This is a genomic window from Anaerococcus kampingae, assembly GCF_046365475.1.
Classification (GTDB): domain Bacteria; phylum Bacillota; class Clostridia; order Tissierellales; family Peptoniphilaceae; genus Anaerococcus; species Anaerococcus kampingae.
Genome location: NZ_JBGMEF010000013.1, coordinates 1 through 91,090 on the forward strand (window position 1 = coordinate 1; position 91,090 = coordinate 91,090).

Genomic DNA, 91,090 nt, shown 5'->3' on the forward strand with positions numbered 1-91,090 from the left:
TCTATGTTAGGACTTTTGCAACAGCCCCTTATTTTTTTATTTATGGTATAAATTAATTAACGTAAACGTTTACGTAAAATACAAAAAGGAGTTATTATGCAGGAAAAATTATTAAGAGATAAGCAGTATATCGAATACGTCGAATCTGCTCCAAGCTTTTCTATAAAAGATAAGCTAGGCTATATGTTTGGAGATTTGGGAGGAAATACCTTACAAGTTATAGTTAATACATATTTGTTATTATTTATGACATCAGTCATAGGGATAACTGCTGGTCACTTTGCAATAATAGTGGCAATTTGTAAGGCGCTAGATTCTTTAAATGATCCTTTTATAGGAAGATTTACAGATAAGGCTGCGGGAAATAAGTATGGTAAATACAATAATATAATTAGAAAAGTATCCATACCAATGGCAATAATGACTGTTATGCTATTTATAGATGTATCAGGATTTGCTTATGGACTAAAGGTAGCGTGGTGTCTAATAATTTACTTCCTTTGGGGTGTAATATCATCATTTTGGAACATTCCTTATGGGACAATGCTTAATGCAATTTCACAAAATCAAAGCCACAGGGCAGAATTATCTAACTTTAGATCAATTGGTTCACTAGGTGCAAACGTTCTTGTCCAAACAATAGCACCATTATTAATTTTCAACAATTTAAACGAAGCTACATCAAAAGGATTTTTAATCCTATCTGTAGTAGGTGGAATATTCTCAATAATTTGCTTAATCTTTACAACAAGGTGGGCAAGAGAAAGAATAGTTGTAACAACCTCACAAGAAGAAAAACAAGATGTAAATTATAAGAATTTATTCTTAGCTTTCTTAAAGAATAGACCGATGATATCAATAATTTTAGCATATATCATTGTAAAATTCTTCATACAAACAACAGGTATAACCAATCAATATGTCTTTCAAATACATTTTGGAGAAACCAAAACTTTAGCCTATGCTGGAATTGCACAAATGATACCAATGATTTTGTGCATGCCACTTTTAAAACCACTACTAAATAAATTTGGTAAGAAAAATATGATTACATGGCCAGTCTTAATTGCAGCATTAATATATGGATCCCTTGCCTTTTTAGAAGTAAGTCCAATGGCTTGGGTTATAATTCAAGGTGTTGCCTCATTCTTTACAGGATTCTTTTCACTATTAATATGGTCTCTAATAGCAGATGGAGTCGACTACCACGTTTGGCTAACAGGTGAAAGAAATGACGGTATGGTATATTCTGTAGTAACCTTTGTTGTGTTTTTGATAGCAAGTCTATCTACAACATTTATTACAATCCTTTTATCAGCAGTAGGCTTTGAGCCATTATTACAAGCTGCACAGGGACCGGGGGTAGCAGATAATATCAAAAACCTAGCCGCAATCCTACCATCTATCGGTTGTCTGCTTATATTTTTAGTATTCATATTCGTATATAATTTAAGCGATAAGGATATGGAAAAGATAAGTGCAGAAGTAGGTCATAAGGCAAAAGAAAAAGAAGAAGAATTAGAAGTAGAGTTAAAAGAGGTATAAATTGGAACAACTTAAAAAAGAAGTAATAAAATTATTTGATAATGAATATTGTATCAGAGACTATAATTTAGATAACTACTATCTGATAGTTGGCGAAGACAAGGCAGTTCTGATAGATACAGGCTCAGGTATAGGAAATCCTATGCCTGAGATAAGAGATATAACAGATAAGGAAGTTTTTGTTTTATTAACCCATGGCCACTTAGACCATGCCGGCAATGCCTATTATTTTGATGAAGTTTATATGAATGAAAAAGACGATGAGCTTTTAAAAGAACATTTTGGCAAACCTGATCTTGTAAAGTGGTTTATTGAAACCAGGGGACCAGTCAGATTTCCCCAGGGAGATATAAATGAGCTAAAATCCTATGTAAACGAAAATATGCCAAAATCTTTTTCTTATAAAAATGTCAAAGAAGGTGATGAATTTGATTTAGGAACAACTATCCTAAAAACTATAGAAGTACCTGGCCACACCCATGGGTCTGTAGCCTACCTAAGCAGCAAGACTAGGTACCTATATGCAGGCGATGCTCTAAATGAAGGCATAATCATACCTTGTCCATCAAGAAAAAAAGGATCAACCAGGCAAGAAATTGCATTGATGAAAGATTCTTTAACAAATTTAATGAATTATTACGATGATATTGATAAAATTTGCATGGGTCATGATGGACCTTTCAAAGATAAGAGCATAATAAAGGACTACCTATCCCTATGCGAAGACCTTTTAACTGGGAAAATAGAAGGATCATACGAAAACCAAGAAATTAGAGAAGGCTATGTAGTAAGAAGAGGCCTAGCTGAATTTTGGTATGAAGCTTACAGGTAAAAATTGAAAAGTAAATATACAATGAAGGTTATTTTCAAAAAAATAAGCTTGATAAAATAAGGCATCCATAATTAAATTGGATGTCTTTTATTTTTCAAAAACTTATTGTCAAATAAGAAAAAATTCGTAAAAATCTCTAAAAATTTTGATTTTTGGGTATAAAGATAATGAATACGATTGTAAGCTTGGCTTATTTTTTAAATTTTTAAAGATTTTTTTAAATATCTATTGACAAGAGCGTTTTCATCGTATATACTTTTAATTGAGGAGACCTGTAAGCGGTTACATTTTATTTTCAAGATGTAAGGATTTTTGAAAGAGGGAAGAATGGATATTTACGATATTGCGAAAAAATCAGGTTACTCTACTGCTACGGTTTCTAGGGTTATTAATAATTCAAAGAATGTGAGCGACAAGGCTAGGAGGATTATCGAGGAGATTATCAAGGAATCTGGCTACAAACCTAATAGGGTTGCAAGGTCCCTTGCCAAGAAATCTACCCAGCTGATTGGGATTATGGTTCCTGATATTAGGGGCTATTTTGAATCTCAATCAGCCTATGAGCTTGAAAAGATTTTGACTGATAAGGGTTACACTACGATTTTGTGTGTGACGACTGATGAGCTTAGTAGAAAGCTTGCCTACCTTGATGTTTTGATTGAAAATCAGGTTGAGGCTATTATCGGTGTCGGTTCTACCTACGAAGAAGATAAGTTTTATAAGGAACTTTCTGAATTATCCAACGATATTCCGACAGCTTTATTGAATGTTGTTAGCAGGGATAGGGTTGATTCTATTGTTAATGTCTATATTGACGAAGCTGATGCTATGGATAAGACTGTGGGGCTTCTACATAAGTCATCTTGCAAGAAGATTCTTTATATATCCCTTGATACCGGCTTTACTTCTAGGTCGTATCTAGCTAAGAAGGCTGGTTTTATGGAAGCCCTTGATAAGTATTATGGATCCATTGATTTCCATGAGTTTAAGATTAAAGATTTTGATAAAGATTTTGATAAGCTAATTATTTTCCTTAAGGAAAACCCTACTTTTGATGCTATCCAATTTGAACTTGATAGCCTTGCGGTTGTGGCTTATAAGTATCTGGCTAAGGAAGGCTTTAAGGTTCCTGAAGACTTGGCCCTTATCGGTTTTGATAATATCCAGGCGACTAATTACACTAACCAAGCTATTACTTCTGTTGATCAAAGGATTAGCGACCAGGTTAATATTGCAGTAGATAATTTGATGAAGCTTTTAGAAAATGATGATTCAGCCAACACTAATATTGTTTTAAAGGCTAAACTTGTTGAAAAAGAGACGACTATTTAATTTTGTTATATGAAGTCGAAGGACTTTTATTATAAATTGTGCTTAGGTTAAAGGAGGAGAACACCTATGAAAATGACATTTAGACACTATGGTAACGATGATCCTATATCATTAGAGTATATCGCTCAAATTCCAGGAGTTACTGGGGTTATGGTGATGATGAATGAATGGGAAGCAGGAGAGGTTTGGGAGAAGGATGTCTTCCAGGAATATGTTGACAAATGCCATGCAGTAGGGCTTGAATGTGAGATTATCGAGTCTATCAACGTTCACGAAGATATCAAGATGGGTCTTCCAAGTCGTGATAAGTATATCGAAAATTACAAACAGTCCCTAAGAAATGTCGCTGCTTGTGGAGTTAAGACAGTAATTTACAACTTCATGCCAGTGTTTGACTGGGTTAAGACAGAGCTTTACAAGGTTCTTCCAGATGGATCAAATACCCTTGCTTTTGATCAAGCCAAGGTAGAAGGCCTAAGCCCACGTGATATGGTAAATGAAATCCTTGATGGAGCAGGAAACTTCGAGCTTCCAGGTTGGGAACCAGAAAGACTTGCCCAATTAGAAGAAGTTTTAGATAAATATAAGGATATCGATGAAGATAAATTAAGAGAAAACTACAAATACTTCCTTGAAGGAATTATTCCAACATGTGAAGAAGTAGGCATCAAGATGGCTGTTCACCCAGATGATCCAGCTTGGCCAATCTTTGATATTCCAAGAATTACATCTACTCCAGAAGACTTAGAAAAAATCGTAAACCTAGTAGACAGCCCATCAAATACACTTTGTATCTGTACAGGTTCCCTAGGATCTAGAGTAGAAAATAATGTTGCTGAAATAATTGCTGACTTTACCAAGAGAGGAAAAGTTGGAGCAATACACGCTAGAAACATCAAATTTACTGGCGAAAAACAATTCTACGAATCAGCTCACCTTTCTAAGTGCGGTTCTCTAGATATGTATGAAATAATGAAAGCCCTTCACGACAATGGCTTTGATGGCTACCTAAGACCAGACCACGGCAGAATGATCTGGGGTGAAGAGGGTAGAGCAGGCTACGGCTTATATGACAGAGCCCTTGGTGTTGCTTACCTAAACGGTCTATGGGAAGCACTCGATAAAAAAGATAGATAAAGCAAAGTAACTAGGCCCTTGGCCTAGGACTTTGAATGTAAAAATATAAGAAAGTGAGGTCTTATGAATAAATTTTTAGATGATAATTTTATGATTCAAAACGAATTTGGCCAAAATCTTTACCATAAATATGCCAAAGATATGCCAATATTCGACTTCCACTGCCACCTAGAGGCAGAGGAGATTTACGAAAATAAAAACCTTCCATCAATAACTTACGCTTGGCTTGGTGGAGACCATTACAAGTGGAGAGTAATGAGAGCTAATGGTATTGATGAAAAATACATCACAGGCGATGCAGATGATTTTGCAAAATTTGAAAAATATGCAGAGATTATGCCAAAGCTAATAGGCAATCCAATCTACCACTGGACCCACCTAGAGCTTAAAAACTACTTTGGCATAGACTATCCACTAAATAAGGATAATGCAAGAGAAGTATTTGATAAGTGTAATGAGCTTCTTGCCAAAGATGAATATAGACCAAGAGGCCTAATAGAGATGAGCAATGTAGCTGCAGTTTGTACAACAAATGACCCAGCAGAAGAGCTCAAATATCACAAGCTTTTAGCAGAAGATGAAAGCTTTAAAACAAAAGTAATCCCAGCTTACAGACCAGACAATGCCCTTTATATCGAAAAAGAAGGCTTTGCAGATTATATCAAGAAACTTTCTGATGCATCAGGTATTGAAATTAAAAACTACACAGACATCAAAAAAGCCCTTGTAAATAGGATGGAATATTTTAAAGAACTAGGCTGCATGGCTTCAGACCAAGCCTTCGCCTTTATTCCTTACAAGAGAGCAAGCGAAGAAGAGCTTAATGAGATAGTAGAAAAGAAACTTTCTGGAAAGAATGTTTGCCCTGAATGCGAAGAAAAATACAAGACAGAAATGGCTATTTTCCTAGCAAAAGAATACAAAAAACTTGACTGGGCAATGGAAATCCACGTAGGGGTTATAAGAAATAACTCTAAGGTTCTCTTTGACAAACTTGGAGCAGATGTGGGCGGAGATGCACAAAACGACCTAGCTTATGCAGAAAATTATGCAAATCTTCTTTCAGCCTTTGAAGAAAATGATGGCCTACCAAGACTCTTGGTATTCCCACTAAATCCAAAAGACAACTATCCAATAGCAACAGTTGGTGGCTCCTTCAATAGGGCCAATGACAATGGCATGCAAGATGTTCAACTTGGTACAGCTTGGTGGCATTTAGACCACAAAGAAGGCATGATCGAGCAAATGAAAGTCTTCTCATCAGTAGGAGTTCTTGCAAACTTTGTAGGTATGCTTACAGACTCAAGGTCCTTCCTATCATATCCAAGACACGAATACTTCAGACGCATCCTATGTGACTTCGTAGGTGGCCTAGTAGAAGCTGGCGAATATCCAGCTGATGAAGAATTCTTAGGCAAGATGATAGAAGATATTTGCTATAACAACGCAATCAAATTTATAAAAATAGACTTATAAAAGGCAAGGGCCTTTGCCAGAAAAAAAGACAAAAGCCTTTAGAAAATAAAAATAAAGGAGCATATATGAGTAAAATTCAAACAATTTCAAGAGTTCTAGAACTAGGAATAGTTCCAGTAGTAAGAGCAGAATCAGCAGACCAAGCAATCGAATATTGCAAGGGCCTTCTAGATGGTGGAATCAATACACTAGAAGTAACCTTTACAATTCCAAATGCTATAGAAGTATTCCAAAGAATCCAAAAGGAACTTCCAGCAGACACACTTCTAGGAGCAGGTACAGTTCTAGACCCAACAACAGCAAGACTAGCAATAATGAACGGAGCTAAATTTATAGTATCTCCATCATTTGACAAAGAAGTTGCAAAAATGTGCAATATCTACAACATCCCTTACATGCCAGGCTGCGTAACACCAGCAGAAATGCTCGAAGCATACAAATACGGAGTAGACATCATCAAACTATTCCCAGGTTCACTACCAGGACCATCATATGTAAAAGCAATCCACGGCCCATACCCACACTTCCAAATCATGCCAACAGGCGGCGTAAGCCTTGAAAACATCAAAGAATGGTTTGAAGCAGGAGTAGTAGCAGTAGGAGCAGGATCAAACCTAGTAAAAGGCAGCAGAGAAGAAATAGCACAAAAATCAAAAGAATATTTAGAAAAAATTGCGGAGGTAAGAAAATAATGAGTAAAAAAGTAGTAACACTTGGCGAGATAATGCTAAGACTTTCAACACCAGGATATGAGAGATTTGTACAAGCAAATAGCTTTGATGCAATCTATGGTGGTGGAGAAGCAAACGTAGCAGTTTCACTAGCAAACTATGGTTTTGATGCATACTTTGTAACAAAACTACCAACACACGAAATCGGACAAGCAGCAGTAAACTCCCTAAGAAGATACGGCGTAAACACAAACTACATCGTAAGAGGCGGAGATAGAGTTGGTATCTACTACTCAGAAACAGGCGCTTCATCAAGACCATCAAAGGTAATCTATGACAGAAGCAACTCTGCAATAGCTGAAGCAAAGGCAAGCGAATTTGACTTTAAAGAAATCTTTAAAGATGCTAAATGGTTCCACACATCAGGAATCACACCAGCAATATCAAAAGAAGGCGCAGAAATCACAAGAGAAGCAATGAAGGCTGCTAAGGCTGCAGGAGCAAAGGTATCAATCGACCTTAACTACAGGGCTAAGCTATGGACACCAGAAGAAGCTCAAAAGGTAATGAGAGATTTAATGCAATATGTAGACGTATGTATAGGAAACGAAGAAGACGCATCATTATCACTAGGCTTTACACCAAAAGGCCTAGATGTAACAAGCGGTAAGCTAGATGTAGAAGCATATCATGAAATCTTCAAACAAATGAAAGAAGAATTCGGCTTTGAAATGATCGCATCCAGCTTAAGAGAATCATACTCAGCATCTGATAATGGCTGGTCAGCCCTAATCTATGATGGAAAAGACTTCCACAAAGCTCCACAATACGATGTAAGAATCGTAGACAGAGTAGGCGGCGGCGACAGCTTTGCGGCAGGACTAATCACAGGCCTACTAGATGGCAAATCTCCAGCAGATGCCCTTGACTTTGGTGTAGCAGCATCAGCTCTAAAACACACAATCAAAGGCGACTACAACCACATGTCTAGAGAAGAAGTAGAAGTACTTGTAGGCGGTGACACATCAGGAAGAGTTCAAAGATAAGATAGAAGATCGGGAGTATTCCTATCGGAGCAAAGATAAAATCCAAAAACGCTTATCCGACTGCGGAAATTTAGAAATTCTAAAACTCATAATTCTGTAAATCGCAAACTCGCTAACGCTCAAACAGTGCGATTTACGGGCGAATTATTTCCTTTTGAATTTCTTGAAATTTCCTCCGAACGGAACGCTTACTTTTGGATTTTATCAGATAATCAACAAACTTAGGGAGTGCCATCCCCTCCCTAGCTTTACAAAATATTGGCAAACGCTTTCGCGAACTAAAAACGATTGGTATATATTACTTATCATTAATAAAAGAGTAAAAGGAGAAAAAAATGGCAGATAGAAAATTAAAATTCGGAATAATTGGTTTTGGTACAGAAGGTTCAATGTATGGTAACTTCATCTCAAAAGATATGGTTCCAAATGTAGAAGTAACAGCAGTATGTGATATAGACAAAGAAAAACTTGAAAAAGCTAAGGAACTTTTCCCAGAAGCAGCAATATTTGAAGACTATAGAGAAATGATAGATTCAGGACTTGTAGAAGGAATCGTAACCTGCGTACCTCACTATCTTCACCCAGAAATGGCAATCTATGGCCTCGAGCATGGAGTAAACGTCCTAAACGAAAAACCAGCAGGTGTTTATACCAAACAAGTAAAAGAGCTAAACGAAGTAGCTAAAAAATCTGATAAGGCTTATGCTTTATTTTTCAACCAAAGAACAAACCCACTTTACAGAAAATTAAAAGAAATTCTAGATTCTGGAGAACTAGGCCCAATCAGAAGAACCAACTGGATTATCACAACTTGGTGGAGACCAGATGCTTATTACAAGCAATCTGAATGGAGAGCAACCTGGGGCGGCGAAGGTGGTGGAGTCCTTGTAAACCAAGCACCACACCAACTAGACCTAATCCAATGGATGACAGGTGCACCAGATAGGGTATATGCAAGCGTCCACTACGGTTACCAAAGAGACATAGTAGTAGATGACCAAGTACACTTCATAATGGAATATGATGATGGAAGAACAGGCGTATTTGTAACAAACACCAACGAAATCATCGGTACAGACAGACTAGAAATCGTATGTGACGGCGGAAAAATCGTAGTAGATGACTCTAAAAAGGCAACAATCTATAGACTAAAAGAAACAGAAAACGACCTAAACGCAAGAATGACTGTAGAAGATGTAAGAATGCTCTTTGCAGGTCAAATGAAATTTGATGAATTATTTGATGTAGAAGTAATCGAAGAAAACTCAGTTTGGGGCGGCCAACACTGTGAAGTAATGAGAAACTTTGCAGCTCATATCCTAGACGGTGAAGAGCTTCTAGCAAATGGAGCAGAAGGAATCAACGGCGTAAGACTAGCAAACGCTGTTCACCTATCAAGCTGGTTAGGCGAGCCTGTAAGCGTAAAAGACTTTGATGATGACAAATACCTAGATATGTTAAACGAAAAAATCAGAGAAGAAGGAAAATTCGAAGAAAGAAAGTAAGACTATGCTAAAAGTTGGAGTAATTGGACTAGGGACAGTATCTCCCATCCACCTACACTCAATAAATCAATCGCCACACGCAAGACTTGCAGCGGTTTGCGATATAGATACAGACCTTGCTCAGAAAAAGTGTGATGCCACTCATTGTGACATCACACCAATCTATAGCGATTATAAGGAAATGATAGATAAGGAAGAGTTAGATGTAGTTCACATCTGCCTTCCTCACTATCTCCACGCCAAGGTAGCAAAATATGCCCTAGATAAGGGACTTCATGTATTTTGTGAAAAACCAGTAGATGTTGGCTATAAAGAGACAAAAGACCTCTATGATCACTATATGAAATACAAGGATAAGCAAAAACTTGGTATCTGCTTCCAAAACCGCTACAACAAGACAGTGGTAAAACTAAAAGAAGAACTTGAAAAGAACAAAGAAGAAGTCTTTGGAGTAAAAGGACTTGTCACTTGGTTTAGGGACATGGCCTATTATAAGCAGGCCCCATGGAGAGGTACAAAAAAGGAAGCTGGAGCTGGAGTAATAATCAACCAAGCAATCCACACCCTAGACCTCATGGCCTATGTGACAGGCAAGGATTGGAAAAGCCTAACAGCCACCCTATCGAAGTTAATGAATAAGGAAATCGAAGTAGAAGATACAGCAAGCGCCTTTATCAAATACGAAGACGGGGTAAACGGCTTATTCATAGCAACAAACGCCTACTCAATCACAGATTCCATAGAGCTTCAAGTAATAACACAAAAGCAAAAATACACTATAAAAGAAAACAGACTATTTGACAGACACCTAAATCTGCTAGCAGAAGATGACAAATCAGACCAAACCAAGGACTATTACGGGGCAGGTCACGAAAAGCTAATCAACAAATTTTATGAGGCAATCATAAATGACACAGATGATTATTGTGACCTAGCTGATGCCATGGAAACCATGCAAATCATCCAAGCAATGATGGATTCATCAGAAACTGGCAAGGAAATAAAGAAAGAGGACATAGTAAATGACTAAAATTGGAGTACAAGCATCAACAGTAGTTGATGCATTCAAAGAAATTGGACCTTACGAAACTTTCAAAAAACTCAACGAAATCGGATACAAATCAGTAGAAGTATCCCAAGTTGAGACAAGCAAGGAAAACATTGACCAAATCATAAGAGCCTGCAAGGACTTTGACATGGAAGTAGCTTCAATGTCAGCAGCAGTAGAGTCAATGTTTCCTGGCCAAGAATCCCTTGACACTGACTTTGACAAAATCGTAGCAGATTGTAAGGCTGTAGGCACAGACCTACTAAGAATAGGAATGCTTCCATTTGATAAGATGGCAAGCCTAGAAAAGGCAATCGAATTTGCAAAAAAAGCTAACGACTTTGCCCTAAAATTAAAAGAAGAAGGAATCAAGCTTTACTACCACAACCACCACGTAGAATTTGTAAGATATGACGGCAAATATCTCTTAGATATCATAGCAGAAAATGCCCCAGAGCTAGGCTTTGAGCTAGATGTTCACTGGGTACAAAGAGGTGGAGAAAATCCTGTAAATATCCTAAAGAAATACGCAGGCAAGGTAGAATTAGTCCACCTAAAAGACTACGAAGTAATGCCACTAACCATGGAAGATGTAGACTTATTAAGGACAGACATGGAAGCCTTCAGACTTGCCTTTGACAACAGGGTAAGATTTGCCCCACTAGGCCAAGGATCACTTCCACTAAAAGAATGTGCAGACCAAGCCATAGCATCAGGTTGTAGATACTTACTTGTAGAACAAGACTCATCCTACGGTAGAGATCCATTTAATGAACTAAAAATCTCTTATGATTGGTTAGTAGCAAATGGCTATGGAGACCTATTCTAATGGCAGTAAATAAAAAAGACGGCATGAACTACGCTCCAGTTGGCAAGGCCAACAAGGTAGTAGAAGATGGCCAGTTTAAGGTAGCGGTAGCTGCCTTAGACCATGGCCACATCTACGGCATGTGCAATGGCCTAAAAGAAGCTGGAGCAAATATAGTTTATGTCTATGACAAAGACCCTAAAAAAATCGAAGAATTTAGAGAAAAATTCCCAGAAGCTCAGGCGGTAGATTCATTAGATGTAATCCTAGAAGACCCAGAAATCAAGATGGTAGCAGCAGCGGCCATCCCAAATCTAAGGAGCGCCCTAGGTAATAAAGTAATGAGGGCAGGCAAGGATTATTTCACAGACAAGACCGGTTTTACAAGCCTAGACCAGCTAGCAGAAACTAAAAAAATCTATGAAGAAACAGGCAAGAGATACTTTGTCTACTTCTCAGAAAGACTCCACGTAGAAGGAGCAATCCTTGCAGGAGAATTAATCAAAGAAGGAAGAATTGGAAAAGTCCTCCAAGTAACAGGCTTTGGCCCACACAGCCTAAATAAGGAAAGCCGTCCAGATTGGTTTTTCAAAAAAGAAGAGTACGGCGGAATCCTAGCAGACATAGGAAGCCACCAAATCGAACAATTTTTATATTACACTGGCAATGATGATGCAAAGGTCATCTCAGCTAAGGTAGCAAATTACAATAACCCAGACACACCAGAGCTAGAAGACTACGGCGATGCGACCCTAGTAGGTGAAAATGGAGCAACCTTCTTCTACAAGGTCCACTGGTTTAGCCCAAAGGGACTTTCAACTTGGGGAGATGGCAGGACCTTCATTACAGGCACAAAAGGCTATATAGAAGTTAGAAAATATACAAATGTAGGCGAAGAAGCCACAGGCGATCATGTATTTGTAGTAGATGAAAATGGGGAAGAGCATATAAGAGCCAATGGCAAAGTAGGCTTCCCATTCTTCGGGGAAATGATTCTAGATTCTCTAAATGGCACAGAAAATGCTATGACCCAAGAGCATATATTCAAGGCCCAAGAGCTTTGCTTACTATGCCAAGATCAAGCAGAAATTATTAAAGCGAACTTATAAAATAGAGGGAATATTATGAATAAGAATATAAAACCGTTTGGCATTAAAGATAAGATAGGTTACGCCTTTGGTGATATAGGTAACAACTTTACCTTCACCCTAGTATCATCCTTTTTAATGTTATTCTATACCAACGTTTGGGGAATTGACCCAAAAGTTGTAGGTGGACTATTTTTCGTATCAAGATTAGTAGATGCCTTCACAGATGTAGGTATGGGAACAATCGTAGATAGATTTGCCGGTAATAAGGACGGTAAATTTAGACCATTTATGAAATGGGGAGCAGTTCCAGTAGCAGTTGCAGGCTTCTTGCTCTTCCAAACAGGATTTAAAGACTTTGACTACGGAATGAAAGTAATCATAATGTATGCAACCTACATTCTTTGGGGTTCATTATGCTATACCTTTATAAACATTCCTTATGGATCCATGGCATCAGCTATCACACCAGAAGCTGACCAAAGAACAGAATTATCCACATTTAGAACCCTAGGTGCTACAATTGCAATGCTAGTAATTGGTACCCTAACACCATACTTATTATATCAAAAAGTCCCTGGCCAAGCAGACGTCTTGCTAGAAGGAAGATTCCCAGTAGTAGCAGGCTTATACGGACTTATGGCAATAGCATCCTACCTTCTTTGCTATAAACTTGTAACAGAAAGAGTAGATATAGCTAGAGAATCAGGCGGAGAAAAGGAAAGCATTATATCAGGTATAGGAAATGTCTTAAACAAGAGATCCCTCCTATCAATAATCCTAGTATCAATCTGTCTACTACTAGGTATGCTTCTAATCGGTTCAATGAACGCTTATGTTTATGGAACCTACTTTGGTAACTCAACAGGTATGCAATTAGCAGGCCTTGTAACAACCCTACCAATGCTAGTAACAGCACCAACAGCCATGAAACTTGGCCAAAAGATTGGTAAAAAAGAAGCGACAATTATCGGTTTATTCGGTTCAGGAGCAATTTACTTTATACTTTATGTATTAAAAGTTAAAAATATGTATGTCTTCCTAGCAGGAGCAGGAATTGCTTACGTATTCTTAGGCATCTTCAACACCCTAACCTGGGCAATGATTACAGACGTAATAGATGACCTAGAAATCAAAAATGGAGTCAGAGATGACGGAAAAGTATACGCTATCTACTCATTTGCTAGAAAATTAGGCCAAGCCTTCGCAGGTGGTCTAGGTGGTTTTGCCCTATCAGCAGTAGGATTTGTAAAAGGCGCTGCAACCCAAACACCAGAAGTAGCCCTAGGAATCTACAACATAGCAACTCTAATCCCAGCTATAGCACTAGCTTTAGGCGGAATAGTGGTACTATTCCTATATCCACTAAGCAAAAAACAAGTTGAAGAAAACAACAAATATCTAGAAGATAAAAGAGAGCTTAAGTAATAAAAAATCGACCTCCTAAGTGGCCCAGCCCAACTGGGGGTCTTTTTTCAAAAATTATAAAGAGAAAGGAAGTCACATGAAAAGACAACCAAAACTAGAAACTAGAAGCAAACATATCCTAGAAGTAGAAGGACTAAAATTTAAAGACCTAAACGATAATGGCGTTCTTGATCCATATGAAGATTGGAGATTAGATTCAGAAACAAGGGCAAGAGATCTTGCAAAAAGGATGACTGTAGAAGAGCTTGCAGGCAATATGGTAATAAAAAGCCAAAGAATGGGTCTAGCCCAAGAAGATAAGTCAAAAACAAGCCACGATGGCATCCTAGATGAAGAAGTATACGAAGATAAAAATATCTTTATCGGTCAAATAAACCACGGTTCAACAAAGCACATCAAGGAAATGGGACTAAGACACTTTATCCTAAGAGAAAACTTCTCTGAAGAAGACATAGCAAGATGGGTAAATGCCTTAAATGAAGTGGCAGAAGAAAGCCGTCTAGGTATACCTGTAATAATAGCATCAAACTCAAGAAATGAAAATGCCGAAAGAACCTTCGGCATGAACGATGCAGTAGGAGTATTTACAACCTATCCATCAACCCTAGGCCTTGCAGCAGTATATCTAGGAGATAAGGCAAGAAATTACCACCCAGATGGGGACTATGACTATTCAATCTTTAAAGAATTCGGCGAGATAGCAAGAGATGAGTGGAAATATTCAGGCCTTAGAAAAGGCTATATGTACATGCTAGATACAGCCACAGACCCAAGATGGCAAAGATTTTACGGAACCTTCGGTGAAGATGTAGAATTAATCACAAAAGCAGGCGAAGATTTATTAGATGCTTTCCAAGGCGAAGAAGTAAACGAAGAATCAGTAGCCATGACCATGAAGCACTTCCCAGGTGGAGGAGCAAGAGAAAACGGCTTTGACCCTCACTATGCAGAAGGTAAGTTCAACGTTTATAGGACACCAGGCTCTCTAGAAAAATACCATATGCCACCATTTAAGGCAGTAGTAGATAAAAATGTATCATCAATCATGCCTTACTACTCAATCCCTGCCCACGAAAAATCAGCAGTACAAAATTACAAGGGCAAGAGGATTCCGTTTGAGCCAGTAGGCTTCTCCTTCAACGAATACTTCATCCAAAATATTCTAAGAGAAGACATGGGCTTTAAAGGCTACATCAACTCAGACTCAGGTATCCTAGATAACATGGCATGGGGAGTAATGCATCTTGAAAAACAAGACCGTGCAGCCTATGCAGTAAATAACGGGGTAGATTTAATATCAGACACCAACGAGTCCCACTGGATAATCAAGGCCTACGATGAAGGCAAAATCTCCCACGAAAGACTAGTAGAAGCAAACGTAAGACTCCTAAAAGAAATGTTTGACCTAGGACTCTTCGATGAGAAAACCTATGTAGACCCAGCAAAGGCAAAAGAAATCGTAAGAGATGAGAAAAACCTAGCCAAGGCCTACTCAGCCCACCAAAGATCTGTAGTATTATTAAAGAATAAAGAAAATACACTTCCACTAAAGGAAAAAACAAAATTATACTTCGACTACCTTCACAAGGAATCCGACAAGGCAGAAACCTTTAGAAATGAAGCCTTAAAAGAATTAAAAGATAGGGATGACATCATCCTAGTAGATAGCCCAGAAGAAGCTGAAGCAATCTTTGTACAAATCACACCTAAATCAGGCAACTACTTCTCAGCAACCCCAGGCCTCCTAGAATTAGACCTATGTGAAGAAAAAACAAACAAAGCCCTAGACGGCTCAGAATACACAGAAACAACAGTAGCAAATATAGGAAAATTAGAAGAATACAGAAAGCTAGCAGACAAAAACAATGCAAAACTTCTAGTATCAGTCAACTCAACCATGCCATGGCTATTAGAAAATGCAGAAAAATACGCAGACGTTCTCTTAGCAAACTTCGAAACCTTCATCCCAGCCCAAGTAGATGTATTAGTAGGCAAATTTGCCCCAACAGGCAAACTACCATTCACTTTCCCTAAAAACGAAGCAGTCCTAGCAGTAGATGAAAACGGAATCTGCGCATCTCCAAACGACGTCCCAGGCTACGACAAACACAAATACATGAAAGAAACTTACGCCTACAAAGACGTAGAAGGAAACGAATACAAACTAGGCTACGGCCTAAGCTACTAAAAAAAGCCTGGCAAAGCCCAGGCCTACATAGGGAGTGAATTTAAGTAGACTAAAGAAAAATAATAAATAAGATATTAAATCACTAAGAACAAGCCTACTCATATACGAAGTAATCCGCTATACCAAAGAAGATTTTTGAAAAAAATCTTCCACTTTCGCCCTCCGCTAAGGAGCCGCTTGTGGGGTGTAATGACATGAAATAATAGATTTCGAACCAGAATGTAGGGCAGTCATGTACCAAAAGTTTGCGTAGCAAACTTCCTTTTTCCCCGCGAGGGGCCGGCCGGAGGGGGAACGTTAGGGGGCTTGTGGGACATAAACGCCCCTTGATTTGGGGCGTTTATGCCGAAAACATAGTGCGGTAGCACGGAGGAGTTTGCGTAGCAAACGGGTTTTCGTCCGATGGGGGAACGTCCGGCGCTCTAAGCCGCTTGGGCAAATCGTTCCCCTGGGGTCCCCCAATTTACGAAGATTCAATAGTAAATAAAAAACAATTCATTAATTGATAAAATTACGAAGAATAAAAGTAAATAATAAAATTCATTAAGTGACATAGTCCCGAAGAAAAACATAAAAAAATAATTAATTAAGTAAAAAAGTTACAAAAAAAGGGATAGTTAAGGGCATAGCCCTTAACTGCCCACAAATAATGTTGGGAGGAAAAATGAAAGATAAAATTGTTTGCATGGGAGAACTAATCCTACGACTCTCCCCACCAGGTCATGAAAGATTTATCCAAGCAGAAAATTTTATGACCACCTACGGGGGCAGTGAAGCCAATGTAGCTATAGCCCTAGCCAACTTAGGCCAAAAGGTAAAGATGATCACAAGACTTCCAGACAATTTCATAGGAGATGCAGCTATAGATAGCCTCAGAGACTTTGGCATAGATATGAGCCATGTAGCCAGGGGAGGAGAAAGAATAGGAATCTACTATGCAGAAAATGGCATAGGCCTAAGGCCATCCAAGGTAATCTACGACAGGAAAAATTCCTCCATGAGTCAGGCCAAATACTTTGAATTTGATTGGAAAGACATATTCGAAGATGCCAAGATTTTCTTCCTATCAGGCATAACAGCAGCCCTATCAGAAGAGGGTAGAGAACTTACCAGATATGCTATAAAAAGAGCCAAAGAATATGATGTAGAAGTAATCTTTGACCTAAACTACAGGTCAAACCTTTGGCCTTTAGATCAGGCAGCAGAATTTTATAAGTCAATTCTAGATGATGTCGATATCCTAATAGGAGTACTTCCTAGCCTTCACTCATCCTTTAAGGGAGTATTTGACCATGTAAGTGTATCAAACATGCTCATAGATCTATACAGAAAATATAATTTTAAATATGCTATATCCACAATCAGGACCTCATTTTCAGCCTCCAAAAACTCCCTATCAGCAGGTGCCTATTGTGGGGACGAATACATCAAAACCAGGGCTTACACCTTTGATATAGTAGATAGGATAGGAGGAGGAGATGCCTTTGCAGCAGGACTTATCAATTCCTACTCAAAGGGCAATGATATGTACGATGCCCTAGAATTTGGGGTAGGCCTATCAACCCTAAAACACACCATGGAAGGCGACTACGCAATTTTTACAGAAAGACAAGTAAGAACTCTAATCTCAGGCAATAAGAGAATGATATTTTATTAAAAATGACATATTAGAAAAACAAAAACCGACGCAAAAATTTGCGTCGGTTTTGCGTCGGTTTTAATTTTTTCTTGCTTTTTTATTTCTGATTTTCTCTTTAATAATTTCTACTAGATAAATCGCCCCGCTCATTAGGCCTGTCATGGCTAGGGAGATTATTATTGGGCTAAGGCCGCTGAAATATTCTATAGGGACCTTGACTAGGTAGCCGTAATTGGCATTTAGGCTTAGGTCTAGGATTAAAATTATAGAATTTATAACAGCTGTCGTTAGAAAAATCTCTTTAAATCCTAATTTTTGCTTATTTTTTAGGCAAATTAGCATTCCACAAGCCATTAGGACGTAGTGGTTGGCCACATAGGTTAGATTTGTGACATGGGGCCAGGCAAATTTGGATGGATCTGGTATAGAAAAAGCGATGCTTGTTCCTATTAGGGCAAGATCAGCAAAATAGGTTTGGATTTTTTCTTTTTTAAGAAAGTAAGAAATCGCAACCATTATCCCTGCTAGCCTGCAGTGGTAGAGGGGAAGGCCTTCTTTTATTAAAAGGTCAAAATCCATGGCATACCAGGCAAATAAGACTCCCTGAAGGATAAGGGAAGTAACAAGTAAACTTTCTAAAAGCTTTTTTTTGTCTTTGAGTTTGTAAACTATTAGTAAAAATAGAATTAGACCAAGCCTAACATAGGTCATGTTGAAGGCAAAAGTCCCATCTGTTGTGTGTCTGAAAAAATATTGCATAGCTATCCTTTATAAAATAATATAGGATTATTATATAATATTTTCGGGCCCTTGCCTAGGTCTTTTATAAAATTTCCGTTAATTTTTCCTTGTTTATGGCAATTTTTGATCCATTTATAGATAGTAGATCATCATCGGCCATCTTTGACAGTTCTCTAGAAAGAGATGGCCTGGTTGTGGTTAGGAAATCTGCTAGGGCCTCCCTATTCATATTTAGATTTATCTTGCCATCTTCTTCTATTTCTAGAAAATATTTGGCAATCTTTTGGCGAAGGCTCATTTGGGAAGTGATTTGGTTTTTCTTAGAAAGGGCCAGGCATTTTTTGGATAGGAAGGTGATATAGGATTTTAGGAATTTTTGATTGTTTGACCTTTCAAATAGGCCCTTAAAGTCCTTGATGATAAGGATTTTAGAATCCTTATCGCAGACTGCATCAAAATCAAAGGGCTCATTTAGGTAGGCATAGACTTCTCCAAAAAGGACTGGCTTATCAAATTTTTGGAAGATATACCTCTTGCCATTTGAATCTATTTGATAAACGCTAAGGGCTCCTTCCTTTAGGAAAAACAAGTCGCCTGACCTATCACCGATTCTAAAGACATAGGCATCTTTAGTATAGGTTTTTTCGATTATTTGAGTATTGGCTGTCATTTCTTTTATTTCTTCATCACTTAAATTTTTAAATATAGATATTTCTTTTAAATTCATACTTACCTCTTTTTAAAAGATACCCCACTGTATAAAAAATAAGCAAAGCCATGAGACTTTGCTTAAATTTTTTAGCCAATCATTTTTTCTAAATCTTCTTCTACTGTGGTATTTGGAGCTATGTTGAAGTTTTCTACTAGGAAGTTGACTACTGTCTCTGATAAGAAGGCAGGTAGTGTTGGTCCTAGGTGGATATTTTTAACTCCTAGGCTTAGAAGGGCAAGGAGAACTATTACAGCTTTTTGTTCATACCAAGCTATGTTGTATTCGATTGGTAAATCATTTACACTTTCAAGGCCAAAGGCATCCTTTAGGGCTAGGGCAATTTGTACAAGGGAGAATGAATCGTTGCATTGACCAGCATCTAGGACTCTTGGTATGCCGTTGATATCTCCTAGGCCTAGCTTGTTGTAGCGGTATTTTGCACAACCTGCTGTAAGGATTATTGTGTCTTCTGGTAGGCTTTTGGCAAAGTCTGTGTAATAAGATCTTTTAGAGCTTCTACCATCGCAGCCTGCCATTACGACAAATTTTCTGATATTTCCTTCATTTATTTCATTTATAACCTTATCAGCTAGGGCTAGGACTTGATTGTGGGCAAAACCACCGACAATCTTTGTATCTTCAAGATTTGTTGGGGCTTGGCATTTCTTAGCTTGTTCGATTATAGCTGAAAAGTCCTTGTAGCCATTTTCATCAGCTTCGATGTGGATTGCTCCTGGATATGCTGCATTTGATGTTGTATAGAACCTATCAAGGTAGGTGTTGTTTTTCTTTGGTGGGACAATGCAGTTGGTTGTCATTAGGATTGGGCCGTTAAATTTCTCAAATTCTTCATTTTGGCTCCACCAAGAATTGCCGTAGTTGCCGTGGAAGTGGTCGTATTTCTTAAAGGCTGGGTAATAATTGGCTGGAAGCATTTCTGAATGGGTGTAGATTTCTACTCCAGCATCTTTGCTTTGTTCAAGGAGCATTTCCATATCATTTAGGTCATGGCCTGAAATTAGGATGCCTGGCTTAGATCCTGCTGAAAAATCTACTTCAGTCATTTCTGGATTTCCAAATCTTTCGGTATTGGCCTTATCTAGAAGGGCCATTGCAGCAACCCCGTGTTCTCCTGTTTTTATTACTAGGTCAATTAGGTTGTTAATTTCCTTATCTTTCTTGATTGTTTCTGTTAGGGCGAAAGATATAAATTTATCGACATTTTCATCTCTGTAGCCTAGGACATTGGCGTGGTGGTTGTAGGCAGCCATTCCTTTAAGACCGTAGGTCACAAGCTCTACGAGAGATCTTTCATCTTCATTTATGATATTTAAAACACCTACTTCGATGGCCTTTCTTTTTAATTCTTCATCATCAAATGATATGTAGGCTTCAACTTCGTTTAGGTCTGTGATTTGGTGTTTGTTTGTGATTTTTTCCTTCATGGCCATTGTTTTTTTAACCGCATCTAGGATAAAATCTTCATCAAAATTGGCATTGGTTATGGTTATGAAAAGATTGTTAGAAATCCTGTCATAGACCTTATCACATACCTTTCCTGCCTTCATTACTATAGATGCTAGGCCCTTGGTTGTATATATTAAAAGGTCTTGGAGATTTGCAACATCTTCACTCTTGCCGCATACGCCGACTTTGGTGCATCCTTTATTTCCTGCTGTTTCTTGACATTGATAACAAAACATATATTTTCCTCCTGATTTTTCTTCTTCAATTCTTATATTTCAATTATAGAAGAAATTTCACTAAATATCTGTAACATTAGTTACCAAAGATGATTTTTTTAAAATTTTTATGAGTTTAGGATGAAAAATGATATAATAGGACAGAAATCATATATTGTAATAGAAGGGAGTAATCCTTGAAAAATAAAATTAGAATTGTCCATGTCATGGGGTCAATGGGAGTCGGTGGAATCGAAAGTCTTCTTATGACTATAATGAAAAAGCTAGATCCTGATAAGTTTGCCTTTGATTTTTTGGTCCACAGGATTGATAATCCACTGATGAAAGAACAAATAGAAAGTTTTGGTGGAAGGGTATTTACCATAGATAAGCTAAATCCACTTAAACCTTGGGTCTACTTAAATGACTTGGATAAATTTTTTGACAAACACAAAGAAATAAAAATTCTTCACAACCATTTTAGGGGAACAGAGGCCCTTATCCTAAGAAAGGCCAAGGCCCATGGCCTTGTGACTATATCACATAACCATGGCATCCAAAATTCCTCAAAGCTTAAAAACTTTATAAGAAATCTTTTTAAGGGTCAAGTCATGAAATATTCTGACTATAGGTTTGCTTGCTCTGATGAGGCAGGTAGAGACCTTTATGGGGCTTCTTATGTAAAGATAAATAATGGGATTGATCTGGATAAATTTAGATTTTCTGACAAGTTAAGAGATAAGATAAGAAAGGAATTTGACCTTTGCGATAAGTTTGTGCTTTTAAATGTGGCAAGCCTTATGAGTGTTAAAAATCAAAGCTTTTTAATAGAAATCATGCCAGAACTTGTAGAAAAAAATCCCGGAATTCGCTTAATATTTTTAGGCGATGGGCCAGATGAAAATATGCTTAAAGATAAGGCAAGGGAGCTTGGAGTCTCTGACTTTATCTTGTTTTTGCCATCTAGTAATAGGGTAGGGGCCTACCTTTCAGCAGCGGACCTTTTCTTATTTCCATCTCTCAGGGAAGGGCTTGGCATAGCGGCTATAGAAGCCCAGGCATCAGGCCTTAAGGTCTTAGCATCAGACAGGATACCAAAAGAAGTGGGCATAAGTCCTTACTTAAAGTTTCTTCCTTTAGAAAAGGCTAAGTGGATTAGGGAAATCCTTGATACTATGCCATATGACAGGCTAGATTTTTCTAAAGAAATTAGTGACTCTGGTTATAATATAGCAAGCACAGTTTCATACCTAAGTGATTTTTATCAAAGTATTAACATGTAGAAAAATTATTTGTAAATAAGAATAAAAATAATTGCTAAAAACCGATTCTTATCATATAATATAAGTAGAGAGAAATCTTTTTCCTGATAAATTCAGGAAAAATTTTATAGGTAGAATGTAAGCGCTTAAGTTATCTATTTTTAGGCAAAGAAAGGAAATTATATGACAGAAGTTAAATTATCCCTACAATCAATTCAAAATGACAAGGCCCTATGGGAAGAAAAGGGCTTTGTTTTGCCAAGCTATGACATTGAAAAGGTCAGAGCAAATACTAAAGAAAACCCTGCATGGGTGCACTTTGGTGGTGGAAACATATTCAGAGCATTCCCAGCTAGAATTCAAGATGAAATCTTAGATGAAGGTCTTGCTGATACAGGAGTTATTATTTTTGAAACCTTTGGTGCAGAAAAGCTTGACTATATATTTGGTGCAAATGATAACCTATCTACAGCTGTAACACTCAAATCTGATGGCACTGTTGACCTAAGAGTAGTAGGAGCAATTGCAGAAACAGTAAAGGCAACTAAGAGCCAAGATTGGGCAAGGGCTGAAGAAATCTTTGCCAAAGAAAGCCTAAAAGTAGTATCTTTTACTATCACAGAAAAAGGCTACAATATCAAGGGTCTAGATGGTGATTTCACAGATCAAGTTAAGGCTGAAATGAAAGATAAGGACCTTAATGTTTCTAACTCCATGGCCATAGTTGCAGCTCTTTTATACCACAGATTTAAAAATGGAGCTTATCCAATAACCATGACATCAATGGATAACTGCAGCCACAATGGTGATAAGCTAAAGGCATCAGTATTAGATTTTGCCAATGCTTGGGTAGAAAATGGCATAGTTGAAAAAGAATTCGTTGAATATTTAGAAGATGAGACCAAGGTATTTTTCCCATTATCAATGATAGATAAGATTACACCAGTTGCAGATGAATCAATCGGTAAAATCTTAAAGGAAAAAGGCTACAGCCCAGTAGAAAGTCCAATTATGGATGGCAGACCACAACCACCTTCATATGTAAATGCAGAAGAAACAGAATACTTAGTAATAGAAGAATCAAAGGCTACATCCTATCCAGCATGGGATAAGAAGGGCATCATCTTTACAGACAGAAAGACAGTAGATGAAGTAGAAACAATGAAGGTAACAACCTGCCTAAACCCACTTCATACTGCCCTTGCAGTCTACGGTTGCCTACTTGGCTATGACCTAATCAGTGCAGAGATGAAAGATGAAGACCTAGTTAAACTCATCAAGGGAGTAGGCTATACAGAAGGCATGCCGGTAGTAGTAGACCCAGGTATCATCAATCCAAAAGAATTTATCGATACTGTACTAAATGTTAGATTCCCTAACCCATTCCTACCAGATGCTCCACAAAGAATAGCGACAGATACATCTCAAAAGGTAGCTGTAAGATATGGTAAGACCCTAAATGCTTATAAGGATACAAACCCTGAAGCAATCAAAGACCTAAAATTCATCCCAGCTGTTATAGCAGGTTGGTTAAGATATCTACTAGCTATAGATGATGAAGGAAAAGCCTTTGAACCATCACCAGATCCAATGCTAGCAAGCCTACAAGAAGACCTTAAAGATGTGAAATTTAAGGACAACGAAGGAATCGATGATAGCCTACTAAAGATTATAGGCAATGAAGAAATCTTTGGCATAGACCTAGTAGAAATAGGCCTTGCTGATAAGATAATAGCAGACTTTAAAGAAATGAATAAAGAAGAAGGCGCAGTAAGAAAATTCCTACAAAGCCTATAAAATACAAAGACCACCGGGTAACTGGTGGTCTTTTTTTGCCTAAATTAAAAGGCGAAAATTCCCTGTAATTTTGACTTGCACATCATACATACCTGTTATATAATATCTATAACAGATAGGGAGGAGGAAAGATGTTTTTAGAAATTGATTTTGAATCGAATATAGCGATTTATGAACAAATCAGAAGGGCCTTTATTGTGGGTCTTGCTCGTGGAGACCTAAAGAAGGGAGACAAGCTGCCTTCTGTAAGGGACTTGGCCGAGGAAATTGGTATAAACCTACACACCGTAAATAAGGCCTACAAGCTCCTTGCAAGCGATGGTTTCATAGTCATGGACAGGAGGTTTGGATCTATGGTTGGCAAGGATTTTGAACCGGTAGATGATAAGGAAGTCAATCTCATAAAAGATGAATTAGCCTATCTTGCATCTTTTGCCAAGCTTAAGGGCCTTAGCAAGGAAGATTTTATTGCATGTATAGAAAATATTTGGGAGGATAAAAATGACTGAAGGAAATTTCATCTCTATACTTTACGCTTCAACCATCTTACTTATAGGAATCTTGCAAATTTTTGTCAATTCTATTTCCAAAAAAGGCTACGTTTTTGGGATTAGGCTTGATGAAAATAGCGATGGTTTGAGAAAAATAAATAAAAAATACAAACTAGTAACTCTGATTTTAACTATAGCCTTAGGATCTATTCAATATTTAATATCACTTGTGACAAATAATGTCGGCTGGATAAGCCTATATTTTTTCCTAAGTTTGGGACTTATCATGATTCCTCTAATTTGGGCCAACAAGGAAATTAGGAAAATTACTAAAAATAGTAAGCAAGAAAGGAAAAAGCTTGTAAGCATCGGAGGAGTAAGGAAAATTTCCTACAAGCCAATCTTCCTTATTTACGGCCTAAGTCTTGCCCTAATCATAGGTGGCAGCCTATATTTATACCTAAATTATGACAAGCTCCCTGATAAGCTTATTATGCATACAGATTTTAATGGAAATGTCACTGACATCCAGGATAAGACTTTGGCAAATGTCTTTATGCCAAGCCTTATAAGCCTAGCAAATTTGGCACTTTTTGCCATGGTAAATTATTTTTTAATCAAGGCAAGGCCAAGGCTTAGCCAGGAAGACCCGGAAAGGTCTCTAGCTGATAATACAAAGGCTAAAAATCTTTGGTCCTATTATCTAGGGATAAATGCCCTTCTCATGACCATTCTTTTTGAAATTGGCATAACAAGCTTTAGCTTTGGAGGAGGAGATGGTCTTGTAAATATCCTAACATGTCTTACCCTCATAACTTCAATTGGAGGAGTAATTTATTTAGGTTTTAAGGTGGGAACTGACGGATCAAGACTTAATAATTTATCCTATACAAGCTTTGAAGAAGATGATGATAATTGGGTGCTTGGCTCTACAATCTATAATAATCCTGACGACCCAGCTCTCTTTGTAAATAAGAGAATTGGTGTGGGGATGACTGTAAATATAGGAAGGCCAATGGGTAAGGTCATTTTAATCCTTTCAATTATAATTTTAATCGTAAGCCTAATAGCCTTATTTAAATATTCAGCCTAAGCTTGTGTCTACTAGCAAAGCTAGTTTATTAAATAACATTCTTATGATGATGGGGATAAGTGAAGTATAATAGGCTTGAAATAAATATGTAAATCTACTAATTTTTTGCAAAGGAGACTTAATGTTTACAAGTGATGATTTAAAGGCAATTAATGCCATTAGAACCCTATCCATTGCCCAGATAGAGAAGGCAAATTCTGGCCACCCAGGCCTACCAATGGGTGCAAGCCCTATGGCCTATGTTTTATTTAACAAGATTTTGAAGGCAAATCCTAAAAATCCTAAGTTTTTTGACAGGGACAGGTTTATCCTATCAGCAGGCCACGGATCAGCCATGCTTTATTCCTTACTTCACCTATCAGGCTATGATTTATCCATGGATGAGCTTAAAAACTTTAGACAAGCCGGCTCAAAGGCTCCAGGCCATCCAGAACTAGGCATGACCGAAGGAGTAGAGGTTACAACAGGACCTCTTGGCCAAGGTATAGCCCAAGCTGTCGGTATGGCAGCTGCTGAAAAGCACATGGCAGCCCTTTATAATAAGGATGACATGAAGGTAATTGACCACTACACCTACGCCCTATGTGGTGATGGCGACCTAATGGAGGGGATTTCTTATGAAGCAATGTCACTTGCAGGCCACCTTAAATTAGATAAGCTAATCATCCTTTATGATTCAAATGATATCTGCCTAGATGGGGACCTATCCACATCTTTTTCAGAATCAGTAAAAGACAGGGTACTTGCACAAAATTGGGCCTATGATAAAGTTGCTGATGGCAATAACCTAGATGCAATCTATGAAGCAATAACAAAGGCTAAGGAAAATGACAAGCCAACCCTAATTGAAGTTAAGACTATAATTGGTTTTGGTTCCAAAAACCAAGGTACAAACAAGGTTCACGGGGCACCAATTGGAGCAGAAGACTTTGAATATGTAAAGAAAGCCTATGAATGGAGCGCAGCAGATTTTGAAGTTTCTGATGATATCTATAAAATATTTGAAGATGGAATTAAAGCACGAGGAGAATCTGCAAATGAGGCTTGGGATGAGCTTTTAAAGTCTTACTCAGAAAAATATCCTGAAGACTACAAGGAATTAATGGCAGGAATCAATAGAGAGCTACCAGCAAATTTCATGGACCAAGTCAGAAAATATTCTCATGAAGATAAGGCCCTTGCTAGCCGTGCATCAGGAGGAGAAATCATCCAAGACTTGGCAAAGATTACCAGAAACTTCTGGGGTGGATCAGCTGACCTCTTCTCATCAAACAAAACTAATATCAAGGATTCAAAGGCCTTTAGAGATGATAGCCCATGTGGTAGAAATATTTGGTATGGTGTAAGAGAATTTGCCATGGCAGCTATAGGCAATGGTATCATGGCCCACGGAGGAAGCTTCCACCATGTGTCAACCTTCTTTGTATTTTCTGACTACCTAAAGCCAGCTGTAAGGCTTTCAGCCCTATCACACCTACCACTAACCTACGCCATGACCCACGATTCTGTAGCGGTTGGGGAAGATGGCCCTACCCACCAACCAATCGAACAACTTGCTATGCTAAGGGCAATTCCAAACACCCTAGTTATAAGGCCAGCAGATGCCAATGAAACAAGACTTGCTTGGAAGGTGGCTCTAGAAAGTAAGGATAGGCCAGTAGTTATTGCCCTTACTCGTCAAAATATCCCAACCTTAAAGGAAACTGAAAATTTAGAAAATATCAATAAGGGTGCCTACATCATAAAAGATGCCGAAAATCCAGAACTTATCCTAATAGCAACAGGTTCAGAAGTGGCTCTTGCCCTTGAAACAGCAGAAAGATTAGAAAAATCTGGCAAGGCAGTTAGAGTAGTATCCATGCCATCTATGGAATTATTTAGAGAACAAAGTGATACCTATAAGGAAGAAATACTACCAAAAGAGCTTACAAAGAGAGTATCAATTGAAATGGGAACATCATTTGGCTGGTCCGAATGGACAGGATTAGATGGTCTAAATATTGCCATTGATAGGTTCGGTATATCTGGCCCAGGCGAAGAAGTTGCAAAAATTCTAGGCTTTGACCCGGATGCAATAATTGAAAAGATAAACAAAAAATATTATTAGAATCAAGGCTATGGATTTTCCATAGCTTTTTTCTTAGATAATGCATATAATAATAGGAGAAGACAAAGGAGAATTGTTATGAAAATATGTGTACTTTTAGCAAATGGCAATGAAACTATAGAAATACTTACAGTCGTTGATTATCTAAGAAGAGCTAACATCGAAGTAGATATGGTATCTACAACAGGATCTATAAATTTAAAGACCTCCCACGACATAGAATATAAGGCAGATAAGCTTATGGCTGATATAGATAGAAAATCCTACGATGGTGTCTATATACCAGGAGGAACCAAGGGAGCAGAGACTCTTAGGGATAATGACGAGGTAATAGATTTAGTTCGTGAGTTTAACAATGAAAACAAACTAATTGCTGCAATCTGCGCTGGTCCAATAGTGCTTGATAGGGCAGGAGTCTTTGCTGATAAAAAGGCCACATCCTTCCCAACTATTAAGGAAGAACTTAAAAATGTTGGGGAATATATAGATGATCAAATAGTAGTCACAGATGGCAACATCACAACAGGAAGAGGTGCTGCTGTTACAAATTATCTAGCCCTAAGACTTGTTGAAATCATCAAGGGTGAGGCTGCCAAGGAAGATCTAAAATACGGCACCCAACACATAGCAGTAGAAAATTATTTTGGAATTAAATTTTAGGTAAAAGATGAAAAATATCAGGAAAATATTTATCCTAGGAGGGGCCAATTTATTTGCCAGAGAGCTTATAAAATACGGTCTTGACCAGGGTTATAAGATAAAAGCGGTAGATTTGATTAAATCTAGCGATATAGAAGAAAATGAAAATTTAGAATATGTCCTAGCAGATTTTTTTGCCCTAGGAGATAAGCAAGCTATGGAGATGATAGGTGATTGCGATAGCTTTGTCTATGCCGGCGGCATCGATGATCTAGTTGTGCCTAGAAAGCCTGCTGGCAAATTCTTTTATGAGAGAAACGTCCTTCCAACAGGCAGGATAGCAAGGCTTGCCAAAAAAGCTGGCATCAGAAATTTCCTTCTTTTGGGAGATTATAGGTCAGAAATAGCAGAAAAAAACCAAATCTTAAGGAAATATAATTACCACCACGAGCCATACATTGAAACAAGGCTCATGCAAGAATCAATTGCAATCTTTGAAGGCGATGGTTTAATGAATGTCTCAATCCTAAGGCCGGGCCTAATAGTAGGCAAGTCTAACAAAAATTCCCTAGCAGCCCACATAGACCTAGTAAGGGCAAATGCAACAATACCTGTCACAGAGGGTGTGATTCCAATAATTTCAGCAAAAGCCCTAGCTCAAGGAGCAGTTTTTGCCCTAGAGTTAGAAAATCACAAAAAAACCTACGCCTTAGCTACAGGAAATATTTCCTATAAGGCTCTTTATGAGAAAATCCTTGAAATAATGAAAAAGACTGACGGCAAAAGCTTGGTTTCAAGGACTTTTGATGACCTCTTAGAAGCCTATGAGGAAGATCAAAAAATTACAGAAAGAAAAAATCTAGAACACGGCATAAGCCAAGTAAATATGCTAAGGGCCATGACTATGGATCTAAGCCTAAAGGGCGATTTTGACCTTGGTGATGAAAATTTAGGAGAAGAGATAGGAAAAATGATTGACCTATACCTAAATGGAAGCCCTGTAAAGGCATAAAAAAACTGGAAAATACTTCCAGTTTTTTTAAATTTAATCAAAAAGCTTCAGAAACTTGCCATAGCCTTCCTCTTCAAGCTTATCTTTTGGGATAAAGCGAAGGCTAGCTCCATTTATACAGTACCTAAGACCAGTAGCCTCTCTTGGTCCATCTGGGAAAACATGGCCCAGGTGGCTATCAGCTTCCTTGCTTCTTACCTCAATTCTTTTTCTCATAAGGGTGAAATCATCCTTTTCTGTAAGCTCAGTGTCCTCAATTGGCTTAGTAAAAGAAGGCCAACCACAGCCTGCATCATACTTATCAAGAGATGAGAAAAGTGGCTCACCAGAGACAATATCTACATAAATCCCATCCTCATAAAAGTTATCATATTCAGAAGAAAAAGGCATCTCAGTCCCATTTTCCTGGGTCACATGATAGGCTTCTTCGCTTAAAATTTTCTTTAAATCTTCCTTTTTATATTTAGTCATAACTTATCCTTTCTGTATTTTTGCAAATCCAATCTTTAAAAACATTCTTATTACAATTAGAACTGGCAACTTCCATAATAATATTTATAATTTCATCATCATTAGCTATTATCTTATAGCCATTTAATTTTAGATATATAAGCATCAAATATGTACCTATTCTTTTATTTCCATCGATAAAAGGATGGTTCATTATAAATGAGTAAGCAAGTTGACAAGCTCTTTCTACAGGGGTGTCATAAATATTATTTCCAAACATTGTTTGAAATGCAGAGTTGATTGATAGGTCTAACAAATCATCATCACGTACTCCTTCAATACCTCCGAAGTTTTCAATCAGGGATTTATGAAGCTGGATCACTTGCTCTTTAGTAAATTTTTTCATTTTGCAAGTTCTTCAAAAACATGACTAAATTCATTGAGAATATCTTTAGAAATATCCTCAATATCTTCATTTTTATAATATTCATTTTGCTTTATATCTTCATATTGGATCAATAAATATTTTGGTTTATTATTTTTTAAAATTATAGCTGATCCAGAATTATCAACCATTTTTGCAACCTTTGAAAAATTTTGGTTTGCTTCTGTCATTGAAACTAAATTATCTGTATGAATTCTCATAAAATCACCTCGCTATTTTATAAATTAGGATAAAAACATCCTAATTTATCTTAAATTTACTTTATTTCGATAAAATGTCAAGTTAAATAAACTATTAAAAAATTCACTTTTAGGTATAATAATAAAAAGATTTTATTAAGGAGCATAAAATGTCAATGACAATCAAGAAGGCTACTTGGCCTATTGCCAAGGATTTGGCCTTTGATATAAATAATAAAGCAAATGCAGCCATAGAAAAATATGGAAGGGAAAATGTAATCAATGCGGCCCTTGGGACCTTGGCAGATGATTCTGGAAAGATTATAGCCCTTGATAGTGTTTATGACAGGCTAAGTCAGATGGATAGGTCTATTATAGCATCTTATGCCCCAATTGAGGGGGAAGATGGTTTTAGGGAGGCTGTTTTAGATAGCCTTTTTGAAAATCACAGACCAAAGGCTTTTATGACCGCCATTTCAACCCCAGGCGGAACAGGGGCTATCAGGTCAGGGGTTTTTACCTATGCAGATGAGGGAGATCCTGTTCTTAGTCATGACTATTATTGGGGCCCATATAAGAAAATTTGCGATGAATTTGGCAGAGATTTCATCACTTATAATTTCTTTACAGATGACTACAAATTTGATATAGAAGCTTACAAAGCTGCTATGGCAAAGGCTTTAGAAAATAAGGATAGGCTCGTTTCAATAATAAATTCTCCAGGCAATAATCCAACTGGCTATTCTCTAAGCGATGATGAATGGGATGAGGTGATTAAGGCTTGCCAAGATCTTGCCATAGCTGGCAAGAAAATCACATTAATTGTTGATGTGGCCTATATAGAATATGCAGGAAGCGGCAAGCAAAAGGAATTTTTTGAGAAATTTACAGGCCTTGACCCAAATTTCTTTGTGATAGTGGCTTATTCCATGAGTAAGTCCCACACAGCCTACGGTCTAAGAAGTGGGGCAGCAATCGGTATCTCTTCTAAAAAAGAAATCATCGATGAATTTGAAAATAGCCTTGCCCACTCAGCTAGGTGCAATTGGTCTAACGGGGTCCACGCACCACAGCTTATCCTAAAAGATTTGGAAAATGACAAGGATGGCTACAAAAAGGAATTAGAAAATTTAAGGCTCATGCTAGAAAAAAGAGCTGAGATATTTGTAAGAGAGGCTAAGGCGAAAAAATTAGCAATGATTCCGTATTTTGGTGGATTTTTCACCTTTATTCCAACAGATAAGGCCTTTGAGATAGCAGAAAATCTCGAAAAAGAAAATATATTCACCATTCCCCAAGCTAAGGGAATTAGGGTTGCAATTTGTGCAACAAATGAAAAGGACATCATAAAATTAGTTGATAGGCTTAGTTACTTTATGGCAAATTTATAAAAATTTTAGAATTATCTTTTTAGATAAAATAAATATAATTTAGACCAAGCTTTTGCTTGGTCTTTCTGCTTGCATAAAAATGTAAAGAAAATTTTACAATTTCCAATAAATTTTATAGGGCTTATAAGCTTATAATTTAGCCAAAGCTTGTAACTATTTTATAATAAGCTTTAAATAGCCATTTATAAATATATAATAATCTTTTATTTTGGAAATAAGGGGTATAATAATATTAAAATTTTTATGTATTTTCTTAAATTTTTGTTAGATATTTAATAATGATAAAAATTTATTAAGAATGAAGGTATTTTATTCATTTAGAAAGGAATAATATGAATTTACATATGGGGCTTGATGTTGGCTCTACTACTGTCAAGGTGGTGGTCACTGATGAGCTTTTTAATACAATTTATTCTATTTATATCCGCCACAAGTCAGATGTGAGGGCGACTGTTAAGAAGGTCCTTACAGATTTATACCATAAGTTTGGCAATCTAAGTCTAACTATGAATGTGACAGGATCTGGCGGCATGTTTTTAGAAGATATTTTGGGTGTAGACTTTGTCCAGGAGGTTATAGCAGAAACCCGTGCTATCAGGAAATTTATCCCTCAGACTGACGTTTTGATAGAGCTGGGTGGGGAAGATTCAAAGATTACCTACCTTTCTGGTTCTGTTGAGCAGAGGATGAATTCGATTTGTGCAGGAGGTACTGGGGCCTTTATAGACCAGATGGCAGCCCTCCTTGATACTGATGCGGCAGGTCTTAATGAGCTTTCCAAAGCCTACAAGAAGATTTATCCTATAGCATCTAGGTGTGGGGTCTTTGCCAAGACTGACATCCAGGCCTTGATGAACCAGGGGGCAAGCAGGGAAGATATAGCAATTTCAGTCTTCCAATCTGTAGTCAACCAGACAATTTCAAACCTGGCCTGCGGTAGGCCGATTAGGGGCAATGTCACTTTTTTGGGTGGTCCCCTTCACTTTTTATCTTCTCTTAGGGACAGATTTGTAGAGACCTTGGGAGAGGATGAGAATAATTTTTATATACCAGATGATGCAGAAGTTTACGTAGCCAAGGGGGCTGCGATTTTATCTAGCGAAAATTCAAAGCCAGTAGACCTTAAGGACCTCATTACAAGGCTTGAAAATGCCAAGGAAGTAAATCTAGAGATGACCAAAAGGCTTGACCCTCTTTTTGAGTCTCTTGATGACTATGAAGATTTTAAGATTAGGCATAAGACTGATAAGGTCAAATACAGAGATCTTGCTACTTACCAGGGCCCAATCTATGTAGGCCTAGATGCAGGCTCTACAACCAGTAAGATGGTCTGGCTATCAGAAGATAATGAAATTTTATTAGATGATTATAGGATGAATTTGGGAAGGCCCCTAGAGGTTGTCATTTCAATGCTTAAAGAAGGCCTTACCAAGAAGAATCCAAAGGCCTATATAGCCTCATCCGGTATCTGTGGTTACGGGGAAGATTTTATCAAAAATGCCCTACACATAGATAGTGGGGAGGTAGAAACCATTGCCCACTACAGGGCAGCCAAGTTTTTTGATCCTGATGTAGATTTTATCCTTGATATTGGCGGCCAAGATATGAAGGCCATGCACATAAGGGATGGGATAATAGACTCTATCCAGCTAAATGAGGCCTGCTCTTCAGGCTGTGGGTCATTTTTATCAACCTTTGCAGCATCTGTATCCATGGATGTTAAAGAATTTCAGCAAAGGGCAATTAGGAGCAAGGAACCGGCAGACCTTGGTTCTAGGTGTACGGTCTTTATGAATTCTAAGGTCAAACAGGCCCAAAAGGAAGGCTCTGAGGTAGAAGACATAGCTGCTGGCCTTTGCTATTCGGTAATAAAAAATGCCATCCAAAAGGTAATTAAGATTAGGGACCCAAAATCTCTTGGCAAAAATATAGTAGTCCAAGGGGGAACCTTTTATGGGGATGCCATCCTAAGGGCCTTTGAGAAGATTTCTGGAAGAGATGTTACAAGACCGGAAATTGCAGGCCTTATGGGGGCTATGGGTATGGCCTTAATTGCCAAAGATAAGTCCACAGGCTCATCAAATATGGCAGGTCAAAGCGTACTTGAAAACTTCTCCTACAGCCAAAAATCAGCCAGGTGCGGTAGGTGTACAAATAATTGTGCCCTAGTAATAAATACCTTCGCCGATGGGAGGAGATTTATCACAGGCAATAGGTGCGAAAGAGGGGCAGGCATCAAGCTTGATAAGAAAAAAGATGACCTAAATATGTACAAGTATAAGTATAAGCTCCTCTTTGATAGAAAGACTCTGGGAGATGGTGCCCGCTTTGGTAGGGTCGGCATTCCTCGTGTTTTAAATATCTATGAAGATTATCCTTTTTGGCACAAGTTTTTTGATAGCCTAGGCTTTGATATTATCTTATCAAGTGACTCAGATAGGAAAATTTATGAAAAGGGCATAGCCACTATTTCTTCAGAGACAGCCTGCTATCCAGCCAAGCTTGTCCACGGCCACATGGAAGATTTAATAGACAAAAAGCCTGACCTAATCTTTTATCCAGGTGTTTTTTATGCCTACAAGCAATTTGATGCGGCCAAAAACCAGATGAATTGCCCTGTAGTAAGTGGTTATCCTGATGTGATTAAAAATAATGTCGATAGGCTAAATGAGTTAAGATTCCTAAACCCTTACTTATCCTTTGAAAGTGAGGAAATCATCAAAAAAAGACTTGTCGAAGTCTTTGAAGGCTATACTCATGCGGGCAATATCCTGAGAAAGAAGGAAATTGAAAATGCGGTAAGCCTGGCTTGGGAGGCTGAGCAAGCCTACCATGATCAAATAAGGAAAAAGGGCAAGGAAATAATTGACCATGTAAGGGCCCATGACTTAAATGCTATAGTCCTAGCAGGTAGGCCTTACCACATAGATCCAGAAGTCAACCACGGCATAGCAGACTTAATCGAATCGATAGATATACCTGTTCTTTCAGAAGATGCCATCGCCTACAATGTGAAAGATTTGACCAAAGAGCTCAGGGTCCTTGACCAGTGGTCCTACCACGCAAGGCTTTATAGGGCCAGCAAATATGTTGCAGAAAATGACAACTTCGAGCTTATCCAGCTTAATTCCTTTGGTTGCGGCCTTGATGCAGTCACAACCGACCAGGTAGAAGAACTTTTAAAATCTCATGGCAAGATTTATACCCTTTTAAAAATAGATGAAATTTCAAACCTAGGAGCGGTTAAAATCAGACTGAGATCTCTTTTAGAAGCTCTTGACCAAAAGAAAAGAGAAGGCATAAGCTTTAAGACAAATCCAAGTGACTTTGTCTACGAAAACACTGAATTTACCAAGGAAATGAAACTAGAAGGCTACACAATCCTTGCCCCACAGATGGCAAGGGAGCACTTTAGGATAATGGAAAATGCCTTTAAGGCCTTTGGTTTTAATATAGAATTTCTAGATACAATCGATGAAGATGTCATAGATACGGGTCTAAAATATGTAAACAATGACTCCTGCTACCCATCAATTACAGTAGTTGGCCAACTAATCCATGCTGTAAAATCTGGCAAATATGACACAGATAAGCTTGCCCTCCTCATGACCCAAACCGGCGGAGCTTGTAGGGCGTCTAACTACGTGGGCTATATCAGAAAGGGCTTAAAGGATGCGGGTTTTCCTGACCTGCCAGTAATTGCCCTTTCAGCCCAAGGCATAGAAACTAACGAGGGCTTTGACTTAGTCAGATTTAAAAATATCCCACTTTTAAAGCAAGCCATAAGGGCCATCCTTTTGGGAGACCTCATAAATAGAGTGTCAAATGCTACAAGGCCTTATGAAATCGAGCTAGGATCTGTAAATGACCTCAAGGAAGCATGGATAAATAAGCTTTCAGCAGAAATTGGGACAATGAAAACCAAGAGATACAGACAAGCAATCCAAGAGATTGTCAAAGATTTTGAAGACCTTCCAGTCTGCAACAAAGAAATCCCAAAGGCAGGTATAGTTGGTGAAATCTTGGTTAAATTCTTGCCAGAAGCCAACAACCACCTCCAAGACGTCCTCGAAGCTGAAGGAGCTGAGGTAGTCATGCCAGATTTAACAGACTTTTTGATGTACTGTATGAAAAATTCAGAATTAAAACGTGACTTATATGGTAAATCAGCTGCCACAGCCAGGATGGGCAGGCTTGGAATCAAGCTAATAGAAGCAAATAGAAAGCCAATTAGAAAGGCCCTAAGGGAAAGTGAAAGATTCACAGAACCTCTTTATATAGATGATATAGCAGACCTAGCTGAGGAAGTTACATCCCTTGGCAACCAGGCTGGTGAAGGCTGGCTTCTTGCAGGGGAGATGGTAGAACTAATCCACCAGGGTGCCCCAAATATCGTCTGCATCCAGCCTTTTGGCTGTCTTCCAAACCATATCACCGGCAAGGGAGTAATGAAAAAGATAAGAGAAAGCTATCCAGAGGCCAACATAGTAGCCATAGACTACGACCCAGGAGCATCAGAAGTAAACCAAGTAAACAGGGTCAAACTAATGATGAGTGCGGCTAGGGATAAGATAAAAGTTAAATAAATTAAAAATCATCCTAAGAAATTAGGGTGATTTTTTTGAGAAAAATTTTAATTTGCTTGTATAATAAAGATAAATGTTAATTTTTATGAAAGAAAGAAGGCAAATATGTCAAACGCTAAAGAACAATTTCTAGACCTACAAGACAAGCTTAAAAAAGTTTGTGAGATAGCAGGCCTATCTGAATCATTTTATGAGATAATCAAAGAACCTGAAAGAATCATCGAAGCAAATATTCCAGTAAAGATGGATGATGGCACAACAAAGACCTTTAGAGCCTTTAGGTCTGCCCATTCTACAGCCCTAGGCCCATCCAAGGGCGGGGTCAGATTTCACGAATCTGTGACCTATGAAGAAGTCAAAGTCCTATCTACCCTAATGAGTCTAAAGGTAGCCCTTCTTGGCCTTCCACTAGGAGGTGGCAAGGGAGGAATCATCGTAGATCCTAACAAGCTTTCTGAAAGAGAGCTAGAAATCTTATCTCGTGGCTTTGTCAGAGCAATGAATAATTATTTAGGACCAAGAATTGATATTCCAGCCCCAGATGTAAATACCAATGCCAAGATCATGGGATATTTCACAGACGAATATATAGCCCTAAATGGAAGCCGCCAAGATATAGCAACCTTCACAGGCAAGTCAGTTGACATGGGAGGATCTCTTGGAAGAAGTGAAGCTACAGGCTTTGGTGTATACCTAACAATTAAAAAATACTATGAAAAAATCGGTAAAAGCTTAGAAGGAGCTACAGTGGCCCTTCAAGGTTTTGGAAATGTTGGTTCTTTTGCGGCCAAATACCTAGTAGAGGATGGGGCAAAGCTTATCGCCCTAAACTCCAAAGACCATGAGCATCCAGATGGATCCTACGGAATCTATGATAAGGATGGCCTAGATATAGAGAAAATACAGAAAGCTAAGGATAAGACAGGATCAGAGCTTAATATAGAGGCAGAAAAAATCACAACAGAAGAATTCTTCGCCCTAGACTGCGACATCCTAATTCCAGCAGCCCTAGAAAATGTAATAAACGAGGCTAATGCAGACTCAATCAAGGCGGGGCTTGTTGTGGAAGCAGCCAACGGCCCTGTGACAGAAGGGGGAGAGAAAATCCTAAATGAGAAAAATATCCCACTCATCCCAGATATCCTAGCCAATTCTGGTGGAGTTTTGGTAAGTCACTACGAATGGGTGCAAAATATCACAGGCTCCTACCTTTCTGAAGAAGAAGTAAGGGCTAAACAAGAAAAGGACATGACAAGAGCTATCGATGAAGTATTTGCAACAGCTGATAAATACAAGGTTACCTTCAGACAAGCAGCCTTCATCCTAAGCCTATCAAGGATAGAAAAAGCCCTCAAACTTAAGGGAAGATTTTAATGCAAATAAGAAAGCTAGAAAGGCCTGACCTTGCAAAAGTAAGGCCTCTTTTAGAAGCTGCCATAAATGATAAGCCTCAAGCTTCTTACCCAAAATTCTCATCCCTAAGCGACCTTTATAGGGAGTTAGAATATTCCATAGAATTTATGGCAACCACCACGCTCTTGAGCCTACAAAATGAGGAAATAGATGGCCTTGTCACCTATTTTTGGGATGATGATGAAAAATATATCCAAACTACCCTCCTCATCATAAAAAATAAGGATCTAGAGGTCTTAGAAGGCCTTTTAGAAAGGATAAATAAAGACCACAAGGCCTATCCTATAAATATAGGTCTTGGGGAAGCTTCTTGGATAAATCAGGAAAAATATTTTACAGAAAAAGCAAAAATTGTAGAACACTCTCATGTCCTAGAGGCTAAAAATCTAGAAAAATCTTCCGCTCTTACAGATGATATCGAAATCCTACCCAAGGAAGACTTCTCATCCTATAAGGACTTTCACGATTCCTTTGCAAAAGATATGTATTATTCAAGTGCCAATCTATATAGGGACTTTGACAGGTTTAGGGTCTTTGTCAAAAAGGAAAAGGGAGAGATTACAGCCAGTCTTTTAGTAAAAATCTATGGCAAAAATCCTTGCAAAGCTGAAATTTTTGGACTCTTTATGAAAGAACCTAATAGGCAAATTTGCGACAGTCTAATTAAGGCAATGATAAATTTCCTAATAGATGAATTTGGAAAAATAGGGGAAATTAAGTATTTTATAGAAGTCGAAAAAGAATTAGAACTAGAAGTGGCTATTGCAAATGGATTTGAAAAATTAGATACCTATATACTTTATAGGGTATAGAAAAATCCTCCGCTTGGAGGATTTTTAAAATAAAGACATTATAAGCCCAATAAGGACAGGTATGGCTATAGCTGGTAGGGCATTAGCTATCCTAAAGTCGACAATATCAAGCATGGATAGGCCTATGGCAATGATTGTAAGGCCGCCGACACCTGAAATATTTGCAAGGACAAATTCTGTAAAAAGTGGTGAAAGAAGGCTAGCAAGAAGACAAATAGCTCCTTCATAGATAAAGACTGCAAGGCTTGCAAAAGCTATGCCACTGCCAAGGCTTGCCGCAAGAAAAAGTGCTGATAGCCCGTCAAGGACAGCCTTTGTTAGAAGAATTGAATAATCACCCTTAACTCCTGCATCAATTGCCCCAAGAATTCCCATAGAGCCAACACAAAAAAGCAAAATTCCTGAAATAAAGCCAGTGGAAAAGTCGCTTTCAGAATTTTTTATAAACTTATTTTTAAGAAAGTCCGCAAATTTATCAAGGCCTCCCTCAAGATCTAGGTATTCACCTACAAGGACACCGCCCACTATAGAGATGATCATAATCATAATATCACCCTTAAGGGCAGAATCGATACCTAATACAAGAATGGCAATCGGTAAAAATTTCATAATGGCTTCTTGATACTTGTGGGCAAGTCTATTTGAAAGACCGGTCCCGAGCATTCCTCCGATAAAAACTGCCAGGGTATTTACTATTACAGCGAACATCTAATCATCTCCTTTTATACAATATTTCTACTATTATACACAAAAAATTCATAAAAGAAAAGCCCCCAGACAAAAATAGCTGGGGGCTTTTATAGCTTAAAGTTATTTCAAAGTGGCTTTGAATTATCAAAAAATTCTGGGTTTTCTGCCTTGATTTCCATAAATTTCTTGCCTAGGATTTGGTCTAAAATCTTAAAGGACCTGTGGACTCTTGGCAAGTTTTCAAGGTTTAGCAAGAGTTTATCAGCTAGGTCTGCCTCAAGTAGGAAGTCAGTTATGATAACATCATACTCTGACTGTCTAAGCCAATTTATATCAAGTCTTGGCTTGGTATAAATATCTACGCTTAAGATAGTAGATGCTGTAGAATTTATAAAATCCTGTATAAGTCTTGAATGATACCTATCGTAATTTGATATAATAATAGCCTTAATTTGTTTGATGCTATCAATCATATGACCCAAAAGTCCTGGCCAGGTTGAATAAATCGCATACACCATTGCTTCTGTCGAATATCTTTCCCTAAGCTTAGGATACTTATCCAAAAGCCCGTCCATCATGGCATAGATATCCTTGTAGAAATCTATGTTAATAAACCTGATATAATCAAGCAAGTGCTGGCTTTTTGCTACAAAAAAGTCCGCCTGCTCTACGTTAAATAGCCTTACATAAAAGTAAGAGAAAATTTCCTTGTAGGCATTTTCAAGATTTGTCTTATCAATCTCGTACTTATCACAGAGCTTTATAGATTTATCATAAAGATAGTCGTAATAATCCTTATAGATTGGAACAAGTTCAAAAACTTCATCAAGGCTCTTAAAATATGGGGTGTATTCATGGTTTATAAAAAATGCCAAAATTTGATATAAAACCATGGTCAAATCGCCATTTTCATCAGGTAAAAGCCTTCTAGTAGCCCTGGCAACTTCGATATTTGACAGACATTTTTTGACAAAGCTAAGCATATCTTGGTCAATCTCGCCAAGCTTGAATTTAAAGCCTCGCCTATATCTGATAAGAGAGATGGCAAGGGCTGTCTTGATATAAGAATATTGGCCGAAAATAATCTCCATGTATATGGACTTACCGATGCTTTCGGCAATAGTTGTGACATCTTTCTCATCGACAAGGCCTTCAAAAGGCCAGTCAAGTGGACTTATTTGAGTGCTTATGAAAAGATTTAGATAAAACTTCTCTATATCATACTCATCGCCCACAAAATCGAGGTCTGCATAGGAAAACTCTATATTATAAATCTCCTTGATAGCCTCGTTAAGGTAGCCAATATTTCTAAAAATAGAAGAATCGCTGGTATTAAGCCTAGTGGCTAAGTCCTTTTTATTTTTTATTTCATCCAAAAAAGTAATGGTCAAAATTTGGCTTATCAGAGAGTTTTTGATAAAAATTTTTTTGATAGTTTTTAAGCCTATATCAAGGATAAAATCAGCCTTGACAAGGTTTGAAGTCATTTCAAATTTGGCATAATTTTTAAATAACTTCTCAAGAGCGTCTATATAATTGTGAATTGTTTTTTTGCTAAGGTCTAAATCATCTACAAGCTCATCAATCCTAACCCAGGTTCCATCCTTATAAAATAAGGCCTCAAGGAGCTTGTACATGTTTTCATCTTGCTTTAAAAAGATCAAAGTAATCACCTCTTTTTAGGTATATCTAACATTATACCCGTATTTCAATAATATATTTAGAGGAGAGGTAAATAAAAATAAATTTGACAATTAAAGTTGTCAGATATATAATAATGACAAGAATAGTTGTCAATTATTTGGAAAGGAGGGGCGATGGACCTAGTAAATAATTTGGCTGATTTTAGAAAAAAAGCAGGCTATAACCAAGCAGAGCTTGGAGGGCTTGTCGGAGTCAGCCGCCAGACCATAAGCCTAATAGAAAGAGGAGATTACAACCCATCAGTGACCGTGGCTCTAAAAATAGCCCAGGTCCTAGGTGTGGATATCAATGAGATTTTTAGACTGGAGGAAAGTGATGAAAAATAATAAGAAAAGCTTCCTAGCTAGCATATTTGCTATGGCTGGATTTGGATTGATAGTAGGTTTTGGAGCAGGTTTTATTTTTAGAAAATTAAATGTAGGTGGTCTTGTAAATGGTCTTAATAGCTTTCTAAGCGACCATATCTTAGCTTTGATTATTGGACTTTGTAGTATATTTGCGGGCTTTGGTTTTTATTTCTACTTGAAAGGGAAAAAAGAAGTTGAAAAGGGCTTAAGGCAAGATGATTTTATTGAAACAAAGTATATAGACTATGCCAATGCAATGAGAGATGCAGGCTTATTTACCCTCATATCCCTTGTTATAATTATCTATAACAAGATGAAAACAAGCCCAGACTTTGTAAAAAATACCTTGCTTGTATTAGGGATTTTGCTAGTTTTTACAGCTATAAATTCCATCTTGTCTTTCCTTACTTATAAACTTGTCAAAAAAATTGAGCCAGAAAGAAAGACTGAGGTCTTTGATTTCTTTTTTGAAAGCAAGTTCATGGCTGAATCTGACGAGAGGGATAAGGTCAAATACTACAAAAAGGGCTACCTAGCCTATAAGAGGATGCTTATGAGTCAATTTGTGATAATAATAATCCTATTTTCCTCAGCCCTCTATGAAAATATAAGCCCAATAATAGCCCTAATTGTCCTAATACCAAGCTTGATTGGTGTATTAACTAATGGTTTTGCAGGAGAGAAAAATGATTGAAATAAAAAACTTAACTAAAAATTTTGGGGACCTTAAGGCTCTTGATGACGTGTCCTTTGAAGTCAAAAGAGGTGAACTTTTCGGAGTTATCGGCCAAAATGGGGCGGGAAAATCTACACTTTTTCGCTCCATGATGAATTTCTATGACCACTTTGCTGGAGAAATTCTTTATGAAGGCGAGCCAATGGCAGACGTGCCCCTAGAAAAAATTGGCTTTCTTCCAGAAGAGCGTTCGCTCTCACCAAAGAAAACCATCAGAGAAGAGGTGAAGTTTTTTGCTAGGCTTAACCAAATGAGAAATCTTGATGAAAAGACCTTAAAAAGCTACTTTGATCGTTTTGAAATCAAGGGAAGTCTGGATGATAAAATAAAGTCCCTCTCAAAGGGCAACCAGCAAAAGGTTCAGCTTCTTGCAAGCCTAATCTATAAGCCAGAATTTTTAATCTTAGATGAACCATTCTCGGGCCTTGACCCTTACAATGCCAATCTTTTGATGGGGATAATCAAGGAAATCAACGAAGAAGGTACAACCATAATTTTTTCATCCCATAACATGGAAAATATCGAATACCTTTGCGATAGGCTAATTATGCTGAGAAATGGAAAAATTGTCCTAAATGGATCACCAGATGAGATTAGAAATTCTTATGAAAAAGACCTGGTGAAAGTTAGGACTGATGCAGATTTATCAGAGCTTTTCCCAGCTTATGACCTAAAAAGAGAAGGAAATTTCTGGACTATCAGACTTGAAGATGAAGAAAATGGCAGGGAAATTTTTGAGAAACTTGTAGGAAAACTCGGCTACCTTGAGATGTTTAGCCAAGAGCCACCAAGCCTAAATGAAATTTTTGCCAGAAAGGTGGAAGAAAATGAATAGAAAGTTAATAGTTGCCCTTGATTCCTTCAAAAAACAAATCAAATCGCCTGCCTTTTGGGCCATGGTTTTTATACCAATCCTTGTAATGCTAGTGCCTATGGGTCTTAATTATTTCCTTACAAAATCAGACAAGGCAGATTCAACTACTAAGTATTACCTAGTAGCAGATGAAACTGTAAAGCCTTACCTAAAGTCTATGGAAAATGAATATAAATTAGTTTCAAAAGATGAAGCAGAAAAGACTTTAAAGGCAGAGAAAATTGAGTCTTACGGGGAGATTTCTGAAGAAAATGGCCAGATAAAACTTATTATTGAGACTAAAACCATGGATAGCAAGGCACTTTCAAAATTGCCTCTTCTTGCAAATGAGCTTCAAAATGCCATTAATATCAAAAATGCAGGTTTAAATGAAGAGCAAATTGGGATTTTTTCGACCAAGGCAGATATAAAAATCAATCAAATTGACAAGGGCAAGAGCCTTATGATCTATGCCTCCTACTTCATCCTTTTGATGTTCATGTATTTTATGCTAATCATGTATTCAAATGTCCTAGTCGTTGATATAGCTACAGAAAAAGGATCAAAGATGATTGAGTTTATCTTCTCATCAGTATCTGCCAAGGACTATTTTGCTGGCAAAATATTAGGTAACTTCCTAGCCATAATCGTCCATTCGATTTTATATATAATTTTTGGAGCAATTTCCTATTTTATAATCAAATCCAAGGGCCTTTTAGACTTTATAAAAATTGATCTTAGCCTGGATAAGACAAGCCTTATGATAATAGGGGAGATTTTCATCTTTATCATCCTCTCGCTCTTGGCCTACATGATAATAGCTGCCATGCTGGGCTCACTTGCAAGCAAGCAAGAGGATGCTTCAAAGGTTGCGACACCTCTTATGATCACAATTGTAGGGACCTTTATGGTCGCTATGATTTTTATGAATAGACCTGTAAATTTATTTGTAAAAATCGCATCATTTATCCCATATATTTCCGTATTTTTCATGCCTTTAAGGTTGATTAAGGGAAGTGCTGGAATAATTGAAGGCGGTCTTTCTCTAATAATTTTGGCCCTAAGCCTATATATTACTTATATCCAAGCTTCAAAAGTCTATAAGAAACATATACTAAATTATTCAAATGATTCGATTTTTACTAGGAAAAGAAAACACAGATAATAAAGGGGGCCGCAGGCTCCTTTTTTCTTGGGGATTTTGAAAAGGATTTTGAAAAGTGCTTTTCTCTTTTGTTAGCTTGTCCCTATGTTGATTTTTTGCCCCATTTACTAGATAATAATTATAAGGAAGATAATATTTTAAAGTGGGTTTGGGATTGATTTTTAGATGCTCTTTCTCATTTTAAATTTTGTACAAGGAGGTATTTATGCTTGGAAACGACCTAGTCATAGCTTTTGCCTTTATATTGGCAGTTATTTCTATGATTTGTGTGCTTTTTACCCAAAGGAAATTGCTCTTTGCTGGTATTGCTTTAGGTTTATTTGCCTATTTTTATATAGCAGCATCCTTTTACAATATAGCCGACAATGTGACTTTAATAACCTTTATAGCTGGAATAAGCCTTTTAAGCCTGGAGCTTTTTATTCCAAGCTTTGGCCTCATTGGAGTGGCAGGCCTTGCCCTTACTATTTATTCGGTGATGGATTCTTTTATAGATCCTAGGATGGGCCTATTTGTAGTCCTTACTACAGGCCTTGCAATCCTTGCTACTGTCGCTATCTTTGTAAAACTTGGTTTTAAGGCAGAACTTTTTGAAAAGTCAATCCTAGAAACAAAGCCCAAATCTATATACACTGGCAAGAAGGTTGAACTTTCACATCTTGTTGGAAGTGTGGGTATAACTAAGACAATCCTTAGGCCAGCAGGCAGGATTGAGATAGACGGAGAACTTTATGATGCCATGGCCAGGGCAGAATTTATCGAAAAGGGAAAAATGGTGTCAGTTGTTGATATCAAAGATGGCCATATAAGAGTGAAGGAGATATAATGGAATATTTAATTTTAGGACTAATATTTGTATTAGTTATAGTATTTTTTACAATGGTACCAGTTGGACTTTGGATAACTGCGAGGTTTTCAGGCCTTAAGATATCTATGGCAAGCCTTGTGGCTATGAGATTTAGGAGACTTTCTCCATCAAAGATTGTAGCTGCGATGATCAAATCTTATCAGGCAGGTATTCCAATTTCAACAAATGACCTAGAAAGCCACTACCTAGCTGGTGGTAATATCAACCAAGTAGTTGATGCCCTAATTGCAGCAGAAAGAGCCAATATAGACCTTTCTTTTGAGCAAGCAGCAGCTATTGACCTAGCTGGTCGTAATGTTTTTGAGGCTGTTCAAGTGTCAGTTACACCTAAGGTTATCAATACACCAGTTATAGCAGCAGTTGCTAAAAATGGTATAGAGGTAAAGGTAATTGCCAAGGTTACTGTAAGAGCTAACATCGAAAGGCTTGTCGGTGGTGCTGGTGAAGAGACAATCATTGCCAGAGTTGGTGAAGGTATTGTAACAACAGTAGGTTCATCAGATTCCCACGCAGCTGTTCTAGAAAATCCGGACAATATTTCTCAAACCGTTCTAAACAAGGGCCTTGACTCAGGTACAGCCTTTGAAATCCTATCAATTGATATAGCAGATGTGGATGTAGGACGAAATGTTGGTGCAGAGCTACAAAGAGACCAGGCAGAGGCTGATAAAAACATTGCCCAAGCCAAGGCTGAAGAGCGTCGTGCCCAAGCTATTGCCCTAGAGCAAGAAAATAGAGCCAAGGTAGTAGAGGCTGAAAGTGAAATTCCACTTGCTATAGCCCAAGCCTTCAAAGAAGGTAATCTCGGAGTGATGGACTATTACAACCTCCAAAATGTTAAAGCAGATACAAAAATGCGTCAGTCAATTTCAGATTCCAGCGAGGATTTAGATGTCTAAGCGAAATTCATTTTTGAATTTTCTTGACCAATTGGCAGCAGAAATCGAGGCTGAAAGCCAAAAGACTAAAAATAAGACCCTTGCAGAAAAGGGACTGGATTCCTTCGTAGACTTCCTAAATGATTTGGGAAATCCGGCAGATCTAACCAGCCAAAAACCAAATATAGAAGCCCAAAGAAAGCTTAAGGCAGATCTTGCCGCCAAACATGCGGCAGAGCTTAAGAAAAAATCTGCTCCAAAAGAAGAAGGAGATTCTAAGGCTCGTGCAAGGCTAAAAGAAGCTGAAATAAAAGAAGTGACTGACAAAAAAATAGACGATATAAAAAGATCTAAAAAGAGAAAAAGGCTTAGGGATGCTGTCATCATGGCAGAAATCCTAGCAAAGCCAGTCTCAAAAAGAAGATAAGGATGTGTTAATATAAAAGAATATATAGGAATTGAAGTGCCAGAGAGACTGATGAGTCTCTTTGGTAATTTTGATAGTAACAGAAAATATATAGAAGACAGGTTCTCTGTGAAGTTAAAGCTTAAGGATAATGACCTAGAAATCTCAGGAGATGAGGCCAATGTGAGCCTTGCTTCAAAATTAATTGTCCAGCTTTTAGAAGAGATTAAAAGAAGCGGGGACCTTGATTTTCAAAAAATAAAATACGATGCAGATATGCTGGAAAGGGAAAATAGGGATGTGGTAAAGGGCCTTCTAAATGAAGTCATAGTCACAACATCTGCCGGCAAGCCAATCAAGCCAAAGACCCTGGGACAAAAGGCCTATGTGGCAAAGATTTTAGAAAATGACATCGTCTTTGGAATTGGACCGGCCGGTACAGGTAAGACCTACCTGGCAGTGGCCATGGCAGTCCGTGCCTTTAAAAACAATGAGATAAATAGGATAATCCTCACCCGTCCGGCAGTAGAAGCAGGAGAAAGCCTAGGCTTCTTGCCAGGTGACCTCCAAGATAAGGTAGACCCTTATCTAAGACCCCTTTACGATGCTCTTTTTGAAATCCTAGGTTTTGATTCCTACCAAACCCTTGTTGAAAAGGGAATCATAGAGATAGCTCCCCTTGCCTACATGAGGGGTAGGACCCTTGATAATTCCTTTGTTATCCTAGATGAGGCCCAAAATACAACCTATGAGCAGATGAAGATGTTCTTAACCCGTCTTGGTTATGGGTCAAAGGCCATAATCACAGGTGATAGGACCCAGATTGACCTGGGTAAGGGTAGAAAGTCAGGCCTTGTTTCAGCAAGCCACATCTTAAGAGATGTTAAGGGTATTGAATTTATGAACTTCACTTCAATTGACGTGGTCAGACACCCACTTGTTCAAAGGATAATTGATGCCTACGAAAAAGAAGATAAAATAAGGGAAGAAAAAAGAGGGCAAAACGATGAATCTCCTAATAAGCAACAATAGCAAAGAGGACCTAGACCTTGACCAAATCGAGGCCATGGCCTATAAAACTATTGAAGAAGTCCTAAGGGTGGAAGATTTTACAAGCCATGTTGAAGTATCACTCACCCTTGTAGATAAGGATGAAATTCACGCCCTAAATAGGGATTACAGGGGAGTTGATAGGCCTACAGATGTCCTATCCTTTCCCATGGATGATGAAATTTTCCCTGGGGAAGAGGATGTAGATCTTATCCTTGGAGATATAGTAATTTGCCTTGATATAGCAAAGGCCCAGGCAGAAGAATATGGCCACAGCCTAGACCGTGAGCTTTCCTATCTCATCTGCCATTCGACCCTCCATCTTCTAGGCTATGACCACATGGAAGATGATGAAAAGGCCATTATGCGTGGCAAGGAAAAAGAGATTATGAAAAATCTAGGAGTCTTTAAATAGATATAATGGATAATAATTACGACAAACTCAAAGAAAATTTAAAAAAGGAAATCTTAGAAGAGCTTAGGGAAGATGAGCCAGAAGTAGCAGGCGAGGACTATGAGCCACTAAAACTTAGCCATGGGCAGAAATTCCTAAAAGGTTTTGACTATGCCTACGAGGGCCTAGTCTATGCCATAAACCACGAAAAGAACATGAAATTTCACATCTTAGCCAGCATTTTGGTCTTGGTGGGCTCTTTATTTTTCAGCCTATCAAGGGTTGAAATGATGTTTTTAGTTTTTGCTGTGGTCTTTGTCATTGCCCTAGAGCTTTTAAATACTGCCCTTGAAGAGGCGGTAGACCTAGCAAGCGGGGGCAAGTATTCTAAGCTTGCCAAGGCGGCCAAGGATGTATCTGCTGCAGCTACCTTTGTTGCAGCCATCAACGCCCTTTTTGTGGCATATCTGATATTTTTTGATAAGTTTTTAACTTTCTACGATTCAGTAATCCTAAGGATTGCCAGACGTCCTTCCCACCTTGCCCTAATTACCATTTCATTAGTAATTATTTTGACGGTATTTTTGAAGGGAGTCTTCTATGAAGGCCACGGAACGGCCATGAAGGGCGGTTTTGTGTCAGGCCACACATCAGTAGCATTTGCCCTGGCAACCATGGGAGTTTTTCTAATTGATGAGCCCCTTGTAAGGTTGATCCTAGGCGGCATGGCCCTAATAGTTGCAGAAAGCCGCTATGAGGCAGACATCCATTCGACAAAAGAGATAATAAGAGGAGCCATCCTTGGTATATCCATGGCCATGGCTATATTTGGGATATTTTCATGACAGAGATAAAAGATTTAATAAAAAGAACCATAGCCCTTAAAGAAAAGGCCTACACCCCCTATTCACACTTTAGGGTGGCAGCCGCAGTCAAGATGAAATCCGGCAAGATCTATGAGGGCATAAATATAGAAAATGCAGCCTATTCGCCAACCCTTTGCGCAGAAAGGTCAGCCCTAGCAGGGGCCATCAGTGCTGGCGAGAGGGAAATTGATACTATAATTATAAATGGCGATAGCGAATATACATATCCTTGCGGGGTATGCAGGCAATTTATAAGAGAATTTGCTGATAAGGACACAAAGATAATAATTGCAAAGGATGAGAACTCATATAAGACCTATACAATCGATGAGCTCTTGCCATATAGCTTCAGCAAGGAGGATTTAGAATGAAATCAGGCTTTGTATCGGTGGTAGGCAGGGCCAATGTGGGCAAGTCTACCCTTATGGAAAAGATTTTGAGGGAGAAAATCTCAATCATTTCCAACAAGCCCCAAACCACCAGAGATAAGATTAATATAATATACAACGACGATGATTCACAGATAATTTTTATAGACACACCAGGCATTCAAAAGCCAAGAAATATCCTCCAGGAAAGGCTACTTAGCTTTTCTAAGGAAAGTCTAAACGAGTCAGACCTGGTGACCTTTGTCGTAGATGATTCAAAAGAAATTGGCAGTCTTGATAGGATGATAATTGATGAGCTTAAAAATGTGAGAGTTCCAATAATTTTACTGATAAATAAGATTGACCTAGTCACAGAAGATGAGCTTTTTGACCTAGAAGACCTCTACGATGAGGAGGGGATTTTTGATGCAATATTAGGGATCTCAGCCCTTGATGATAAAAACATTGACAAGTATATCTCCCTAGTCAAAAGCTACCTAAGGGAAGGCCCAGCCTACTACGATAGGGAAATGATCACAGATAAGACCGAAAGATTTGTAGTAGGCGAGATAATCAGGGAAAAGGCCCTAAGGCTTCTATCAGAAGAAGTCCCACACGGGGTAGCTGTAAGAATTGATGATTTCAAAGAAAGAGAAGATAAGGATCTAATTGACATCAGGGCTTCAATCATAATTGAGAAAAATTCCCACAAGCAGATAGTAATTGGCAAAAATGGCCAAATGATTAAACAAATCGGCATGGATGCAAGAAAAGAAATTGAAAGCTTTTTGGCAAGCAAGGTCAATCTCCAGCTTTGGGTCAAGGTTGAAAAGGACTGGAGAAAGAAAGAAAAGTTGGTAGACCGCTTTGGCTACAAGTGATTTGAAGGATATAGAAGGCATCGTCCTAAGGGAGTTTAAATACAAGGAGGCCTCTAAAATTATCGAACTCTTCACCAAGGACTTGGGCAGGATTTCAATCAATTGCCAATCAGTCCTTAAGAAAAACTCCAAAAACCTAGGTCTTACAAATCGCTTCATCCTAGCCCACTACGACCTTTACAAGAGCAAAAAAGATTTTTACGGCCTAAGGGAGGGCGTAATTGTAGAAGCCTTCCCCAAGTCAAGCAAAAATTTTGACATAATCTTATACAAATCAGCCATAGCCGACCTGCTTTTAAGGACAATCGACGCTATCCAGATAGAAACAGTTTACAAACTTCTATTAAATAGCTTTATGGCCTTTGAAGAGGCTGATACTAATTTTATAAATATATTCTTGGCCTTTTACCTCAAATACACATCCTTTTCAGGTTTTAAGCCAAACTTTAAAACTTGTGGTATTTGCGGTAAAGATATAAGAGGCCACGGCCTTTATTTTTCACCGAGAGAGTCCTCACTTATATGTGAGACTTGCAAAAACAAGGCAAAAGACAGCGTATATTTGACTCTTGAAGAATACAAATATTTTAATAAACTCCTTTACACAGAGTCAAAAGAATTAAAAAATATAAAATTAGTGGAAAATTACGAAAAAATCGGCAAAATAATAATAGACTACACTCTTAAGAACCTAGATCTAGGATATTTTCCATCCGTCAAATGGGTTCTTAAGACACTCGAAAGGAATATAAATGTACTTTGAAGATTTAATTTTAAAACTAGAGGAGTATTGGAAAGAGCAAGGCTGCTCAGTAATGATTCCATATGACATAGAAAAGGGTGCAGGTACCATGAACCCTCACACCTTTCTTAGAGCTCTAGGACCAGAACCATGGAAGGTATGCTATGTAGAGCCTTCTAGAAGACCTGCAGACGGTAGGTACGGCCAAAACCCAAACAGACTTTACCAACACCACCAAATGCAAATATTACTTAAACCAACCCCAGCCAATATTCAAGACTTATACCTAAATTGTCTAGAAGCCATTGGAATAGATCCAAAGGCCCACGACATAAGATTTGTAGAAGATAACTGGGAATCTCCAACCCTCGGTGCTTGGGGCCTAGGTTGGGAAGTATGGCTAGATGGGATGGAAATCACCCAATTTACCTATTTCCAACAAGTAGGCGGCATCAACTGTACCCTAGAAAGTGGAGAAATAACTATAGGACTTGAAAGAATCTGCATGTACCTTCAAGATGTGGACAATGTCTATGACATCAAATGGTCAGAAAACTTGACCTATGGAGACATCTTCAAGACACCAGAATATGAAAACTCCAAATATTCATTCGAAGATGCAGATAACGAAACCCTAGAGACTTTATTTAATATCTACGAAAAAGAAGCAGGAAGACTCATAGAAGCAGGCCTTGTATATCCAGCCTATGACAATGTATTAAAATCAAGTCACACCTTCAACACACTTGATGCCAAGGGTGCTCTATCTGTTTCAGAAAGAAATCACTATATCAAAAGAGTAAGGGATATTTCAAGCCTAGTAGCAGAAAAATATATAGAAAAAAGAGAAGAAGAAGGCTTCCCACTCTTAAGAAAGGAAAAAGATGCATAATTACCTATTAGAAATTGGTGTAGAAGAAATACCTTCAGCTTATGTCAAAAATACCAAGACCCAGCTAAGGGATAAATTTACAAGGCTTTTAGAAGAAAATAAATTCTCATACGAGGCCATTGAAATAGAATCCACACCAAGAAGATTTATGATCAAACTCGTAAATGTAGAAGAAAGCCAAAAAGAAGAAATTAAATCTGTAAGAGGACCAAGTGTAAAGATAGCCTATGATGAAAATGGAGTTGCAAGCAAGGCTCTAGAAGGATTCTTAAGAGGACAAGGGGCAAGCCTTGATGATGTGATTATAAGAGAAGTAAAGGGCGAAGACTATATCTTTGTAGAAAAGAAAGAAGAAGGCAAAAGCCTAGAAGAAGTTCTAAAAGAAGAAGTATTTGAACTAGTCAAATCCATATCCTTCCCTAGATCAATGAGATGGGGCGGCAAGTCCATCAGATGGGCAAGACCAATCAGATGGTTTGTTTCTCTATTAGATGATAAAGTTTTATCTTTCGATGCAGATGGCATAGAAGTAGGAAATATCACCAAAGGCCACAGGTCCCTAGGCTCTGACCACATAGAAATAGAATCAATCGATACTTATGAAAAACAACTAAAGGATAATTTCGTAATTCTAAGGGGTAAGGACAGACAAGACATCATCCAAAGAGGCCTTAATTCCCTAGCAGGCCAAGTAGGCGGCACCTACATGAAAGATGAAGACCTCCTAGATGAGGTGGTAAATATTGTCGAATATCCAACAGTCCTTGTAGGCGATATAGACCAAACCTACCTAAGCCTACCAAAAGAAGTAATTACCACACCAATGAAGGACCATCAAAGATATTTCCCAATCTTAGATGACAAAAACAAGCTCCTTCCATACTTTCTCCTAGTAAGAAATGGTGATGACTACATGAGTGAAAATGTAATAGAAGGAAATAAAAAAGTCCTAGTAGCAAGGCTAGAAGATGCAAAATTCTTCTACGATATAGACGCATCAAAGCCACTAGAATCTTATTTGCCAGAGCTAGATAAGTTAGTATTTTTCGAAGGTCTTGGCACCATGGCCCAAAAAACTCAAAGACTAGTAGATTTAGCAGAAAGATACCAAAAAGAACTAGACCTAGGCAATGACATCATAGAAGATGCCAAAAGAGCAGCCAAGCTTTCAAAGGCAGACCTAGTCACAAAAATGGTAGTAGAATTTACCGAGCTTCAAGGAACCATGGGCGCAATCTATGCCCAAAACTCTGGCGAAAACCAAAGGGTAGCAGAAGCAATCAAAGAGCAATATCTGCCAAAGGGAGCAAGCTCAGACCTACCAAAATCAGTAATAGGTATCCTCCTATCAATAGCAGATAAGATGGATTCTATTGTAGGCCTTTACGCTATAGAAAAATATGTCACAGGATCAAAAGACCCATTCGGCCTAAGAAGGGCAGCCCTTGGAATAATAAATATAATACTTGCAAATGGTATAGACGTAGACCTAAGAAAGCTAATCTCAGAAGCCCTCCTAGTCTACACAGAGGTAAATGCCCTAGCCTTTGACTATGACACAACTCTAGACAAAACCCTCGCCTTCATCAAAGACAGGCTCAAAAACAAACTTTTAGATGATGGTTATAGGTATGATATAGTAAATGCTGTAGTAGATACAAATAATACCAACATTCTAAGAATGAGTGAAAAGGTAAAGGCAGTTACAGCCTTCATAGATGAAAATGAAGACGGCCTATCCTACCTAATCAGGATAAATAACCTAGCCAAAGACACAGGAGCTGACCTAGTAAAGGCAGACCTACTACAAACAGACCTAGAAAGAAGTTTCTATGAAACCATATCAAATATCGATGAGATAGCCCTAGTAAATGCTGCTGACTACAAAAAAGAGCTAGAAAATATTCAAGCCACAGCCTTAGTCGGTAATGAATACCTAGACAAGACCATGATAAATGATGAAAACGAAGAAATCAAAAACAACAGATTAGCTATGCTAAATCAAGTACAAAAGAGGATAGCTAGGATATTTGATATATCACAAATAGTAAGATAGGAGGATTTGATGGACGATGTTTTAACGATTGTGATAATAAGTGACTCCACCGGGGAAACAGCAATAAACTACATGAAATCAGTAACAAGTCAATTCCCAGACCTAAAAACAAGCATGAGAAGATTCTCAGACATAGTAGATACAGATGAAATAGACGAGATTCTAGCCGACCTTCCATCCTATTCCATAATAGTCCAAACCCTAGCCAACAAAGAATTAACCCAGTATCTTAGATCAAGGGCCAAAGATCTAGATATAACAGTCTTAGACATCCTATCATATGGAATCGATAAGTTTGAACAATTTACCGGCCATAAGGCAATTAGACAAAGAGGCCTCACCAGGACCCTATCAAGAAACTACTTCGAAATGATAGAAGCCATAGAATTTGCCATCCAATACGACGATGGCAAAGACTTCAGGGGCTTTCTAAAATCAGACATAGTCCTAGTAGGAGTATCACGCACATCTAAGACACCTACAACCATGATCCTAGCCACAAAAAATTTCAAAGTCTCAAACCTACCACTAGTGCCTGAGGCCAAACTTCCACAGGAGCTCTTTGAAGTCGACCCAAGAAGGATAATAGGCCTAATCATAAATCCAGACAAGCTCTCAGACATCAGAGAAACAAGGAGCAAGTCCCTAGGCATAGTTGGTGAAAGCAAATACTTTGACAAGGGAAGAATCGAAAGAGAGCTAGAATACGCCAAAGAAATATTTTCTGACCTAGACTGCAAAGTCATAGATGTAACAGAAAACACAGTCGAACAAACAGCCACAGAAATTGTCCAATATTACTACGAGAACTTCCCAGAAGAAAAGGAAGTACGAAACTTAAATTAAAGGGGAAACAATGAAGAAAGAAAAAATCCTAGTCTTAAACTTCGGCGGCCAATACGACCAGCTCATAGTAAGAAGAGTAAGAGAAATGGGAGTCTATGCAGAACTTCATGAGTGCGACACCAATCTCAGCGAAATCAACCTAGACAACCTAGCTGGTATCATCCTAACAGGCGGCCCACAATCAGTAAACGATAGCGAAAGCCCAAAAGCCGACAGCAAAATCTTTGACCTAGGCGTGCCAGTATTAGGCATCTGCTACGGCCACCAATACATAAATTATGTAAACGGCGGCACAATCGAAACACCAAACTTAGCCGAATATGGCAAAACCGACCTAAAAGTAGATAAGGAAAGCTGCCTATTCAAAGACATTCCAGAAGAATCCATAATCTGGATGAACCACAAAGATAGGGTAAAAGACCTAGCAGAAGGCTTTAGAGCAACAGCATCCACAGCCAACACAGACGTGGCAGCCATGGAAAATACCGAAAAAGCCCTCTACTCAGTCCAATTCCACCCAGAAGTAGTCCACTCAGAATACGGCCAAAAAATCCTAGAAAACTTCGTCCTAGGAATATGTAAGGCCGAAAAAACATGGAAAATGAAAGACTTCGCCAAAGAAATCATAGCAGAAATCAAAGAAAAATACCAAGGCGAGAAAATGATCTGCGGTCTATCAGGCGGAGTAGATAGCTCTGTAGCAGCAACCATAGTCTCAAAAGCCATAGGAGATAATCTCCAATGTATCTTCGTAGACCACGGTCTACTAAGAAAAGACGAAGCAAAATCAGTCATGGAAACCTACAAAGGCCTAGGCCTAAATGTAAAAATGGTAGACAAATCCAAAGAATTCCTAGACCTATTAAAAGGCGAATCTGACCCAGAAACAAAAAGAAAAATCATAGGCAACCACTTCGTAGAAGTATTCGAAGAAGAAGCCAAAAAAATCGGCGGAGCCAACTACCTAGTCCAAGGCACAATCTACCCAGACGTAATAGAATCCGGCAAAGACAAAGCAAGTGTAATAAAAAGCCACCACAACGTAGGCGGCCTGCCAGAAGACATGGACTTCAAAGGCCTAGTAGAACCACTAAGACTCCTTTTCAAAGATGAAGTAAGAGCCCTAGGCGAAGAAATAGGCGTCCCACACGACATGGTCTGGAGACAACCATTCCCAGGACCAGGTCTTGCCATAAGAGTAATAGGAGACATCACAGAAGACAAACTAAGAATAGTAAGAGAAACCGACGCCATCCTAAGAGAAGAAGTCAAAAACTTCGGCCTAAACGAAAAAATCTGGCAATACTTCACCGTATGGACCCCAATCAAAACAGTAGGAGTAAAAGGAGATGCCAGAAGCTACGACAACGTCATAGCAGTAAGAGCAGTCACAAGTACAGACGCAATGACAGTAGAAGCAGCAAACCTCCCATACGAACTAATGCAAAAATTATCAAACAGAATGATAAACGAAGTAGAAGGAGTAGGCAGAATAGTCTACGACATAACCAGCAAACCACCAGGAACAATCGAATGGGAATAATCGCAAAATTTTCTAAAATGGCTTGATTACAAGCTATATAGAGAATAAAAAATGGCTACTGGTACTCAAATGGTACTGGAAGCTAAAAAGAATAAACTAAATAATAGTTCCAAGTGGTTTACATTTGGACAAAAAATTAGATCATAACTTAAGTGTTATGGTCTTTTTTATTTGATAGGTTGTACAATTAAAAGCGACATCTAGTATAAAATAAATTTAAAAAATCAACTAAAAATATACTCAACATATGAAGAAAAAGAAATTTATATTATAGACCTAGAACAATTTAGAGATTTACAATGGTCACTTTCAAATGCAACAAATAATATAAACCAGACCGTAAAAGCAACTAATACAACGGGAGTCATTTATAAGAAAGATATAGATTATATGAGAGAAAAAATAGAGAAAATATCCAAGGAGTTGTGGGATGTGCATTCACTATTATTAAGGAGGGAATGAAAAAATGTAGAAATTATGATAATATTTAAACTTCTAGTTCAATAATTAAAGTTTTATAATACTACGATATGCTCTATTTCTATAGGAGTGTATAGATATTTAAAAGCAAAAAATGTATCAACCTTTACCCTTATGTCAGGATTTAGGTTGATACACAAAATTATTTACAGCCCCAGTTAAATATAGACAATCAAGATTAACTAGTAATTATCATTTAATCTTAAATTAGTGCGTTCGATTTTAAATTGTACAAATAAGTGTTGACAATCCAAGGTGTAAAAGTTCGAGGCAAGTTGACCCGATGTGTAGAGGGGCAATAAATTGAAAGTTATTTATTATCAATCTCAAAATTTTTTTTTAGCATTTCCAGACTTTGATAAACGATTTCATATTGTTCATCTGTCCATTCTGATGTCAACTTCTGATTAAATTCTTTTAATGCTCTACGTAAAGGTTCATATTTTAATCGTCCTCTTTCTGTAAGATGTATTTTTTTGTTTCTTTTATCTTTAGGGTCTGTTTCTCGTGTGATATATCCTTTTTGCTCTAATGATTTAACCATTCGAGCCGTACCAGCCTTATCTACTTTCACAAGCTTTGTTAATTCATCCTGAGTCAATCCATCCTGTTTTGTAAGTGCCATGTAATAAGGCTCTTCTCCGACACTTATGTCAAATGGAACAACTACATTTTTTAATTCTTGCTGAATACATCTCGATAAATAAGTTATAAGTTTTCCGATACTTTTCTCCACTTTATGCCTCTTTTCTTCTTAAAACTTTGTCCAATATCACATTCCAAAAAATACTCGAAAAATATCCTAATACAACATTAATAGGAAATGAGGAAAAATATATTTTCCAGAAATTCTCATCATATCCCTTCATTCTTAACAATCCGCTTACAGACATAATTGTAGTAAAATATATCGCTGGAATTATTGATGAAAGAACTAAAAAAACAATATATGATTTTCCAGTATATAGTTTCTCTGTTACTTTTGCACCTATAAGTCCAGCCGGAAAAATCAAAGATGCTATACTTGCAACTATAGATTGCAATAACATCATTAAAAGTATAGACGGAAAAACAATTTTTCCAGTATTCATCTGAGACATAATGCAACTCATTGTACTCCCCATCAATATAGGGAAAATATAACGTTTATATTTCATTACTCTTACATCACTTTTCATAATAAGTGAAGTATACCACAAATTAGTTGATGCGTCAACTAATTTGTTTTTAAGTTTATATCTCTTAAAATAATATTTTAGTGGTGAATTTCGTAGTAAATACTGTTTCTATAAATTTTTCCTTTCAAAGGGTAGCTGGCGGCAGCCAGTGCAGGGGAAGCGTAGTGTCCTCTTTTTGATTTGGAACAGACCATGACTGCGGAAAATCACAGCCCTCTGGCGAGGAGCCTTCGGAGAACACAATGCACCAACCTCTGGGTGGTGTATAATTACGCCCTTAGTAAACTAAGGGATTTCAGACTTCTCCCGTTACAGCTGTTTTTTCAATAGTTCCTGCGTGTCCTGCCTGTGAAAAATGAGTTTCAACAACAGCATGACATCATCATCATCTGTCAGGCGATCTGGTATGGATACAATAAATTGTGCTATTTATTGTATGCATACCAATTAAGCGAGAAAACCAGAATGGTTTTCGAGAGGAAAGTTGTAAAAAATGGCTACTGGTACTCAAATGGTACTGGGAGTAAAAAAAATAATTAAAATAATAGTTCCAAGTGGTTTACATTTGGACAAAAATTAGACCGTAGTTTCAAGCTACGGTCTTTTGAGTACATATTTTTATTTTAAAAATCTTGATTTTTTAGGGTAAGATAGCTTCCAATCTTCAAACTCTTCGTCTGTTATTTCATCATTGTAATGCTTTTTTCTCATCTCATTCCATTCTATAAGAAAATTATTGAAGTCTACATCATTTGATAAAAGCCCTGTGATTTCTCCATCGCCTGCCAACGGTCTAAACTTCATGTCTTTTTCATAATCAAATATTATATGCATTATTTCAAAAATAGAATTAGGTTCATGATTAATTAATGCTGATATGTCACAATCAAGTGCTTCAGATATTTTTTGTAATTGTTCTTTACTTGGAGATCTATTTCCAAGTTCATAATTTCTTATGGCAGCATCTGTCAAACCAGACTTAATTGCAAGTTCTTTTTGAGTTAAGTTTCTCATAAGTCTTAACTTTTTTAATTTTTCTCCAGAAATCAAACTAACTCCTCCTTATTTCACAATAACTATAAATATTTTATCACAAAACGAACAAAAGCTCAACAAAACTGTTCTGTTGTAAATATTTGTAAGTATCTGAATATTTTAGAAAAAAATAAATAGAAAAAACTTGACAGAACAAATATGAACTGTTATTATATATACATACCGTTCAATATTGAACGGAAATTGTAAGACATATAAATTAATGCTCGCCCTTTTGAGGATGTAGAACCTTACAAACTATAAAAGGAGGACATTATGAAAGGTATTTTTATGAATGCAAAAGATGTACAAGAATTTCTTGATGTAAGTAGGACAACAGCATATCAGATAATAAACGATATGAATCAAGATCTACTTAAATTAGGTTATCGTGTGCAAAGAGGAAAGGTAAATAGAGAATACTTTATGGAAAAGTATTGCTATAAACCAACAAATGCAAAGGAGGTTTAAAGTGCCAGCATTTAGAGATGAAAGCGGGAACAAGGCTTGGTTTAGTAAATTTAATTACACCAACTGGAAAGGAGAAAAATTAACTAAGAAAAAACGTGGATTTTTAACAAAAAAAGAAGCTTTAAAATGGGAACAAGAATTCTTAAATCAACATTCTGAATCAATTGAGATGAGCTTTAGGGAGTTTTTTGAACTTTATAAGAGGGATAGAAAACCAAGAATAAGAGAAAATACTTGGAGGACAAAAGAAGCAATTGTAAATCAAAAAATACTTCCATATATTGGTGATTTAATGCTTAATGAGATTAATAACGTAACCATCATTCAATGGCAAAATGAGCTTATGAAGATTAAGGATAAGAATGGAAAAAACTACTCTCCTACTTATTTGAGAACTATTCATGCCCAGTTATCTAGTATCTTAAATCATGCCTGTAGGTATTACAATTTAAAAACTAATGTTGCTCGTGATGTTGGTTCTATGGGAGAAAAAGAAGCTGATGAAATGCTATTTTGGACTCAAGATGAATATGAAAGATTTATAGAAGCTATAAAAGATAAACCCGAATCATTCTATGCTTTTGAACTTTTATATTGGTGTGGTCTTAGAATGGGAGAATTATTAGCCTTAACAAAAGAGAAATTTGATTTTGAAAGGCATACATTAAAAATTGATGAATCTTTACAAAGGATTGATGGGAAAAATGTAATAACTGCTCCTAAGACTAAAAAAAGTATAAGGAAAATAGTTATGCCTGAATTTCTAACTGAAGAGATTAAAGAGTATATAGATAGTTTTTATAAGTTAAAACCAAAAGACTTAATATTTAATTTCTCCAAGAGTTACCTACACCATGAAATGGATAGGGGATCTAAGAAATCTCAAGTAAAAAGAATTAGAATACATGATTTAAGGCATTCTCACGTTTCTCTCTTAATTGAACTTGGATTTTCTGCAACTGCAATAGCTGATAGGGTTGGACATGAATCGATTGATATAACCTATAGATACGCTCATCTCTTCCCTAGTAAGCAAAAAGAAATGGCTTTGTCTTTAACACAAGTAAGAAATAATAAGGCAAATGAATGGAAAGATTTATTAGAAGAGGACGTGAAAGATGTTTAGAAGACATTCATTAGATGAAATTTCTAAAAAAACGAGAAATAAAGACAAAAATAGAAAAAGAAATCGAATTTTAAATTTCAGAGTCTCTGAAGAAGAATATGATCTAATAAACAAAAAGATTGAAATCAGTGGACTTAAAAAACAAGATTATTTTCTACAAATGCTATTAAATCACGAAGTTAAGTTAGCAAGTGATTATAGACTTTCTGATAATATAGCCAAGGAAATATTTCAACTAGCAAAAGTTATTAAAAAGTTTGGCAAACTCAATGACGATGAAGCTGATATTTTAATTTATATTTTGAAATATATGAAGAGATCAAAAAAGAAAAAAGCCCCTACTACAAAGAGTAAAGGCATGCACTCCTGTGAGAAGTGTTCTCTAGACAAGTTCATTTTACCACAGGAGTCTTATTTATACCAGACAGGAGGATAAAATGGAGAATAAATATAAAACAATAAAGAGATTAGATGGTTGTAAAAAGAAGAGGAGTAAGGCTTATGACAGATATTAAATTAAAATTCCCAGAAATAGATCAGACTTACGCCTTTTTAGACTTACAAACTACAGATAAGGGGACGGTTAGACAAATTACTGGGAATATTGTAACAGCTATTTTAAATCCCAAATATTGTCAAAATCAAAAAATAATTGAGGGACAAATATTCTTTGATAAATTTACCAATGAAATAAAATTCCAGGGGAAAATTATCGGAGAAAGAAATATAAAGGAAAATCAAATAAGACTTTGGGATGATTCTTTGAACAATAGATTAGGCTTAGAGATAGAAAAACATTTTGGAATTAATTATAACGCAAACAAAATGTGGGAAGCTATTCGTTTTGTAGCTCATCAATATGAAGTGAGTCCGCCAAAGCAATATCTTCAAAATTTAAAATGGAATGGAGATAAAAATGCCATTAGAAAACTTTTACCAAAGTATTTGGGAGCGGATGATACAGAGCTTAACAATTGGATAATGGAACATATGATATTGGGCATGATAAAAAGAATTTTTAATCCAGGAGCTAAGTTTGATGAGATGATTGTTTTAGTTGGTGGACAAGGTATAGGCAAATCGACTTTTGCAAGATACCTGTCCATAACAGACGATTGGTTTTGCACAATAGAAAACATTCAAGGCAAGGATGCCGTCATGAACCTTATGGGTAAAACTGTCGTTGAAATCGAAGAATTTGTTGCTTTAAGAAATGCAAAATCGGCTAATGAAGCTAAATCTTTTTTATCAAAATTAAGCGATAGGATAAGAATACCCTACGAAAAATATGCAACAGATGTGCCAAGAACTTGCATCTTTATAGGGACATTAAACGAAAGAACTTTTCTTAATGATCATACTGGAGAAAGAAGATATTTACCTGTTGAATGTAACTCGAATAAAAGAGCAAAGACTATATTTCCAGATAAAAATAATAAAGAAAAAATTTCAGATAAAGAATATATATCTCTTATAAGAGATGATTTTAACCAGGCTCTAGCCTTTGGATATGAAATCTTTAAAAACAAGACTCACGCATGGACTATACCAAAAAATCTTTTAAAAGACTTGTATAAGGAACAAGAAAAATTCAAATATCTAAACCCAGATGTGGAAGACATTAGATATTTCTTAGAAGAATATAAGCCAAAAAGTGCAGATCCAAATATAACTTGTTTCAAAGAACTAACCATGCAAGGCTATCAAATAAAATCAAAATCCTTTTCAGAAATTATGGATAATTATTTTCAAGAATGGATTCCAGTTAGGTCATCAAAGACCAAGAGAATATCACCAAGTGGAGTCTCAATTCCAGTAAAACTATATTATGAAAAGAAAACAGAAAACGAAACTGACTTTATAGAAGTTGACAAGAATCTATTGCCAGAAGAATGGAAAAAAGAAAATCAATTAGAAATAGATACTGCAAATCAAGTAAAGCTACAAATGTAACTTTGTAACCTGTAACCCATCGTTATAAATCTTCTTAAATTAGGATTACATAAATTAATGGCTTGATAATAAGGGGTTGACACAGACTCTTAAAACAAGCTCGCCTAATTTTGGAAGTTTTTATTTTATAAGTTACAGTTACACTTATTAATGTCTATTTGAAAAAATATTAAAAAATAGATTAAAAACTCGTTAGTAGTATCAAGCACAGTAAGTGAGTACCCACTTACGAAAAAATCAAAAAATCAATAGCCTTTAAGGCTATATAATTTTATGATTTTTTCTTGTTAGGGAGAACCCTAAGACCCCAAAAGCTAAGTGAAAAGGAGAAATATATGGATAATAGAAAAAGAAATAATCAACTAAAAATATATTTAACAGATGAAGAAAAAGAAATTTTTGAAAAGAAAATGAAACTTGCAAACTTCAAAACAATGTCCCATTTTCTTAGGAAATGTGTATTAGAAAAAGAAATTTATATTGTAGACCTAGAACCATTCAGAGATCTCCAATTGCTACTTTCAAATGCAACAAATAACATAAACCAGATTGCAAAAGCCGCTAATACAACTGGTGTTATTTACAAAAAAGATATTGACTATATGAGAGAAAAAATAGAAAAATTATCAAGAGAAATATGGCAGATCCATTCTCTACTTCTAAATAAATCAAAAGAAAGTTCTGGTGATTAGTATGGCAATTACAAAAATACATCCAATAAAATCAACTCTAAATTTTCATGAAAAATTGATAGTTTATCAAAGTTGTGTAAAATTAAGTAAAACTCCAATTCTAGAGGAATGGATAAACATTGATAAATAAAAAATGTATCAACCCTTACCTTTTTACCAGGATTTAGGTTGATACACAAAATTATTTACAGACCCTTAAGATTTTAATTATTGATTTTATGCCATTTTATATATTCCATCTGCTACATTATTTAAAAACTCATAATCATGCGAAACAACAATTACAACTTTATTGGATTTTTTCGCCAAATCTTTTATAGCTTCTGATACAATTATCATATTTTTGAAATCTAAACCACTTGTAGGCTCATCAAAGATTATGATTTCTTTATTTGAAAGTAGAGCTAAGGCAATTGTTAACCTTTGTTTTTGTCCTCCTGATAGCGACATTGGGTGCTTATCTTTATATTTATCTAATCCAAGCCTATTTAGAACTACATCTACCTGATTTAATCTATCCTCATGTAAATTTAATTCACATTCTTCTTTTACGCTTCGAGTGAATAATTGTGAATTAATGTCCTGTGTTACAAGGTATGTATTTTTTAACCTATCTTTATTATTTAAAAGTTTATTGTTAAAAAAAACACTTCCTGTATTTTTCTTCATAAGTCCTGAAATGCACTTTAACAGACTAGTTTTTCCTATACCATTTTTTCCTATTATTCCTAAAACTTCTCCTCTATTCAAAGAAATATTAATATCTTTAAATATGAGATTTCCATTTATTGTATACGATAAATCTTCACATAAATACTCATTATTTTTATTAAATTCTTTTTCAAGAACTTCCAACTTCGGAGTAGATAAAGTTCTGATTTTGAGATTATTTTCTTTTTTCGAGTTAAATGATTTTATCTCTTCTTGTGTGAAACAATCCTTAATTATGCCTTTATCTATATAATATGCTTTATCAATTATGTCTTTTAAATAATATAGTCGATGTTCTGCAACTATAATTGTCTTCCCTTCTTTTTTAAATATTTCAATATTATTTTTTATCGTTTCAATTGTATCCATATCAAGATTTGAAGATGGTTCGTCCAATACGACAATATCTGTGTTTAATGCAAAAATAGATGCAAAAGCTAAAATTTGTTTTTCCCCACTCGACAATGAGATGACATTTTTACCTAATAATCTATCTATATTTAAATTATTGATAGTTTTTTTAAAGCTTTTTTTTATTAACTCTGGATCAATTCCCATATTTTCAAGACCGAATACAATTTCTCCCTCAACATCAGAATTAAAAAATTGAGATTTTGGATTTTGAAATATTGAACCAACTTTTTCTGAAATTTTATATTGCGATATATTTCTAGTAGATTCTCCCTCTATTAAAACTTCTCCAACAAAGTCAGTTTCTTCTTCAAAATGTGGTATAATTCCATTTATTAATTTAGTCAATGACGTTTTGCCTGAACCACTTAGCCCCATAAGTAGTATACATTCGCCTTTTTCAACATTTAAGTTGATATCTTTTAATATTTTATATCCCGTTTTAGAGGTACAAGATACATCATTTATATTTACATAACCCATTCTAACTCACCTAAAATATAACCATAATTAAAACAACAAATAAAATAACTAATACATCATAAACAGTGAATTTAAAATCAATTATAGTTGTTTTTCTACCTGGATTCTCGACTCCTCGTGTTACAGCTGCCTTAGATAACTCTTCAGACATATCAATTGCAGAATTTATTATAGGTACAACAAATATATCCATGTTTTTAATCATACTAATCCCCCTAATCTTCATTGATTCTCTAACACAATGTATATCTTGTCTTAATGTGGGAAAATATCTATAAGTTATCATAAATGCTAAAATAAAATTTTCTGAGAATTTAAATTTTCTAAAAACTCCTGCAATTCCTCTTACGGTCACCGTTTTGTATAACAATGTTCCTGCCATTATGCAAGGAAAAATCTTCCTTGCATAAGAAACAGGTACAATAAATGTCGTTACAATCCACTTAGGTGAATAGGGAAAAACTAAATAATTTATTATTAAAAAAGTAATAAAAGTTAAATATACTTTTAATCCCGGTTTAAAATTTCCGCAAACTGTCAAAATAATCAACAAATAGCTCATTAAAATTAATTCACTTGCCAACGATCTACTTTTAAAGAAAAATATATTTACTAATAAAAGCAATATTATTGAGGTTCTAGGATCTAATTTTAATCGCTTGAACATTTTAATTTCTCGCCTCAAAATTTTTATATAGAAATGATTTTAAAATCCCACAAGATAATAATCCAAAAACAAATGGTGTTACAATTAATACAATTAACATCGGTGTGTTAATAAAAGTTTTTAATATATTAACATAATCTACTGGCATCCCCATTTTAAGAATTTTTGATATGAATTCATCTTTTAGAATCCATATTTGTGCTGGAGACCCTACCATACCTAATGAAAAGAAAGCATATGAAAGTGAATTCCATTTATAACTGTCATACTTTGATAGGTATCTTATCACTTCTGCCAAAATACTGGCAATTGCTAATGATGCAATTATTATTAAACTAAATTGACCAGTTAAGTAGTATATTATAGCAACAATAGCTCCCATTATTATGACTGCTCCTGTTTTTTTTACTTTTTGAACCATAATCATATATGGTATAGAACCAACTAAGGCTATAAAGCCAGGCATAAGTATCCACATTAATGGATGAAGACCGCCTAAAAGCATAAACCCAAAATTGATTGCAAAATATATTGCAGTAAATATACCTATCGTAATAACATCTTTTCCTTTTAACTTTTTATTATTCATTCTAATCCTCCTAATAAATAAATTCTTCTGCCATTTTTGTTTTTTCTATTAAATTCTTGTAAACTTTTGATTTTTGTAAAAGCTCTTCATGCTTACCTTCGCTTTCTACTCTTCCGTTTTCAAGAACTACTATCTTGTCAGCATTTTCTATGGATTTCATTCTGTGTGAAATGATTACAACAGTTTTATCTTTAATTAAATTATTTAAAGACTCTTGGATTTTCTTTTCATTGTCCACATCTAAACTTGCTGATATTTCATCTAATATAAGTATTGGTGCGTCCTTCAGAAAGGCTCTAGCTATAGAAAGTCTTTGTCTTTCACCACCAGAAAGCTCTGACCCATTTTCTCCTATAACTGTATCTAACCCATTAGGAAGTTTATTAATAAAATCCATACAATTTGCAAGGGTAGCTGCCTTTACAACTTCTTCATCGCTGGCATCTTTTTTACCTATACGAATATTTTCTAATATAGATGAGTTAAATAAAGTAACATCTTGAAAAACAATAGATATTTTCTTAAATAAAGAATCTGTGGAAATGTTTTTTATATCCTTTCCATCTATTAAGATTTGACCTTTATCATAATCATATAATCTTGATATTAATCTTAATATACTTGTCTTTCCAGAGCCGGAAGCTCCAACTAAAGCCGTTACCTCTCCCTGTTTCGCAGTAAAGCTAATGTCCTTTAAAACCTGATTATCATCATAAGAAAAAGCTACATTTTTGAAGACTATATCAAACATATTCAGTTCTACATCTTTACCCTCTTGAATTTTTGTTTCCTTAATCTCCCTAATCCTTTCAACACTTGGATCTATATAGAACACTTCTAATAATCCTTCTTTTGATAAATCGAAAATATCTTTTATCTTTATGGCAGCCATTAAATAACCTAAGAGATATAAAATGTCAATCTCCCCAGATAGAATAAGGCTAATCCCAACAAAACTAACTACTGCAATACTTACAAAGCCAAGAGCAGAGGATAAACCCATTACAAAAAGAGAGCCTTGTTCAACTTTAAGATGTATTTTTTCACTTTCATCCATCTGCATATATAACGAAGACCTCACTTCATCGGATAAGTTAAAACTATTTATTTCTTGTTGAAGTTCAATGGTTTCTTGGAATTTTTCTGAGTTTTCTCTAAGTACCTTGTGATATTTCTTGTTTCCTTTTACCTGCGACTTTTTAGCAATAGGTATTAGTATAAAACTTAAAATAGTTGGGATCATTACTGCAAGCCCCATCTTAAAATTACCTATCATTAACATAATTCCAATTAGTGGGAAAAATAAAACCATTCCTCCTACTTTAGGAATTGAATGACTCATAGCGTGTTCTACTTTTTCCACATCTGCCATAATCGTTTGAGATATATCTGATAAATTATGTTTTGAAAAGTAGGATAGGGGAAGTTTTGATAGAGTTTCTGCAATATCTATTCTTAAATTAGCACTCTCTTCATAAGTTGTAGTATAAAGATCATCATATTCTTTGGCTAACAAAACATACATTAATACTAATGTAACAACAGAAACACCAAAATATAAATAAGGGCTTTTAACATTTTTCAAAATAAGCTCATCTGTTAACATCATTAAAATAAAGGCAGGAACCATATTAATACAGTAGACCAAGAAACTTGATATAGTAGATTTAGTGAGATCTTTAGCCCCTTTATCAGTCAGACAAAAGCGATTTTTATAAAATTTCCTCATCTTTAACCCTCCATTGATTTGCACTGTCATAAAGCTCTAATAATTCCTTATATTTTCCACCTTTTGAAATAAGTTCTTGATCACTGCCTCTTTCAATTATTTCTCCATTCTCTAAAACTAAAATTTCATCAACAGAACGAATACTACTCATCCTATGGGCAATCATAATAACTGTTTTATCTTTCATAAGGTTTTTAAAGGCCTTTTGAAGCTCATACTCATTGTCTGGATCAATAGAAGCACTAGCTTCATCCATAATTACAATTTTAGATTTCTTGAGCATGGCTCTCGCAATAGCAATTCTCTGTTTTTCTCCTCCTGATAAATAGACTCCTTTTGAGCCAATCATGGTATTCTCCCTTTCAGGAAACTTATTTAAAATAACATTACAACCGGCAAGTTCCATAGCCTTCATAACTTCTTCTCTACTTGCCTTTCTATTAGCAAGAGCAACATTTTCGTAAATAGATGTCTTAAAAAGTTTGCTATCCTGAAAAACAAAAGAAATTGTGTTTATTAGAGCATCCTTACTATAAGATTCTAAGGGTCTCTCTCCAATCTTTATACTGCCACTATCTACTTTGTAAAAACCAGATAATAGCTTTACAATAGTCGATTTACCTGATCCTGAATGACCCACCAAAGCATATTTTTTTCCTTCTTCTAATTTAAAAGATAAATTTTCTAGTACTTTGTTTTCATTATAAGAAAAATTCACTTTTTCAAACTCTATATTATAGTTTTTGAAATCACCAATCTCTCCATAATTTAATTTATCTTCATTCATTTTTTTATATAAGTCTTCTAAAGTATCTACAGCATACCTAGCGTTAAAGATGTTCATACTAGCCCACATAATTTTCATAAATGAAACCATCATTACTCCACTTAAAAACAAAATCATGAATAGTTCAACAATAAGCAAATTAGCATTATTAACTTTATTTATGGTAAAAACTAAAGGGATAGACAAAATTGCAATAATTCCAAAAAATATCCATTGATATAGAACATAAGGTTTTTTAGAACTAATTGAGTAATCAAGAGCATACTTAGAATAATCCTTAATCGCCTTATAAAGAGTTTTAAAAGACTCTACAGTAGCTCCGAATATTTTAACAACTTGCATGCCTCTGACATATTCAACTGTTTCACCACTTAAAATTTCTAAGGATTTTTGGTAGTATTCCATGAACTCTCCTCCACCCATCATGTTCTTTAAAATAAGAGCCCCTACTATTGTTAGTATAAGAATAACTAATCCCACTCTGCTACTAATAGAAAAGGCAAGTATTAAAGATAATACTGGAATTAAAAAAGCTTGAGAGTTATCTGGTATCATATGTGCTACTGCCGTATGAGTTTTAGCTGCATTATCATCAATAGTTTTTCTTATAATTCCAGATGGGTTTAAATCATAAAAGCGAAAACTTGCTCCTGTAAGTCCATCTATACCTTTTTTTCTTAAATTAGTTTCTAAGCGAAATCCAAGTTTATGAGAAAAAAAGTTTGACAAAAAGTAAACTAGTGCCCCTATCGTCAAATATAAGACAGCTTGAATGGACAAAGTCCTAGCTACTAATAAATCTCCTTCAACAATTGAACTTCTTAAAAGTTTATACAGTAACGAATATCCGTACACCATTAGAAATGCAGATAGTGCTGATAAAAAAACTGCTATATATCCATTATGTTTTTCTTCAGGCACATAGGAAAAAAGCCTTTTATAAATTTTCATATTTTCCTCCTTTAATATTCCTATTAGATTCAAATTCGCCTGAACGATAATAATTATCATTGCATTTTTATTATACATCAGTTATAATTACTAATACAATAGTTTTGAATTAATAAGGCTAATTGGAATATTGTCTAAAAGGGATAGTGTATTATGACATATTATGATTTTGTAAAAGAATATATGAACGTAGATGAATGTAAAAATAATAAGAAATATTCAAGTGCAGGGCATACATTTTGTTGGAGTAAAGATGATTCAATTAATGCAGAAGGCCTATATTGGTTTTATGAAGGAAATGGATTTATTATTGATATCCACGATTTTTATATCAAAGAAGAAGTTATTCAAAATAGTACTTATAGTATGGAAAACTATGTTTCGATATGCTCTAGCTATATTGTAAGTGCAAACGGCGAAAAATTTAACCCTTATCAAACTTTGACGCCAAACTCCTTATATACTCTTGATTTTGACAATATAGAAGATGACTTTCTATTTTTATTACACGAGAATAGTTACTATCTCACTGTTTCTGTTGGATTTAAAAGAGAACTTTTAGAAAAGCACCTGTCATCCATTAATATCGATCTTGAATCCTTTTATAGGGCTTTACTTCAAACAAATCAAATAATACTTACAAAGTCATTAGAAAAAGTAGCAATGGAAATATTAAATTGTAAGATGGACGCTCCTGCCGCTGATTTTTTCTTTAAAGCCAAGGCAAATGAGTGGATAAGTATAGTAATCGATACCTACTTAAATAGAAAAAAATATAAAATTGAGTCTGACGATAATAAAGCACTTGAAGATGTATCCAGGTTTTTAGATGATCATTTTGCCATGACTGTAAATCAGGAAACCCTTGAAAAAATATCTAAAATGAGCGGAACAAAATTAAAGAATTTGTTTAAAGAAAAATATGGTCAAAGTATTACAGAATACACCCAAAGAAAAAGAATGAATGTAGCTGAAACTCTTCTGTTAAATACTAAACTTCCTATAAAGGAAGTAGCAGAATCTGTTGGATATACATCCCATAGCAAATTTTCCATTTATTACAAAAGATACAAGGGAAAACTTCCTAGTGAAGTTCGTCATTTAGCTTGCAAGGATCACAAGTTAAAATGCGATTATTGTGATTAAGTATTTTTTTTACAAGCAATATTTTTGTATGAGTTTAAGTGGATATGCATATCTGACCTAAATATATAAGATTAAAAAAATGAGCAAAAAAAATAAAGGCAGCCCAAAAACTGCCGATATTTATCTCTCTGCACCTTTGCTATGTTCTTTCTTATTTGACTTAGCTTTGTCGTCTGTTTTAAAGTTTTTTATTTGCCCTAATGTAGACTTTTATCTTTATCTTGACTTTTTACTTATTTTTTACTTTTAAGAGCTTAGAAGACAAAAATAGATATTATATTAAAACAATATTTATCCGGTACTGGGACTGGGACGGGACTAAAAATCTGAAAACGTCCTATAATTAGATGGATTTAGTGATACTAGAAAAAATAGAATCTAGTATTTTGAATGGTTTGGGATATATCGTACGTTTGGAAAAGAAGAATGGGAATAAAGTAACACATAGGAGGTATAATATGACTTATATAGAATATATAATACAAGCATTAAGTAATCTTGGTGGAAAAGCTCACTATTCTGACTTGTATAATGAATTTGAGCGTATCTCAGGAAAAAGAATGACAAATGGTGTTAAAGCGGCAATTAGAGCTGAAATTGAAAGGAATTCATCTGATAGTACTCAATTTAAAGGAGAAAGAGATCTTTTTTATTCTGTAGATGGATTAGGTAATGGAACTTGGGGACTTAGATCTTATAAAAAATAATTTTATAATTTATCGTGAAAAATTAGACCGTAGGCTTAGGCTACGGTCTTTTTACTGTTTACTTAAGTGAGTTGAGCGAACGAAAGAGAGCGAAACAAAAAACCACCTGCTATGCAGGTGGAGGGACTTCGCTTTAGATTCAAGCACCAATAAAACCTCCTTAAAGTATAATTGTGATAGTCATATGCACAATTAAATAAGGAGGTTAGACTTGGATAAAAATACTTTATCACATGCAAGCTGGAGATGCAAATATCATATAGTTTTTGCACCAAAATATAGAAGACAAGTAATATATAGGCAACTACGAAAAGATATAGGAAGTATACTACGAGAACTATGTTCAAGAAAAGGAATAAATATAATTGAAGCAGAGCTATGTCCAGATCATGTTCATATGTTGGTAGAAATTCCGCCAAAGTGTTCAGTATCACAAATAATGGGATACTTAAAAGGAAAAAGTTCGTTAATGATATTCGACAGACATGCAAATTTGAAATATAGATATGGAAATAGACACTTTTGGTGTAGAGGATATTATGTAGATACTGCAGGCAGAAACGAAAAGAAAATAAAAGAATATATACAAAATCAATTAAAAGAAGATTATTACACAGAATAAATAAGTATAAAGGAATACTATGACCCGTTTACGGGTGAGTCAGTAAATAAAAACGAATAAAAAAACTGCTTCAGCAGTAGTTGGGAAAGTGGTGCATGTGATGGAATATTCGGAGCCCCAATAGGGGAGTGCCGGTATTTGCGCCTTATAGGCGCTGCACAAACTACCAGCTAATCTGGTAGTTTTGATTTGTGGAGTCGCTGAATGGGACCCCCAATTACAAAGTAATTTTCAAGTATGATAGTGACCCACTCAAACGAAGAGAATGAAAAATGGCTACTGGTACTCAAATGGTACTGGAAGTAAAAAAGAATATTTAAAATAATAGTTCCAAGTACTTTATATGAGGACAAAAAGTTAGACCGTAGTTTCAAGCTGCGGTTTTTTTGCTTACATATTATGAGAATTAATTTAATTAAAAATCTCCAATGGTCACTTTCAAATGCAACAAATAATATAAACCAGATTGCAAAAGCAACTAATACAACGGGAGTCATTTATAAGAAAGATATTGAATATATGAGAGAAAAAATAGAAAAATTGGCAAAAGATATATGGGATATACATTCCCTACTTCTTAATAAATCAAAAGAAAGTTATGGTATTTAGTATGACAATTACAAAAATACATCCAAGAAAATCAACTCTAAATTTAGTAATAGATTATAAAACTAAGAGTGAAAAAACTGATGAAAGTGCTTTTTGAAAGATATACAAACTCCACACACATAAAATTCATAAATGCAAGAAAAAAGAACACCTTATTCTTGAGTATTCTTTACTGGCAATAATATGCTGACTTTAGCCCCACATTCATCAGTTCTATTTTCTAAAATAAGACTTCCTCCATGCATCTTAATAATTTGTTCTGCAACAAATAAGCCTATACCATAGTTTTCTTTTGAATGCCTACTTTTGTCTCCTTGATAGAATTGATCTGTTGCATATAATAGGTCTTCACCTGTAAAACCATGTCCTTGATCAAGTATTGATATTTGAAGATTATCATTCTTGGAACTTATAAGTAGCTTAATGGTTGAGTTTTTAGGACTGTTTTCTTCTGCATTACTAAGAATATTTAGAAAGGCTCGTTCAAAATTTTTTAAATCTACTATTAAAAAATCATTCTTATAGCTAATATCTTCTAAAAAATTTAACTTATAAGTTGTTGTAAATTCTTTAGCTAGTTTTTCAATGTTTTCGACAAATTTTTCTGTCTTAATTTCAAGAAAATTCAATTCATTTGCTTGATCAGATTTATTAACAAGTATTAAAGTTTGGATATATTTATCAATACGGCTTGTGTTTTTTCTAATATAATTTAGATATGTTTGCTGTTCTTCTGTTAGGTTTGTTTCTCCTAATAATTCTGAGTTTCCCTTTATAATTGAAACTGGAGTTTTTATATCATGGCTTAATGCTGAAATCTGATTTCTTTTTTTCTCTTCCTCTCTCCAATTTGTTATTAAAGATTCACTTAACCCTAACTTTATTTTTTCTAAACTTTCTAATATTACGTTAAATTCCTGAACATTTGACTTTTTAACTTGAAAATCTAAGTTTTGTTTCCTGATTTCTTCCGAAGCTTCTAGCAAAGGATTTAATTCTTTTGATATTTTCTTTGCCCAAATTAATGTGATAGTAATAATACTAATAAAACAAAATATTATCAGTAAGATTAGTAATAAAATATTTATTTGTGGTAGATGCTTTTGCATCCAAGGGTTTCTATAATAAGGTTTTAGCTTATAAGCTACTAGTACATATCCATCTGATCTTTGTATTTCCATAAAAGATAAGTTGGAATTAGAATTACCAGAGCCCTTATGGTAGTTAAAGGCTATATCTTGGATATTCTTATTCATATTTGTTTCTATAACTTTTTCGTCTTTTGATAGAAATAGATAAGATGTATTATCTGGAAGTAATGATTTTTCGAAATTTTTTGAAGTAGCAATATCTGTTCTTTTTTCAAGAATTAAATTCTCAGTATAGTTCGCAGGAAATATCCACTTAAATTGATAAGAAGCTGATATAAAAGCTAGGATTAATAAAACGGAGATTGCTAGTCCTAGTGCAATACTTAACAAATATTTAAAAAGTATATTTTTAAGAAATTGACCTTTTGATTTTAATTCCATTTATATCCGATCCCCCATACTGTTTCAATTGGATTTTTATCATATTTTTGAAATTTTGCCCTAATATTTTTTATATGTTCCGATATTGCAGATGCATCTCCTATACCATCAAATCCAAAGATAAGCTCATATATTTGGTCTCTTGAAAATACTTGTCCTTTTCTTTTTGCTAGTAATTCTGAAATTTGATACTCGGATTTTGTTAAATGAACTTTTTCATCTCCTACAAAAACTTCATTTGAAGATAAATCAAATCGAATTTCACCAAGATTTAAACTAGTGTGTCGTTCTCTTTTTTCTCGTCTTAAATGGGCTTCAATACGAGCTAGGAGTTCCGCTGCACCGAATGGTTTTGTGATGTAATCATCTCCTCCAATTAATAAGCCTTCAACTATATCTTCTTCCATAGTTTTCGCTGTTAAAAAAAGAATAGGGCAGTCTACTTTAGCTCGAATATCCTTACAGAAACTAATTCCGTCAATACCTGGCATCATCACATCAAGTAGAATCAAATCATATTTACTAAGTTTACTATTATCAACGTCTAAAGGGTTTTGATATACATCGACCTTATGGTTGTTCTTTTTTAAAATGTTTTTTATTAGATCAAGCATATCTAGTTCGTCATCAACTGCAAGAATTAAAGACATTTTATCACCTCCTAATTTTAAATTAAAAACTTTTATTCACTAACAGATTTCCCATCCCACTTATTAAACCAAATTATTGAGGAAATAAATAGGATTAAGATAACAAACAAGGCTACAAAGCTCCAAATTCTCAACTCCTTATAAAAATAGGAAGGATCCGAAACTTTGCGCATAATAATATACATAGCTGGAAGTCTAGATGACCACGTACAAGGAATAAAATACCAAATACTATCACCGATGACAGTCATTGAAAGTAAAGCAACCAATGTTTCTAGAAAACCTAATCCAATAGATACACCACTACTTAATACGATTGATACCCAAAGATGAATCATGTATAGAGAAAGGCTGCTAATAACAATTAGGGAAAATTCAATAAGCCAATCTAAGGTATTTTGATAGCCAGTTAGTACTGCAAAAATTATAATAGCTAAAGTAAGAGAAATAACAAATCCCAATTCTAGTACAAGGAGTTTTCCTAGATAAGCCTTAGTTCTAGATTTTGTAGTAGATAAAAGCGTTTGAAAATTTCCAGCACCCATTTCCATATCAACTACTTTTGAACTTATCAAACTTAATATTATTGGTATTACCGCTCCTAAAAGTACAAAATAAGTTTGTATTATATCGCTTTCTTCAAAATTTTTTAATCCTGTGGTTTTTAATGCCACATAAAATAGTAAAGAATAGGCTATAGGTAAGACTATGTGAATCCAAGGGAGCCAGGTGCCTTTAATTTTGTATATTTCTGATTTTATTATATTTATCATTACTTTACCTCTTGTTTTGAAAACCATTTTGCACTTATCATTGTTAGTAAGGTAAATAGACATATAGATAAAATACAAGGAATAAGTAACGATGTGTTTGATATCATTGGATTTGATGCTTCTATTAAAATACCACTTGGTAGAATATGCATAACAGGAACCATTAACCTAATTCCCCAAGAATATGGGCAATAAATCCAAAAAGCACCGTCAGACAACAATATTCCTGATCCTAAACCTAATACTGCATTTATTGTAATGCTTGCTATAAAGCCAAATTTTTTTGCCAAGAAAAAACATAGAGGGACTTGCCAAATATTAGTTATTATTAGTAAGAAACTTGCAAATAGTAATGTGGAAAATCCATAGTTTGGTGTTAATTGCCCACCAATTAAAAATTGAAAAATATACACTCCTAGCATATGAATTATAGCAGCAATACTCATATAAACAAATGCTGTAATTATTTTTGAAACCCATAACTTTTTGAGATTAATATTTAGAGGAAAAACTGCTCTGTAGTTTAATTTTCTACTTTCTTTTCTATCCATCATTGCTGGTATTAAGGCAAAAGTTGCTGGCATTATTATGACATACCACCAGTTATAGGAATTAGCAGTGAAATAACTTGGCATAAGAAAGAGTGACAACAAGATTAAAGATATTGGCATAATAACTAATAACTTTTTCAAGAAAGTGCCCTTATGTTTTAAATTTTCTGCAAGAATATAAGATATCATTTTTTACACTCCCATTCCACTTTTTATAACATTCATAAAAAGTTCTTCTAAATTGTCATCATGATTAATAATGTTTTGATATTGCAATTTTCCATTATTAATAATCCCAATATGCTCAGCAGTTTGTTCAACTTCTGCTAAAATATGACTAGACAAAATAACGGTTATTCCTTTTTCTGGGAAAGATCTTATTAAATTACGTAATTCTTGAATTCCTAGAGGATCAAGTCCGTTTGTTGGTTCATCTAAAATCAAAAGCTTAGGATTGTTTAATAAGGCAATGGCGATACCTAGCCTTTGTTTCATCCCTACAGAAAATTGACCACTTTTCTTTTTACCAGTATCTTTTAAACTTACTATTTCCAAAATTTCATCAATCCTAGAATCTGGTAACCCTAGTAGGAGTGTCCTTACTTTTAAATTTTCCCTAGCTGATAAGTTCTCATACAAGGCAGGCATTTCTATCAAGGCACCAATATCCGACAAATCATCACGACTCCACTCATGACCCTCAAAAAAGATTTGACCAGATGTTTTATGAATCATTCCAGTAATCATCTTCAATGTAGTCGATTTACCTGCTCCGTTAGGTCCTAGCAATCCATATATAGAATTTTCTTTTATTTTTAAAGAAATACTATCTACTGCTTTTTGTTTACCAAAAGTTTTAGTAAGATTTTTTGTTTCTAATATCAATTTGTCCATATAAATGAACCTCCTCTTCATTTTATAAACTTAGTATAAAATACAAAGTTAAGGATTCCATAAGGAAGATAAGTTTCTTTAAAATTAATAGATTGCTTTTACCTTTATTGTCCGGTACTGGGACTAAAATGGTATTGTAAGTAAAAAAGAATAAATTGAATAATAGTTCCAAGTACTTTACATGAGGATAAAAAGTTAGACCGTAGTTTCAATCTACGGTCTTTTTGAGTGTATATTACGAGGATTAATTTATTTAGAGATCTCCAATGAATACTTTCAAATGCAACCAATACAACGGGAGTAATTTACAAGAAAGATATTGATTATATGAGAGAAAAAATAGAAAAATTATCAAAAGAAATATGGCAGATTTATTCACTGCTTCTTAATAAATCAAAAGAAAGTTCTGGTGATTAGTATGGCAATTACAAAAATACATCCTATAAAATCGACTCTAAATTTGGCAATAGATTACATTACTAAGAGTGAAAAAACTGATGGAAAAATTTTAGTATCTTCATTTAAATGTCACCCAGCTACTGCACATATTCAATTTTTGAAAACATGAGAAGATAATGATACTAAAGGTGCAGTTTTGGCTACACACTTGATTCAATCCTTTCTACCAGGAGAGGTTGATCCTATAAAAGCTCACGAAATTGGAATGGAAATATGAAAAAAAGAACACACTTATGCAAGAGTATTCTTTAAATAAAGAACAATTTTACGACCTTGTTCAGTATAGGAAAAACTATGAAAATTATTATGGGAAGGAAGTGGAGAGATAAAAAATTGAAAAAATAATTTTTTTCTGGTATAAACATTATTGTAGAAAATTTACAAATAATTACCCGAGGAGGTAAAATATGAAAATCTTTGAATCAATAAAAAATAGATGGAAAAAATTCTTGAAAAATCTAGCAGAAGAAAATAAAAAATCTTTTGGAAATGAAAGATTAGATTGTTGTTCAATGAACAAAAGAGAATATAAATAAAGAAAAAAATGACCATGGTGGAGACTGTGTAAAATTTTGTGTATAGAAACCTCCTGATTAGGGTAAGTAAAAACTAATCAGGAGGAATTTTTATGCCCAAAAAAGACCAGAAACAAAAAGAAGCAAAAATGTTAATTGAAGAATATCAGCCTCAAAGCGTACAAGATATTCAAGAAGCTCTAAAAGACCTTCTAGGCGATACAATGGAAGAACTTTTGAAAGCAGAATTAGATTAGCATTTACACTATGAATATGGAGAAAAATCACTATCATTAAATACAAGAAATGGTACTAGTAAAAAAACAGTTAGATCATCATATGGACATATAGAATACGAGGCTGGGATTAAATCTTATCCCAATTATCAACCCTTACCCTTATATCAGGATTTAGGTTGATACACAAAATTATTTACAGACCCGCAAAAAGGGGCTGTTGCAGAATGAATAAATCGTCCCAAATCGCTAGAGGAACCTTGTGAAAAATTTTGCCTCCACGAGCCGGCAGGCTAGGCCAAAAATTTCTCACAAGAACCCTCTAGCGATGGGACGATAGTTATTCATAGTTTTGCAACAGCCCCTTCTACTTGCCACCTAAAAGACTCTCTAAATCAGTTTTCTAAAATCCCTAATTCAATGAGCCTTTATGCAAGAGTATTCTTTGAATAAAGAGCAATTTTCTGACCTTGTTCAGTATAGGAAAAACTATGAAAATTATTATTGGATAGAAGTGGAGAGATAAAAAGCTATAAGCGTTGCTTACATTTATTAAAAATACTTGACAATATAAGTTTACAAGAGTAAACTTATATTAAGTATTAAGTCTACACTCGTAAACGATAAGGAGGGAAAGACAATGGGTGTAATAGTATACAATACTCATATCACAGATGCTGAATGGGAAGTTATGCGTGTGGTTTGGGCAAATGATCGAGTAACTAGTAAAAAAGTTATATCCGTATTGCAAGAAAAAATGGACTGGACACAGTCCACTATCAAAACGATCTTAGGTCGATTAGTTGAAAAAGGCGTACTAAATACAGAGCAAGAAGGTAGAAAGTTTATTTACACTGCCAATATTGAAGAGAAAGAAGCCGTAAGGGATTATGCAGAAGATATTTTTAACCGTATTTGCAATAAGAAAGTCGGAAATGTAATAGGAAGCATCATTGAAGATCATGTTTTAAGCTTCGATGATATAGATAGACTAGAAAAAATATTAGAGATGAAAAAATCTTTCGCAGTAGAAGAAGTGGATTGCAATTGCCCAGAAGGACAATGCGAGTGTCATTTACATCATCATTAGGCATAAGGAGGAATTTAAAATGAACAATAACAACAAACATTCATCCCACAGTCACCATAATCATGGCGACATGGATCATTCAAAACATGAGCAGGGAATCACAGATGAACATGGAGACCATAAAAATCAACATCACGACCATCATGCTGGTCATGACCACAGTGGGCATAGTGGGCATGACCACCATCATCACGGTAACTTTAAGGAACTTTTCTTAAAGTCATTGCCACTAGGAATCATTATTATGCTCTTATCCCCTATGGCTGGGTTTGACCTACCATTCCAGTTTACTTTTCCATATTCTGATATTGTAGTAGCTATTTTATCTACTATATTAATTATTTATGGTGGACGTCCATTCTATCAAGGGGCAGTTGACGAATTTAAACAAAAAGAACCTGGAATGATGGCTCTCGTTTCTTTAGGTTTAAGTGTTTCATATTTATATAGTGTTTATACTGTAATAGCAAGCTACGTAACAGGTGAACAAATTATGGATTTTTTCTTTGAATTTGCTTCATTACTATTAATCATGTTATTAGGTCACTGGATTGAGATGAAAGCTATTGGAGAAGCAGGAGACGCACAAGCAGAATTGGCTAAGTTAGTGCCGAAAGATGCTCACGTTGTGTTAGAAGACGATTCAATTGAAATACGTCCAGTTGCTGACTTAAAGGTAGGTGATTTAATTCGAGTTCAAGCTGGAGAAAATGTGCCAGCAGATGGAACTATCGAGCGTGGAGAATCACGTCTAAATGAAGCTCTTTTGACTGGAGAATCTAAATCAATTAAAAAAGGTCCTGGCGATGAAGTAATCGGAGGCTCAACAAATGGAGAAGGGGTTCTTTATATTAAAGTGAATGAGACAGGCGATCAATCCTTCATCTCTCAAGTTCAGAATTTAATCAGCCAAGCTCAAAGTCAGCCTTCCAGAGCAGAAAATATTGCTCAAAAGGTTGCAGGGTGGCTCTTCTATATTGCGGTCATTGTCGCACTAATAGCTTTTGTAGTATGGATGCTTATAGCGGACATCCCAACGGCAGTAAAATTTGCTATCACAACATTAGTTATAGCTTGTCCTCACGCTTTGGGTCTAGCTATTCCATTGGTCACCGCTCGTAGCACAAGCTTAGGGGCAAGTCGAGGCTTACTAGTAAAAGACCGAGAATCTTTAGAAATAGCTCAAGATGCAGATGTGATGATTTTAGATAAGACAGGTACTTTAACAACAGGTGAGTTTAAAGTATTAGATGTAAAACTTCTTAATGAAAAATATACAAAAGAGGAAATCATTTCACTATTGGCAGGTATTGAAGGAGGGTCTAGTCACCCTATTGCTCAATCAATTATAAGCTTCGCCGACCAAGAAGGTATAAGTCCAGTATCCTTTGATTCCATTGATGTAATTTCCGGTGCTGGCGTAGAAGGTAAAGCCAATGGGCACCAATACCAATTAATCAGTCAGAAAGCATACGGACGTAATCTAGATATGGATATTCCAAAAGGAGCAACCCTCAGTGTCTTAGTAGAAAACGATGATGCCATTGGTGCTGTAGCTTTGGGGGATGAATTAAAAGCAACCAGTAAAGAGTTAATAGAAGCTCTTAAAAAGAACAATATAGAGCCAATTATGGCAACAGGTGATAATGAAAAAGCAGCTCAAGGCGCGGCAGAAAATCTAGAGATTGAATATAGATCAAATCAATCTCCACAAGACAAATATGAGTTAGTAAAAACACTTAAAGATGAAGGAAAAAAAGTTATCATGGTAGGTGACGGTGTCAATGATGCTCCTTCTCTTGCCTTAGCAGATGTTGGTATAGCTGTAGGTGCTGGAACCCAAGTGGCATTGGATTCAGCTGATGTCATCTTGACTCAATCTGATCCAGGAGATATTGAATCGTTCATTGAATTAGCACACAAAACAACTCGTAAAATGAAACAAAACCTCTTTTGGGGAGCCGGTTATAACTTTATAGCTATCCCTCTAGCTGCAGGAATTCTGGCTCCTATTGGTATCACATTAAGCCCTGCATTAGGAGCAATCCTAATGTCTGTGTCAACAGTCATCGTCGCCATTAATGCTATTTTATTAAGTTTAGATTCAAAAAATAATGGTTAGCAGATCGAATGATTGAAACTCCTTAAAGTATCAAGATACAATAGTTTTACAGGAGAAAAAGAGATGTAAGTACTGGCTCTTTGTAAAATCGTGTTGGTAGAAGTAGACGATTTTTCTACCAACACGATTTTTAATTTATTATAGAATTGATTTCTTTTAAAATCATAAAAGCACCTATTTCAACACTTTTATAGCTTGTTATTCTATTTTCTTGTAGAATATCAATTAAATTATTCATGTTAGAATATGACAAATGGTTTTCTGGCTCTTCAATTAAAATTATTTTATCTTTATTTGTATTAATATTATTTAAAGCAAGCTCAGTTTTTGATAAGCATCGTAGCCCTCTACCATCATTGGAATATGGAATACTATCAAATTCCGTTATCATACTTGATTCCCATTGACTTATATTCAATAATATCTCCAATATCACATTGAAAATACTCACAAATCTTTCCTAATGTTTATAGACTTACATTTTCGTCTATTCCTATTTTTGCTATTGTCTTTGGTGTTGTTGGGATTGAACATTGTAAGTCTGTTTTTTCATATTTTTATATATTAATAACTTCCATAATTTGTTATATGAAAATCCCATATCATTTTTCAATTCTATATTTTACCTTTGTTATCAATGCTTGTTTTTACTTGACCAAATATTTTAACAAAATCTCCTTTCTTTATATTCTCTAAATCTTTTGTCTTATATCCATAGGCTGGATAATTACCAAGTAATATATTTAGATTTAAACCCACAAAGCAAAAAGTAAAAATGAAGTAAATTCGAAGTGAGATTAATTTGAAAACTTCCTATAATTAGGTAGATTTAGTGATAATAGAAAAATATAAAACTATACCAGCTTAGTTCTAAAGCTAAACTGGTATTTTTAATTGCTTTTTATTGCCTTTGGAATATATTTTAATTAACTAGGAGGCAGTATGAAAGATTTTTGGTCATATGATAAAGATTATGTTTTAAAAAGCTTAGATTCAAGTGAGGCTGGCCTATCAAGCAAGCAAGCTTCTGATAGAATTGAATCTTATGGGAAAAATGTTTTTAAGAAGAGGAAGTCGGAATCTCAATTTATGATTTTCTTGTCTCAATTTAAAAGCCCAATAACAATGATTTTGATCTTTGCGGCTATCTTGTCGATTTTTATGAAGGATTATTCAGATGGGATTATTATCTTGATTATTATAATGATTTCTTCAATTTTAAGCTATCTTCACGAAAGCAAGGCCAAGGATGCTGTAAAAAAGCTCCTTTATTCGGTAAGTGTTACTTCTTCTGTCCTAAGAGATGGGAAATTTGTTGAGCTTGATAATGCAGATTTGACTTTTGGTGATATTATTAGCGTTAAAACTGGCGATATGATTCCTGCTGATTGTTTGCTACTTGAGGGCAATTCTCTTTCAACTGACGAATCAAGCCTTACAGGTGAGACCTTTCCAGTGGAGAAGATAAGCGGGAAAATCCCTGCCAATACTACTTTATCTGAGAGGAAAAATGTCCTTTGGATGGGCACCCATGTGATTAGCGGGTCTGGCAAGGCTGTAGTAGTGAATTTGGCAAAAGATTCAGAATTTGGCAAGATTACTGCATCCCTAAGCCAAAAGGACTCTGATACAGACTTTGAGAAGGGGATAAAGGATTTTGGATCTTTAATTTTGCATGTCACAAGCCTTTTAATTGGCCTTATATTTATATTTAATATCATTTTAAATAAGCCTTTCTTAGAATCCTTTATGTTCGCCCTGGCTCTTTCTGTTGGCCTCACACCTCAGATGTTGCCAGCCATAATCAGTGTAAACCTATCCCAAGGTGCCAAGAGGATGTCTGAGGAAGGTGTCATTGTCAAAAAATTAAATGCAATAGAAAATTTCGGGTCAATGACTATTATGTGCTCTGATAAAACTGGCACAATAACAAAGGGCAAGGTCAAGCTTGATAGCGCCTTAAATTTCAATGGAGAAAAATCAGGAGATTTAAGTAAATTTGCGGCCATCAATTCATATTTTCAAGAAGGCTATGCAAATCCGATTGACCAGGCTATTTTAAGTGCGAACAAAGAAGACTTTTCTGCCTACAAGAAGCTATTTGAAATACCCTACTCTTTTGAAAATAAAATACTAAGTATACTAGTAAAAACTGGTCCTGATTTATCAAATAAAAATCTTATGGTAACTAAGGGAGCCTTTGAAAGCATTGTAAATATAAGCAAATTTTATGAGAAGGCCGACGGTTATGTTGGAAAAATTGATGAGATTAAAGACCAAATATTTGACTTATTTTCTAAGTTCTCAAGTCAGGGTTTTAGGGTCTTGGGTCTTGCTTATAAGGATTTAAGCGGTGAGTCTGATTTTGAAAATGAGAAGGCAGAAGACATGATTTTTAAAGGATTTTTGCTCTTTATTGACCCATTAAAGGAAGATATCAAAGAAGTCATAAGTCAGATGAATGACCTAGGTGTCGCATTGAAAATGATAACAGGCGACAATTGCGAAATTGCCAAAAATATCGGAAGCCAGATAGGCCTAGATCCAGAAAGAATCTTGCTTGGTCAAGATTTAAGTTCATATTCTATAAGCCAGCTAAACAAAAAAGTCCTAGACATAGATATATTTGCAGAAATTAGTCCAAATCAAAAGGAAAAAATAATAAGAGCCTACAAAGAAGCTGGAGAAATCGTAGGTTATATGGGCGATGGCATAAATGATGCACCAGCCATAAAGCAAGCTGATGTGGGCATATCAGTAGATACAGCAGCCGACACTGCCAAAGATGCAGCCTCAATTGTACTTTTACAAAATAGCCTAAGAGTATTATTATCTGGAATAAAAGAAGGCAGGAGAACCTTTATAAATACCTTGAAATACATATTCGTCGCAACAAGTGCGAACTTTGGAAATATGTTTTCAATGGCAGGGGCGAGTATTTTCTTAAAATTCCTACCCCTCTTGCCAAAACAAATTCTTCTAACAAACTTATTGACAGACTTCCCATCCTTGCAAATAGCCTCAGACTCAGTAGATAAATCTTGGTTAGAAAAGCCAGTGAAATGGGATATGAAATTTATCAAAAAATTCATGATAGTCTTTGGCATCACATCATCACTCTTTGACTACCTAACATTTTTCGTCTTAATCTTCATCTTCAAATCCGACGAGAAACTCTTCCAAACAGGCTGGATGCTAGAATCAGTCATCTCAGCCATGATAGTCATGCTAATAGTAAGAACAGCAAGACCAGTAATAAAAAGCAAACCAAGTAAGGGCCTACTAATAGCAATATTAAGCGTAAGTATAGTATTAATTTCAATAATATATAGCCCAATAAATTCCTACCTAGGCCTAGTAAAATTACCACTAAAAGCACTCGTATCCATGCTAGGAATATCCATAATATATGCCCTATTTGCAGAAGTTTTGAAGAGAAAATTCTATAAACACAATTCATTTTCTAGAAGATAAGGATAAGGTGCTTTTAAAATAGATTTATGGCATAAATTAAGAGTTAGAAAAATAATATGTTCGCATATAAAAAAGTGGTTGTCAATTATAAGTTGACAACCAATCAATCAATATGCCAGCATAAGGAGAGAAAATATTTAGAAATATAAATTAAAAATTTGCTTAAGACCGGTGATTTTCGCCGGTTTTTTCTGTAAGATTTTTTATTATTGATTACTTCAAGATAAGAACCCTTTTACCACTTTAACAAAGTTATCTAATAATTGACAAGTGGAATTATAAATGTATAATTTTTTTAATTGCTTTATCATACTATTTGGATGTATGATTTTAATTTTGATTAAATTATTTTTTATATTAAGGGGAAGAAGATGAAAGTTGTTAAATTTGGGGGAAGTTCTTTGGCTGATTCTACTCAGCTTAAGAAGGTTAAGGATATTATTTTTGCAGACAGTGACCGCAAATATATTGTTGTTTCTGCGCCTGGTAAGGGTGTCAATAACAACCACAAGGTCACTGATCTATTGGCTATGTGTCACCAGCTAAGTGACCATGATTTAAATTTTAATGAGGTTTATAGGATTATTGAGGATATTTATAAAAATATTGTCGATGACCTGGGCCTTGCTATTGATATTGACGCTATTCTTGCTGAGGTGAAGGAAGAGATTACAAATGGGGCTTCTTATGATTTTGTTGTTAGTCGTGGGGAGTATATGAGTGCTAGGGTTTTGGCTTCCTTTATTGGTTATGACTTTGTGGATGCCAAGGATTTGATTACTTTTAATGATGGGATTTTGGATTTGGAGAGGTCCCAGGCTGATATTAAAGATATTTTGGCTAAGCATGATAGGGCTGTTATCCCTGGATTTTATGGTCAGGAAAATGGCGAGATTATGACATTTTCTCGTGGAGGGTCTGATGTGACGGGCTCTGTTATTGCTTCAGCTGTTGATTGTAAGATGTATGAGAATTTTACTGATGTGTCTGGATTTTTGGTTGCTGATCCTAGGATTGTCAAAAATCCAAAGCCTATTGGTACCATTACCTACAAGGAGCTTAGGGAGCTATCTTATATGGGGGCTAATGTCCTTCATGAAGAGGCGATTTTCCCTCTTAGGGATAAAAATATTCCGATTAATATTAAAAATACTAATAAACCGGATAAGCCTGGAACTCTTATTGTTTCAAACTGTGATGTCAAAAATAAAAATATTCTTACAGGTATTACTGGCAAGAGGGACTTTACTTCTATTACTCTAGAGAAGGTAAATATGAACAGTGAGAAGGACTTTTTTAGGAAGCTTACCACTGTTTTTGAGTCTAACGATATTTCAATTGAGCATATGCCTTCGGGTATTGATACGGTTTCTGTTCTTGTGGCAGATTCCTATATTACCCCTAAGCTAAATAAGGTCCTTGAAGAATTACAAATCTATTTGGATATAGATAGCCTATCTTGGGAGAGGGATATTTCTCTTATTGCAGTAGTTGGCCGAGGCATGATTAATGAGAAGGGTGTTTCAGCCAGGACTTTTACTGCTCTTGCTAAAGAAGGTGTTAATATCAAGATGATTAGCCAGGGCTCTAGCGAGCTTAATATTATTATCGGCATAGAAACTCAAGATTTTGAAAGGGCAATCCGCTCTATTTATGACGAATTTTATGGAGAAAAGTAAGACAATTTAGAATTTGTCTTCGTATATAGTTGATTAGTTTTAAATAAATTTTAACTACCCCCACTAAGACCATTTTAGCCTTGGATGTGGGATTTTTTATTGTCTTACTATTGACTTTTATTTTATATATGCTATAATATTCATATGAACAAACAAACATATGAAAGGTGACTAATATGAATATTAAAAATATCTCGGATAACATTTTGGCTGATTTGGCCGATTTGTTCAAGATTTTCTCAGACTCTACCAGGATGAGGATTATGTATAGGCTTTTTGAGGGGCCTGTGAGTGTGGGGGATATTGCTGAAAGTCTTGATATGAGCCAGTCGGCTATTAGCCACCAGCTTAGAAATCTTAAGGAGAATAATCTCGTTAAGGCCGAGAGGGATGGCAAGTCTATGATGTATAGCTTGGCTGATGACCATGTCAAGATTATCATTGCGACTGGCCTTGACCATGTTTGTGAAGATGATAAGAATTGTGCAGAGTGCGAAGAAATTTGTGAAGAATAATTAGGAGGATTTTATGAAGAAGAAATATATTATTGAAGGTTTGGATTGTGCTAATTGCGGAGCTAAGATTGAGGAGGCCATCTCTAAGATGGATGGGGTTAATTCTGCTAGCGTGTCTTTTTTGACTGAGAAGGTTAAGCTTGATTTGGCTGATGATATAGACCTTGAAGCTTTCCTTAAAGAGGCTAATGAGATTGCCGATAGGATTGAACCAGGGTCTGTGATTAAGGAGAAATAGATGTTTAAGTCAATGACTAAGGACCATAAGAAAGAGCTTTATAAGCTGATTCTTATTGGCCTTGCTAGTTTTGGGCTTGCCTTTGCGACAGGCCATAAGCACAATGATATTGGTCATCCTAATTGGGGTGTGCTTTTAGCTTTTCTTCTCTTATATTTAATAGCGGCTGCTGATGTTTTAAAGGCTGCCTTTGAGGGAATTAAGAGGGGCCAGGCCTTGGATGAGAATTTCCTTATGACCATCGCTACCCTTACAGCCTTTATCATAGGAGATTATATCGAGGCCATTGCCGTTATGGTTTTTTATGGCTTTGGAGAGCTATTTGAAGAGATTGCTACCCACCGTTCTAAGGAAAATATCAAGGACCTGCTTGACCTAGTGCCTGATCTTGCTAATAGGGTTCTGGAGGATGGATCTATCGAAGAGATTGACCTTGATGATGTAGAAGTGGGCGATGTGCTCATGGTTCGTGATGGTGAGAAGGTCGGTGTCGATGGCTTTGTAATCGAGGGCAGGGCCCTGGTTGATACTTCTTCTGTAACAGGTGAGTCTATGCCTGTTGAAATTGAGCCAGGTAGCGAAATTATTTCCTCATCTATTGTCACAGATGGGATTATAAAATATAGGGCAGAGAAGGAATTTGACGATTCTGTAGCTGCCAAGATTATAGAACTTATTGAGGATTCACACACAGCAAAATCTGATAGCGAAAAGCTTATTACAAGATTTGCCAGGATTTACACACCAATTGTAGTCGCCCTTGCAGGCTTAGTTGCCATTGTTCCACCGCTTTTTATGGGTGGAGCTTGGTCAGATTATCTCTTTAGGGCTGCAACCTTCCTTGTATTATCATGTCCATGTGCCCTTGTCTTGTCTGTACCACTTTCCTTTATGTCAGGCTTGGGACTTGCTAGTCGTGAGGGGATTTTGGTTAAGGGTAGCCAATACTTTGAAGATTTGAAGGTGGCTGATATTCTCCTTACTGATAAGACAGGAACTCTAACTACAGGAGAATTTGTAGTTAAGGACATAGTTTATTATGATGTTGATGATAAGGATGAGCTTTTAGATTTTATTTACAATCTAGAAAAGATGTCTACTCATCCACTTGCCCAAGGCATAGTTGCTTCCCTTAATAGAGAAGAAAATCCTGATTTATTTGAAGATGTTGAAAATGAAAAGGGTCTTGGCATAAAGGCTAGGACTAAGGATGGCAGAGAGATAAAAATTGGCTCAGCAAGGTATGTAGCCTATGAGGGCGATGTGACAGACAGGGCTGTATTTTTAGCCATAGATAGTAAGCTTGCTGCAAAGATTATCGTAGAAGATGAGATAAAAAAAGGTGCTAAGGAGACTATTAACTTTCTTAAGGGTCAGTTTAAGGAAGTTGGAGTTGTATCTGGAGATAGCGTCTTTGCTGTAAAAGACTTGGCTGACAAACTTGATATTGATATTTACCATGGTGAGGTTATGCCAAAAGATAAGCTTGAAATCATGAAGGCCTACCAGGATGCTGGCCACAAGGTCGTTTTTGTTGGTGATGGTATAAATGATGCACCAGTTCTTAAAAATTCTGATATAGGTATTTCAATGGGAGAAACTGCATCAGATCTTGCCATAGAATCATCAGATATCCTTATAGCAAATGGACAATTTAGCCAACTTGAAAGGCTGATGAAGATAGCTAATATAACCAATTTGACAGTTGTGCAAAATATTGTATTTATAATGACAGTTAAAATTTTAATCTTAATCCTGGGCCTATTTGGATATGCTTCAATGTGGCTAGCCATAATCGGAGATGTGGGAGTGTCAATTGCCGCCATCCTCTGGGCTATGAGGATACTTAAAAAGAACCTTTAGGGGTTCTTTTTTTGACCACAGACCTAAGTCTTTCAATCATTGAAAACTTCCTATTTCCTAGTATAATACAAGGGTATAAATGTATGAAATTTAAAGGCCTTTTAGGTCTTTTCCTTTATAAAGATTGAGAGATGTTATGAAATTTAAGCTTAATTCAGAATACAAACCACGTGGAGACCAGCCGGAGGCTATTAAAGAGCTTTCTGATGGGATTCTTGCTGGCAAGAAGGACCAGATCCTAAGAGGGGTAACAGGCTCTGGTAAGACCTTTACCATGGCCAACATTATCGAAAAGGTCCAAAGACCTACCCTAGTCCTTGCCCACAACAAGACCCTTGCCTACCAGCTTTTTACAGAGTTTAAGGAGTTTTTCCCAGACAATGCTGTAGAATATTTTGTTTCCTATTATGATTATTACCAGCCAGAGGCCTATGTGGCTGCAACTGATACCTACATTGCCAAGGACTCATCCATCAACGATGAGATTGACAAAATGCGCCACTCTGCGACCATGGCTCTTTTTGAGCGTAGAGATGTTATAATTGTGGCATCTGTCTCCTGTATTTATGGTCTGGGAGATCCGATTGATTACAAAAAGCTAGTCGTATCCCTAAGACCTGGCCAAGAAATAAGCCCGGCAGGGGTAATGAAAAAGCTTATTGACGTCCAATATGTGAGAAATGACGTGGACTTTGACAGGGGGACCTTTAGGGCTAGAGGCGATATCCTTGATATCTACCCAGCAGGTTTTGACCAAAAGGCTATCAGGGTTGAATTTTTTGGAGATGAAATCGACCAGATTTCAGAATTTGATCCCCTAACAGGTAAGGTCCTATCAAAGCTTTCCCACGGCTATATTTACCCTGCCAGCCACTACGCCACCACAAGCGAAAAGACTGAAAGAGCAATAATTACAATAGAAGAAGAGCTAGAAGAGAGAATCAAGGAATTTGAAAGCGAAAATAAATTATTAGAGGCTCAAAGAATCGAACAGAGAACCAGATATGACATAGAAATGCTCAAGGAAATCGGATTTTGCTCAGGGATTGAAAATTATTCAGCCCACCTATCTCAAAGACCAAGGGGGTCAAGGCCTTACACCCTAATCGACTATTTTCCAAAAGACTTCGTCCTAATGGTAGATGAGTCCCACGTATCAATTCCTCAAGTAGGAGGCATGTATGCAGGGGATAGGTCCAGAAAGCAAAATCTAGTAGATTACGGATTTAGGCTACCTTCAGCCCTAGATAATAGACCACTCAAATTTGAAGAATTTGAAAAGCTAATCAACCAGACAATTTATGTCTCAGCAACACCAGGCCCATACGAGATGGAAAAAACAGGGGGCAAGATTGTCGAGCAAATAATAAGGCCAACAGGACTACTAGACCCACTTGTAGAAATAAGACCAACAGAAAATCAAATAGATGACCTTATAAATGAAGTCTACAAGACCATTGAAAAGGGAGACAGGGTCCTTGTCACAACCCTAACCAAGAAAATGGCCGAAGACCTCACAGACTATTTAACAGAAAAGCAAATCAAGGTCAAATACCTCCACTCAGACATAAAGACCATCGAAAGAAGCGAGATAATAAGAGAGCTAAGGTTGGGAGAATTTGACGTCTTAGTAGGCATCAACCTCCTAAGAGAGGGATTAGATATACCAGAAGTATCCCTAATAACAATCCTAGATGCCGACAAGGAAGGTTTCTTAAGAAGCGAAACCTCCCTAATCCAAACCATAGGAAGGGCCGCCCGAAACTCAGAAGGCAGGGTAATAATGTATGCCGACCGCATAACAGGATCAATGCAAAAGGCAATAGATGAAACAGAGCGTAGAAGAAAAATCCAAGAAGCCTTCAACAAAAAACATAATATTACCCCAACCACCATTAGGAAAAACATAGGCGAAATAATCCAAGTAACCAAAAAAGCAGAAGATGTAGAAGAAATCCAAGAAATAAACAGGGCAGAAATAGAAACAATCTTAATAAACATGGAAGCAGAAATGTACAAGGCTGCAGAAGAGCTTGATTTTGAAAGAGCAGCAAAACTAAGAGACCAAATTAAAAAAATGAGAGAAGATTTCTGATTCAAGATAAGAATATTTCTAATCCAAGATTAGAATATTTTAGGGGATTTTCCCCTAGAACCCCTTCTTTTCTTATACAATATGAGATTATTATTTACTATTATCCTTCGTAATTTTGTCTTATAATAAATGTTTGTCATCAAGCTGATGACTTCGCCAAAGGGGGAGGGCCAAGGACCCTTTCGCATGGGTCTGTAGGACTCCCCAAAAGTTGTAG

The 91,090-nt window shown here is 36.0% G+C and carries 85 protein-coding genes and 5 pseudogenes; 66 read left to right on the top strand and 24 right to left on the bottom strand.

The genetic code is table 11. The annotated features are described in order from the left end of the window. Positions 1 to 96: 96 nt before the first annotated feature. The 14 genes from ACCQ42_RS02295 (at position 97) to ACCQ42_RS02360 (ending at position 17,761) form a co-directional block, all read left to right on the top strand. Entirely contained in the window at positions 97 to 1,545 is a 1,449-nt protein-coding gene (locus ACCQ42_RS02295) for an MFS transporter (RefSeq protein ID WP_265238195.1), read from the top strand. 1 nt (position 1,546) lies between these two features. Beyond that, positions 1,547 to 2,377 carry an MBL fold metallo-hydrolase gene (locus ACCQ42_RS02300; protein WP_410035237.1) on the top strand — a complete coding sequence of 277 codons (831 nt, stop codon included), beginning with the start codon at positions 1,547 to 1,549 and terminating at the stop codon, positions 2,375 to 2,377. A gap of 327 nt (positions 2,378 to 2,704) precedes the next feature. Next, positions 2,705 to 3,709, top strand: coding sequence for a LacI family DNA-binding transcriptional regulator (locus ACCQ42_RS02305; RefSeq protein WP_410035238.1), 1,005 nt, complete (start codon positions 2,705 to 2,707; stop codon positions 3,707 to 3,709). 66 nt (positions 3,710 to 3,775) lie between these two features. Then, positions 3,776 to 4,846 (top strand): mannonate dehydratase, encoded by a 1,071-nt coding sequence (uxuA, locus tag ACCQ42_RS02310; protein WP_106461470.1) that lies wholly within the window; start codon positions 3,776 to 3,778, stop codon positions 4,844 to 4,846. 63 nt (positions 4,847 to 4,909) lie between these two features. After that, positions 4,910 to 6,322: a glucuronate isomerase gene (gene uxaC, locus ACCQ42_RS02315; RefSeq protein ID WP_410035239.1), complete on the top strand. Its 1,413-nt coding sequence runs from the start codon at positions 4,910 to 4,912 to the stop codon at positions 6,320 to 6,322. A 65-nt stretch (positions 6,323 to 6,387) separates the two neighbouring features. Further along, the gene (locus tag ACCQ42_RS02320; protein WP_410035240.1) at positions 6,388 to 7,014 is read left to right on the top strand and encodes a bifunctional 2-keto-4-hydroxyglutarate aldolase/2-keto-3-deoxy-6-phosphogluconate aldolase; all 627 of its coding nucleotides are present in this window, start codon (positions 6,388 to 6,390) and stop codon (positions 7,012 to 7,014) included. Then, positions 7,014 to 8,039, top strand: coding sequence for a sugar kinase (locus ACCQ42_RS02325; protein ID WP_311530961.1), 1,026 nt, complete (start codon positions 7,014 to 7,016; stop codon positions 8,037 to 8,039). The genes ACCQ42_RS02320 and ACCQ42_RS02325 overlap by 1 nt, the downstream gene beginning before the upstream one ends. Before the next feature lie 335 nt (positions 8,040 to 8,374). Beyond that, positions 8,375 to 9,544 carry a Gfo/Idh/MocA family protein gene (locus ACCQ42_RS02330; protein WP_106461474.1) on the top strand — a complete coding sequence of 390 codons (1,170 nt, stop codon included), beginning with the start codon at positions 8,375 to 8,377 and terminating at the stop codon, positions 9,542 to 9,544. A gap of 4 nt (positions 9,545 to 9,548) precedes the next feature. Further along, entirely contained in the window at positions 9,549 to 10,574 is a 1,026-nt protein-coding gene (locus ACCQ42_RS02335; RefSeq protein ID WP_410035241.1) for a Gfo/Idh/MocA family protein, read from the top strand. Next, positions 10,567 to 11,421, top strand: a complete 855-nt coding sequence (locus ACCQ42_RS02340) for a sugar phosphate isomerase/epimerase family protein (RefSeq protein WP_106461476.1) — start codon at positions 10,567 to 10,569, stop codon at positions 11,419 to 11,421. Before ACCQ42_RS02335 ends, ACCQ42_RS02340 begins: the two co-directional genes overlap by 8 nt. Continuing rightward, a complete protein-coding gene (locus ACCQ42_RS02345) occupies positions 11,421 to 12,509 on the top strand; it encodes a Gfo/Idh/MocA family protein (protein WP_410035242.1) in 1,089 nt (362 codons plus the stop codon). The genes ACCQ42_RS02340 and ACCQ42_RS02345 overlap by 1 nt, the downstream gene beginning before the upstream one ends. 15 nt (positions 12,510 to 12,524) lie before the next feature. Next, positions 12,525 to 13,916: an MFS transporter gene (locus tag ACCQ42_RS02350; protein ID WP_106461478.1), complete on the top strand. Its 1,392-nt coding sequence runs from the start codon at positions 12,525 to 12,527 to the stop codon at positions 13,914 to 13,916. A gap of 76 nt (positions 13,917 to 13,992) precedes the next feature. Further along, positions 13,993 to 16,104, top strand: a complete 2,112-nt coding sequence (locus ACCQ42_RS02355) for a glycoside hydrolase family 3 protein (RefSeq protein WP_410035243.1) — start codon at positions 13,993 to 13,995, stop codon at positions 16,102 to 16,104. Between the two features lie 664 nt (positions 16,105 to 16,768). Further along, positions 16,769 to 17,761, top strand: coding sequence for a PfkB family carbohydrate kinase (locus ACCQ42_RS02360; protein WP_410035244.1), 993 nt, complete (start codon positions 16,769 to 16,771; stop codon positions 17,759 to 17,761). A 60-nt stretch (positions 17,762 to 17,821) separates the two neighbouring features. Here ACCQ42_RS02360 and ACCQ42_RS02365 read toward each other — a convergent pair whose 3' ends face one another. The 3 genes from ACCQ42_RS02365 to hcp all read right to left on the bottom strand — a co-directional run bounded on the left by ACCQ42_RS02365 (position 17,822) and on the right by hcp (position 20,899). Then, positions 17,822 to 18,502 carry a TMEM164 family acyltransferase gene (locus tag ACCQ42_RS02365; RefSeq protein ID WP_410035245.1) on the bottom strand — a complete coding sequence of 227 codons (681 nt, stop codon included), beginning with the start codon at positions 18,500 to 18,502 and terminating at the stop codon, positions 17,822 to 17,824. A gap of 64 nt (positions 18,503 to 18,566) precedes the next feature. Next, positions 18,567 to 19,211: a Crp/Fnr family transcriptional regulator gene (locus tag ACCQ42_RS02370; RefSeq protein ID WP_410035246.1), complete on the bottom strand. Its 645-nt coding sequence runs from the start codon at positions 19,209 to 19,211 to the stop codon at positions 18,567 to 18,569. A 71-nt stretch (positions 19,212 to 19,282) separates the two neighbouring features. Continuing rightward, positions 19,283 to 20,899: a hydroxylamine reductase gene (hcp, locus tag ACCQ42_RS02375; protein ID WP_410035247.1), complete on the bottom strand. Its 1,617-nt coding sequence runs from the start codon at positions 20,897 to 20,899 to the stop codon at positions 19,283 to 19,285. 176 nt (positions 20,900 to 21,075) lie between these two features. Between hcp and ACCQ42_RS02380 the strand changes: the two genes are divergently transcribed. The 7 genes from ACCQ42_RS02380 to ACCQ42_RS02410 all read left to right on the top strand — a co-directional run bounded on the left by ACCQ42_RS02380 (position 21,076) and on the right by ACCQ42_RS02410 (position 29,279). Then, the gene (locus ACCQ42_RS02380) at positions 21,076 to 22,161 is read left to right on the top strand and encodes a glycosyltransferase (RefSeq protein ID WP_410035248.1); all 1,086 of its coding nucleotides are present in this window, start codon (positions 21,076 to 21,078) and stop codon (positions 22,159 to 22,161) included. Positions 22,162 to 22,323: 162 nt separating this feature from the next. Beyond that, positions 22,324 to 23,937 carry a mannitol dehydrogenase family protein gene (locus tag ACCQ42_RS02385; protein WP_410035249.1) on the top strand — a complete coding sequence of 538 codons (1,614 nt, stop codon included), beginning with the start codon at positions 22,324 to 22,326 and terminating at the stop codon, positions 23,935 to 23,937. A gap of 131 nt (positions 23,938 to 24,068) precedes the next feature. Further along, complete coding sequence (locus ACCQ42_RS02390) at positions 24,069 to 24,446, top strand: GntR family transcriptional regulator (RefSeq protein WP_410035250.1); 378 nt, start codon at positions 24,069 to 24,071, stop codon at positions 24,444 to 24,446. Further along, positions 24,439 to 25,521 carry a DUF5808 domain-containing protein gene (locus ACCQ42_RS02395; protein WP_410035251.1) on the top strand — a complete coding sequence of 361 codons (1,083 nt, stop codon included), beginning with the start codon at positions 24,439 to 24,441 and terminating at the stop codon, positions 25,519 to 25,521. Before ACCQ42_RS02390 ends, ACCQ42_RS02395 begins: the two co-directional genes overlap by 8 nt. Positions 25,522 to 25,642: 121 nt before the next feature. Next, the gene (gene tkt / locus ACCQ42_RS02400; RefSeq protein WP_410035252.1) at positions 25,643 to 27,628 is read left to right on the top strand and encodes a transketolase; all 1,986 of its coding nucleotides are present in this window, start codon (positions 25,643 to 25,645) and stop codon (positions 27,626 to 27,628) included. Between the two features lie 78 nt (positions 27,629 to 27,706). Further along, on the top strand, positions 27,707 to 28,288 hold the full coding sequence (locus tag ACCQ42_RS02405) for a DJ-1 family glyoxalase III (RefSeq protein ID WP_410035253.1): 582 nt from the start codon (positions 27,707 to 27,709) through the stop codon (positions 28,286 to 28,288). Positions 28,289 to 28,295: 7 nt separating this feature from the next. Further along, positions 28,296 to 29,279 carry an NAD-dependent epimerase/dehydratase family protein gene (locus ACCQ42_RS02410; protein ID WP_410035254.1) on the top strand — a complete coding sequence of 328 codons (984 nt, stop codon included), beginning with the start codon at positions 28,296 to 28,298 and terminating at the stop codon, positions 29,277 to 29,279. A 33-nt stretch (positions 29,280 to 29,312) separates the two neighbouring features. Here the strand turns inward: ACCQ42_RS02410 and msrB are convergent, their stop codons facing one another. Genes msrB through ACCQ42_RS02425 form a run of 3 tightly spaced genes read right to left on the bottom strand, consistent with a single transcriptional unit; the run spans position 29,313 to position 30,374 of the window. Beyond that, positions 29,313 to 29,750 carry a peptide-methionine (R)-S-oxide reductase MsrB gene (msrB, locus tag ACCQ42_RS02415; protein WP_265214687.1) on the bottom strand — a complete coding sequence of 146 codons (438 nt, stop codon included), beginning with the start codon at positions 29,748 to 29,750 and terminating at the stop codon, positions 29,313 to 29,315. Then, positions 29,743 to 30,135: a type II toxin-antitoxin system death-on-curing family toxin gene (locus ACCQ42_RS02420; RefSeq protein WP_265214686.1), complete on the bottom strand. Its 393-nt coding sequence runs from the start codon at positions 30,133 to 30,135 to the stop codon at positions 29,743 to 29,745. Before ACCQ42_RS02420 ends, msrB begins: the two co-directional genes overlap by 8 nt. Then, a complete protein-coding gene (locus ACCQ42_RS02425) occupies positions 30,132 to 30,374 on the bottom strand; it encodes a type II toxin-antitoxin system Phd/YefM family antitoxin (RefSeq protein WP_265214685.1) in 243 nt (80 codons plus the stop codon). The genes ACCQ42_RS02420 and ACCQ42_RS02425 overlap by 4 nt, the downstream gene beginning before the upstream one ends. 149 nt (positions 30,375 to 30,523) lie before the next feature. Here ACCQ42_RS02425 and ACCQ42_RS02430 point away from each other — a divergent pair, with 149 nt between their 5' ends. The 4 genes from ACCQ42_RS02430 to ACCQ42_RS02445 all read left to right on the top strand — a co-directional run bounded on the left by ACCQ42_RS02430 (position 30,524) and on the right by ACCQ42_RS02445 (position 38,555). Further along, positions 30,524 to 31,744 carry an aminotransferase class I/II-fold pyridoxal phosphate-dependent enzyme gene (locus ACCQ42_RS02430; protein ID WP_410035255.1) on the top strand — a complete coding sequence of 407 codons (1,221 nt, stop codon included), beginning with the start codon at positions 30,524 to 30,526 and terminating at the stop codon, positions 31,742 to 31,744. A 332-nt stretch (positions 31,745 to 32,076) separates the two neighbouring features. Continuing rightward, positions 32,077 to 36,330, top strand: coding sequence for an acyl-CoA dehydratase activase-related protein (locus ACCQ42_RS02435; protein ID WP_410035256.1), 4,254 nt, complete (start codon positions 32,077 to 32,079; stop codon positions 36,328 to 36,330). Positions 36,331 to 36,435: 105 nt separating this feature from the next. Beyond that, positions 36,436 to 37,704: a Glu/Leu/Phe/Val family dehydrogenase gene (locus ACCQ42_RS02440; RefSeq protein WP_410035257.1), complete on the top strand. Its 1,269-nt coding sequence runs from the start codon at positions 36,436 to 36,438 to the stop codon at positions 37,702 to 37,704. After that, complete coding sequence (locus ACCQ42_RS02445; RefSeq protein WP_410035258.1) at positions 37,704 to 38,555, top strand: hypothetical protein; 852 nt, start codon at positions 37,704 to 37,706, stop codon at positions 38,553 to 38,555. The genes ACCQ42_RS02440 and ACCQ42_RS02445 overlap by 1 nt, the downstream gene beginning before the upstream one ends. A gap of 24 nt (positions 38,556 to 38,579) precedes the next feature. Here the strand turns inward: ACCQ42_RS02445 and ACCQ42_RS02450 are convergent, their stop codons facing one another. Next, on the bottom strand, positions 38,580 to 39,263 hold the full coding sequence (locus ACCQ42_RS02450; protein ID WP_410035259.1) for a DUF554 domain-containing protein: 684 nt from the start codon (positions 39,261 to 39,263) through the stop codon (positions 38,580 to 38,582). 107 nt (positions 39,264 to 39,370) lie between these two features. Then, positions 39,371 to 40,909 (bottom strand): helix-turn-helix domain-containing protein, encoded by a 1,539-nt coding sequence (locus tag ACCQ42_RS02455; RefSeq protein ID WP_410035260.1) that lies wholly within the window; start codon positions 40,907 to 40,909, stop codon positions 39,371 to 39,373. A gap of 153 nt (positions 40,910 to 41,062) precedes the next feature. Here ACCQ42_RS02455 and ACCQ42_RS02460 point away from each other — a divergent pair, with 153 nt between their 5' ends. The 18 genes from ACCQ42_RS02460 to ACCQ42_RS02545 all read left to right on the top strand — a co-directional run bounded on the left by ACCQ42_RS02460 (position 41,063) and on the right by ACCQ42_RS02545 (position 56,302). Further along, a complete protein-coding gene (locus tag ACCQ42_RS02460; protein WP_410035261.1) occupies positions 41,063 to 41,275 on the top strand; it encodes a helix-turn-helix transcriptional regulator in 213 nt (70 codons plus the stop codon). Then, positions 41,265 to 41,990 (top strand): DUF3169 family protein, encoded by a 726-nt coding sequence (locus tag ACCQ42_RS02465; RefSeq protein WP_410035262.1) that lies wholly within the window; start codon positions 41,265 to 41,267, stop codon positions 41,988 to 41,990. The genes ACCQ42_RS02460 and ACCQ42_RS02465 overlap by 11 nt, the downstream gene beginning before the upstream one ends. After that, entirely contained in the window at positions 41,983 to 42,867 is an 885-nt protein-coding gene (locus ACCQ42_RS02470; protein WP_265214667.1) for an ABC transporter ATP-binding protein, read from the top strand. Before ACCQ42_RS02465 ends, ACCQ42_RS02470 begins: the two co-directional genes overlap by 8 nt. Next, entirely contained in the window at positions 42,860 to 44,050 is a 1,191-nt protein-coding gene (locus ACCQ42_RS02475) for an ABC transporter permease (RefSeq protein ID WP_410035263.1), read from the top strand. The genes ACCQ42_RS02470 and ACCQ42_RS02475 overlap by 8 nt, the downstream gene beginning before the upstream one ends. A gap of 205 nt (positions 44,051 to 44,255) precedes the next feature. Continuing rightward, positions 44,256 to 44,876 (top strand): NfeD family protein, encoded by a 621-nt coding sequence (locus tag ACCQ42_RS02480; protein WP_410035264.1) that lies wholly within the window; start codon positions 44,256 to 44,258, stop codon positions 44,874 to 44,876. Then, on the top strand, positions 44,876 to 45,817 hold the full coding sequence (gene floA, locus ACCQ42_RS02485) for a flotillin-like protein FloA (protein ID WP_106461503.1): 942 nt from the start codon (positions 44,876 to 44,878) through the stop codon (positions 45,815 to 45,817). Before ACCQ42_RS02480 ends, floA begins: the two co-directional genes overlap by 1 nt. Then, a complete protein-coding gene (locus ACCQ42_RS02490) occupies positions 45,810 to 46,223 on the top strand; it encodes a hypothetical protein (RefSeq protein ID WP_410035265.1) in 414 nt (137 codons plus the stop codon). The genes floA and ACCQ42_RS02490 overlap by 8 nt, the downstream gene beginning before the upstream one ends. A gap of 51 nt (positions 46,224 to 46,274) precedes the next feature. After that, positions 46,275 to 47,234 (top strand): PhoH family protein, encoded by a 960-nt coding sequence (locus tag ACCQ42_RS02495; protein ID WP_410035289.1) that lies wholly within the window; start codon positions 46,275 to 46,277, stop codon positions 47,232 to 47,234. Beyond that, on the top strand, positions 47,209 to 47,667 hold the full coding sequence (gene ybeY, locus ACCQ42_RS02500) for an rRNA maturation RNase YbeY (RefSeq protein ID WP_410035266.1): 459 nt from the start codon (positions 47,209 to 47,211) through the stop codon (positions 47,665 to 47,667). Before ACCQ42_RS02495 ends, ybeY begins: the two co-directional genes overlap by 26 nt. A 5-nt stretch (positions 47,668 to 47,672) precedes the next feature. Next, entirely contained in the window at positions 47,673 to 48,491 is an 819-nt protein-coding gene (locus ACCQ42_RS02505; RefSeq protein ID WP_106461507.1) for a diacylglycerol kinase, read from the top strand. Then, positions 48,488 to 48,883, top strand: a complete 396-nt coding sequence (gene cdd / locus ACCQ42_RS02510; RefSeq protein WP_106461508.1) for a cytidine deaminase — start codon at positions 48,488 to 48,490, stop codon at positions 48,881 to 48,883. Before ACCQ42_RS02505 ends, cdd begins: the two co-directional genes overlap by 4 nt. Continuing rightward, positions 48,880 to 49,761, top strand: coding sequence for a GTPase Era (gene era / locus ACCQ42_RS02515; RefSeq protein ID WP_410035267.1), 882 nt, complete (start codon positions 48,880 to 48,882; stop codon positions 49,759 to 49,761). Before cdd ends, era begins: the two co-directional genes overlap by 4 nt. After that, positions 49,748 to 50,524, top strand: coding sequence for a DNA repair protein RecO (gene recO / locus ACCQ42_RS02520; RefSeq protein ID WP_265237816.1), 777 nt, complete (start codon positions 49,748 to 49,750; stop codon positions 50,522 to 50,524). Before era ends, recO begins: the two co-directional genes overlap by 14 nt. Further along, positions 50,514 to 51,395: a glycine--tRNA ligase subunit alpha gene (gene glyQ, locus ACCQ42_RS02525; protein ID WP_106461511.1), complete on the top strand. Its 882-nt coding sequence runs from the start codon at positions 50,514 to 50,516 to the stop codon at positions 51,393 to 51,395. Before recO ends, glyQ begins: the two co-directional genes overlap by 11 nt. Then, on the top strand, positions 51,388 to 53,451 hold the full coding sequence (glyS, locus tag ACCQ42_RS02530; RefSeq protein WP_410035268.1) for a glycine--tRNA ligase subunit beta: 2,064 nt from the start codon (positions 51,388 to 51,390) through the stop codon (positions 53,449 to 53,451). Before glyQ ends, glyS begins: the two co-directional genes overlap by 8 nt. Before the next feature lie 9 nt (positions 53,452 to 53,460). Further along, entirely contained in the window at positions 53,461 to 54,297 is an 837-nt protein-coding gene (locus ACCQ42_RS02535) for a pyruvate, water dikinase regulatory protein (protein WP_106461516.1), read from the top strand. A gap of 10 nt (positions 54,298 to 54,307) precedes the next feature. After that, the gene (gene guaA, locus ACCQ42_RS02540) at positions 54,308 to 55,840 is read left to right on the top strand and encodes a glutamine-hydrolyzing GMP synthase (protein ID WP_410035269.1); all 1,533 of its coding nucleotides are present in this window, start codon (positions 54,308 to 54,310) and stop codon (positions 55,838 to 55,840) included. Between the two features lie 210 nt (positions 55,841 to 56,050). Continuing rightward, on the top strand, positions 56,051 to 56,302 hold the full coding sequence (locus ACCQ42_RS02545; RefSeq protein ID WP_072071454.1) for a mobilization protein: 252 nt from the start codon (positions 56,051 to 56,053) through the stop codon (positions 56,300 to 56,302). A gap of 328 nt (positions 56,303 to 56,630) precedes the next feature. Here ACCQ42_RS02545 and ACCQ42_RS02550 read toward each other — a convergent pair whose 3' ends face one another. Then, positions 56,631 to 57,056: a MarR family winged helix-turn-helix transcriptional regulator gene (locus tag ACCQ42_RS02550; RefSeq protein ID WP_410035270.1), complete on the bottom strand. Its 426-nt coding sequence runs from the start codon at positions 57,054 to 57,056 to the stop codon at positions 56,631 to 56,633. A gap of 26 nt (positions 57,057 to 57,082) precedes the next feature. Between ACCQ42_RS02550 and ACCQ42_RS02555 the strand changes: the two genes are divergently transcribed. Further along, a complete protein-coding gene (locus ACCQ42_RS02555; RefSeq protein ID WP_176602623.1) occupies positions 57,083 to 57,415 on the top strand; it encodes a hypothetical protein in 333 nt (110 codons plus the stop codon). A 701-nt stretch (positions 57,416 to 58,116) separates the two neighbouring features. On the opposite strand, the gene ACCQ42_RS02565 is transcribed toward ACCQ42_RS02555, so the two are convergent. Then, positions 58,117 to 58,548 carry a helix-turn-helix domain-containing protein gene (locus ACCQ42_RS02565; RefSeq protein ID WP_002839745.1) on the bottom strand — a complete coding sequence of 144 codons (432 nt, stop codon included), beginning with the start codon at positions 58,546 to 58,548 and terminating at the stop codon, positions 58,117 to 58,119. 261 nt (positions 58,549 to 58,809) lie between these two features. Between ACCQ42_RS02565 and ACCQ42_RS02570 the strand changes: the two genes are divergently transcribed. The 5 genes from ACCQ42_RS02570 (at position 58,810) to ACCQ42_RS02590 (ending at position 62,775) form a co-directional block, all read left to right on the top strand. After that, positions 58,810 to 59,004, top strand: coding sequence for a hypothetical protein (locus ACCQ42_RS02570; protein WP_002839721.1), 195 nt, complete (start codon positions 58,810 to 58,812; stop codon positions 59,002 to 59,004). Continuing rightward, positions 58,988 to 60,130, top strand: a complete 1,143-nt coding sequence (locus ACCQ42_RS02575; RefSeq protein ID WP_463049208.1) for a site-specific integrase — start codon at positions 58,988 to 58,990, stop codon at positions 60,128 to 60,130. Before ACCQ42_RS02570 ends, ACCQ42_RS02575 begins: the two co-directional genes overlap by 17 nt. Beyond that, entirely contained in the window at positions 60,123 to 60,566 is a 444-nt protein-coding gene (locus tag ACCQ42_RS02580; RefSeq protein ID WP_410035273.1) for a plasmid mobilization protein, read from the top strand. Before ACCQ42_RS02575 ends, ACCQ42_RS02580 begins: the two co-directional genes overlap by 8 nt. A 35-nt stretch (positions 60,567 to 60,601) precedes the next feature. Beyond that, positions 60,602 to 62,083, top strand: coding sequence for a VapE domain-containing protein (locus tag ACCQ42_RS02585; RefSeq protein WP_410035274.1), 1,482 nt, complete (start codon positions 60,602 to 60,604; stop codon positions 62,081 to 62,083). A 335-nt stretch (positions 62,084 to 62,418) separates the two neighbouring features. Beyond that, on the top strand, positions 62,419 to 62,775 hold the full coding sequence (locus tag ACCQ42_RS02590) for a plasmid mobilization protein (protein ID WP_410035275.1): 357 nt from the start codon (positions 62,419 to 62,421) through the stop codon (positions 62,773 to 62,775). A 216-nt stretch (positions 62,776 to 62,991) separates the two neighbouring features. Here the strand turns inward: ACCQ42_RS02590 and ACCQ42_RS02595 are convergent, their stop codons facing one another. From ACCQ42_RS02595 to ACCQ42_RS02615, 5 genes are read right to left on the bottom strand one after another with little or no spacing between them, the layout of a single operon-like run. After that, positions 62,992 to 64,380 (bottom strand): ABC transporter ATP-binding protein, encoded by a 1,389-nt coding sequence (locus ACCQ42_RS02595; protein ID WP_265237795.1) that lies wholly within the window; start codon positions 64,378 to 64,380, stop codon positions 62,992 to 62,994. 10 nt (positions 64,381 to 64,390) lie between these two features. Next, complete coding sequence (locus tag ACCQ42_RS02600) at positions 64,391 to 65,047, bottom strand: energy-coupling factor transporter transmembrane component T (RefSeq protein ID WP_010815638.1); 657 nt, start codon at positions 65,045 to 65,047, stop codon at positions 64,391 to 64,393. A gap of 1 nt (position 65,048) precedes the next feature. Then, a complete protein-coding gene (locus tag ACCQ42_RS02605; protein ID WP_010815637.1) occupies positions 65,049 to 65,636 on the bottom strand; it encodes an MptD family putative ECF transporter S component in 588 nt (195 codons plus the stop codon). Between the two features lie 10 nt (positions 65,637 to 65,646). Beyond that, on the bottom strand, positions 65,647 to 67,365 hold the full coding sequence (locus ACCQ42_RS02610) for an ABC transporter ATP-binding protein (RefSeq protein WP_010815636.1): 1,719 nt from the start codon (positions 67,363 to 67,365) through the stop codon (positions 65,647 to 65,649). Further along, the gene (locus ACCQ42_RS02615; RefSeq protein ID WP_010815635.1) at positions 67,349 to 69,103 is read right to left on the bottom strand and encodes an ABC transporter ATP-binding protein; all 1,755 of its coding nucleotides are present in this window, start codon (positions 69,101 to 69,103) and stop codon (positions 67,349 to 67,351) included. The genes ACCQ42_RS02610 and ACCQ42_RS02615 overlap by 17 nt, the downstream gene beginning before the upstream one ends. 153 nt (positions 69,104 to 69,256) lie before the next feature. On the opposite strand from ACCQ42_RS02615, the gene ACCQ42_RS02620 reads away from it, so the two are divergent. From ACCQ42_RS02620 to ACCQ42_RS02635, 4 genes are all read left to right on the top strand, one after another. Then, positions 69,257 to 70,249 carry a helix-turn-helix domain-containing protein gene (locus tag ACCQ42_RS02620; protein WP_265237789.1) on the top strand — a complete coding sequence of 331 codons (993 nt, stop codon included), beginning with the start codon at positions 69,257 to 69,259 and terminating at the stop codon, positions 70,247 to 70,249. Positions 70,250 to 70,596: 347 nt separating this feature from the next. Continuing rightward, positions 70,597 to 70,956: a hypothetical protein gene (locus ACCQ42_RS02625; protein ID WP_410035276.1), complete on the top strand. Its 360-nt coding sequence runs from the start codon at positions 70,597 to 70,599 to the stop codon at positions 70,954 to 70,956. 211 nt (positions 70,957 to 71,167) lie between these two features. After that, a complete protein-coding gene (tnpA, locus tag ACCQ42_RS02630; protein WP_410035277.1) occupies positions 71,168 to 71,578 on the top strand; it encodes an IS200/IS605 family transposase in 411 nt (136 codons plus the stop codon). A 399-nt stretch (positions 71,579 to 71,977) separates the two neighbouring features. Then, positions 71,978 to 72,187, top strand: coding sequence for a plasmid mobilization relaxosome protein MobC (locus ACCQ42_RS02635; protein WP_463049209.1), 210 nt, complete (start codon positions 71,978 to 71,980; stop codon positions 72,185 to 72,187). A 152-nt stretch (positions 72,188 to 72,339) separates the two neighbouring features. Here ACCQ42_RS02635 and ACCQ42_RS02640 read toward each other — a convergent pair whose 3' ends face one another. From ACCQ42_RS02640 to ACCQ42_RS02660, 5 genes are read right to left on the bottom strand one after another with little or no spacing between them, the layout of a single operon-like run. Next, positions 72,340 to 73,719 (bottom strand): sensor histidine kinase, encoded by a 1,380-nt coding sequence (locus ACCQ42_RS02640; RefSeq protein WP_410035278.1) that lies wholly within the window; start codon positions 73,717 to 73,719, stop codon positions 72,340 to 72,342. Then, a complete protein-coding gene (locus ACCQ42_RS02645; protein ID WP_410035279.1) occupies positions 73,710 to 74,369 on the bottom strand; it encodes a response regulator transcription factor in 660 nt (219 codons plus the stop codon). Before ACCQ42_RS02645 ends, ACCQ42_RS02640 begins: the two co-directional genes overlap by 10 nt. Positions 74,370 to 74,401: 32 nt before the next feature. After that, positions 74,402 to 75,142 carry a lantibiotic immunity ABC transporter MutG family permease subunit gene (locus ACCQ42_RS02650; RefSeq protein WP_410035280.1) on the bottom strand — a complete coding sequence of 247 codons (741 nt, stop codon included), beginning with the start codon at positions 75,140 to 75,142 and terminating at the stop codon, positions 74,402 to 74,404. Further along, on the bottom strand, positions 75,142 to 75,882 hold the full coding sequence (locus ACCQ42_RS02655; RefSeq protein WP_410035281.1) for a lantibiotic immunity ABC transporter MutE/EpiE family permease subunit: 741 nt from the start codon (positions 75,880 to 75,882) through the stop codon (positions 75,142 to 75,144). The genes ACCQ42_RS02650 and ACCQ42_RS02655 overlap by 1 nt, the downstream gene beginning before the upstream one ends. Positions 75,883 to 75,885: 3 nt before the next feature. After that, positions 75,886 to 76,587: a lantibiotic protection ABC transporter ATP-binding protein gene (locus tag ACCQ42_RS02660; protein ID WP_410035282.1), complete on the bottom strand. Its 702-nt coding sequence runs from the start codon at positions 76,585 to 76,587 to the stop codon at positions 75,886 to 75,888. 273 nt (positions 76,588 to 76,860) lie between these two features. On the opposite strand from ACCQ42_RS02660, the pseudogene ACCQ42_RS10300 reads away from it, so the two are divergent. From ACCQ42_RS10300 to ACCQ42_RS02690, 7 genes and pseudogenes are all read left to right on the top strand, one after another. Further along, positions 76,861 to 77,004 (top strand): annotated as a pseudogene (locus tag ACCQ42_RS10300) (plasmid mobilization relaxosome protein MobC); the annotation flags it as partial. A 1-nt stretch (position 77,005) separates the two neighbouring features. Next, a pseudogene (locus ACCQ42_RS02665) lies at positions 77,006 to 77,260 on the top strand (relaxase/mobilization nuclease domain-containing protein); the annotation flags it as partial. Between the two features lie 193 nt (positions 77,261 to 77,453). Next, the gene (locus ACCQ42_RS02670) at positions 77,454 to 77,582 is read left to right on the top strand and encodes an LDCC motif putative metal-binding protein (protein WP_008901864.1); all 129 of its coding nucleotides are present in this window, start codon (positions 77,454 to 77,456) and stop codon (positions 77,580 to 77,582) included. 92 nt (positions 77,583 to 77,674) lie between these two features. Further along, the gene (locus tag ACCQ42_RS02675; RefSeq protein WP_005957809.1) at positions 77,675 to 77,818 is read left to right on the top strand and encodes a hypothetical protein; all 144 of its coding nucleotides are present in this window, start codon (positions 77,675 to 77,677) and stop codon (positions 77,816 to 77,818) included. 409 nt (positions 77,819 to 78,227) lie between these two features. Further along, positions 78,228 to 78,323 (top strand): annotated as a pseudogene (locus ACCQ42_RS02680) (relaxase); the annotation flags it as partial. 114 nt (positions 78,324 to 78,437) lie between these two features. Beyond that, positions 78,438 to 78,887: a CopY/TcrY family copper transport repressor gene (locus ACCQ42_RS02685; protein ID WP_410035283.1), complete on the top strand. Its 450-nt coding sequence runs from the start codon at positions 78,438 to 78,440 to the stop codon at positions 78,885 to 78,887. A 19-nt stretch (positions 78,888 to 78,906) separates the two neighbouring features. Then, positions 78,907 to 81,009, top strand: a complete 2,103-nt coding sequence (locus tag ACCQ42_RS02690; protein WP_410035284.1) for a heavy metal translocating P-type ATPase — start codon at positions 78,907 to 78,909, stop codon at positions 81,007 to 81,009. Positions 81,010 to 81,139: 130 nt separating this feature from the next. Here the strand turns inward: ACCQ42_RS02690 and ACCQ42_RS02695 are convergent, their stop codons facing one another. The 4 genes and pseudogenes from ACCQ42_RS02695 to ACCQ42_RS02710 form a co-directional block, all read right to left on the bottom strand. Next, positions 81,140 to 81,400: a hypothetical protein gene (locus ACCQ42_RS02695; RefSeq protein WP_410035290.1), complete on the bottom strand. Its 261-nt coding sequence runs from the start codon at positions 81,398 to 81,400 to the stop codon at positions 81,140 to 81,142. After that, on the bottom strand, positions 81,384 to 81,464 hold the full coding sequence (locus tag ACCQ42_RS02700; protein ID WP_410035291.1) for a hypothetical protein: 81 nt from the start codon (positions 81,462 to 81,464) through the stop codon (positions 81,384 to 81,386). The genes ACCQ42_RS02695 and ACCQ42_RS02700 overlap by 17 nt, the downstream gene beginning before the upstream one ends. A 15-nt stretch (positions 81,465 to 81,479) precedes the next feature. After that, positions 81,480 to 81,610 (bottom strand): annotated as a pseudogene (locus ACCQ42_RS02705) (helix-turn-helix domain-containing protein); the annotation flags it as partial. Between the two features lie 20 nt (positions 81,611 to 81,630). After that, positions 81,631 to 81,738: pseudogene (locus ACCQ42_RS02710) on the bottom strand (DNA-binding protein); the annotation flags it as partial. Positions 81,739 to 81,951: 213 nt separating this feature from the next. On the opposite strand from ACCQ42_RS02710, the gene mgtA reads away from it, so the two are divergent. The 6 genes from mgtA to uvrB all read left to right on the top strand — a co-directional run bounded on the left by mgtA (position 81,952) and on the right by uvrB (position 90,873). Next, entirely contained in the window at positions 81,952 to 84,483 is a 2,532-nt protein-coding gene (gene mgtA, locus ACCQ42_RS02715) for a magnesium-translocating P-type ATPase (protein WP_410035285.1), read from the top strand. A gap of 371 nt (positions 84,484 to 84,854) precedes the next feature. Beyond that, positions 84,855 to 86,162 (top strand): aspartate kinase, encoded by a 1,308-nt coding sequence (locus ACCQ42_RS02720; RefSeq protein WP_410035286.1) that lies wholly within the window; start codon positions 84,855 to 84,857, stop codon positions 86,160 to 86,162. Positions 86,163 to 86,338: 176 nt separating this feature from the next. Next, entirely contained in the window at positions 86,339 to 86,677 is a 339-nt protein-coding gene (locus ACCQ42_RS02725) for an ArsR/SmtB family transcription factor (protein WP_106461546.1), read from the top strand. A gap of 13 nt (positions 86,678 to 86,690) precedes the next feature. After that, a complete protein-coding gene (locus ACCQ42_RS02730; RefSeq protein ID WP_106461547.1) occupies positions 86,691 to 86,915 on the top strand; it encodes a cation transporter in 225 nt (74 codons plus the stop codon). Then, positions 86,916 to 88,778, top strand: coding sequence for a heavy metal translocating P-type ATPase (locus tag ACCQ42_RS02735; protein ID WP_410035287.1), 1,863 nt, complete (start codon positions 86,916 to 86,918; stop codon positions 88,776 to 88,778). A gap of 136 nt (positions 88,779 to 88,914) precedes the next feature. Next, positions 88,915 to 90,873, top strand: coding sequence for an excinuclease ABC subunit UvrB (uvrB, locus tag ACCQ42_RS02740; RefSeq protein ID WP_410035288.1), 1,959 nt, complete (start codon positions 88,915 to 88,917; stop codon positions 90,871 to 90,873). Positions 90,874 to 91,090: the final 217 nt, after the last annotated feature.

Coding starts and splice junctions, on each gene's coding strand:
- ACCQ42_RS02295 (WP_265238195.1), top strand. CDS start 97: ATGCAGGAAAAATTATTAAGAGATAAGCAGTATATCGAATACGTCGAA.
- ACCQ42_RS02305 (WP_410035238.1), top strand. CDS start 2,705: ATGGATATTTACGATATTGCGAAAAAATCAGGTTACTCTACTGCTACG.
- uxuA (WP_106461470.1), top strand. CDS start 3,776: ATGAAAATGACATTTAGACACTATGGTAACGATGATCCTATATCATTA.
- uxaC (WP_410035239.1), top strand. CDS start 4,910: ATGAATAAATTTTTAGATGATAATTTTATGATTCAAAACGAATTTGGC.
- ACCQ42_RS02320 (WP_410035240.1), top strand. CDS start 6,388: ATGAGTAAAATTCAAACAATTTCAAGAGTTCTAGAACTAGGAATAGTT.
- ACCQ42_RS02325 (WP_311530961.1), top strand. CDS start 7,014: ATGAGTAAAAAAGTAGTAACACTTGGCGAGATAATGCTAAGACTTTCA.
- ACCQ42_RS02330 (WP_106461474.1), top strand. CDS start 8,375: ATGGCAGATAGAAAATTAAAATTCGGAATAATTGGTTTTGGTACAGAA.
- ACCQ42_RS02335 (WP_410035241.1), top strand. CDS start 9,549: ATGCTAAAAGTTGGAGTAATTGGACTAGGGACAGTATCTCCCATCCAC.
- ACCQ42_RS02340 (WP_106461476.1), top strand. CDS start 10,567: ATGACTAAAATTGGAGTACAAGCATCAACAGTAGTTGATGCATTCAAA.
- ACCQ42_RS02345 (WP_410035242.1), top strand. CDS start 11,421: ATGGCAGTAAATAAAAAAGACGGCATGAACTACGCTCCAGTTGGCAAG.
- ACCQ42_RS02350 (WP_106461478.1), top strand. CDS start 12,525: ATGAATAAGAATATAAAACCGTTTGGCATTAAAGATAAGATAGGTTAC.
- ACCQ42_RS02355 (WP_410035243.1), top strand. CDS start 13,993: ATGAAAAGACAACCAAAACTAGAAACTAGAAGCAAACATATCCTAGAA.
- ACCQ42_RS02360 (WP_410035244.1), top strand. CDS start 16,769: ATGAAAGATAAAATTGTTTGCATGGGAGAACTAATCCTACGACTCTCC.
- ACCQ42_RS02365 (WP_410035245.1), bottom strand. CDS start 18,502: ATGCAATATTTTTTCAGACACACAACAGATGGGACTTTTGCCTTCAAC.
- ACCQ42_RS02370 (WP_410035246.1), bottom strand. CDS start 19,211: ATGAATTTAAAAGAAATATCTATATTTAAAAATTTAAGTGATGAAGAA.
- hcp (WP_410035247.1), bottom strand. CDS start 20,899: ATGTTTTGTTATCAATGTCAAGAAACAGCAGGAAATAAAGGATGCACC.
- ACCQ42_RS02385 (WP_410035249.1), top strand. CDS start 22,324: ATGACAGAAGTTAAATTATCCCTACAATCAATTCAAAATGACAAGGCC.
- ACCQ42_RS02390 (WP_410035250.1), top strand. CDS start 24,069: ATGTTTTTAGAAATTGATTTTGAATCGAATATAGCGATTTATGAACAA.
- ACCQ42_RS02395 (WP_410035251.1), top strand. CDS start 24,439: ATGACTGAAGGAAATTTCATCTCTATACTTTACGCTTCAACCATCTTA.
- tkt (WP_410035252.1), top strand. CDS start 25,643: ATGTTTACAAGTGATGATTTAAAGGCAATTAATGCCATTAGAACCCTA.
- ACCQ42_RS02405 (WP_410035253.1), top strand. CDS start 27,707: ATGAAAATATGTGTACTTTTAGCAAATGGCAATGAAACTATAGAAATA.
- ACCQ42_RS02410 (WP_410035254.1), top strand. CDS start 28,296: ATGAAAAATATCAGGAAAATATTTATCCTAGGAGGGGCCAATTTATTT.
- msrB (WP_265214687.1), bottom strand. CDS start 29,750: ATGACTAAATATAAAAAGGAAGATTTAAAGAAAATTTTAAGCGAAGAA.
- ACCQ42_RS02420 (WP_265214686.1), bottom strand. CDS start 30,135: ATGAAAAAATTTACTAAAGAGCAAGTGATCCAGCTTCATAAATCCCTG.
- ACCQ42_RS02425 (WP_265214685.1), bottom strand. CDS start 30,374: ATGAGAATTCATACAGATAATTTAGTTTCAATGACAGAAGCAAACCAA.
- ACCQ42_RS02430 (WP_410035255.1), top strand. CDS start 30,524: ATGTCAATGACAATCAAGAAGGCTACTTGGCCTATTGCCAAGGATTTG.
- ACCQ42_RS02435 (WP_410035256.1), top strand. CDS start 32,077: ATGAATTTACATATGGGGCTTGATGTTGGCTCTACTACTGTCAAGGTG.
- ACCQ42_RS02440 (WP_410035257.1), top strand. CDS start 36,436: ATGTCAAACGCTAAAGAACAATTTCTAGACCTACAAGACAAGCTTAAA.
- ACCQ42_RS02445 (WP_410035258.1), top strand. CDS start 37,704: ATGCAAATAAGAAAGCTAGAAAGGCCTGACCTTGCAAAAGTAAGGCCT.
- ACCQ42_RS02450 (WP_410035259.1), bottom strand. CDS start 39,263: ATGTTCGCTGTAATAGTAAATACCCTGGCAGTTTTTATCGGAGGAATG.
- ACCQ42_RS02460 (WP_410035261.1), top strand. CDS start 41,063: ATGGACCTAGTAAATAATTTGGCTGATTTTAGAAAAAAAGCAGGCTAT.
- ACCQ42_RS02465 (WP_410035262.1), top strand. CDS start 41,265: ATGAAAAATAATAAGAAAAGCTTCCTAGCTAGCATATTTGCTATGGCT.
- ACCQ42_RS02470 (WP_265214667.1), top strand. CDS start 41,983: ATGATTGAAATAAAAAACTTAACTAAAAATTTTGGGGACCTTAAGGCT.
- ACCQ42_RS02475 (WP_410035263.1), top strand. CDS start 42,860: ATGAATAGAAAGTTAATAGTTGCCCTTGATTCCTTCAAAAAACAAATC.
- ACCQ42_RS02480 (WP_410035264.1), top strand. CDS start 44,256: ATGCTTGGAAACGACCTAGTCATAGCTTTTGCCTTTATATTGGCAGTT.
- floA (WP_106461503.1), top strand. CDS start 44,876: ATGGAATATTTAATTTTAGGACTAATATTTGTATTAGTTATAGTATTT.
- ACCQ42_RS02490 (WP_410035265.1), top strand. CDS start 45,810: ATGTCTAAGCGAAATTCATTTTTGAATTTTCTTGACCAATTGGCAGCA.
- ACCQ42_RS02495 (WP_410035289.1), top strand. CDS start 46,275: ATGAGTCTCTTTGGTAATTTTGATAGTAACAGAAAATATATAGAAGAC.
- ybeY (WP_410035266.1), top strand. CDS start 47,209: ATGAATCTCCTAATAAGCAACAATAGCAAAGAGGACCTAGACCTTGAC.
- ACCQ42_RS02505 (WP_106461507.1), top strand. CDS start 47,673: ATGGATAATAATTACGACAAACTCAAAGAAAATTTAAAAAAGGAAATC.
- cdd (WP_106461508.1), top strand. CDS start 48,488: ATGACAGAGATAAAAGATTTAATAAAAAGAACCATAGCCCTTAAAGAA.
- era (WP_410035267.1), top strand. CDS start 48,880: ATGAAATCAGGCTTTGTATCGGTGGTAGGCAGGGCCAATGTGGGCAAG.
- glyQ (WP_106461511.1), top strand. CDS start 50,514: ATGTACTTTGAAGATTTAATTTTAAAACTAGAGGAGTATTGGAAAGAG.
- glyS (WP_410035268.1), top strand. CDS start 51,388: ATGCATAATTACCTATTAGAAATTGGTGTAGAAGAAATACCTTCAGCT.
- ACCQ42_RS02535 (WP_106461516.1), top strand. CDS start 53,461: ATGGACGATGTTTTAACGATTGTGATAATAAGTGACTCCACCGGGGAA.
- guaA (WP_410035269.1), top strand. CDS start 54,308: ATGAAGAAAGAAAAAATCCTAGTCTTAAACTTCGGCGGCCAATACGAC.
- ACCQ42_RS02570 (WP_002839721.1), top strand. CDS start 58,810: ATGAAAGGTATTTTTATGAATGCAAAAGATGTACAAGAATTTCTTGAT.
- ACCQ42_RS02575 (WP_463049208.1), top strand. CDS start 58,988: ATGCAAAGGAGGTTTAAAGTGCCAGCATTTAGAGATGAAAGCGGGAAC.
- ACCQ42_RS02580 (WP_410035273.1), top strand. CDS start 60,123: ATGTTTAGAAGACATTCATTAGATGAAATTTCTAAAAAAACGAGAAAT.
- ACCQ42_RS02585 (WP_410035274.1), top strand. CDS start 60,602: ATGGTTGTAAAAAGAAGAGGAGTAAGGCTTATGACAGATATTAAATTA.
- ACCQ42_RS02590 (WP_410035275.1), top strand. CDS start 62,419: ATGGATAATAGAAAAAGAAATAATCAACTAAAAATATATTTAACAGAT.
- ACCQ42_RS02595 (WP_265237795.1), bottom strand. CDS start 64,380: ATGGGTTATGTAAATATAAATGATGTATCTTGTACCTCTAAAACGGGA.
- ACCQ42_RS02600 (WP_010815638.1), bottom strand. CDS start 65,047: ATGTTCAAGCGATTAAAATTAGATCCTAGAACCTCAATAATATTGCTT.
- ACCQ42_RS02605 (WP_010815637.1), bottom strand. CDS start 65,636: ATGAATAATAAAAAGTTAAAAGGAAAAGATGTTATTACGATAGGTATA.
- ACCQ42_RS02610 (WP_010815636.1), bottom strand. CDS start 67,365: ATGAGGAAATTTTATAAAAATCGCTTTTGTCTGACTGATAAAGGGGCT.
- ACCQ42_RS02615 (WP_010815635.1), bottom strand. CDS start 69,103: ATGAAAATTTATAAAAGGCTTTTTTCCTATGTGCCTGAAGAAAAACAT.
- ACCQ42_RS02620 (WP_265237789.1), top strand. CDS start 69,257: ATGACATATTATGATTTTGTAAAAGAATATATGAACGTAGATGAATGT.
- ACCQ42_RS02625 (WP_410035276.1), top strand. CDS start 70,597: ATGGATTTAGTGATACTAGAAAAAATAGAATCTAGTATTTTGAATGGT.
- ACCQ42_RS02635 (WP_463049209.1), top strand. CDS start 71,978: ATGAGAATTAATTTAATTAAAAATCTCCAATGGTCACTTTCAAATGCA.
- ACCQ42_RS02640 (WP_410035278.1), bottom strand. CDS start 73,719: ATGGAATTAAAATCAAAAGGTCAATTTCTTAAAAATATACTTTTTAAA.
- ACCQ42_RS02645 (WP_410035279.1), bottom strand. CDS start 74,369: ATGTCTTTAATTCTTGCAGTTGATGACGAACTAGATATGCTTGATCTA.
- ACCQ42_RS02650 (WP_410035280.1), bottom strand. CDS start 75,142: ATGATAAATATAATAAAATCAGAAATATACAAAATTAAAGGCACCTGG.
- ACCQ42_RS02655 (WP_410035281.1), bottom strand. CDS start 75,882: ATGATATCTTATATTCTTGCAGAAAATTTAAAACATAAGGGCACTTTC.
- ACCQ42_RS02660 (WP_410035282.1), bottom strand. CDS start 76,587: ATGGACAAATTGATATTAGAAACAAAAAATCTTACTAAAACTTTTGGT.
- ACCQ42_RS02670 (WP_008901864.1), top strand. CDS start 77,454: ATGAAAATCTTTGAATCAATAAAAAATAGATGGAAAAAATTCTTGAAA.
- ACCQ42_RS02675 (WP_005957809.1), top strand. CDS start 77,675: ATGCCCAAAAAAGACCAGAAACAAAAAGAAGCAAAAATGTTAATTGAA.
- ACCQ42_RS02685 (WP_410035283.1), top strand. CDS start 78,438: ATGGGTGTAATAGTATACAATACTCATATCACAGATGCTGAATGGGAA.
- ACCQ42_RS02690 (WP_410035284.1), top strand. CDS start 78,907: ATGAACAATAACAACAAACATTCATCCCACAGTCACCATAATCATGGC.
- ACCQ42_RS02695 (WP_410035290.1), bottom strand. CDS start 81,400: ATGATAACGGAATTTGATAGTATTCCATATTCCAATGATGGTAGAGGG.
- mgtA (WP_410035285.1), top strand. CDS start 81,952: ATGAAAGATTTTTGGTCATATGATAAAGATTATGTTTTAAAAAGCTTA.
- ACCQ42_RS02720 (WP_410035286.1), top strand. CDS start 84,855: ATGAAAGTTGTTAAATTTGGGGGAAGTTCTTTGGCTGATTCTACTCAG.
- ACCQ42_RS02725 (WP_106461546.1), top strand. CDS start 86,339: ATGAATATTAAAAATATCTCGGATAACATTTTGGCTGATTTGGCCGAT.
- ACCQ42_RS02730 (WP_106461547.1), top strand. CDS start 86,691: ATGAAGAAGAAATATATTATTGAAGGTTTGGATTGTGCTAATTGCGGA.
- ACCQ42_RS02735 (WP_410035287.1), top strand. CDS start 86,916: ATGTTTAAGTCAATGACTAAGGACCATAAGAAAGAGCTTTATAAGCTG.
- uvrB (WP_410035288.1), top strand. CDS start 88,915: ATGAAATTTAAGCTTAATTCAGAATACAAACCACGTGGAGACCAGCCG.